The sequence below is a fragment of the Rhizobium sp. 42MFCr.1 genome, from assembly GCF_000377185.1.
Lineage (GTDB): Bacteria > Pseudomonadota > Alphaproteobacteria > Rhizobiales > Rhizobiaceae > Rhizobium > Rhizobium altiplani.
This window is the reverse complement of sequence record NZ_KB897841.1, coordinates 1-82,115: the sequence shown is the minus strand read 5'-3', so window position 1 is coordinate 82,115 and position 82,115 is coordinate 1. Positions and strand designations below refer to the sequence as shown.

Annotated in this window: 78 protein-coding genes, 2 tRNA genes and 7 pseudogenes; 47 read left to right on the top strand and 40 right to left on the bottom strand. The window is 61.3% G+C overall.

The genetic code is table 11. The annotated features are described in order from the left end of the window. Positions 1–212, top strand: a pseudogene (locus C934_RS0121145) (IS481 family transposase); the annotation flags it as partial. Here C934_RS0121145 and C934_RS0121140 read toward each other — a convergent pair. The 5 genes from C934_RS0121140 to C934_RS0121120 form a co-directional block, all read right to left on the bottom strand. Further along, positions 209–622: a tellurite resistance TerB family protein gene (locus C934_RS0121140; protein ID WP_018858613.1), complete on the bottom strand. Its 414-nt coding sequence runs from the start codon at positions 620–622 to the stop codon at positions 209–211. The pseudogene C934_RS0121145 and the gene C934_RS0121140 overlap by 4 nt on opposite strands. A gap of 53 nt (positions 623–675) precedes the next feature. Further along, positions 676–1,413 carry a thermonuclease family protein gene (locus C934_RS0121135; RefSeq protein ID WP_018858612.1) on the bottom strand — a complete coding sequence of 246 codons (738 nt, stop codon included), beginning with the start codon at positions 1,411–1,413 and terminating at the stop codon, positions 676–678. 11 nt (positions 1,414–1,424) lie between these two features. Continuing rightward, the gene (locus tag C934_RS0121130; RefSeq protein ID WP_018858611.1) at positions 1,425–2,090 is read right to left on the bottom strand and encodes a S24 family peptidase; all 666 of its coding nucleotides are present in this window, start codon (positions 2,088–2,090) and stop codon (positions 1,425–1,427) included. Positions 2,091–2,192: 102 nt separating this feature from the next. Beyond that, entirely contained in the window at positions 2,193–2,840 is a 648-nt protein-coding gene (locus C934_RS0121125; RefSeq protein WP_018858610.1) for a response regulator, read from the bottom strand. 89 nt (positions 2,841–2,929) lie between these two features. Then, a complete protein-coding gene (locus C934_RS0121120; RefSeq protein WP_018858609.1) occupies positions 2,930–3,328 on the bottom strand; it encodes a hypothetical protein in 399 nt (132 codons plus the stop codon). Between the two features lie 108 nt (positions 3,329–3,436). On the opposite strand from C934_RS0121120, the gene C934_RS0121115 reads away from it, so the two are divergent. Together C934_RS0121115 and C934_RS0121110 are read left to right on the top strand one after the other, a co-directional pair. After that, entirely contained in the window at positions 3,437–3,790 is a 354-nt protein-coding gene (locus C934_RS0121115) for a DUF952 domain-containing protein (RefSeq protein WP_198011829.1), read from the top strand. After that, the gene (locus tag C934_RS0121110) at positions 3,787–4,875 is read left to right on the top strand and encodes a quinone-dependent dihydroorotate dehydrogenase (protein WP_018858607.1); all 1,089 of its coding nucleotides are present in this window, start codon (positions 3,787–3,789) and stop codon (positions 4,873–4,875) included. Before C934_RS0121115 ends, C934_RS0121110 begins: the two co-directional genes overlap by 4 nt. Here the strand turns inward: C934_RS0121110 and C934_RS0121105 are convergent. Genes C934_RS0121105 through C934_RS0121095 form a run of 3 tightly spaced genes read right to left on the bottom strand, consistent with a single transcriptional unit; the run spans position 4,851 to position 6,994 of the window. Beyond that, positions 4,851–6,197, bottom strand: coding sequence for an MATE family efflux transporter (locus tag C934_RS0121105; RefSeq protein ID WP_018858606.1), 1,347 nt, complete (start codon positions 6,195–6,197; stop codon positions 4,851–4,853). The genes C934_RS0121110 and C934_RS0121105 overlap by 25 nt on opposite strands. Before the next feature lie 31 nt (positions 6,198–6,228). Then, the gene (locus C934_RS0121100) at positions 6,229–6,726 is read right to left on the bottom strand and encodes a CAP domain-containing protein (protein ID WP_026371973.1); all 498 of its coding nucleotides are present in this window, start codon (positions 6,724–6,726) and stop codon (positions 6,229–6,231) included. A gap of 1 nt (position 6,727) precedes the next feature. Beyond that, positions 6,728–6,994 (bottom strand): DUF6460 domain-containing protein, encoded by a 267-nt coding sequence (locus C934_RS0121095; RefSeq protein ID WP_018858604.1) that lies wholly within the window; start codon positions 6,992–6,994, stop codon positions 6,728–6,730. Positions 6,995–7,140: 146 nt separating this feature from the next. On the opposite strand from C934_RS0121095, the gene C934_RS0121090 reads away from it, so the two are divergent. Continuing rightward, a complete protein-coding gene (locus C934_RS0121090) occupies positions 7,141–8,073 on the top strand; it encodes a methyltransferase (RefSeq protein ID WP_018858603.1) in 933 nt (310 codons plus the stop codon). A gap of 211 nt (positions 8,074–8,284) precedes the next feature. Continuing rightward, positions 8,285–8,920, top strand: coding sequence for a YitT family protein (locus tag C934_RS0121085; RefSeq protein WP_018858602.1), 636 nt, complete (start codon positions 8,285–8,287; stop codon positions 8,918–8,920). On the opposite strand, the gene C934_RS0121080 is transcribed toward C934_RS0121085, so the two are convergent. After that, entirely contained in the window at positions 8,917–9,378 is a 462-nt protein-coding gene (locus C934_RS0121080; RefSeq protein WP_018858601.1) for a carboxymuconolactone decarboxylase family protein, read from the bottom strand. The two genes, C934_RS0121085 and C934_RS0121080, sit on opposite strands and share 4 nt — an antisense overlap. A gap of 29 nt (positions 9,379–9,407) precedes the next feature. Next, positions 9,408–9,908 (bottom strand): RrF2 family transcriptional regulator, encoded by a 501-nt coding sequence (locus C934_RS0121075; protein WP_018858600.1) that lies wholly within the window; start codon positions 9,906–9,908, stop codon positions 9,408–9,410. A 174-nt stretch (positions 9,909–10,082) separates the two neighbouring features. Between C934_RS0121075 and C934_RS0121070 the strand changes: the two genes are divergently transcribed. The 4 genes from C934_RS0121070 (at position 10,083) to pdeM (ending at position 15,549) form a co-directional block, all read left to right on the top strand. Next, positions 10,083–10,838 carry an ABC transporter substrate-binding protein gene (locus C934_RS0121070; RefSeq protein WP_018858599.1) on the top strand — a complete coding sequence of 252 codons (756 nt, stop codon included), beginning with the start codon at positions 10,083–10,085 and terminating at the stop codon, positions 10,836–10,838. Between the two features lie 63 nt (positions 10,839–10,901). After that, positions 10,902–12,155, top strand: a complete 1,254-nt coding sequence (locus tag C934_RS0121065) for an NAD(P)/FAD-dependent oxidoreductase (protein WP_018858598.1) — start codon at positions 10,902–10,904, stop codon at positions 12,153–12,155. A gap of 51 nt (positions 12,156–12,206) precedes the next feature. Next, complete coding sequence (locus C934_RS0121060; protein ID WP_018858597.1) at positions 12,207–14,717, top strand: ligase-associated DNA damage response DEXH box helicase; 2,511 nt, start codon at positions 12,207–12,209, stop codon at positions 14,715–14,717. A gap of 106 nt (positions 14,718–14,823) precedes the next feature. Beyond that, entirely contained in the window at positions 14,824–15,549 is a 726-nt protein-coding gene (pdeM, locus tag C934_RS0121055) for a ligase-associated DNA damage response endonuclease PdeM (RefSeq protein ID WP_018858596.1), read from the top strand. 38 nt (positions 15,550–15,587) lie between these two features. On the opposite strand, the gene C934_RS0121050 is transcribed toward pdeM, so the two are convergent. Continuing rightward, positions 15,588–15,818: a hypothetical protein gene (locus C934_RS0121050; RefSeq protein ID WP_018858595.1), complete on the bottom strand. Its 231-nt coding sequence runs from the start codon at positions 15,816–15,818 to the stop codon at positions 15,588–15,590. 141 nt (positions 15,819–15,959) lie between these two features. Next, complete coding sequence (locus C934_RS0121045; protein WP_018858594.1) at positions 15,960–16,541, bottom strand: transglycosylase SLT domain-containing protein; 582 nt, start codon at positions 16,539–16,541, stop codon at positions 15,960–15,962. Positions 16,542–16,881: 340 nt separating this feature from the next. On the opposite strand from C934_RS0121045, the gene C934_RS0121040 reads away from it, so the two are divergent. Then, positions 16,882–17,949 (top strand): cyclic nucleotide-gated ion channel, encoded by a 1,068-nt coding sequence (locus C934_RS0121040; protein WP_018858593.1) that lies wholly within the window; start codon positions 16,882–16,884, stop codon positions 17,947–17,949. Positions 17,950–17,992: 43 nt separating this feature from the next. Here the strand turns inward: C934_RS0121040 and C934_RS32285 are convergent. Continuing rightward, a pseudogene (locus tag C934_RS32285) lies at positions 17,993–18,553 on the bottom strand (dihydrofolate reductase family protein). A gap of 92 nt (positions 18,554–18,645) precedes the next feature. On the opposite strand from C934_RS32285, the gene C934_RS0121030 reads away from it, so the two are divergent. Beyond that, a complete protein-coding gene (locus C934_RS0121030; protein ID WP_018858591.1) occupies positions 18,646–19,152 on the top strand; it encodes a winged helix-turn-helix transcriptional regulator in 507 nt (168 codons plus the stop codon). On the opposite strand, the gene C934_RS0121025 is transcribed toward C934_RS0121030, so the two are convergent. Then, positions 19,153–19,959: a TIGR02186 family protein gene (locus tag C934_RS0121025; protein ID WP_018858590.1), complete on the bottom strand. Its 807-nt coding sequence runs from the start codon at positions 19,957–19,959 to the stop codon at positions 19,153–19,155. Further along, on the bottom strand, positions 19,959–20,879 hold the full coding sequence (locus C934_RS0121020; RefSeq protein WP_018858589.1) for a sulfite exporter TauE/SafE family protein: 921 nt from the start codon (positions 20,877–20,879) through the stop codon (positions 19,959–19,961). Before C934_RS0121020 ends, C934_RS0121025 begins: the two co-directional genes overlap by 1 nt. Before the next feature lie 310 nt (positions 20,880–21,189). Between C934_RS0121020 and C934_RS0121015 the strand changes: the two genes are divergently transcribed. After that, positions 21,190–21,753: a DUF922 domain-containing Zn-dependent protease gene (locus C934_RS0121015; protein WP_018858588.1), complete on the top strand. Its 564-nt coding sequence runs from the start codon at positions 21,190–21,192 to the stop codon at positions 21,751–21,753. A 23-nt stretch (positions 21,754–21,776) separates the two neighbouring features. Here C934_RS0121015 and C934_RS0121010 read toward each other — a convergent pair whose 3' ends face one another. After that, positions 21,777–22,409: a TerC family protein gene (locus C934_RS0121010; RefSeq protein ID WP_026371972.1), complete on the bottom strand. Its 633-nt coding sequence runs from the start codon at positions 22,407–22,409 to the stop codon at positions 21,777–21,779. Between the two features lie 280 nt (positions 22,410–22,689). Between C934_RS0121010 and C934_RS0121005 the strand changes: the two genes are divergently transcribed. Next, the gene (locus C934_RS0121005; protein ID WP_026371971.1) at positions 22,690–24,312 is read left to right on the top strand and encodes an ABC-F family ATP-binding cassette domain-containing protein; all 1,623 of its coding nucleotides are present in this window, start codon (positions 22,690–22,692) and stop codon (positions 24,310–24,312) included. Positions 24,313–24,612: 300 nt separating this feature from the next. On the opposite strand, the gene C934_RS34765 is transcribed toward C934_RS0121005, so the two are convergent. Next, complete coding sequence (locus tag C934_RS34765; RefSeq protein WP_156828782.1) at positions 24,613–24,891, bottom strand: hypothetical protein; 279 nt, start codon at positions 24,889–24,891, stop codon at positions 24,613–24,615. Between the two features lie 630 nt (positions 24,892–25,521). On the opposite strand from C934_RS34765, the gene C934_RS0120995 reads away from it, so the two are divergent. The 3 genes from C934_RS0120995 to C934_RS0120985 all read left to right on the top strand — a co-directional run bounded on the left by C934_RS0120995 (position 25,522) and on the right by C934_RS0120985 (position 28,652). Continuing rightward, positions 25,522–26,931, top strand: coding sequence for a DUF1254 domain-containing protein (locus tag C934_RS0120995; RefSeq protein WP_026371970.1), 1,410 nt, complete (start codon positions 25,522–25,524; stop codon positions 26,929–26,931). 51 nt (positions 26,932–26,982) lie between these two features. Beyond that, positions 26,983–28,098, top strand: coding sequence for a flavin-containing monooxygenase (locus tag C934_RS0120990; protein ID WP_018858583.1), 1,116 nt, complete (start codon positions 26,983–26,985; stop codon positions 28,096–28,098). Positions 28,099–28,223: 125 nt separating this feature from the next. Beyond that, positions 28,224–28,652 (top strand): plastocyanin/azurin family copper-binding protein, encoded by a 429-nt coding sequence (locus C934_RS0120985; protein WP_018858582.1) that lies wholly within the window; start codon positions 28,224–28,226, stop codon positions 28,650–28,652. Between the two features lie 61 nt (positions 28,653–28,713). Here C934_RS0120985 and C934_RS0120980 read toward each other — a convergent pair whose 3' ends face one another. Genes C934_RS0120980 through C934_RS0120970 form a run of 3 tightly spaced genes read right to left on the bottom strand, consistent with a single transcriptional unit; the run spans position 28,714 to position 33,982 of the window. Continuing rightward, a complete protein-coding gene (locus C934_RS0120980) occupies positions 28,714–30,927 on the bottom strand; it encodes a 3-hydroxyacyl-CoA dehydrogenase NAD-binding domain-containing protein (RefSeq protein ID WP_018858581.1) in 2,214 nt (737 codons plus the stop codon). A 12-nt stretch (positions 30,928–30,939) separates the two neighbouring features. Then, positions 30,940–32,148, bottom strand: coding sequence for an acetyl-CoA C-acetyltransferase (locus C934_RS0120975; RefSeq protein ID WP_018116981.1), 1,209 nt, complete (start codon positions 32,146–32,148; stop codon positions 30,940–30,942). A 37-nt stretch (positions 32,149–32,185) separates the two neighbouring features. After that, a complete protein-coding gene (locus tag C934_RS0120970) occupies positions 32,186–33,982 on the bottom strand; it encodes an acyl-CoA dehydrogenase C-terminal domain-containing protein (protein ID WP_018858580.1) in 1,797 nt (598 codons plus the stop codon). 204 nt (positions 33,983–34,186) lie between these two features. On the opposite strand from C934_RS0120970, the gene C934_RS0120965 reads away from it, so the two are divergent. Continuing rightward, complete coding sequence (locus C934_RS0120965; protein WP_018858579.1) at positions 34,187–34,660, top strand: VOC family protein; 474 nt, start codon at positions 34,187–34,189, stop codon at positions 34,658–34,660. A 73-nt stretch (positions 34,661–34,733) separates the two neighbouring features. Here the strand turns inward: C934_RS0120965 and C934_RS35760 are convergent. Beyond that, positions 34,734–34,910, bottom strand: a pseudogene (locus C934_RS35760) (diguanylate cyclase domain-containing protein); the annotation flags it as partial. 175 nt (positions 34,911–35,085) lie between these two features. Between C934_RS35760 and C934_RS0120960 the strand changes: the two are divergent. Next, complete coding sequence (locus C934_RS0120960) at positions 35,086–35,457, top strand: hypothetical protein (RefSeq protein WP_037090126.1); 372 nt, start codon at positions 35,086–35,088, stop codon at positions 35,455–35,457. A 20-nt stretch (positions 35,458–35,477) separates the two neighbouring features. On the opposite strand, the gene C934_RS0120955 is transcribed toward C934_RS0120960, so the two are convergent. Further along, entirely contained in the window at positions 35,478–36,761 is a 1,284-nt protein-coding gene (locus tag C934_RS0120955; RefSeq protein WP_018116986.1) for a cystathionine gamma-synthase family protein, read from the bottom strand. A gap of 120 nt (positions 36,762–36,881) precedes the next feature. Here C934_RS0120955 and C934_RS0120950 point away from each other — a divergent pair, with 120 nt between their 5' ends. Next, entirely contained in the window at positions 36,882–37,340 is a 459-nt protein-coding gene (locus C934_RS0120950) for an Lrp/AsnC family transcriptional regulator (protein ID WP_018858578.1), read from the top strand. A gap of 105 nt (positions 37,341–37,445) precedes the next feature. Here the strand turns inward: C934_RS0120950 and C934_RS32280 are convergent. Next, positions 37,446–39,984: pseudogene (locus C934_RS32280) on the bottom strand (arylsulfatase). A 168-nt stretch (positions 39,985–40,152) separates the two neighbouring features. On the opposite strand from C934_RS32280, the pseudogene C934_RS36470 reads away from it, so the two are divergent. The 5 genes and pseudogenes from C934_RS36470 to C934_RS0120920 all read left to right on the top strand — a co-directional run. After that, positions 40,153–40,230 (top strand): annotated as a pseudogene (locus tag C934_RS36470) (Lrp/AsnC family transcriptional regulator); the annotation flags it as partial. A gap of 66 nt (positions 40,231–40,296) precedes the next feature. Then, the gene (locus tag C934_RS0120935; RefSeq protein ID WP_018858576.1) at positions 40,297–40,998 is read left to right on the top strand and encodes an SDR family NAD(P)-dependent oxidoreductase; all 702 of its coding nucleotides are present in this window, start codon (positions 40,297–40,299) and stop codon (positions 40,996–40,998) included. Between the two features lie 318 nt (positions 40,999–41,316). Then, the gene (locus C934_RS0120930; protein WP_018858575.1) at positions 41,317–45,150 is read left to right on the top strand and encodes a peptidoglycan-binding protein; all 3,834 of its coding nucleotides are present in this window, start codon (positions 41,317–41,319) and stop codon (positions 45,148–45,150) included. A gap of 307 nt (positions 45,151–45,457) precedes the next feature. Beyond that, a complete protein-coding gene (locus C934_RS0120925) occupies positions 45,458–45,673 on the top strand; it encodes a hypothetical protein (protein WP_018116992.1) in 216 nt (71 codons plus the stop codon). Positions 45,674–45,751: 78 nt separating this feature from the next. Next, positions 45,752–46,156, top strand: coding sequence for a GFA family protein (locus C934_RS0120920; protein ID WP_018116993.1), 405 nt, complete (start codon positions 45,752–45,754; stop codon positions 46,154–46,156). A 20-nt stretch (positions 46,157–46,176) separates the two neighbouring features. On the opposite strand, the gene C934_RS0120915 is transcribed toward C934_RS0120920, so the two are convergent. Further along, the gene (locus C934_RS0120915) at positions 46,177–47,376 is read right to left on the bottom strand and encodes an MFS transporter (RefSeq protein WP_018858574.1); all 1,200 of its coding nucleotides are present in this window, start codon (positions 47,374–47,376) and stop codon (positions 46,177–46,179) included. Between the two features lie 133 nt (positions 47,377–47,509). Between C934_RS0120915 and C934_RS0120910 the strand changes: the two genes are divergently transcribed. Further along, entirely contained in the window at positions 47,510–48,109 is a 600-nt protein-coding gene (locus C934_RS0120910; RefSeq protein ID WP_018858573.1) for a TetR/AcrR family transcriptional regulator, read from the top strand. Here C934_RS0120910 and C934_RS0120905 read toward each other — a convergent pair. Then, a complete protein-coding gene (locus C934_RS0120905) occupies positions 48,069–51,572 on the bottom strand; it encodes a PAS domain-containing hybrid sensor histidine kinase/response regulator (protein WP_018858572.1) in 3,504 nt (1,167 codons plus the stop codon). The genes C934_RS0120910 and C934_RS0120905 overlap by 41 nt on opposite strands. A 216-nt stretch (positions 51,573–51,788) precedes the next feature. Here C934_RS0120905 and mscL point away from each other — a divergent pair, with 216 nt between their 5' ends. Further along, a complete protein-coding gene (mscL, locus tag C934_RS0120900) occupies positions 51,789–52,232 on the top strand; it encodes a large conductance mechanosensitive channel protein MscL (RefSeq protein WP_018858571.1) in 444 nt (147 codons plus the stop codon). A gap of 124 nt (positions 52,233–52,356) precedes the next feature. Next, complete coding sequence (locus tag C934_RS0120895; RefSeq protein ID WP_018858570.1) at positions 52,357–53,523, top strand: pyridoxal phosphate-dependent aminotransferase; 1,167 nt, start codon at positions 52,357–52,359, stop codon at positions 53,521–53,523. Positions 53,524–53,699: 176 nt separating this feature from the next. On the opposite strand, the gene C934_RS33280 is transcribed toward C934_RS0120895, so the two are convergent. From C934_RS33280 to C934_RS0120885, 3 genes are all read right to left on the bottom strand, one after another. Next, positions 53,700–53,957 (bottom strand): hypothetical protein, encoded by a 258-nt coding sequence (locus C934_RS33280; RefSeq protein ID WP_018858568.1) that lies wholly within the window; start codon positions 53,955–53,957, stop codon positions 53,700–53,702. Beyond that, complete coding sequence (locus tag C934_RS32275) at positions 53,954–54,868, bottom strand: alpha/beta hydrolase family protein (protein WP_018858567.1); 915 nt, start codon at positions 54,866–54,868, stop codon at positions 53,954–53,956. The genes C934_RS33280 and C934_RS32275 overlap by 4 nt, the downstream gene beginning before the upstream one ends. 379 nt (positions 54,869–55,247) lie before the next feature. Further along, a complete protein-coding gene (locus C934_RS0120885; RefSeq protein WP_018858566.1) occupies positions 55,248–55,691 on the bottom strand; it encodes an SRPBCC family protein in 444 nt (147 codons plus the stop codon). A 623-nt stretch (positions 55,692–56,314) separates the two neighbouring features. Between C934_RS0120885 and galE the strand changes: the two genes are divergently transcribed. Both galE and C934_RS0120870 read left to right on the top strand, forming a co-directional pair. Next, positions 56,315–57,349, top strand: coding sequence for a UDP-glucose 4-epimerase GalE (gene galE, locus C934_RS0120875; RefSeq protein WP_026371969.1), 1,035 nt, complete (start codon positions 56,315–56,317; stop codon positions 57,347–57,349). A 131-nt stretch (positions 57,350–57,480) separates the two neighbouring features. After that, entirely contained in the window at positions 57,481–58,545 is a 1,065-nt protein-coding gene (locus C934_RS0120870) for an enoyl-CoA hydratase/isomerase family protein (RefSeq protein ID WP_026371968.1), read from the top strand. On the opposite strand, the gene C934_RS0120865 is transcribed toward C934_RS0120870, so the two are convergent. Continuing rightward, complete coding sequence (locus C934_RS0120865; protein ID WP_018858562.1) at positions 58,542–60,602, bottom strand: ATP-dependent helicase; 2,061 nt, start codon at positions 60,600–60,602, stop codon at positions 58,542–58,544. The two genes, C934_RS0120870 and C934_RS0120865, sit on opposite strands and share 4 nt — an antisense overlap. Positions 60,603–60,698: 96 nt before the next feature. Beyond that, positions 60,699–60,962: a hypothetical protein gene (locus C934_RS0120860; RefSeq protein WP_018858561.1), complete on the bottom strand. Its 264-nt coding sequence runs from the start codon at positions 60,960–60,962 to the stop codon at positions 60,699–60,701. Positions 60,963–61,129: 167 nt separating this feature from the next. Between C934_RS0120860 and C934_RS0120855 the strand changes: the two genes are divergently transcribed. The 3 genes from C934_RS0120855 (at position 61,130) to C934_RS0120845 (ending at position 63,176) form a co-directional block, all read left to right on the top strand. Further along, the gene (locus tag C934_RS0120855; RefSeq protein ID WP_018858560.1) at positions 61,130–61,393 is read left to right on the top strand and encodes a BON domain-containing protein; all 264 of its coding nucleotides are present in this window, start codon (positions 61,130–61,132) and stop codon (positions 61,391–61,393) included. Between the two features lie 222 nt (positions 61,394–61,615). After that, positions 61,616–61,873, top strand: a complete 258-nt coding sequence (locus C934_RS0120850) for a hypothetical protein (RefSeq protein ID WP_018117007.1) — start codon at positions 61,616–61,618, stop codon at positions 61,871–61,873. Positions 61,874–62,027: 154 nt separating this feature from the next. Continuing rightward, positions 62,028–63,176 (top strand): acyltransferase family protein, encoded by a 1,149-nt coding sequence (locus tag C934_RS0120845; RefSeq protein WP_018858559.1) that lies wholly within the window; start codon positions 62,028–62,030, stop codon positions 63,174–63,176. A 230-nt stretch (positions 63,177–63,406) separates the two neighbouring features. Here C934_RS0120845 and C934_RS0120840 read toward each other — a convergent pair whose 3' ends face one another. Continuing rightward, a complete protein-coding gene (locus C934_RS0120840) occupies positions 63,407–63,649 on the bottom strand; it encodes a DUF982 domain-containing protein (protein WP_018858558.1) in 243 nt (80 codons plus the stop codon). 305 nt (positions 63,650–63,954) lie between these two features. Here C934_RS0120840 and C934_RS0120835 point away from each other — a divergent pair, with 305 nt between their 5' ends. Next, positions 63,955–64,203, top strand: a complete 249-nt coding sequence (locus tag C934_RS0120835) for a hypothetical protein (RefSeq protein ID WP_018858557.1) — start codon at positions 63,955–63,957, stop codon at positions 64,201–64,203. A gap of 69 nt (positions 64,204–64,272) precedes the next feature. Here C934_RS0120835 and C934_RS36325 read toward each other — a convergent pair whose 3' ends face one another. The 3 genes from C934_RS36325 to C934_RS0120820 form a co-directional block, all read right to left on the bottom strand. After that, positions 64,273–64,497 (bottom strand): hypothetical protein, encoded by a 225-nt coding sequence (locus tag C934_RS36325; protein ID WP_409564087.1) that lies wholly within the window; start codon positions 64,495–64,497, stop codon positions 64,273–64,275. A gap of 279 nt (positions 64,498–64,776) precedes the next feature. Then, positions 64,777–65,064 carry a hypothetical protein gene (locus tag C934_RS0120825; protein WP_018858555.1) on the bottom strand — a complete coding sequence of 96 codons (288 nt, stop codon included), beginning with the start codon at positions 65,062–65,064 and terminating at the stop codon, positions 64,777–64,779. A 161-nt stretch (positions 65,065–65,225) separates the two neighbouring features. Continuing rightward, a tRNA-Thr gene (locus C934_RS0120820) sits at positions 65,226–65,300 on the bottom strand. A 152-nt stretch (positions 65,301–65,452) separates the two neighbouring features. Here C934_RS0120820 and C934_RS0120815 point away from each other — a divergent pair. The 10 genes from C934_RS0120815 (at position 65,453) to C934_RS0120770 (ending at position 71,389) form a co-directional block, all read left to right on the top strand. Next, a complete protein-coding gene (locus C934_RS0120815) occupies positions 65,453–65,647 on the top strand; it encodes a hypothetical protein (RefSeq protein WP_018858554.1) in 195 nt (64 codons plus the stop codon). 103 nt (positions 65,648–65,750) lie between these two features. Then, entirely contained in the window at positions 65,751–67,043 is a 1,293-nt protein-coding gene (murA, locus tag C934_RS0120810) for a UDP-N-acetylglucosamine 1-carboxyvinyltransferase (protein WP_018858553.1), read from the top strand. Positions 67,044–67,158: 115 nt separating this feature from the next. Beyond that, a complete protein-coding gene (locus C934_RS0120805; RefSeq protein WP_018858552.1) occupies positions 67,159–67,596 on the top strand; it encodes a DUF2948 family protein in 438 nt (145 codons plus the stop codon). 36 nt (positions 67,597–67,632) lie between these two features. Next, positions 67,633–68,931, top strand: a complete 1,299-nt coding sequence (gene hisD, locus C934_RS0120800; protein WP_018858551.1) for a histidinol dehydrogenase — start codon at positions 67,633–67,635, stop codon at positions 68,929–68,931. A gap of 3 nt (positions 68,932–68,934) precedes the next feature. Beyond that, positions 68,935–69,408, top strand: coding sequence for a UPF0262 family protein (locus C934_RS0120795; RefSeq protein ID WP_018858550.1), 474 nt, complete (start codon positions 68,935–68,937; stop codon positions 69,406–69,408). A gap of 5 nt (positions 69,409–69,413) precedes the next feature. Further along, positions 69,414–69,890, top strand: a complete 477-nt coding sequence (locus C934_RS0120790) for an arsenate-mycothiol transferase ArsC (RefSeq protein ID WP_018858549.1) — start codon at positions 69,414–69,416, stop codon at positions 69,888–69,890. A 118-nt stretch (positions 69,891–70,008) separates the two neighbouring features. Continuing rightward, a complete protein-coding gene (gene infA, locus C934_RS0120785; RefSeq protein ID WP_003545338.1) occupies positions 70,009–70,227 on the top strand; it encodes a translation initiation factor IF-1 in 219 nt (72 codons plus the stop codon). Between the two features lie 56 nt (positions 70,228–70,283). Continuing rightward, a complete protein-coding gene (locus tag C934_RS0120780; RefSeq protein WP_018858548.1) occupies positions 70,284–70,904 on the top strand; it encodes a Maf-like protein in 621 nt (206 codons plus the stop codon). A gap of 18 nt (positions 70,905–70,922) precedes the next feature. After that, positions 70,923–71,129 carry a DNA gyrase inhibitor YacG gene (yacG, locus tag C934_RS0120775; RefSeq protein WP_018858547.1) on the top strand — a complete coding sequence of 69 codons (207 nt, stop codon included), beginning with the start codon at positions 70,923–70,925 and terminating at the stop codon, positions 71,127–71,129. 184 nt (positions 71,130–71,313) lie between these two features. Beyond that, positions 71,314–71,389, top strand: a tRNA-Phe gene (locus C934_RS0120770). Positions 71,390–71,458: 69 nt separating this feature from the next. Here the strand turns inward: C934_RS0120770 and C934_RS0120765 are convergent. Then, positions 71,459–72,550 (bottom strand): tyrosine-type recombinase/integrase, encoded by a 1,092-nt coding sequence (locus C934_RS0120765; RefSeq protein WP_018858546.1) that lies wholly within the window; start codon positions 72,548–72,550, stop codon positions 71,459–71,461. After that, entirely contained in the window at positions 72,547–72,783 is a 237-nt protein-coding gene (locus C934_RS0120760; RefSeq protein WP_018858545.1) for a hypothetical protein, read from the bottom strand. The genes C934_RS0120765 and C934_RS0120760 overlap by 4 nt, the downstream gene beginning before the upstream one ends. A gap of 499 nt (positions 72,784–73,282) precedes the next feature. On the opposite strand from C934_RS0120760, the pseudogene C934_RS32270 reads away from it, so the two are divergent. Together C934_RS32270 and C934_RS0120750 are read left to right on the top strand one after the other, a co-directional pair. After that, positions 73,283–73,501, top strand: a pseudogene (locus C934_RS32270) (hypothetical protein); the annotation flags it as partial. Positions 73,502–73,770: 269 nt separating this feature from the next. After that, entirely contained in the window at positions 73,771–74,682 is a 912-nt protein-coding gene (locus C934_RS0120750; RefSeq protein ID WP_018858543.1) for an ArdC family protein, read from the top strand. A 57-nt stretch (positions 74,683–74,739) separates the two neighbouring features. Here C934_RS0120750 and C934_RS0120745 read toward each other — a convergent pair whose 3' ends face one another. Further along, a complete protein-coding gene (locus C934_RS0120745; protein ID WP_018858542.1) occupies positions 74,740–74,991 on the bottom strand; it encodes a WGR domain-containing protein in 252 nt (83 codons plus the stop codon). Between the two features lie 308 nt (positions 74,992–75,299). Beyond that, positions 75,300–75,560 carry a hypothetical protein gene (locus C934_RS32265; protein ID WP_018858541.1) on the bottom strand — a complete coding sequence of 87 codons (261 nt, stop codon included), beginning with the start codon at positions 75,558–75,560 and terminating at the stop codon, positions 75,300–75,302. 267 nt (positions 75,561–75,827) lie between these two features. Between C934_RS32265 and traA the strand changes: the two genes are divergently transcribed. Both traA and C934_RS0120730 read left to right on the top strand, forming a co-directional pair. After that, complete coding sequence (gene traA, locus C934_RS0120735) at positions 75,828–79,493, top strand: Ti-type conjugative transfer relaxase TraA (protein WP_018858540.1); 3,666 nt, start codon at positions 75,828–75,830, stop codon at positions 79,491–79,493. A 12-nt stretch (positions 79,494–79,505) separates the two neighbouring features. Further along, a complete protein-coding gene (locus tag C934_RS0120730) occupies positions 79,506–80,234 on the top strand; it encodes a DUF6118 family protein (RefSeq protein ID WP_018858539.1) in 729 nt (242 codons plus the stop codon). A gap of 544 nt (positions 80,235–80,778) precedes the next feature. Here the strand turns inward: C934_RS0120730 and C934_RS0120725 are convergent. Continuing rightward, positions 80,779–81,540, bottom strand: a complete 762-nt coding sequence (locus tag C934_RS0120725; protein ID WP_018858538.1) for a helix-turn-helix domain-containing protein — start codon at positions 81,538–81,540, stop codon at positions 80,779–80,781. Positions 81,541–81,834: 294 nt separating this feature from the next. Next, positions 81,835–82,115 (bottom strand): annotated as a pseudogene (locus tag C934_RS32260) (IS481 family transposase); the annotation flags it as partial.

The window sequence follows — 82,115 nt, the reverse complement described above, 5'->3', positions numbered from 1 at the left end:
TCAAGGACGCCACCGTCAAGGTCTACCATTATGACGACCTGGAAAGTCTCAAGGCCCATGTCTTGGCCTTCGTCACTGCTTACAACTTCGCCAAACACCTCAAGGCGCTCCGATGGCGAACGCCCTATCAAGCAATCTGCAACGCCTGGACAAGGGACCCGTCAATCTTCAAAATCAATCCGCACCATCTCATTCCGGGACCACACACCTAGCCCTTGCGAAAGCGCGCGATCGCGCTGCGCTCGATGGCGGCGCAAGTGAGCTTATCGAGGCCGAGGCGGTCGCGAAGCAGGCTGAGAAGGCGCAGCTCTTCCGCCTTCACCGAGAGATCGGCGGAAGCAATTTCGACCGCGAGCGCATAGGCCGTGTCGTAGAGGCGCGACGGCAGCGTGTCCTTGACGGTTTCGAGCACGATGTCGAGCCCTTCGGGACCAGCCAGCAGTCCCGCGCAATCGCGTGCGATGGAAATCAGCTTTTCGTCGTCGAAATCACGGAAGACCGGCAGGAATCCGATCAGTTGGCCGATGCGCTCCATCTCGCGATCGTTCATCGTGCTGTCGACGGCGGATGCCATCACCATCACGTAGATCAAGGCGTCATGGGCGGAAAGCGGCTTGTTCATGTCTCGATGATCCCTTCGAAGTGAGGCCAGAGTCTAGGAGTTGCCCAGCGACATTACAAGCCGTCGGGCGGCAGATCGGAAGGCAGATCCTCAGGACCGCTGGTTTCTGCGAGGCTGCGAGGGTCGTTGCCATGGATGCCTTTGCCCGCCTGTTTTGCCTTCTCGCCGGCCTCGGCGAGCGCAGATCCCTTCGCCGCCTCTGCCCAGCCGTTTTCGACGAGCCACTGTGAAATGTCCTGCGTGCCGATCCTGCAGGCGGCCGTGACGGTACCGGTCCATTCCGCACTGTCGAGATCGCAGCGGACGGCCCTGAGGCGCAGCAGCAGCCGCAGATTGGTCTTTGCCAGCATCCCGCATGGCCACTCACGGCCCCCGCTGTCGATGCATGTCTTGTCCGCCGGCGTGGGGTCGATGCCGGCAAGCTGCAGGCGACGGTCGCCAAACGCCAGGACACCGGCGCTTTCCGCGATCGGGCGAACAAGGTTCACGCCTCTGTCTTTGGCAGGGTTTGCCGGTTGCTCCGACACAACGGGCGCGATGCGCTCGAGTGGCTTGCCGTCGATGACCGCAGGGTAGAACTGGCTGGCCTCGTCGACACGCCGCGCATTCATGCTGGCTTCGGGATTTGAGGTCGGTTGAGCCGTCGGAGCGGGGGGCGGCACTTGCGCTTCCATCGGCGCTGCCGTTTCCGCCGGATCAATGGCCGAGCTAAGCCGCTGTCCGCCGGCCGCAATCAGGTCGGCAACAATTCCGATCCCTGCAACAGCGGTCAGAATTGCCGCAGGACGCATGGAATATCTTCCTACTGGCTGGCCCAGATGATGCGGGCGATCCAATCCACGTCGGAAAGTTCAATTGTTCGGTTGGGATGCTCCGGGTTGAGCGACATCAATTCGATCGATCGCGGGCTCTGGCGCAACAGTACCTTCGCCATCACTTCGCCTTCGCGCGTCTTGACGACGACGCGATCATTGCGTCGAACCTGCGCGCCAGGCTCGACGATCAAGACGTCGCCGTCGCGGTAGAGCGGCATCATGCTCTCGCCCTGGACTTCGAGCGCATAGACGCCTGCCTTCTGCGAGGGTGCGGCCGGGAACTCCACAACGTCCCAGCCTTGCCCAGCCGGAAAGCCGCCATCATCGAAGAAGCCGCCGGCACCGGCCTGCGCAAAGCCGAGCAGCGGAATCGAGCTGCCCTGCCGCGGGAAGCCGCCTTCCGGAAGACTGGAAAAGCTCCCTGCCGGCCGCATGAACGTCAGGAACTGCTCCATGCTGGCGCCCGTTGCATCCAGCACCTTGGCGATCGATTCCGTCGACGGCCAGCGCAACCGCCCATCGGCGGAGAGCCGCTTGGACTTGTTGAAGGAGGTTGGATCGAGCCCCGCGCGCCGGGCAAGACCTGAAGGCGTCAGGTCATGCCGTTCGGCAAGCCTGTCGATCGCCCCCCAAATCTGCTCGTGTGACAGCATGTCGCCTGATTCCTGCGCGCCTGCGCCATCGTTCAACGACGAAATATTAACCGCAAGCCCAGCGGGAGTAAATAGAAGAAAGGAATAAAATCCTGTCTCGCCTCAGGCGACCATGGCCATGTTGATCTTGCCGAGCTGGATCACCGCCTGCGTACGGCTGTCGACATCGAGCTTGAGCAGGATCGCCGAGACATGCGCCTTGATCGTCGCCTCGGAAACGCCGAGCTCATAGGCGATCTGCTTGTTGAGAAGACCTTCCGCCAGCATCGTCAGCACACGGCTCTGCTGCGGTGTCAGCGTGTGCAGCCGGTGGATCAGGTCGGCGACGTCAGGATCCTGTTCCTGCCCGTCCCGATAAGTCTCGGGGGTCGCGATATCGCCGGCAAGGACCGTCTGGATACCGCGGCGAATGTCGTCGATCCCGGAGGATTTGGAGATGAAGCCGGATGCGCCGAGTTCGAGCGCGCGACGGATCGTCGTGGCGTCATCCGTCGCGGAAATGATGACGATCGGCAGCCCGGCGAATTCGGAGCGAAGCGCCATCAGGCCGGAAAAGCCGCTGACACCAGGCATCGATAGATCGAGCAGCATCAGGTCCGCTTCGGGATGTGCTCCAGCCGCCATGCGCGCTGCGGCAAAATCGCCGGCCTCGACGATCTCGGGATGGCCTTCCATACCAATCACTGCCTGGCGCAGCGCATCCCGGAAAAGCGGGTGGTCGTCGGCAATGATGATTGTCTGTTCCTGCATCGATAGCTCCCTCCCAAGAGCTCGATCGCCGAGACATGCCTCGTGCCTCCGCACGATACATGCCTCCATTCGGAGGTGACTATATCAAATCATGTCTTTTGCGGAAGGGCGTTGCGCTCCTCCTCGCTTCGGAATTCCTTGACTATCCCCATGAAGCTCCGCATCCAGCGCTCCATGATGCCGATCGAACGGTTGATCTCCTCGTCGGAGGGAAGCGCCTTGTTGACGATGCTTTTGTTCTCCAGCGCCGTGACGCGGGCCGAAAGCCGGTCGAGTTCCTGCTCATAGGCCGCCCGCTCATCGGCGGCCATCCTGCAGACGAGCGCGCCGTCCTTCTCCTCGCAAAGCGACATGGCGCCGGTCTGCTTGTCGAGCCGCACGAAGTGGTCGCCGCTACGCTCCAATTGAAAGCGCAATGCGTCGGTTTCAGCGGCATGAACGCCGAGCGGCAGGAGAAGCGCGAAAAGGCCGATTGCGATATTTCTCATGGTTTCCTCCGGAAATCTCGGTGGCCACCGCATTTTTCGCGGCGAGGCGTGGACATCGCCGCCGCTTTGCGGCAAAGCCCGGGAAAGACCAGCCATTCTGAGGTTATCATGACCCTGACATCCACGCTTTACAAGATCGTGACGGAAACGCTCTGGCAGGAGGCGAGGGCAGCCGGCGTTTTTCGTGGCGCGCCGATCGACCTTACGGACGGCTACATCCACTTCTCGACAGCCGCCCAGGTCAGGCAGACGGCGGCGCTTCACTTCGCCGGCCAGGCGGGGCTTCTGCTCGTTGCCGTCGATAGCAGCAAGTTCGGCGACGAACTCGTCTTCGAACCCTCGCGCGGCGGCGCTCTCTTTCCACACCTCTATGCGGAATTGCCGATGTCGGCCGTGTTATGGGAGGCGCCGCTGCCGCTCGATGTCGCCGGCCAGCACGTCTTTCCGGATCTTGCGCCATGATCGAGCTTTTCAAGCACGCCGCCCGCAAGGGTCTCTTCCTCTTCGACCCCGAAACCGCTCATGGCATGTCGATTGCCGCACTGAAGGCAGGCGCCGTGCCGGCCTGCCGGATCGCCCCCGATCCGCGCCTGCGGCAGAGCGTTGCCGGGCTCGATTTCGTCAATCCGATCGGCATGGCGGCCGGCTACGACAAGAACGCCGAGGTTCCGGAAGCGTTGCTGAAGATCGGCTTCGCTTTCACCGAGATCGGCACCGTGACGCCGAAGCCGCAGCCCGGCAACCCGCGCCCACGCATCTTCCGGCTGGTCGAGGATGAAGGCGTCATCAATCGCCTCGGCTTCAACAACGAAGGCCACGATGCCGCCTTCGCACGCCTGTCGGTCATTCGCGGCAACGGCATGATCGGCGTCAACATCGGCGCCAACAAGGACAGCGAGGACCGCATTGTCGACTATGTTCTCGGCATCCGCCGGTTCTATTCGGTCGCTCGCTATTTCACCGCCAATATCTCATCACCGAACACGCCGGGCCTGCGCGATTTGCAGGCGCGCGAAAGCCTCGCCGCGCTCTTGTCGGCAGTGCTTGCTGCCCGCGATGCCGAAGCCGAAAAGGCAGGCAGAAAGATCCCCGTCTTCCTGAAGATCGCGCCTGATCTGACGGAAGAGGGGCTGGACGATATCGCCGCCGAAGCGCTGTCGCATGCCCTGGACGGCCTGATTGTTTCGAACACCACGCTTTCCCGCGAGGGCCTCAGGGACCAGCGTCAGGCGAAGGAGACCGGCGGGCTTTCCGGCAAGCCGCTGTTCGACAAATCGACCGCCGTTCTCGCCAAAATGCGCAAACGCGTCGGCCCAGGCCTGCCGATCATCGGCGTCGGCGGCGTCTCGTCCGCCGAAACCGCGCTCGAGAAGATCAAGGCCGGTGCCGATCTCGTGCAGCTCTATTCCTGCATGGTTTATGAGGGGCCGGGCCTCCCGGGTACGATCGTTCGCGGCCTGTCGAAGCTGCTCGATCGCGAGCAGGTCAGATCCATCCGCGACCTCAGGGATACGAGAACGGACTACTGGGCAGGACGGAACGTCTGATCCGCCCGCGGCCGCACGAGCATCGCCAGGAAGACACCGCGAAACAGCAGGAAGCCGTTCATCGCCAGCCATAGGCCATGATTGCCGAACAGCGGCACGAAAACGGCCAGCGCTATGAGATAGCCGGCAAACGACATGAGCATCCGGTTGCGCATGTCGGTCGACCAGGTGGCGCCGATGAAGACACCGTCCATCAGGAAGGCCAGCGCCCCCGTAAGTCCGGTGACGGCGGCCCAGGGCAGGTAGGTTTTGGCCGCCTGTTTCACCTCCGGCGAGGTGGTTAGCACCGAAATCAACCATGGACCGGCCAGCAGGAAGAACACGGAAATGAGGCCGGCAAGCCCGAAGGACCAGAGCGCCGTCAGCTTCAGGCCACGCTCGAAGGCCGGCCGGTATCGCGCGCCGATCGCCCGTCCGGTGATCTGCTCTGCCGCGTTGGCCAGTCCGTCGAGATAATATCCGGAGAGCAGGAAGAAGTTCATCAGCACGGCGTTGGCGGCCAGCGTGACCGCTCCGAAGCTCGTCCCGATCCGCGTCATCAGAGTGAAAGCGGCGAGCAGCACGAAGGTGCGGATCAGGATGTCGCGGTTCAGCGCGAAAAGCTCGGCGAGGCGATGCCGGGAGAAGATCTCCGTGCGTGTCGGCCGATGCGCGCGATCGAAGCCGCGAAGGACAATCAGCAAGCCGACGACCGCACCGGCTGTCTCGCCGACCATCGTACCCCAGGCGACGCCCGCCACGCCCCAGTCAAGCCAGAGGCCGAGATAGATCGCCAGTATGATGTTGATGCCGTTGATGATCGTCTGCAGCAACAGGCCAACGGTGCCCTGGCCGCGGCCGAGCACGAAGCCGAGGATCGCGTAATTGGCAAGCGCTGCCGGGCCGGCAAGGATGCGGATGGAGAAATAGGTGCTGGTGGCGGCCGCAACGGCGCTCTCCGGTCCCATCAGCTTCAGCCCGGCTGCGAGTAGCAGTGGCGAAAGACAGAGAAGCGCTATGCCGCAGCCGAGCGCGGAGATCAGCGCTCGCCAGAAGACGCCCTGCTGGGCGTGCCGGTCGTGCCTTCCGAAGGCCTGCGCCGTCAGTCCGGTCGTGGAGGCGCGCAGGAAGTTGAAGCTGCCGAGGATAAGGTCGAAGAGCATGGCGCCGATCGCAAGCCCTGCCAGCGCATCCGGCTGACCCATGTGGCCGACGACGCCGGTGTCGACGAGGCCAAGGAGCGGCGTCGTCATGAAGCCGAGCGTCATCGGAATTGCAATCGACAGCACCAGTCGGTGCGTCACGTCGAATGCCAGCCTGTTCTCGTGACCGTGCGTATCCATGTCTGCCTCTGAGGAAGGAGGCAGAATCGCCTCAGCCGGAAAGCACCATTGCCCAATAGGGCACGCTTTTGGAAGCAGAATTGCGTGCTACCGCAACGCCGAGACCATTGTAACGACCGAGCATGTTCTCCAGATGGTGCGGAGAGTTGATCCAGGCGGTCACAACGGCCGGCACCGACTGTTGGCCGGCCGCGATGTTTTCGGCGGCCGGCATCTGTACGCCGCTTGCCTTGACGCGCGGGCCGAAGCCGTCGCCGATCCCCATCACGTGCTTCATCTTGCCTGCCGATGCCATGCGCTTGGCCTGGAACATCGCGGCATCCTTGGCAGCAGGATCCGCCGAAAGCGGCGGCAATCCGTTCTTGGCGCGCAACTGATTGACTAGCGGTAGAGCGTCCGCCGTTTCGTCTTCGCCATCAGAAGGCGTGGAAGCGAACTTGGGCGCGGTCGTGCAGCTTGCAACACCGGCGACCAGCACGAGGCCGGATATGTGTAGTAGCCCACGCCGCGAGAGGATTAGAGAGGTCATATTAGCGCCGATAGCTGAAGAGACGGATGAGGACGAAGACCGGGATCACGACGGTCGCACCAAGCAACAAATAATCGCCGACGCGTCCCAAAGCGGCAAAGCCGCGATGCCAGACTTCCAGAACGAAATTGCGGAAGCCGTAGACGAAATCCAGCGGCGCCCAGCCGAACACGGCCATGATGAAGCCGACGATCAGCGATACGACCAAAAGCTTGACCAATGTGCGGCCGAGGGAATCGCCGAGAAACTTGTTCACCTGATCGGACATGCGCCATCTCCTGTTTGTCCCTGAAATACGGGCGCGGAACGCCGCTCGCAAGCCTTTTTCAGGTCTGGCGTCTCCGCCTCTGAAATAGGACTTGAGTTTTTTTGTGACCGCAGCCAAATGCGGGCCTATCCCAATAGGTCTTCACCATGCAGCCCAACCAGCTCACTTCAGGCGACGTGATCGCCGATCGCCGCGCCGACTACGCCAAGATGCTCGACGAAAGCGGCGAACCGGACGCCGCCGCCGAATTGATGGAGCAGGCGTTGGAACTCGTGCCGGGCTGGGCGGCCGGCTGGTATCGGCTGGCCGGCTACCGCGAAAAGGCCGGCGATAAGTCAGGCGCGATCGACGCCTACCGGCGCACTTTGGAGGTCAGTCCGGACGATATTTTCGGAGCCGAGCTCAAGCTCGCTTTGCTTGGCGACTTCGAGATGCCGGACCAGCCGCCGAGCAGCTATGTCGAGCGATTGTTCGACGACTATGCCGATCGCTTCGAGACGTCACTGGTGGAGAAGCTCGATTACAGCGTTCCCGCCAAGCTTGCGGCGCTCGTCGCGACGACCGGCAGGAACTATGCGTTGGCCGTGGACCTCGGCTGCGGCACCGGCTTACTCGGACCGGAGATCCGTGATCGCGTTGCGCGCCTCGAGGGATTCGATCTGTCGCAGAACATGCTCGCCAAGGCTGCCGAGAAGCATATCTACGATCACTTGGCGCAAGCCGATCTGTCGCTGGCTCCGGAAGCGACGGGCCTCTTTGTCGAGGGAGCGACGCATCGTTCCGACCTCGTCACTGCCGCGGATGTGTTGATGTATCTCGGCAATCTCGAGAGTGTGTTCGAGGCGGTTTCAGCGCTTGTCTTGCCGGGCGCCGATTTCGCATTTTCGCTCGAGGACGCGGGTGAGGGCGATGGCTTTCATCTCGCGCCGTCGCTGCGCTACGCCCATTCCGAAAGCTATATACGCGCGCTCTGCGCCCGCCACGGTCTCGAGGTCATCGCCGTCAGCAAGACGCCCATTCGCAAAGATGGCTCAAACATCATTTCAGGTATCCTGTTCCTTACGCGCAAGGCGGGATAGCGGAACGATTCTTGCGAAGTGAATAATAGGTCAGCATTGCTTACGTATTTCGCTTGATTGCACTGCGAAAACGCCTGATAATCCTGGCTAATTCGGTAGGGTTCTTTCAGGATTTTCGAGGCACCCGGGACCATTCATCACCTACATTTCGTCACGCTCGGGTCTCGCCCTGGCGCATATGAACATGTCTGCCGTTTGGGGATCAACGACAATGGCACAGCTCTTCAATGCCCTCGGTTTCTGGAATACCAGCGCCACTCGCCATACGCCGGTCGAAGACGTCCAGGGGATTTTCTCCGGCAGCCTTATTGCGGCGCTCGGGCTTTATGTTCTGGCCAGCGCCGGCCTTCTGACCGGCAGCACCGCCGGCGTCGCGTTTCTGCTCCACTACGCCTTCGGCGTGAACTTCGGTCTCGCCTTCTTCCTGCTCAACCTGCCTTTCTTTTATCTTTCGTGGACGCGGCTCGGCATGGCCTTCACGGTCAAGACATTTATCGCGATCGGCCTGACATCGCTCATGACCAGCCTGCAGCCGAAGGTCATGGACATTTCCGCCATCCATCCGGCCTGGGCGGCTCTTCTCGGCGGTCTGCTGCTGGGTTTCGGCCTTCTGGCGCTCTATCGCCACCGCGCCAGCCTCGGTGGGGTCGGCATCCTGGGCGTCTATATGCAGGAGCGTTTCGGCATCCGCGCCGGCCTCGTGCAGATGGCGATCGACCTTTGCGTGCTGGCCGCAGCCTTCTTTGTCACCACGCCACCGGTGGTTTTCTATTCCGTTCTAGGCGCGGTGGTGCTGAACCTCTTCGTGGCCGTCAACCACCGCGCCGATCGCTACATCGCGCTTTAGGCAGCCCGTGCCGGCTTGTCGATCGGGTGCTGCGAGCGGAAGCCGACTGCCAGCCGGTTCCAGACATTGATCGTGCCGATCGCGACCGTGATCTTGGTGATCTCTTCTTCCGTGAAGTGGGCCTTCAGGGCTTCGAAATCGGCGTCCGGTGCGCCGGTTTCGGCGATACGGGTCACGGCATCGACCCAGCCGAGAAGGGCGCGTTCCTTGGCGTCATAGATCGGCGATTCCCGCCAGACGCACATCAGGTTGATCCACTGTTCGCTAAGCCCGTCATGCCGGGATTCCTTCACGTGCATGTCGACGCAATAGGCGCAGCCGTTGATCTGCGAGGCGCGCAGCTTGATCAGATGGATGAAGCGGCGTTCAAGGCCCGATTCCTGAACATACTGCTCGAGGGCGGCGACCGCCTTGTAAGCGTCCGGCGCGGCCTTGGCGAAGTTGAAACGTGCTTGCATGGTTCATTCTCCTTTTAGGGTTCTGCGGCTCAGCGAGCCGCTCTGCGTTCATTGATCTCAAGGAAGGCGCAGCCGCGGGCGGCGATCCCGCCGTCGTCATCAGCAGCGAGCTGCACCAGGATGTCGGCGATGCTGGTCTTGGCGAGTTCGGCGCGGTAGACGCGCTCGGCCCTCAGCATCGCCGCGCTGATCTGGCACGGTTTGGTGAAATAGCGCCCTGGAAGCTGGTTCGGCCCGCGCTGGCGGATCTCGCCGCAGCGGAAAGCCGGCTCCGGCCCTTCGACAGCAAGGACGATGTCGAGAAGGCTGATCTCCTCTGTCGGCTTCGCCAACTTGTATCCGCCCTTCGGCCCCGGAACCGTGCTCACGATACCTGCGCCGGAAAGCGCCTGCAGATGCTTCAGAAGATAGCTCGTCGAAACGCCATGGAACTCTGCGAGTGCCGCGGCCGAGAGCACCCCGCCTTCGGAAAGGCCGGCCAGCATGGAAACGCTGTGTATCGCCTGCTCGACTCCATCACCCAGTTTCATCAGACCATCCTCAATTCGTGGATAAAAAATATCTATGATTATTGCACCTGTCAAGCGGCTATATGCGAAGGATCGGATAGACGTGCGCATTTTGGTCGTCCGGGGTTGTGAAGCGGGACGGATTCGCTAAAGTCGGCCCCGTTGGGCAAAAACAATTCCAATAAGGGAACAGCAATGAGAAAGACGATTTTCCTGGCGGCCGCTGCCTTGCTTGCGGCGACGCACCTCGCATCCGCCGAGGACACGATCCGCATCGCAACGGAAGGTGCCTATCCTCCATTCAACTATGTCGAATCCGACGGCAGCCTGAAGGGCCTCGACGTCGACATGGCCAATGCGCTCTGCGACGAGATGAAGGCCAAGTGCACGATCGTAGCGCAGGATTGGGATGGCATCATCCCCGGGCTCCTGGCCAAGAAATATGACGCCATCATCGCGTCGATGAGCATCACCGAGGAACGCAAGAAGCAGATCGACTTCACGAACAAATACTACACGACGCCGCTTGCGGTTGCCGTGCCGAAGGACAGCCCGCTCAAGGGCGTTTCGGTCGATGACATGAAGGGCAAGACCGTTGGCGCCCAGGCTTCGACCACGCAGGCCGACTACCTGAACGACGTCTACGCCAAGGGCGGCGCCGAAGCGAAGATGTATCCGACGCAGGATGAAGCCGTCGCCGACTTGCAGAACGGTCGTATGGACGCCCTGATCTCCGACAAGTTCGTGGTGGTCGACTGGCTGAACAAGGCAGGCAAGGATTGCTGCAAGTTGCTCGGCGACGTCCCCGGTACGGAAACGCAGGCCGGCATCGGCATCCGCCAGGGCGAGACCGAGCTGAAGGAGCGCTTCAACAAGGCGATCGACGCGCTCGTTGCGAACGGGAAGTACAAGGAAATCACCAAGAAGTACTTCCCCTTCGACATCTACTGATCGCTTGCCGATCCAATCGCGCGGAGGCCAAAAGCCTCCGCGCCTTCTGATCAAGTCCATCCTATGAAAACAGATATCCTCGTCCTCGGTGCCGGCATTGTCGGCGTCAGTGCGGCCATTCATTTGCAGGATCGCGGCCGCTCCGTCGTGCTTGCCGACCGCGGCGAACCGGGCGGCGGCACCAGCTACGGCAATGCCGGACTGATCGAGCGTTCCTCCGTCGTTCCCTACGCCTTCCCACGACAGCTCGGCGCGATTGCCAAGTATGCGCTGAACAATTCATCGGATGTCCGTTACGATCCGGCCTACCTGCCGCGCATCGCGAAATGGCTGGCGCGCTACTGGTGGCATTCCTCGCCGACCAATCTGGAAAAGGCGACACGGGCGCTGCTGCCATTGATCGAAGCCAGTGTCACCGAACACGACAAGCTGATTGGCCGCGCCGGCGCCTCCGACCTCATCCGCGAGCGCGGCTGGATGTCGTTCTACAAGAACCCGCGCCGTTTCGAGGCTGCCCGTGCGGAAGCCGAGGGCCTGTCCGCCCATGGTCTGGCGATCCGTATTCTCGATGCCAGCGAGTTTCTGGCGATGGAGCCTGCCTTCGCCGCGCGCGGTGGAAGCATCGCCGGCGCCGTCCACTGGCTCGACCCGAAGACCGTAACCGATCCACAGGCGCTGACGGCAGCCTATGCCAACCTCTTCACGGCAGCCGGCGGCACGGTCGTCCGAGCTGACGCCTCCGCTCTTCGCGAGGAGAAGAACGGCTGGTCGATCACGACAGCCGAAGGCGAGATCATCGAAGCCGGCGAGGTCGTCGTTGCCCTCGGCCCGCAATCCGGCCTGATCTTCCGCAAGCTCGGCTATTCCTTGCCGCTGGCGGTCAAGCGCGGCTACCACCGGCATTATGCGCAGCGCGAAGGCCAGCCGCTCGGCCACTCCGTCGTCGACGAGGAAGCCGGCTACGTGCTGGCGCCGATGGCGCGCGGTATCCGGTTGACGACGGGCATCGAATTTGCTGCGCCCGATGCGCCGCCGAATACCATCCAGCTCCGCCGCGACGAGGCTCAGGCCCGCGCGCTCTTCCCGCTCGGTGAGCCAGTGGAGGCCACGCCCTGGCTCGGCCTGCGTCCCTGCCTGCCCGACATGCGCCCGGTGATCGGACCGGCGCCGCGCCATCGCGGCGTTTGGTTCAATTTCGGCCACGCCCATCACGGCCTGACGCTCGGCCCGGCAAGTGGCCGGCTGCTGGCCGAGCAGATGGCCGGCAACGACACGTTTGCCGATCCGAAGCCCTTCCACCCGCATCGCTTCCTGTAGTTACAAGGTCTGCCATTCTATTTCTGCAGCCGCTGCACTACCTTTAGGGCCGTGGACCAGATCGATTCCGAAGCCCGCGTTGTCCTGCCTCAGCCTTTCACCCGCTGGTTCGCGGACAAGGGATGGCGTCCACGCGCCCATCAGCTGGAATTGCTGGCCCGCGCCGAGGCTGGTGACAGCACGCTGCTGATCGCGCCAACCGGCGCCGGCAAGACGCTCGCCGGCTTTCTGCCATCGCTGACCGACCTGACGCGTCGCGGCAAGATCCTCCCGGGCTCCGCCTTCACCGGTATCCACACGCTTTACATCTCGCCACTGAAGGCGCTTGCCGTCGACATCGAGAGAAACCTGATGAAGCCAGTGGAGGAAATGGTCCTGCCGGTGACGGTCGAAAACCGCACCGGCGACACGCCCGTTGCCAAGCGCCAGCGCCAGAGATTGAGCCCGCCCGACATTCTGCTGACCACCCCCGAGCAAGTGGCCTTGCTGCTCGCCAGCCGCGAGGCAGAGCGCTTTTTCAAGGACCTCAAATACGTCGTTTTCGACGAACTGCATTCGCTCGTCACCTCGAAGCGGGGCCACATGCTTTCGCTCGGCCTTGCCCGCCTGCGCCGGCTGGCACCCGCCCTGCAGACGATCGGCCTTTCGGCTACCGTCTCCGACCCGATGGACCTGCAGAAATGGCTAGTCGCGCAGCGGGAAGGCGAGGATCACCACGCCGGATTGGTCATCGTCGAAGGCGGCGCCAAGCCCGACATTTCGATCCTGTCGACCGAGGAGCACATTCCCTGGTCGGGCCATTCGGCGAAATACGCGATCCCCGACGTCTACAAGCAGCTCCTCGACCACCGCACGACGCTGCTCTTCGTCAATACCAGGTCGCAGGCCGAGATGCTGTTCCAGGAACTCTGGACGGTGAACGAGGAAAACCTGCCGATCGCGCTGCATCACGGCTCGCTCGATGTCGGCCAGCGCCGCAAGGTGGAGGCCGCGATGGCGGCAAACCGGCTGCGGGCGGTTGTCGCCACCTCGACGCTCGACCTCGGCATCGACTGGGGCGATGTCGATCTTGTCGTCCATGTCGGCGCGCCAAAGGGAGCCTCGCGGCTTGCCCAGCGCATCGGCCGCGCCAACCACCGCATGGACGAGCCGTCGAAGGCGATCCTCGTGCCCGCCAACCGCTTCGAGGTGATGGAATGCCAGGCAGCACTCGACGCGAACTATATCGGCGCGCAGGACACGCCGCCGGTCGGGAAGGGCGCGCTTGATGCTCTGGCGCAGCATGTGCTCGGCATGGCCTGCGCCGAACCTTTCGATATGCTGGAACTCTTCGACGAGATATTGAGCGCCTCGCCATACGCCGATCTCTCGTGGGAGACCTTCGAGCGCGTCGTTGATTTCGTCGCGACGGGCGGCTATGCGCTGCGCACCTATGAGCGCTATGCCCGGATCCGCAAGACCAAGGAAGGACGCTGGCGCGTCTCAAATCCCCAGGTCGCCCAGCAATACCGGCTGAACCTCGGCACCATCGTTGAAAGCCCGATGCTCAACCTGCGCATGGTCAAGCGCGGCGAAGGCGGCAGGATCGGCCGCGGCGGTGCGACGCTGGGCAAGGTCGAGGAATACTTCCTCGAGCAGCTTTCGCCCGGCGACACCTTCATCTTCGCCGGCAAGGTGCTACGTTTCGAGGGCATCCGCGAGAACGAGGCTGTTGCCTCGCAGGCCTTCTCGATGGATCCGAAGATCCCATCCTATGCCGGCGGCAAGTTTCCTCTTTCCACCTATCTGGCGGACCAGGTGCGCTCGATGATAGCAGATCCCGACCGCTGGCGCCGCCTGCCGGACCAGGTGCGCGACTGGCTGGCGATCCAGCAGGAAAAGTCGATGCTGCCGAAGCGCGACGAGCTCTTGATCGAGACCTTTCCGCGCGGAAGCCGCTGCTACATGGTGATCTACCCCTTCGAGGGACGACTGGCGCACCAGACGCTCGGCATGCTGCTGACCCGGCGCCTCGAGCGAGCCGGCGCCAAGCCTCTCGGCTTCGTCGCGACGGATTATTCGCTCGGCATCTGGGGCTTCGAGGACATGGGGCTGATGATCCGCAACGGCCGGCTCAGTCTTGCCGATCTCTTCGACGAGGACATGCTGGGCGACGATCTCGAAAGCTGGCTCGACGAATCTTTCCTTTTGAAGCGAACCTTCCGCAATTGTGCCGTGGTTGCAGGTTTGATCGAGCGCCGTCACCCGGGCAAGGAAAAGACCGGGCGCCAGGTCACGGTCTCGGCCGATCTGATCTATGATGTGCTGAGAACCCACGAGCCGGATCACATTCTGCTGCAGGCGACGCGGCAGGATGCGGCAAGCGGGCTTTTGGATATTTCCCGGCTTGGCGATATGCTGAGGCGAATCAAGGGCCATATCACGCATCGCGCGCTCGACCACATCTCGCCGCTGGCGGTCCCCGTCATGCTGGAGATCGGCAAGGAGCCAGTGCATGGCGAGGCGCATGATGCCGTGCTGGCGGAAGCCGCCGACGACCTGATCGCCGAGGCGCTGGCTTAGAATAAGTCCCGGATAGGTTTGCGCCGGCTTACCATCCGGAATGCCCGATACGGAGATAGGGAGCGACCCGAAAAGGAGCTTCCGAGACCAAGGACTGACCCGAGTGATGAACCGCCTGGCGCTTGCGCGTGAACTGAACGGACTGGCCGCGCGACCGGGCGTCGAGACTTCGGTCCACGGCGTTGCCGCCGTCTGCGATCCGCTCGGCGCGCTCTACATGCCCGATGCCGGCATTCTCGTCGTGTCCGACCTGCATCTCGAAAAGGGTGCGGCCTTCGCCCGTCGCGGCATGATGCTGCCGCCCTACGATACGCTGGCGACGCTGACTGTGCTTTCGGCCGTCATCACCCGCTACGACCCGAAGCTGGTGGTCTCGCTCGGCGACAATTTCCACGACCGCGTCGGCTCGGCGCATCTGCCCGAGTCGTTCCGCAGCCTGATTGCGGAAATGGCGCGCGGCCGCGAATGGATCTGGATCAACGGCAATCATGATCCTGACGGCACTGTCGATCTGCCGGGTGCTTCCGTCGATGAGATGCATTACGGCGGTCTGACCTTCCGCCACGAGCCGAGAGGCGGGCTGCAGCAGGGCGAGATCGCCGGGCACCTGCATCCGGCCGCAACCGTCCGCCGCCGCGAAAAATCCGTCCGCCGGCCGTGCTTTGCCACCGACGGCGCCCGCCTGCTGATGCCGGCCTTCGGCGTCTTGACCGGCGGCCTCGACCTTCGCCACAAGGCGATGAAGGGCCTGTTCGATCACACTGCGCTCATCGCCCACCTCCTTGGGCGTGACCGGATCTACTCAGTCAGGTTTGGCAACCTGGTGGGTTAAGCGCGCGATAGGCGACAGGCGTGCAAACCGCCGTCGCGCTATTCGCCGAAATAGTAGAGCGGCTGGCGAGTGAGCTCACCACGGCCGAGATGGCCGTACACATCGTTTCCCAGAATCCAGAAGGCAATCGCCTGCGTCTTCGTGTTGAAGATGTAGTCGCCGGAGATCCAGTGTTCCGCTTTGTTGCCAGAAAGCGCATACAGATAGTCGCCAACCTCATACATGACCGCCCGGTGCGAGTTGTAATCGTATAAGTAGCGCTCGGCCATCTATTCTCCTGATTCTATTTCGGAAAGAATCCCATGGTCCCGAATGTATTGTCAAACAATACTGCAGATGTACGAAGATCGACCCAATTTTGTTTGGTTCGTGTTGTATAGTGTTTCTATTGGACGTTCCCAGTGAAGGCCTTAATTGCACTCCTGCAATTGCCGTTGATAGGTCACTGCCATGTTGTTGAACCGCTGCGCCGTCTTCTGCAGCTGTGCATTCGAGCGCCAGTCGCCGCGCACGTAACCCTTCGGGCCGGAATAGTAGGCGAGATAGAGGTTGTAGGCATCGTTCAGGGGAATGCCGGTCACCTGGCTGTTTTGCGCGTGGTACCAGCCGATGAAGTCGATCGCATCGGCGAAGTTGGTGCGGCGCGCGGCCCAGCTGCCGGTGGCGGATTGGTAGTGATCCCAGGTGCCGTCGAGCGCTTGCGAATAGCCGTAAGCCGTCGAAGGTCGCGTCCACGGAATGAAGCCGAACAGCTTGGTGCGCGGTGGTCGCGCATAGGGCTGGAAGCCGGACTCGGTATACATGGTCGCCATCAGGATCGGAACCGGAACGCCATACTTGCGCTCCGTCTTTTCCGCCGCGCGCTGCCAGCTCGTGAACATCCCGTCGCGCTGCTCGAAGACCGCGCAGATGTTTCGGGTCTGTTTGGGAGCGGTCGCACAGCCGGCAACAAGTGCCAGAAGCACGAGAGCGGGGAGGGCACGGATACGCATTACAAGAACCTCTCGTTTCCGAGAGATTACTAACTCGTAAATATTAACGAGCGGTTTTTAGCGGAATGCGAGTTGCCACCTGCAAATGGCGGCAGTGCCGCTTAGGAGAGCAGCTTTTCCAATCCGGAATTTTGTCAGCGCCCGCCTGCGCTTTTCGACGCTTTGCTGCGTTAAAACGACGAAACCTCGCCGCTCGAAGAACAGTTTGGCCGTCAGGCCCGCTTCCCTTGCCAAACTGCCTGGCCCTGGGAGGCCGCACGAGCGTTGGTTCAAGTGTACTTTGCGCGTGGCCCAAAGGCATTTATTGTCGAAGAATGCCGGGCGCGGTTGGGAGTGTCTGATGTCGGCAGTGCCTTTCTCGAAGATTTCGACGCCGATCAACGCGCTGTTCGCCGCAATTGGTCTCCTGATCGTTGCTGCGCTGACGACGCCCAATCTCGCCGCGGAAGAGCAATTGGCCTTTGAGTTGCTGCTTGCGGCAATTTGGGTGGTCTATGTGCTCCAATTGGTTGGGACGTTGCTCTCACGTCGACAACGCCCGTCGAGCGGGGTGACGGCCCTTGTGATCGATTTGCTTGCCGTTCTGGTTCCGGTCGTTGCATTCCTGTTCGTTGGATCCCGCGATCGGAGCCTGTATTGCGCCATTTGGCTTCTCAAGCCGCTGCGGGACTCGAGCTTCTTCAGGCTGATGGCAAAGGTGGTTGCGAACGAATCGCGCAATCTGCTTGGCGTCACGTCGGTCTTCGGCATCGTTCTCTTTGGTGCCGCGCTGGCCGGTTATGTCATCGAGCGCGACGTCCAGCCAGACAAGTTCGGCAGCATCCCGCAGGCGATGTGGTGGGCCGTCGTGACGTTGTCGACGACCGGCTACGGCGACGAGATCCCGCAGAGCCTCGGAGGGCGGATACTGGCTGGCCTGGTGATGATGAGCGGTATCGGCATTTTTGCGCTTTGGGCCGGTATCCTCGCCACCGGTTTCTACGAAGAGGTTCGCCGTCAGGACTTTGTTCGCAACTGGCAACTGGTCGCCGCCGTACCTCTATTCCAGAAGCTCGGCGCTGCCGCACTCGTCGAGATCGTGCGGGCGCTGCGACCGCGCGTCGTCCCTGCCGGTAGCGTGATCTGTCGCAAGGGTGATATTGGCGATCAGATGTTCTTCATCGTCGAGGGGCGGGTCAGCGTGGCAACCCCCGATCATGCGGTGGAACTTGGCAGCGGAAGCTTTTTCGGCGAGATGGCGCTGATCACGGGCGAGCCGCGATCAGCAACTGTCAGTGCCGCAACTGAGGTGTCGCTGCTGTCGCTCTATGCGGTGGAGTTCCAGATGCTGTCGAGCAGCAGCCCCGAGATCGCAGAGACCATCCGCAAGACTGCGCTTGAGCGACGGGGCGGGCTGCCGAATGCTTGATCCAATCCCGCTGTGGCTGCGGCAGGGCCGCAGCCATTGACGCTCATGCTTGGACCGGCTCGTAGCGAAGGATCACTGCGCCGTTCTTCGTCGTCGTGCTGTCCAGTAGCCTCAGCGGAAGCTGCCAGTCTCCCGGTTTGAAATGTGGGTTGCCGCCGCCGAGGATGACAGGCACAAGGCACATGCGGATCTCATCCACCAGGCCTTCCTTCAGGAGCGAATCCGCCAGTTCGGCGCTGCCGAAAATGAAGATCGACTTGCCGGTTTCGGCCTTCAGCTTCTTGAGTTCCGAGACGGGTTCACTCACGACGCGGGTGGTTCCAGTCGGCCGTCGGCATCGACCTCGATACGGCTATCTTGGCAATGCCGTTCATATAGGTCTTGATCTTCTCGCCTTCCTCGTCCGTGGCGGTCGGCCAATAGGCGGCCATGCCCTCATATGTCTTGCGGCGAAGACGAGCAGGTCGCCCTCTTCGCCAAGAGGCTCGGAGTACTGTTGCAGTTCGGGACCCCAGACAAGAGTGTGAAAATCGATATCCCACGGCTTCGTCCCTTCGAAATAGCCGTCAAGCGTCATCGGATTCCAAACGATAAGCTTTCTCATCCCTTCGTCCTCCTCGAAACTGGTTGCAACTCGTAACTGGTTGAACGCTTGGTTGACTGATGGCAAAATGCAAGCAGTTTTTGGAGGTGCTAATGGACGACGCTCATCGCTCCGGCTGCCCGATCAATCTGACGCTCGAGGTCCTCGGCGATCGCTGGAGCCTCATCGTCATCCGCGACATCATGTTCGGCAATCGGCGCCATTTTCGCGAACTGCTGCAGAATTCGCAGGAGAAAATTGCCTCGAACATTCTGGCCGACCGCCTCCGCCGCCTAGTCGACAGGGGATTGCTGACGCGTGAGGATGATCCGACGCACAAGCAGAAGGCAATCTATAGCCTGACCGAAATGGCGATCCAACTCGTGCCCATCTTCGCGCACATGGGTGCGTGGGGTCGCAGGAATCTTCCGGTTACCGAGGAACTCTCCATTCGGGCGGAGCTTCTGGAGGAGGGGGGCACCGAACTCTGGGAGGAATTCATGGACGAGCTGCGCGCCAAGCATCTCGGCAAGAAGCTGCCTGCCCGTACGCCGTCCGTCCTCGCGCGCCTCACCGAAGCCTATCTCAGCGTCGTCGCCCGCAAGACGAAATCCGCCTGATCAATCCTTGCGGAACACCACGCTGGCACCCCAGCCGGTAATGAGCGCCAGGAAGACAGAAACCAGGCCGTAGGCAATCGGCTGCGAGTGAGCCGCGTCGGTAATCATCTGCTCGATGCCCGTCTTGATGACACGCAACGGCACCGACTTCTCAGTGATGAAATTGCCGCTCTTGAAGAGATAGGCTCGCACGGTATGCACGCCGTTCGGAATGTTTGCCGGCAACCGCAGGCTGGCTTTGAAAAGGCTGGAACTGACGAAACGCACGCCGCTCGGGTCGCGATCGTAGAGGCCGCCGTTTTCCTGCAGTCGGCGAAAGGCCTGCCGGAATTCGCCGAGATTGCTGGCGTTGCCGACGAAGCCGACCGGCGTCAGCGGGATGTGGTCGATGCCGATCCCCCTATCGGTGAGGTCGAGCGGCGTGGTGATGTCGTCAAGCATGCGCGAACTCGACATCGAATAGGAGTGCGGCACCGCCTCGAAGGTCATCGATCGCGTATTCATCCAGACGCCGAACACGCGCTCCTTCCGGCGCACGGTCGCGTTTTCTCGCGGCCCCTCGAGAACGACGACCACGTCATATTGGCCGATTGCCAACAGAAGACTGTCAGTGTTGGTCACGGCTCCAAAGATCGTCAGGTCCGCGCCCCGAAAATCCGAAGTGATGGCGATTTCGCTGGTGGAGGTGCCGATCTCCAGCCCTTCGGTCTTGCTCTGCGCGGCCTGGCCCGGGAGCAGCATCTGCGCCATTGCTGCGGTGGGCAGCAAGAGAACGATAGATAGAAGAGCAGCGAGGAAGCGGCGCATCAATTCGCTCCCATGACGACGGAGTAGACGTCCGCTGGGGTTACGACGAGCGCAACGGCAAGACGAAGGCCGACGGCAAGCACCAGCAGTCCGAGAAGCGCGCGAAGCTGCTCGCCGCGCAGCTTCTGTCCGACACGCACGCCATACTGCGCGCCGATCACGCCGGCAATCATTAGGAAAAAGGCGAGCACGATGTCGACCGAGAAGTTCGTCGCCGCCTGCACGACCGTCGTGTAGGCGGTCACGAAGATGATCTGGAACAGCGACGTGCCGACGACCACGTTGGTCGGAATGCGCAGGAGATAGATCATCGCCGGCACCATGATGAAGCCGCCGCCGACGCCCATGACCGATGTCAGGATGCCGATGCCGAAGCCGAGCGCGACGACCGGGATCACACTGAGGAAGATCTTCGACTTCTTGAACCGCATCTTCAGCGGCAGCTTGTGCACCCAATGGTGATGACCGGGGCGCCGTGGTGTCGGCGGCACGTTCTTCGCCGCACGGCGCATGGCACTGACGCTCTCGACCAGCATCAGTCCACCGACCGTGCCGAGAAAGACGACGTAAAGCAAGGAGATGATGAGATCGAGCTGACCGATCCGCCTGAGCAGCGAGAAGATCCAGATGCCGATTGTCGCACCGGTGAGACCCCCAATCAGCAGTACGGTTCCGAGCTTCAGGTCGAGCGATCCACGCCGAAAATGCGTGATGGCGCCGGATATGGAGGAGGCCACGACCTGATTGGCGCCGGTGGCGACGGCAACGACCGGCGGGATGTTGTAGAAGATCAGGAGCGGCGTGATCAGGAAGCCGCCGCCGACACCGAACATTCCGGAGAGAAAGCCGACGGCTGCTCCCATGCCGAGAATGATGAAGATGTTCACCGACAATTCTGCGATAGGCAGATAGATTGTCACAGCAGACCCCAATCTATGAACTGCCCCCACAGGCAGGCGTCTTACATCTTGTTCGAATGGTGCATCATACGGTGAAATCGTTGCCAGAGGATTTCGATTAGCGACACGCGATCCATTCGATAGCGTGATCACTCTCGAATATTCAGGCTTTTTTTGGGTTTTATGACAGACCTTTAGGGGGCGATCCCGACAAAGCGTGCCTAGTGCCGCATCCGGATCGCCGGTTGAATGCGAGACGCCTGCCGACTAGGGTCGGAGCAGGATTGTCCGGGGGATTCGCGTGAAGGCAGGATTGGTTCGTTGGTTGCTGATGGCGTGCGTCCTTCAGCCGGTTGCGGCGAAGGCGGAATGGCAGCCGATCGAAGAGGTGCGGACCTACGCGGTGACGGGCAGTTCCGGCGCAGCCTTGTACGATTCCATCGGCGAGCACGGTCCCGAGCTTGCCGGCGGTCGGGTGGTGGCGCACACGACTTTCAAGCTGACCTGGACCAGAAAATACGAGCGCCGGGGCGATGCCTGCGTGCTTGCCGTGGCGCGGCCGAAGCTGATCATCACCTACACGCTGCCGAAGCCGACCGGCAAGCTTCGCGCTGCCACCCAGGCAAGCTGGGCGACCTTCATTGCCGGCATCGAAACGCATGAGCGGGTGCACGGGGACTATATCGAGCAGATGGTCCGGGACATCGAGGCGATGAGCGTCGGCTTTTCCGCCGACAATGACCCGGATTGCCGCAAGATCCGGGTCGAACTCACCAAGCGGCTCGGCGAACTCTCGGCGCGACAGCGACAGCAGGGCCGCGATTTCGACAAGGCGGAGATGAGCGAGGGCGGCAATATTCGCCGCCTCGTCCTGCAGCTCGTGAACGGCCCCTGAGGGCCGTTCGAACCTATGGCGGTTCAGCCCAAAGCGGCAGCGGCCACCGGCGCGAGGTGCGGCCAGACCTCGAGGGCGCCGCGATAGATCATGCTCAGCGCCACGTAGACGATGATGGCAAGGCCGAGATAGGCGATCCAGTGGTAGCGGTTGAGCAGGCGCGCGATGAAGTTCGCCGCAATACCCATCATCGCAATCGACAGGATGAGGCCGATGACGAGGATCGTCGGATGTTCGCGGGCAGCCCCCGCAACGGCGAGCACGTTGTCGAGCGACATCGACACGTCGGCAATGACGATCTGGCTGGCTGCCTGGAAGAAGGTCTTCTTCGGCGCCGCCGCGTCGCCTTCGGCACCCTCCACTTCGCCGCTGCCGTTGCGCAGATCGCGCCACATCTTCCAGCAGACCCAGAGCAGGAGAATACCGCCGGCCAGCAGCAGGCCGATGATCTCGAGAAGCTGGACGGTAACGCTGGCGAGCGCGATACGCAGCACGGTGGCAGCAAGAATACCGACGAGGATCGCCTTCTTGCGTTGGTCGTCCGGCAATCCGGCGGCGGCAAGACCGATGACGACGGCGTTGTCGCCGGCAAGCACGAGGTCGATGAGAATGACCTGCAAGAGCGCCAGCAAGCCGGCCGAGGTGAAAATTTCCATAATCTGATAATCCCTGACATATGCGAAACGCCCGCCGGCGCGCCGATAACGCATAAATGATCGCTGATCGGCTGATCAAGGGGCGAGGACCTATTGTGGAAAAGTTCTGTCGCCCGTTGCAGTTCCGCCCGGTCGACAAACGACCTTCATTTTCCTGACGTAGAGTTCTTTGCATGGCCTGGGATTGGCCATTGCGCCGCGAACGTGCTAGCGAGAGCCGCAAAAAGCCCCGGCCGGCATGATCGAGGGGCGCAGCAACGCTTTCGGAATCCACGCAGACATGATTCGCATCGAGAATATCAGCAAGCAGAACAGCCACCGCATCCTCTTCATCGAAGCCTCCGCAGCCCTCAACAGAGGCGAGAAGATCGGCCTCGTCGGCCCGAATGGCGCCGGCAAGACGACGCTCTTTCGCATGATCACCGGGCAGGAGCAGCCCGATGAAGGCCAGGTCGCGGCCGAAAAGGGCGTGACGATCGGCTATTTCAATCAGGATGTCGGCGAGATGGCCGGCCGTAGCGCCGTGGCCGAGGTCATGGAAGGTGCTGGGCCTGTCAGCGTCGTCGCGGCCGAGTTGCGTGAACTCGAAGTGGAAATGGTCGATCCCGACAAGCTCGACGAAATGGACCGGATCATCGAGCGCTATGGCGAAGTCCAGGCACGGTACGAGGAACTGGACGGCTACGCTCTGGAAGGGCGTGCGCGCGAAGTGCTGGCAGGCCTGAGCTTCACCCAGGAAATGATGGACGGTGATGTCGGCGGACTGTCGGGCGGTTGGAAAATGCGCGTGGCGCTCGCCCGCATTCTTCTGATGCGTCCGGATGTCATGCTGCTCGACGAGCCGAGCAACCACCTGGACCTGCAAAGCCTGATCTGGCTGGAAGAATTCCTGAAAACCTATGACGGGGCGCTTCTGATGACCTCGCACGACCGCGAGTTCATGAACCGCATCGTTGGCAAGATCATCGAGATCGACGCCGGCTCGTTGAACAGCTACTCCGGCGATTACGGGTTCTACGAACAGCAGCGGGCGCAGAACGAGAAACAGCAGCAGGCGCAGTTCGAGCGCCAGCAGGCGATGCTTGCCAAGGAAATCAAGTTCATCGAGCGTTTCAAGGCGCGCGCATCGCACGCCTCGCAGGTGCAGAGCCGCGTCAAGAAGCTGGAGAAGATCGACCGGGTCGAGCCACCGAAGCGCCGCCAGACGGTCGCCTTCGACTTCCTGCCGGCCCCGCGCTCCGGCGAAGACGTGATCAACCTCAAGAACGTCCACAAGAAGTACGGCAGCCGAACCATTTACGAAGGCCTGGACTTCATGGTCCGCCGCAAGGAGCGTTGGTGCATCATGGGCATCAACGGTGCCGGCAAGTCGACCCTGCTGAAGCTGGTTGCTGGTTCCGCCGAGCCGGACCAGGGCAGCGTTGCCCTCGGCGCCAGCGTCAAGATGGGCTATTTCGCCCAGCACGCCATGGATATCCTCGATGGCGAGCGGACAGTGCTGGAATGGCTGGAGGATTCCTTCCCGCAGGCAGGGCAGGCGCCGCTGAGAGCGCTGGCCGGCTGCTTCGGCTTCTCCGGCGACGACGTCGAAAAGAAGTGCCGCGTGCTGTCGGGTGGCGAAAAGGCGCGGCTTGTCATGGCCAAGATGCTCTTCGATCCGCCGAACCTGCTGGTGCTCGATGAGCCGACCAACCACCTGGACCTCGACACCAAGGAAATGCTGATCAAGGCGCTGTCGCAATACGAGGGCACGATGCTGTTTGTCTCGCACGACCGGCATTTCCTCGCGGCGCTTTCCAACCGCGTGCTGGAACTGACGCCTGACGGCATCCACCAATATGGCGGCGGCTACACGGAATACGTCGAGCGCACCGGTTACGAGGCACCTGGCCTGCGGGGCTGAGGGTAGCGGGGCGCCGGTCGACCTGCAGGTTCGATGCGAGCCGCTATCGTGACGGCCACTGCACGGGCCTCGCCGGGGTCCTTCAAAGGTCGCCGTTACGATCGGCAATTCGGCGCTGCCGGGCAGGCCGTAGCGACCGGGGAAGGCGGCGAGCCGCGGCCGGAGTTCCGGTTGCCGCAGCGCCGCCTCAGCCAGGCGACGTTCCAGATCGCGGAACTCCTCCGTGTCGTCAGCAGTCGTCTGTTGCATCGTTCCCATCATTCGAAGGATGGTCTGGCGCCGGTCCTCATTGGCGCGCGTTCAAGGCGGGAAGTAAGGGTGATAGCCGGCATCGTGGTGCATCTGTGCCGCCGTCAGCCTGCCCCTGCAGGCCCGGGCACGACGGCAGGTGGCGATGGAGCAATCTTTCCAGAAGCCGCACTCGCTGGCGGCCAGCCGTGTGATGACGCATCCGCCGGATCGCGCCTTTTCCTCGCCATCGACCAGTCCGCCATCCTCGAAATTCATGGCCTCGACGACGGCGAGCACGTCGACAACGGGCAGGGCGAGAAGTCTTTTCAGGAACAGGCTGCTTCGCATGCGTCTCCTCCACGGCAGCTCCGCCGCCATGTTTTCGACCATCGATCCGGAGAGCCCACGCAAATGCGGAACCTCACTGGTTAGATTTATTGTGGCTCCGCATTTGCGTGGCCTTCGGCGTTCTTCGGGATATCCCTACCCCTTCAGGCGATCGCCTCGTCTCGCTGCGTCCGAGCAGATCGGCCCGAACTTGCATGGCTGAACCAAACCGGATGCTGGAACATCCGGGGGAGACTTGTGATGGCAGCGGTCTAATGCCGATGCCCGGCTTTCGCCTCCCTGCCTTCGACTACACGTTACAGCCTCCGGCAGGGCGCCGGCTCCCGCCTGCCCGCGAAAGTCTCGCGAAACACCCCGGCGACGGAAGCGGGAGGATTTTAGGCACGGGGCCGGGGAGCGAGGATGAGAGATCGGATAAGTGATTGATATGGCTTAACTCGGCGCTGTTTTGCTCCGTTGAGGCACCATGCACTCGATCGGATATTGCATCAGCATATCCCGATTTCGCATGGTCGGACCCGCCTCTAGTCTGCAGATGGGATACTGGTCACATTTACCGTAACGTACTTCCGTATTGAGCCCCGCAAGCATTCACTCCGGATGACGCATCAAGATCGGAGGAGGCCTGCCATGAGGTCTATCGCGCTACTATGCATGCTGCTGCTCGCCGGTCCGGCACTTTCGGCAGATAGGACCGCACGGCAGGTGTTCGACCAGGAGATCGAGCGGAATGCAGTCCAGGCGGCAGTTTGGGGCATACCCGTCGTCAACTACGATCTGATGCGGCAGGAGATGCTTGAGAAGACGCCCGGCAAGGTCGGACAGGTCATCTATTGGGGCCGCCCGCTGGACTGGATGAACCAGACGCTGACGCCCAATCCGGACGCTCTCTACTTCATGGTTTTCTTCAGCACGAAGGACGGCCCCGTCGTTCTCGATCTGCCGCCGGCGGAGGAAAAGGCCTCCTTCAACGGCAATATCGTCACCGCATGGCAATTGCCGCTCGAGGATGCCGGTCTGCTCGGATACGACAAGGGCAAAGGCGGCAAGTTCGTGGTCCTGCCGCCGGGTTACACGGACAAGCTGCCGGACGGGTTCATTCCGCTGCGGTCCGAGGTCTACGGCGGCTACATGCTGTTTCGTTCGAACCTTGCGAGCCATGGTGATGCCGATGTCCAGGCCTCCATCGACTACGGCAAGAAGCTGAAAATCTATCCGCTGTCGGCCGCCGCCAATCCGACGGAGACCGTTTTCTCCGACGTGAAGGATGTTCTGTTCGATTCCACGATCAGATGGGACGCGAGCTTCTTCGACAATCTGAACCGTGTCGTACAGGAAGAGCCGTGGATCTCCCGCGACCGCGTGATGATCGACCAGCTGAAATCGATCGGCATAGAGAAAGACAAGCCGTTTGAGCCCGATCGCCACACCAAATCCCTGCTGACCAAGGGCATCAAGGAGGCCGAGACCCTACTGGAGGCGAAATACGATGCCGGTCTGCCGCCCTTCTTCAGCGAGAAGAGCCGCTGGACCTTCCCGGCCTATCCCGATCTCATCAACGCCATGCAATCTGATTTCGCCGAACAGGACGCCTATCCGGTCGATCATCGCGGCGTTGCCTACAGCTATGCCTATATCGGCATCAAGAGGCTCGGGGCCGGTCAGTTCTATGCGATCTCGATCCGCGACAAGGATGGCAATGCCTTCGACGGCGGCAAGACCTATCGTCTCCATGTGCCTGGCAATGTTCCCGTCCAGCAATATTGGTCGGTGACGGCCTATGACCGGCAGACGCACGCGCTGATCAAGAATGTTGCGCGTGCCAGCCGTTCGTCGCAGATTCCGGAACTGGTGAAGAACGGAGACGGATCCGTCGATCTCTATTTCGGTCCCAAGGCCCCCAAGGGCAAGGACACCAATTGGGTGCCGACCGATCCGAAGCGGCAGTTCGAACTGATGTTCCGCGCCTACGGCCCGACGAAGGAGTTTTTTGACAAGAAGTGGGTGTTGTCGGATGTCGTCAGGGTCGCCGCGCCCTAGGTGTCAGCACGAGGGCCCATTTATGACTGGCATCGTGAGCCAAGAGCTCGCATGACGGATACAGAAACGATCATCATCGGTGCGGGACCGGCAGGATTGGCCTGCGCCGTGGCGCTGCAGGCGCGTGGACGCCCGTTTCTGGTGCTTGAGAAAGGCGACACGCTGGCTGCCTCCTGGCATCGCCACTACGACCGCCTTCGGCTGCATACCCACAAGATGCACTCGGCTCTGCCGGGAATGCCAATGCCACGGCGGTTTCCGAAGTATCCCTCGCGGCAGCAGGTGATCGAGTATCTCGAAACCTATAGCTCCTCGAACGACATCGAGGTCAGGTTCGGCGTGCGCGCGACGACGATCCGCAAGGACAAGGCGTGGATTGTCGAGAGCTTCGAGGGGGCATTCGAGGCGAGCAATGTCATCCTCGCGACCGGGCTTTCGAACGCGCCGATAAGGCCGTCCTGGGAGGGGCAGGAGCTGTTTTCGGGCAAGCTTCTGCACTCCTCGGAGTTCCGGAATGCCGCGGAGCTTGCAGCCGAGCGGGTCCTCGTCGTCGGCTTCGGCAACTCCGCCGGCGAGATCGCTCTCGAATGCGCCGAGGCCGGCCTTCATGTCGCCATGTCCGTGCGTGGTCCGGTCAACGTCGTGCCGCTCGAGCTGTTCGGCGTGACGACCGCCAGCATTGCCATCGCCCAGCGGTTCCTTCCCTATCGCCTAGTCGACGCGGTGAACGCGCCGATCCTCAGCCTGCGTTTTGGGGACCTCGGGGCGTTCGGAGTGGAAAGGGCAAAAGGCGGGCCGCTGGCCGGCATTATCGAAAGGGGCCGCACGCCGATGATCAACATCGGCACGATCGAGCGGATCAGGTCGGGGGATATCAAGGTGTTCCCTGCCGTCACGAGTTCCGACGATCGCCAGGTGCAATTCGCGGATGGCCGCTCCGGCATTTTTGACGCGATCGTCCTTGCGACCGGCTATCGGCCGGAGCTCGAGGCGCTGCTGGCCGACTTCAAACAACGATTTGGCGGCGCCGACGGTCCCGCGCGCGGAGATCTCCAGCCGGCGAATGATGGCCTCTACTTTTGCGGCTTCACCGCCGTTCCAACCGGCCTTCTCCGGGAAATCGGACTTGAGGCCGAGAAGATCGCGGCCTCCATCGCCGGCCAATGATGTGTCGTCCATCGCCCGGGGCCGGCTTTGTGTTGCCGAGCCTGCGACGGTTGGACCAGCCGTTCAGGCTGGCGTCAGACGTGCTGCCTACATGAAGCGCGGGCTGCAACGGAAAGGCTGATTTGATGAACAGGTACGCATGGTACGCTCTCGCCGCATCTGCCGCGATCGCAACCGCTTCGCCGTCATGGGCGGCTACGACTGTGAAAGTGACCGAAGGCGGCGAGGGCGGCGGGCCGATGACCCTGACGCTCGACCAGGCCACGATCAAGGCAGGGGAAACGATCTTCGCGGTTCACAACGACGCGATGACCGAGGAGCACGAGATGGTGCTCGTCAAGCTGAAGTCCCCGGACCAGAAGGTTCCGTTGATTGCATCCAGGCATAGGGTCGATGAAAAGCAGCTCAAGAGCATCGGCGAAGTCTCGGACCTAAAGCCGGGAGCGGACGGGCAGTTGAAAACGAAGCTCGCTCCCGGCGCCTACCTGCTTCTGTGCAATATCAAGGGGCATTACGAGGCGGGCATGCAGGCCAGCCTTACCGTGACCAAGTAGCCGCGAGATCGAAAGCCAGCCGAAAGCACCGCTGGCTTTGATGACAGGTGCCAGAGGCGGCTTACGCCGCCTCCTTATCCTTTGCGTAAGGGTCGAAGCGGCCGTAGAAGGTCTCGCCCTTGGCCGCCATGTCCTCAAGCAGCGCCGTCGGCTTGAAGTGTGCACCGTAAGCTACGGCTAACGTTTCACATAGCTCCACGAAGGCCTTCACGCCCATCCCGTCGACGTAGGAGAGCACGCCGCCGGTATAAGGCGCGAAGCCGAAGCCGAGGATGGAGCCGACGTCGGCCTCGCGCGGATCGGTGACGATGCCTTCCTCGATGGTGCGGGCTGCCTCCAGTGCGATGGTGACGAGGAAGCGCTGCTTCAGCACCTCGACATCGACGTCTTCCGCCTTCATCTGCGGGTAGAAGGTCTTCAGCTCGGGCCAAAGCGACTTCTTGGCCGGTTTCGCCGGATAGTCGTAGAAGCCCTTGCCGTTCTTGCGGCCGCGGCGGTCGAGCTCGTCGACCATCTTGTTGATCAGCGCCATATGTTCAGGATCGACGGCGGCTTCGCCGAGATCGGCGACGGTGGCCTTGAGGATTTTCTGCGACAGATCGATCGCCACCTCGTCGTTCAATGAGAGCGGGCCGACCGGCATGCCGGCCATCTTGGCAGCATTCTCGATCATCGCGGGCGGGACGCCCTCGATCAGCATGTCGTAGGCTTCGTGGATATAGCGGAAGACGCAGCGGTTAACGAAGAAGCCGCGGGTGTCGTTGACGACGATGGGCGTCTTCTTGATTGCGGCGACGTAATCGAGTGCCACCGCCAGCGCCTTGTCGCCGGTCTGCTTGCCAAGAATGACCTCGGTCAGCATCATCTTCTCGACCGGCGAGAAGAAATGCACGCCGATGAAATCGGCAGGGCGCTTGGAGTTCTTGGCAAGGCCTGAAATCGGCAGGGTCGAGGTGTTGGAAGCGAAGATGGCGCCTTCCGGCAGCACGGCTTCAACCGCCTCGATCACGGCCTTCTTGACCTCACGGTCTTCGAACACGGCTTCAATGACGAGATCAGCATCCTTGAGGTCGGCATAGTCCGCGGACGGGACGATGCGCGAAAGCAGCGCCGCACCGTCATCCTGCGTAAGGCGTCCCTTACTGATTGAGTCCTTCACCAGGCCTTCACCGACGCCCTTGCCCTTGGCCGCCGCTTCGATGTCGCGGTCGATGAGGGTGACGGGGATGCCGGCGGCGGCGGTTACATAGGCGATCGAGGCTCCCATGAAACCGGCGCCGACGACACCCACTTTCTTCAACTCCGTTTTCGGGATTCCGGCGGGGCGGCGGGCCCCTTTGCCGAGCTCCTGCATGGAGATGAAGAGCGAACGGATCATCGAGAAGGCTTCGCTGGTCTGCAGGATCTCGGTGAAATAGCGCTGTTCGATCTTGAGGCCGGTGTCGAAAGGCACCTGTAGGCCTTCATAGACGCATTTGAGGATTGCGAGTGCTGCCGGGTAGTTGCCCGCCGTTTCGCGGCGCAGGATCGCCGGTGCGGCCGGCCAGAGCTGCGCTGCCGCAGGCGTCCAGATACCGCCGCCGGGCGCCTTGAAACCCTTTTCGTCCCAAGGCGCGACTGGCTTGAGGCCGTCCTTGATCATCTGCTTGGCAGCCGGGATCAGCTGATCCGGCTCGACCACCTGATGCACGAGGTTCATCGCCTTGGCGCGTGCTGCTGTCAGCGACTGGCCTGTCGTCATCATCTGCAGGGCCGACTGGGCGTCCGCCAGGCGCGAGACACGCTGCGTGCCGCCGGCACCGGGGAAGATGCCGACCTTGACCTCGGGCAGCGCGATCTTCACCGACTTGGCATTCGAGGCGACGCGGCCATGGCAGGCGAGCGACATTTCGAAGGCGCCGCCCATGCAGGTGCCGTTGATCGCCGAAACCCAGGGCTTGCCGGAGGTTTCGACTTTGCGGAAGAGGCCGGTCATGCGGCCGACGAGATCGAACAGCTTCTGCGCAGCGCCATCGGGATTGGCGGCCTTCTCCTGCTGATAGAGCGAGAACATCGACTTGATCATCGAGAGGTCCGCGCCGCCCGAGAAGCTCGACTTGCCCGAGGTGATAACCGCGCCCTTGACGGCGCTATCGGCAACGACGGCATCAACGATGGCGTTCAACTCGTCCATCACCTCTTCGGTGAAGACGTTCATGGATTTGCCGGGCATGTCCCAGGTGACGAGAGCGATGCCGTCCGCGTCGGTTTCGACGGTGAAGTTCTTGTAGGTCATCGTCTCTCTCCCTTAGACGCGTTCGATGACGGTTGCGGTGCCCATGCCGGCGCCGATGCAGAGCGTGACGAGCGCGGTGTTGAGGTCGCGCCGCTCCAGTTCGTCCAGCACGGTGCCCAGGATCATCGCGCCGGTGGCGCCGAGCGGATGGCCCATGGCGATGGCGCCGCCGTTGACGTTGATCTTGTCGTGCGGGATCTCGAAGGCCTGCATGTAGCGCAGCACGACGGCGGCGAAGGCTTCGTTGAGCTCGAAGAGATCGATGTCGGCGAGCGACATGCCTGATCGTTTCAGAAGCTTTTCGGTGACGTCGACAGGGCCGGTCAGCATCAGCGCCGGGTCGGAGCCGATATTGGCAAAGGCCTTGATGCGGCCGCGGGGCTTGACGCCCATGCCTTCGCCGCCGGCCTTCGAGCCGAGCAGCACGGCGGCCGCGCCATCGACGATGCCGGAGGAATTGCCGGCGTGGTGAACGTAGTTGAGGCGCTCGACCTCCGGATGCGCCTGGATGGCGACGGCTTCGAAGCCGCCCATCTCGCCCGGCATCTGGAAGGAGGGGTTGAGCGCCGCCAGCGCCTGCATGTCGGTGCCTGGGCGCATGTGCTCGTCATGGGCAAGGATAACAAGGCCGTTCTGGTCCTTCACAGGAATGACGGAGTTCTTGAAGTAGCCCTTCTCCCAGGCATTCGCAGCGCGCTTCTGGCTCTCGACGGCATAGGCATCGACGTCGTCGCGCGAGAAGCCGTATTTGGTGGCAATCAGATCGGCGGAGACGCCCTGCGGCATGAAATAGGCCGGGAAGTTCACCGACGGATCCATGAACCAGGCGCCGCCGGACATGCCGAGGCCGACGCGAGACATGCTTTCGACGCCGCCTGCGATGACGATGTCATCGGCGCCCTGGGCGATCTTCGCCGCGCCGAAATTCACTGCGTCGAGGCCGGAAGCGCAGAAGCGGGAGATCTGCATGCCGGGCGCCTTGGTGGAGTAGCCTGCCTCGAAGGCGGCCCCACGCGGGATGACCGCGCCTGCTTCCATCACTGGATCGACGCAGCCCATGACGATGTCATCGACCGTTGCCGTATCGAGCCCGTTGCGGTCGCGGATCGCCTCCAGCGTCTTGGCGGCAAGCCGCACCGACGGCACCTCGTGCAGCGAGCCATCCTTCTTGCCGCGGCCGCGTGGCGTGCGCACGTGGTCGTAAATGAAAACCTCGGTCATTCCTCTATCTCCCTATCGGCGGCAAGCGCCGTTGAACTCAAAAGGCCTCGGCGGCCAACGTCATCATCGTTTCCGCGCCGGTCTCGATGCGGGCCTTGCGCAGTGCCGTTTCCGGCATGATCCGCTCCATGAAGAAACGGGCTGATATCAGCTTGTTGCGCAGGAATGTTTCGCGTTCGGTTTCTCCAGCGGCAAGGCCATCATTGGCAGCCTTGGCCATCTTTGCCCACATGTAACCGAGCACGACGAGGCCGAAGAGATGCATGTAGTCGGTGGAGCCGGCGCCGGCATTGTCGGGCTTGGCCATGGCGTGCTGCATGAACCACATGGTCGCCGCCTGCACGTCGTTCAACCCCTTCTTCAGGTTCTTGGTGAAGAAGGCCATCTGTTCTTCGTTGCGGTTCTCCTCGCAGAAATCGCCGATTTCCTTGAACAGCGCCATGACGGCGCGGCCGCCGTTCTGGCCGAGCTTGCGGCCGACCAGGTCGAGCGCCTGAATGCCGTTGGCGCCCTCGTAGATCATGGCGATGCGCGCGTCGCGCACATACTGGCTCATGCCGTGCTCTTCGATGTAGCCGTGACCGCCGAAGACCTGCTGTGCCATGACCGCGTGGTCGAAGCCCTTGTCGGTCAGGACGCCCTTCAGGATCGGCGTGACGAGGCCGAGAATGTCGTCGGCGGTCTGGCGCTCCTTCTCGTCCGCCGAACGGTGGGCGATGTCGGATTTCAGGGCCGTCCACAGCAGGAAGGCGCGGCCTGCCTCATTGAAGGCGCGGATCGTCATCAGCGAGCGGCGGATATCCGGATGCACGATGATCGGGTCGGCTTTATTGTCCGGCGCCTTCGGGCCTGACAGTGAACGGCCCTGGATGCGCTCGCGGGCATAGTTGACGGCGTTCTGATAGGCGACTTCGGAGATCGCCAGTCCCTGCAGGCCGACGCTGAGACGCGCCTCGTTCATCATCACGAACATGGCGCTGAGACCCTTGTTCTCGGCACCGATGAGGAAGCCGGTTGCCCCGTCATAATTCATGACGCAGGTGGCGTTGCCGTGAATGCCCATCTTGTGCTCGATCGCACCGCAGGAAACCTGGTTGCGCGCACCGACCGTGCCGTCCGCCTTGACCAGGTACTTCGGCACGATGAACAGCGAAATGCCCTTCGTGCCTTCAGGTGCGCCCTCGATGCGCGCCAACACCAGATGCACGATGTTGTCGGTCATGTCGTGCTCGCCGGCCGAGATGAAGATCTTCTGGCCTGACAGCTTGTAGCTGCCGTCTGCCTGCGCCACCGCCTTGGTGCGCAGCAGGCCGAGATCGGTGCCGCAATGCGGCTCGGTGAGGTTCATGGTGCCGGACCATTCGCCGGAAACCATCTTCGGCAGATAGGTCTGCTTCTGCTCCTCCGAGCCATGCACGAAGATCGCCGCGATCGCGCCCTGGGTGAGCCCCGGGTACATCATCAGCGACATGTTGGCGGAGGAGGTGTATTCGCCGACGGCGGCATGCAGTGCGTAGGGAAGACCCTGGCCGCCGAATTGCTCGGGAACCGCAAGGCCAGTCCAGCCGCCATGGCAATAGGCGTCATAGCCGCCCTTGAAACCATCGGGCACCGAGACCGAGCCGTCTTCATGGCGCACGCAGCCTTGCTGATCGCCGGAATAGTTCAGCGGGAAAAGCACTTCCTCGGCAAGCTTTGCCGATTCTCCGAGAATCGCCTCGATCATGTCAGGCGTCGCGTCGGCAAACCCCGGAAGATTGTTGTAGCGTTCCAGGCCGAGCACGTCGTTCAGCACGAAAAGCGTGTCGTTTACCGGGGCCTTATAGACTGGCATCGTTCGAATTCCTCCAATTCGGCACGCCGGACGAAGCCGGCATTTGAGAGTCTCTTACAAAATATTGACGTTTGCGTAAACGTCAAATTTCGCGCTTGCTCGAATTTGTGATGCGATTGTGTGGTGCGGTGTCGGGAAGGGCCGACCGGGAACGTCCTTGGGGTGTCGAACCTTTCATCAGAGCAACAACGAGGAGGACAATCCATGCTCAAGGTCAGTTCGAATCTCTGGTTTGAGAAGGACGTCCAGCAGGCCGTCGAATTCTATGTGGCAACGATCCCGAATGCGTCCATGGGGCGCACGACCGTGCTTCCGGCCGAGACGCCGAGCGGCCCGCCCGGCAGTGTCATCATCATCGAGTTCAAGCTCGGGCATCAGGATTTCGTGGCCATGCAAGCCGGTCCGCTTGATGCGTTCAACCATGCATTCTCGATCTCGGTACAATGCGAGACGCAGCAGGAGATCGACCGGATCTGGAGCACCTTCCTGGAGAACGGCGGCGTGGAGGAGCAGTGCGGCTGGCTGCGGGACCGATGGGGCCTGTGTTGGCAGATCGTTCCGCGCGTGCTGAGTGAGATGATTGCCGATCCCGACCGGGAGCGCGCCAAGCGTGTCACCGAAGTCCTGCTCGGCATGGTGAAGCTCGATATCGCGAAGCTCGAAGCAGCCTACCGGTAGCTCTTGATGGCAGTTTTCGGTCGTGGCGGTGCGGGAACGGCAATCTTGTGGGTCGTGTGCGGGCATTGAAAACGCCTGCAACTCTAGCCGTGCGGATGCGGTTTGCGGCCTCTCGCAGAACCTCATCGCCGGCGTGACGGCCGAGCCTGTCATTGATGCCATTGAAGCCATCCATATCGAGATAGAGCGCCCCAAAGGTCTCGTTCGCCGTCAGCGCGGCTGTTTCTCCGTCATCGATGCGTCGGCACATACAATGATGCGATGGGGGCTGAGGGCAAGTGCATAGCGGCGTTCCTAAATGTGGACAACGCCCACACTGCGCGTGAGGCTTTCGTCTAAGCTTTGCAGGAACTGTTTGCTTCCGGGGGAAGACAGGCTAGATTTCACAAGGCAGACTGATGAAAGAGCTTTGGAGGAGCGATTTTATGAGACGGATGTGGCCGGAGGAGTTCAATTCCATTCTCGATGGAGCCGAGGAAGTCACGCTGGAGCTGCCGGCGGTGGAGCACGAAGACGGCTCACGCAGCGAGGCGGTGAGCCGCAAGGCCCTGAAGGTCCGCATGTCCATGGAGGACTACGAGCGCATCTGGCCGCTGGCCGAAATGCGCTACCGTCTCGATGGCAAGATGGCCGGCAAGGCGATCACCTTGATCACCACCAATCCGCACTATCATCGGTGGCACCCCGCCGATGGCGGCAGCGTCGACAATGTTTCCGACAGCGGCCGCCACTACACGACGAAGTACGTCGTCGTGCATTTCCTGCTCGACGATGTGAGGGAAACGGCGGCGGCCTGAGCCGCCGCTAGGCTCCAGGTTCACGCGGCGTCCAATGCCTGTTGCAGGTCGGCGACGAGATCGTCCGGATGCTCGATGCCGATCGACAGGCGGATGGTCGATTCCAGGACGCCGATCCGCTGGCGGACGTCGGCCGGCACACCCGAATGCGTCATCGTTGCCGGATGGCTGGCGAGCGATTCCGTGCCGCCGAGGCTGACCGCGAGCTTGAAGATCTGCAGGGCGTTCAGGAACTTGAACGAGGCCGGCTGGCCGCCAACGATATCGAACGAAAAGGTCGATCCCGCACCGCTGCACTGCGCCGCGAAGGTCCGCCCGACCGGCGAATTGGCGTCGTGATAGGGCAGGTAGTGGATCCCCTCGACCTTTGGATGCTCGCGCAGGAAGTCGGCAACGACGCGGGCGTTGTTGTTGGCCCGCTCCATGCGGATCTGCAGGGTCTCCAGCGAGCGGCCGAGCATCCAGCAGGAGTGCGGGTCAAGCTGCGTGCCGATCGCGCCGCGCAGTGCCTTGACCTGCTTCATGACGGCCTTCGAGCCGAGGGCAGCACCCGCGATCAGGTCCGAGTGGCCGCCGACATACTTGGTCAGCGAGTAGAGCGAGATATCGGCGCCGTGCTCGATCGGCCGCTGGAAGACAGGGCCAAGCAGCGTGTTGTCGCAAGCAATAACAGGCGTGTGTCCCTGTTTCCTGCCGATCGCGTCTGCGACACGGCGGATCATTGCGACGTCGACGAGGCTGTTTGTCGGATTGGCTGGCGTCTCGACAAGGATGACAGACACCCGGCCCTTGGCCATGGCTTGTTCCGCAGCCGCTTGCACCGATGCCTCGCTGACGCCATCGGCAAAGCCCACCGCCGCAACGCCGAGATTGAGGAAGGTCTTGGCCAGCAGGGTTTCCGTTCCACCGTAGAGCGGCTGGGAGTGGAGCACGGCATCGCCGGGACGAACGAAGGCCAAGAGCGTCGTGGCGATCGCCGACATACCTGACGAAAATAGGGCGCAGCTTTCTGTTCGCTCGTACACGGCAAGCCGGTCCTCGACGATCTCGCTGTTGGGGTGATTGAAGCGCGAATAGACGAGCCCCGCGCCTTTGCCTTCTGGCGGTTCCTTGCGGCCGGAGACGTAGTCGAAGAAGTCGCGGCCGTCCTCGGCGGACTTGAAGACGAAGGTCGACGTCAGGAACACCGGTGGCTTTACCGCCCCTTCCGACAATTCCGGATCGTAGCCATAGTTCAGCATCTGCGTTTCGGGATGCAGGGCGTGGTTGCCGATATGAGTCTTGGAAGGATGCGGTGCGGTCATTGTCGTCTCCTCGCGAGATGCCGTGATGCTCGCAAATTATATCAGAACGCGCGGACTGTTCTTGCTATTTGCCGCGCGGCTATGCTCTATAAAGCAACTTATTGCGGAGAATGGCGAATTGTGACGCAGAAAATTGCTGACGATATGGATCGGAAAATCCTCAAGGAGCTGATGAGCGACGCTCGCCTTCCCAACAACGAGCTTGCCGAGCGTGTCGGGCTTTCTGCGTCCGCCTGCCTGCGCCGTCTGCGCCGGCTGGAGGATGCTGACATCATTCAGGGCTACACGACACTCGTCGATCCCACCATTGACGGCTGGACGATGACGGCGCTGGCGTCGGTTCGGCTCAGCCGCCAGCACGAGGACGAAATCCAGATGTTCGAGAGCGCGGTTCGCGGGTGGGACGAGGTACTGGAGTGCCATCTCGTCACCGGATCGCGCGACTACGTGCTGAAGGTGATGAGTTCAGGCCTCGAGGACTACGAACGGTTCATCAAGGGAAAGATCGCCCGGCTGAAATGCGTCGATACGATCGAAACCAGCTTCGTGATGAATACGATCAAGGCGCGGCGGGTGTAGTATCCGCAAGCTTGTCACGATCCGGGCATCTATTTCGTTAGGCGCCGCATGCTGGGGGCGGATGGCTGACATCGGTGCCCGCAGTGCCGGCGTGTTTCAACGCGATCATTGCGGCGCAGGCTGCATGTGGTGGATCGGGCTGCCGTCCACAGCCACCGCCTGCGCATCCTCGAGTTTCTTGATGTCGTCCTCGCTCAAGGTCGGGCGATCCACCTTGATCGTCAGCTTGTTGAGCTTGGCAGTCAGCGCGAAGGGCGGCGAGTAGTCGGCATCGTTGACGCCCGTTAGCGTGTCGGAACCGACGTCGAAAGCCTCATCCCACTGCAGGATCATCGGAAGGGTGTGTTCCATCTTCTGGGTATCCACGACCTTGCCGTCCACCTTGAGTGTGCCCGTGCCCGATCGGCCGACGCCGCTCATGTTTTGAAGGCGAGCGTTCCGATGCCGAGGCCATCATACTGGAAGTCGAATTCGAGCATGTGCTTGCCGGCAGTGAGCGCATCCGGCCCTTGCCATTTCACCCGCTTCAGATCGACCAGGTTCCAGAGGAACACCGGCTTGCCCTTGAGAAGATAGAAGCCGTAACCGGCGAAGCGGCCTCCCGAAGTCAGGATCATGCCTTCAGCGTCCCCCTGTGGCACGTCGATGTCGGCGGTGATCGTGTAGGAGCTGTTGAGCAGGGACGGAGAGTCGCCCTGCGGCAGGCCCGTCATCGGATGCGTGTAGGTGAACTCGGTGCGGCCGGCCGTGATGTTCGGGCGCGGGGCGACGATGCGTGCGGCGACCGAGGCGTCCATCGGGAAGACCTCGTATTTCTTCGCCTCGGCGAGGAAGAGATCCTTCATCGCCTTGACCTTGTCGGGATTCTCAGCGGCGACGTCCTGCGACTGGCTGAAATCCTTGCTCAGATCATAGAGCTGAAGGACCTGGTTGTTTAGCGGGTCCGGGTTGGCGGTGCCGAAGGCTTCCCAGGGCGCACGGTTTACCTTGGTGCTGAGCAGCCAGCCGTCATTGTAAAGGGCCCATTGGCCGAACATCTCGAAATACTGCGTCTTGTGGCGAGTCGGCGCCTTGGCATTCACCTTGTCGAAAGTATAGGCGAAACTCGTTCCCTCGATCGGCGCCTGCTTGATGCCGTCCACCATGTCCGGCGCCGGAATGCCTGTTACCTCAAGCAGCGTCGGGACGATATCGATCACGTGCATGAATTGCTCGCGCAAGCCACCCTTGTCGGTAATCCGTGCCGGCCAGGAGAATGCCATGTTCTGCCCGACGCCGCCGAGCCGCGAGGCGTTCTGCTTGAACCAGGAGAAGGGCGTATCGAAGGCCCAGGACCAGCCCGCCGACATGTGGTTGTAGGTCTGTTCGGTACCCCAGACGTCATACCATTTCATCTGTACATCGGTCGGCATTTCATTGATGCCGTTGAAGAACGCCACCTCATTGGGTGTGCCGAGAGGGCCGCCTTCCGCGCTCGTACCGTTGTCGCCGTTGATGTAGATGACGAGCGTGTTGTCGAGCTTGCCCATGTCCTCGATCGCCTGGACGACGCGCCCGATCTCGTGGTCCCTGTAGGCGGCGTAGGCGGCATAGATTTCCGCCTGCCTGATGAAGAGTTTCTGGTCCTCTGGTTTCAGATCGTCCCAGTTCTTGAGGATACTGGAGGGCCAGGGCTCCAGCTGCGTGTCCTGCGGGATCACGCCCAGCTTCTTCTGGTTCTCGAAGATCTGCTCGCGCAGCTTGTTCCAGCCTTGGTCGAAGAGATGCATGGCGCTGATCTTCTCTACCCACTCCTTCGTCGGGTGATGAGGCGCGTGTGTTGCGCCGGGCGCGTATTTCATGAAGAAAGGCTTGTCAGGCGCCGTCTGGTTGAGGCGAGTGAGATAATCAATGGCGTCATCGGCCATGCCGGTCACGAGGTTCCAGCCTGGCTTGCCCTCGAAGGGATAGATCTGGGTGGTGTTGCGGAACAGGTTCGGCTGCCACTGGTTCGCGTCGCCGCCGACGAAACCGTAGAAATATTCGAATCCCATGCCAGTCGGCCATTTGTCGAACGGCCCGATCGAGCTGGCGGCGAAGGCCGGGGTGTTATGGTCCTTGCCGAACCAGAAGGTGGCGTAACCATTGTCGCGCAGGATCCGGCCGATGGTGGCCTTGTCCTCGGGGATGATACTATTATAGCCGGGGAAACCCGTCGACTGCTCGGAGATCACGCCGAACCCGACCGAATGATGGTTCCGTCCGGTGATGAGAGCCGCGCGGGTCGGCGAGCACAAGGCAGTCGAGTGGACATTGTTGTACCGAAGGCCATTGGCGGCGACGCGATCCATGGTTGGTGTCGGAATAACGCCGCCGAACGTGCTCGGCACACCGAGCCTGCGTCATCCGTGATGACCAGCAGGATGTTCGGCGCTCCTTTCGGCGGCACGATACGGGGCGCCCACCAGGGTTTCGAACTGAGAGCATCGTTGGTGATGGTACCGCCGAAACTCGGGTCCGGCGCCGGCAGCTGCCTGCCATCGATGGTTGTCGTAGCACCCGGCGCACCCAGTGTTCCGGTGACTTGTTGTGCATATGCCGCTCCTGTAGCAAGAGCCAATGTTGCTACGGCGGAAGCCAGGGACATCAGTCTCGTCAGTTTCATGACGGTTCCCTCCAACTAGCCCAAAATCGAACTCCCATTCATTCCAAGCGGTTCGTTTACTTCTGGTAGAAGATATCACGAGAGCGAGGCCAAAACCATGCGCGTGGGGCATTAGCACAATGGTGGAGTGGTCTAGGCCGGCCTCGAGGAGCGGCGGTTTATCATGGAAAGATCGCCCGCTTGAAATGCGTCGATACGATCGAGACCAGCTTTGAGATGAATACCATCCAGGCGCGGTGGGTGTAGTATCCGCAGGCAAGCTTGATGCTCACCTGCGCCGCAGGTTTCTTCGACAACGACCGGAGGACAGCTATGACCGAGTTTCCTTACAGTTCCGCTCTCATCGTCGGTGCAGGCCCGGGCCTCAGCGCGTCGCTTGCGCGTCAACTGACCGGGCGCGGCGTCAGGGTCGCGCTGGCGGCGCGCAACACCGACAAGCTGAGCAAACTCGCTGGCGAAACCGGCGCGCTGATGTTTGCGGCGGATGCCGCCCAGCCGGCGTCCGTCGCCGCCCTTTTCGACGAGGTCGCGGCGGAAATCGGGGATCCGGAGGTTGTAGTCTATAACGCCAGCGGGCGCCTGCGCGGACCGTTGACCGAACTCGATCCGGCAGCGGTCGAACAGGCAATTGCGGTCAGCGCCTATGGCGGCTTTCTCGTTTGCCAGCAGGCTGCAAGGCGCATGATCCCCCAAGGGCGCGGAGCGATCCTGTTTACCGGGGCGACGGCGAGCGTGAAGGGATATGCCCAGTCGGCCGCGTTTGCCATGGGCAAGTTCGCCCTTCGCGGCCTTGCCCAGAGCGCTGCCCGTGAATTGGGGCCGAAGGGAATTCACGTCGCCCATTTCATCATCGATGGCGGAATCCGATCGGAGGTGCGCCGGGAAGACCCGGCCAAGCCGGATGCGACGCTCGACCCGGATGCCATCGCGCAGACCTACATCGATGTCTTACTGCAGCACCGAAGCGCCTGGTCACAGGAAATCGAGGTTCGGCCATGGACGGAATCGTTCTGATTTCCGTCTTGAGCCTTTCAGGGGACTGGCCGATTTCAGCACGCAAAGTGCTGAAAATCCTGAAAAGTTAAAAAAATCTCACGTCGGTTAACGGGTTATTTACCACGTTTCGTGAAAGGTGCTGTTTGAGCATTGGCGACTTGCGTTCCTTTTTTCAGTCTCGCGTTTCATGGGAATGCCGCTACGCCGTACAGGTTGAGGAAAGTCTAATTGATTATCCCTTCATGAACGGTGCTCACGCCCGCATTCCGATGCGGCGGTGACGGAAGCCAATGATCGGCCCTGACGAGGGTTCGGACAGATGAAGCGAGCAAGAAGATGAACGGATCGCGATCAAATTCCCCACGGCATTCCGACAGGGCTTCGCTCGATGCGCTGAACCGCACCATCGAAGGCCTGGAGGCGAGGATCGAGGGTCTGATGGGTGCGGGTGCTCGCGACCAGCGCCAACGCGCTCCGGCGCCGGAGCGCGACGTCTACTCTGATCCTTACGCCGCCCGCGCATCCCATGCCGCCGAGGCGCGGCCGGATCCTTTCGCAGAAATTCGCCAGCGCCAGCGCATCCTGGAAGCAAGCCGGGAACGTCCTGCTGCGCGCGAACCCGCCGCCTACACGCGCGAGCAGCCGGCTCCGTCGCGTGCGCCGCTCCCTGTTGCCGAACGCGCGCCGCGTCCCGCCGCTGCGCAACCGGCCTCGGCACAGCCGGCCTATCGTCCGGCGGAAGACACGATGACCGAGATCGCGCAAGCGCTCGTCAATCTTCGCCAGGACCTGAAGCGTGACATCTCCGATGGCGTGACGCGCGAAATGAACGCATTGCGAGAAGAGATCCGCAGCATCAAGGTCGGCGCGGAAGACAACCGGTTCGCCGATGACATCCGTGCCGATATGACCCGCCTCGCAAGCAGCATCGATCAGCTTGCCAGCCGCTCCAGCGCGCCTGAGGCGCAAGGGCTGCGTGGCGAGTTCGAAGAGCTCCGCTCGTTGATGGACGGGCTCGCCCGCGAGGATTCCATTCGCCACATGGAGACCCGCTGGGACGGCGTCGAGAACCAGCTGCATGCGCTCGACACCGCCGGCCTGCAGGAGGAGCTTGTGGCGCTTGCCTACCGGCTCGACGATATCAAGCGCCATATCGGCGGCATGGGGGAAAGCCCGGCCGTTCGCGCGCTGGAGGACAAGCTTATTTCCATCGCCACGGCGATGGAGCAGTTCGGCAGCATGATCCAGCCGCACGATCGGGCGATGGCCGAGCAGTTTGCGGCAATGGATAGCCGTCTCGACGAAATCAGCCGTGCTATCGCGGCAACCGGCCGCGCTGCCGCCAGCGGCGATCCGGCCATGATGCATCGTCTCGAAGGCCGCCTGAACGCCCTGGGCGAGCAGATCGATCTAATGGGTCATAGCGTCGCGAGCCGCGCGGCCCCGACCGATGCCCTGGCGGATCGGTTGGAAACCCTGACGTTGCGCGTCGAGGAACTCGCCAACGCCGAGGCGACCTCGCGCCTCGACGAGCGCCTGGAGCATCTGTCCTACCTGCTCGAGCGGAGCCACAAGGCTGCGCCACAGCCGGAACTGACCGGCGCACTCGCAGATATCTCGCGCAAGATCGACGCACTCGAAGTCGGCTCGGTCAACGATGCGCTTGCGCAGCGCCTCGACTATCTCGCGCGCCGCATCGACGAGATGGACTTCCAGCCGCTTCAGCCCGTCGTTGCTTCCGTGGACGACAGTGCTATCAGGCGCATCGAAGGGCGGCTCGGCGATATCGTCGCACGCCTGGAGGAAAGCACCGCGGCACCGGCGGCTGATACGCATGCGCTACGCAACCTCGAGGACCAGATCGCAAACCTTTCGGCGCTTATGAGCGAGCCGCGGCCGGCTGCCGAACTGCCGGCGGAATTCGACCGCCGCATGGGCGCGATCGAAGACTACATGGCGACCAGCGACGAATACATCATCGAGGCTGCCCGCCAGGCGGCGGAAGCGGTGGTCGAAGCCTATGCAAGAAACGGTGCCCTGCAAGGTGGCGCGCCGGCTGCGGCTGATATGTCGGCGCTCCATGCGCTTGCCGAAGACTTGCGTCAGCTCGAAGACCTGAGCCGCAGCAGCGAAGAGCGCACGCACAAGACCTTCCAGGCCCTGCACGAAACGCTGGTCCAGATCGCCGAGCGACTGGACACCATGGAAGACCGCGCGGTCGCAAGGCCGGCAGCGAGAATGCCGGCGGCCGATGTCGATTTTGCCGTCGATACTTTTACGATGATGCAGGCCGGCGCCGAGGAAGCACAGAAGCCGGTGGTTTTCGGAACCCGCGCCTCGGCAAGCAGTCAGCCCGAGGTCGCCGACGAAGCGCCCGCCCTACCGGTCATGGCGACGACCGACACCAGTGTGGTCGCGATCGAAGCGGCAATGAAGCCCGTATCATCCGCAGCTCCCTCCAAGGGTAGCCTGCTTGCTGGCCTCGGCAAGCGCCTGCTGCCCGGCAAGAAGGCCAAGGCTGAGGCCGCCACCGCTGAACGCACGCTCATCGACCCGGCTCCTTCCATCGATCCGGTCGATGTGATGCCGCCGGAAGCTGCCAATGAGCCACTGGAGCCCGGCTCCGGCGCGCCTGACGTCAAGAAGATCCTCGAGCGCGTGCGCGCCAGCCAGAACGCCGCCCGCGTGAATGCGAAGCCGGCAACGGAAAACGAGCGCGCGGACTACATCGCCGCAGCCCGCCGCGCCGCGCAGGCTGCTGCGATGGAGACAGAGCCGAGCGCCAAGCCACAGCCAGCCAAGGCCGACAGGAAGGCAAAGGACAAGGATGCGGTGAAGGGGAGCGCCTTCTCGCGCTTCCGCCGTCCGATCCTGCTGGCCGTCGGTGCCGTATTGCTGGCCATCATGGCGTTCCCGCTTGCCCGCACGCTGACGACCGGCCAGCCGGCGCCGTCCGCCGAAGTGGCGGTGCTGACCGATTCATCCAGCAATGCCCTGCCGGTGGACAGCGAGACGGCGCCCGACCAGGCCGTGGTAGCCGCTCCGGAGGTTCCGGCCACTGAAGCCCCGGCCGTGGACGCACTGGCCGCGCCGCTTGCGAGCAGCGATACGGCACCGGCGCCGGCAGCACCCGACCATCTGACGGCCGCCGCACCGCTGACCGGCGACGCGGTTGCCCCGCTCGCGCCCTCCGGCGCTCCCCAGGACGCCTCCGGTTTCGTTGCCAAGGAAACGACGCCGGCTGCTGCCGGCATGGCGACGACGCCTGCCGCTCCGGTGGCGGAAACAGCCGGCATTGCCATTCCCGACGCGGTACAGCCGAAGTCGCTCGCGGATGCCGCCAGGAGCGGCGATCCGCTGGCGCTGTTTGAAATCGGCGCCCGCTACAGCGAAGGCCGGGCCGGCGTCGCCGCCGATCCGAAGGAAGCGATAAGCTGGTATCAGCTCGCCGCCGACAAGGGCTTCGGCCCGGCGGAGTATCGCCTCGGAAACATCTACGAGAAGGGCACAGGCGTCGACCGCGACATCGCCAAGGCGAAGCAGTATTACGAGCAGGCGGCAAACCGCGGCAACGCCAGCGCGATGCACAATCTCGCCGTGCTCTATGCCTCCGGCGCGCTCGGCCAGCAGGATTACAAGGCAGCCGCGGACTGGTTCGTCAAGGCAGCTGACCTCGGCATCACCGACAGCCAGTTCAACCTGGCGATCCTCTGTGCCCGCGGCAATGGGATCACGCAGGATCTGACCGAGTCCTACAAGTGGTTTGCGATTGCCGCCAAGGGCGGTGACAAGGACGCGGCACAGAAGCGCGAGGAAGTTGCGAAAGCCATCAAGCCGGACCAGCTTGAGAAGGCGCGTGCCAAGGTTGACCAGTGGAAGGCCGTGCCGCTCGACAGCAAGGCGAATGGCGTGGACCTTCCCGACGAGTGGGTCGGCAATGCCACCAAGACCTCGACCGTCGATATGAAGAAGGCGATCCGCAACATCCAGGCGATCCTCAACAACAACGGCTTCGACGCTGGCCAGCCGGACGGCGAGATGGGCGCGAAGACGGTTGCGGCGATCAAGAACTTCCAGAAATCGATCGGCCAGGAGCCGAGCGGGAAGATCAACGACGATACGGTGAAGGCCCTGCTGGCGCGCAACAAGGGTCCTGCCACCAAGGTCTGACCAAACGTTCGCCCGATCTCCCAGGCCGCGCATGAGAGATCGGCACGTATGCGCGCTTGGCGTGCAGGTCCATGCAAGCTTCGCGGAATACCTATGAGCACAGGCCTTGATGCAGTTGATCGACCCGCGAATGGCACGATTGTATTTTATCGTGGCTCAGGCGGAGTAATTTCGCATTCGACGTGTATTTCTTTGGCAAATGCTATTTGCAAAATATTGCAACTATGATTCTTCTTGCTGCGTAAGTGCTCTGCGTATCGTGATTCGTGAATATCTTTGATGCTGAATGACTTGGCGGAGATTCCGAATGATAGGTCTGGATATTGAGAGTTGGGCGCTGACGCGAGCTCATCATATTGTCCTGAACGAGGGATTGAATCTTGCGAAGGCGGCGCAAGATCTGGATCGCAAGCGGTCGCGTACGCTGGTATACGAGCTTCAGAAAGTTATCGCCGCCGCCATTCTTGAAGCGCATGCAGCCTCGATCAATTCCAATAGACTGCAGGCGGGGCAGGAAGCCTGATTTTGTCTTGCCTGGACGCGGTGGCCATCGACTGAACTCGGCGACTCCGGCCGTTGCAAAGGGCGGAGGAGGAACCCCATGAAGAGGACCTACACGGGCAGCTGCCATTGCGGCAAAATCCGCTATGAGGTCGATGCCGATCTCCAGGCCGGCACCGGTCGCTGCAATTGCTCGGTCTGCGGCAAGCGGCGCTATTGGGGCGCGATCGTCAAGCCTGAGGATTTCCGCCTGCTGTGCGAGGAGACAGCGGCGGGCGACTACCAGTTCGCATCGATGAGCGGCCATCACCGCTTCTGCCGGATCTGCGGCCTGCATGCCTACGGGCATGGCCATATTCCCGAGATCGGCGGCGACTACGTTTCGATCAATATCGCCTGCCTCGACGACATAACGCCGGAGGAGCTCGCCGCGCTGCCCATCCGCTACATGGATGGGCGCCACGACAACTGGTGGAATGAGCCGGCGGTGACGAGTTACCTCTAGGCCCTTTCAGGGTTCTAGTCTCAGGCAGGCAGCCTGGCAGCCCTGCTGCGATCGGCGCGCAGGCCGAGAAGCCCGGCGCCGGTTACCAGAATGATCGCCGTTGCGTAGAGATCGGTGGTCAGCTGGTAGCCGAGAGACTTGGCGAGGAAGCCGGCGAGAATGGCCGGAAGGCTAAACGCCAGATAGCTCTGGATATAGAAGGCCGACAACAGGCCGGCGCGCTCGTCGGCCTTGGCGAGCGGCATGATCGTGCCGATCGACCCGAGGAAGTTTGTGCCGAATCCGGCGCCGGTAAAGAAGGTGCCGACGAGCAGCAGCGGCACGTTGCCGAGGTGGACGCCGGCGACAACAGTCAGAATTCCAAGCGTGGTCGCCGCCGTGCCGAAGCCGAGATTGGCCGCGCCGGACTTGGCGCGCCTGAGATAGACCACAACCGCCCCCGACACCATCAGCGCCGTCACGATCAACCCGCCCGTGAGCGGCGCCCGGCTGCCCGTCGTGCTGGCGACCAATGACGGCACCAGCGAGAGGTAGAAGCCGCCAAGCGTCCAATTGGCGATGTTGATCGGCGTCACCAAGGCGAGCGGCCGTTTGACCTGCGGCGGAATCGAAATTGTCGGCTTCAACGAATTCCAGAAACCCGGCCGACGGCCGCCAGTCTCCCGGGTCGCCCAGATGGCGCCGGCTTGCCCGGCGAAAGCCGCGAGCAGGATGGCATAGACGAGGTGGAGCGGGAAGGGACCATACTGGATCAGGGCGCTCGTGCCGACTGCACCGACCGCCATGCCTGACAGCGGTGCGATGGAGTTGACGATCTGGCCCTTCGCCCGGTCGACGTCGACCAATGCTGCCCCAATCGAGGCGCCGGCAATTCCGGTTGCCAGGCCTTGCACGATCCGCGCCGCGATCAGCCAGTCTGGGCCGCTTGCCACGACGAACAACGCCATGGCGACGATCTCCAACATCAGGGCGGTGAAGATCACCGGCTTGCGGCCGAGGTGGTCGGAGATCGAGCCCGCTATCAGCAGTGCAGTCAGGAGCGCGAAGGCATAAACCGCGAAGATCACGGTGATCAGCACCGGCGAGACCGCAAAGCTTTCCTGATAGATTCGATAGAGCGGCGTCGGCGCTGCGGAAGCGCCGAAGAAGGTTGCCAGCGTAATTGCATGGAAGGGGATCGGATTACGGGAGGTCGGTGTGGATTTGGCGGCGCCGAACATATATAAGCCTCTTAAAGCTAATTTGTTGCGTTAGCCATGTAGGTCGACCTGCCACTAAAAGCAAATAATTTGCGTTAACAGCTCGATCAAAGATGTTGAACCATGCGCCGGCGCAGGAAACAGGACGTTAGAAATGGCAGCAAAAGAAAATCCCCGGCCGGGCGGCCGCAGCGCCAGGGTGCAGGCTTCAGTGCATCAGGCAGTCCGCGAACTGCTGGCCGACATGGACCGGGCAGACGTGACAATCCCGCTGATTGCAACAAAGGCCGGCGTTACCCCGTCGACCATCTACCGTCGCTGGGGCGACCTGCAGGAATTGCTGGCCGACGTCGCCGTCGAGCGCCTGCGCCCGGACATGCAGCCGATCGACACCGGCAGCGGCCGAAGCGATCTTGAAGCCTGGGCGGAACAGTATGCCGAGGAGATGTCCTCCGGCGTTGGGCGCGAGATTATCCGCGACGTGCTGGCCGCGCAGGACAATGCCAATGCCGCCAAGTGCTGCGCCTTCACCCGCGAGCAGGTGGAGCTGCTGAGCGATCGGGCGCTCGCGCGCGGCGAGAGCTTTCCGCTGGTCGATAGCGTGATGGATCAGGTCGTTGCGCCGATCATCTACCGCATACTTTTCGGCGACGAGCCAACCGCCGAGCGTGTGCGCGGCCTCGTGTCCGGCGTGATGGCGAAGGATGCGGCGGTCACTCCGCCGCCGCCCGCTTCTGAGCGGAAATCTGCGTAATGTAGGCCCTCAACGCTGCCGGGCGCACCGGTTTGTGTTGGAGCCCAATGCCGTGCCGCTCGACTTCGGCGCGGACCTCCGGCGTGCGGTCGGCCGTGACGATCAGCGCCGGAATGAACGCCATGAAACGCTCCCTGAGCGTCAGGATGGCGGAAACGCCGGTGCCGTCGCCGAGGTGATAGTCCGCGATCACGAGATCCGGCGGCGGCTGGCGTGTATCGAGCGCGCCGACATCGGCCAGCGAACCCAGGCATCGCACCTCGCAGCCCCAGCCGCTGATCAGCAGCTGCATGCCTTCCAGAATATGCGGCTCGTTGTCGACGCAGAGGACCTTCAATCCCTGCAGGCTCTGCGCCGAATGCTCCACCGGCTGGGCTGCGCCCAAGCGCTCGAGTAGTCGCGACGCGTCGCGCGGCATGACGATGCGGAAATCCGTGCCCTTGCCGTGTGTCGAGTGGAGTTCCACCGGGTGATTGAGGACACGCGCGATGCGATCGACGATCGAGAGGCCGAGGCCCAGTCCGGAAGCCGTCCTGGCGCCTTCGTCGAGACGGGCGAATTCCTTGAAGACCGTCCGGAACTTCGAAGGCGGAATGCCGATCCCGGAATCCATCACCTGGATGACGACCTGATGTCCGCGCCGACGCGCACCAACCAGCACCTTTCCGTCGATCGTGTATTTGATCGCGTTGGAAACAAGATTCTGCACGAGGCGGCGAAGCAGGTTGGGATCGGAGCGGACCCGAAGCGAGGTTGGCATCACCACCAGCTTCAGGTTTTTCTCACGGGCGATCGGCTCGAAGTCCGTTTGGATCCGCTCCAGCAGGTCGGAAAGTGGCACGGAGGCGAGGCGCGGCCGCATCGCCCCGGTGTCCAGCCGCGAAATATCGAGAACCGCGCCAAGGATGGTTTCGACCGATTCCAGCGCGGAATCGATGTTGCGAACGATCGCACTGCTTTCGGACTTTCCCATGCGCTCGACAAGCGCCGAGGAATAGAGCCGGGCCGCATTGAGCGGCTGCAGGATGTCGTGCCCGGCAGCGGCGAAGAAGCGTGTCTTTCCTAGATTGGCTTCGTCAGCGGCGGCTCTCGCTTCGCCGAGTTCGCGATTGACACGGGTCAGTTCCGCCGTCCGCTCGGCAACGCGCTGTTCCAGCGTTTCGTTCGCCTGCTTGAGCGCTCGGTCGGCGGCGACGCGTTGGGTGATGTCGGTAAAGGTTGCGACGATGCCCTTGTCCGGCATCGCGTTGGAGCGCACTTCGATGATGCGTTCGCCGCCGCCGAGCACCAGCGCGAAGGGTTTGTCCAGCGTCAGGAAGTGCCGGACGGTCTGGTTGACGTCGCCGGCTGGCACATCGCCGCGCTGGCTGAGGATCGCCACGATGTCGGCGAGCGGGAAGCCCACCTGTCCGGTATTCTCCGGAAGGTCCAGCAACTGCCGGAAACGGCGGTTCCAGATCGTCAGGTTGTTCGAGCTGTCGAAGACAGCGATGCCCTGGTCCATCTGAGACAGCGCCGTCTGCAGCATGTCCTGGTTATATTGCAGGGCCTCGCTCGCCTGGTCGAGCAGCCAGGCGGTGTCGGCCGAGGCGTCCTCCACTTTCTGAAGGATCAGCGACAGCACAAGTCGAGCGGAGGAAGAGCCGATGGCGCTGCCGAGCAGCTGTTCCGTAAAATGAATGAGCGCCATGTCGGCTGGTTGGTCGTCCTCCAGCTTGCGGCCCGAATTCTGCTGGTAGGTCTGGAACGAACGCTCCATGCGCTCCTCGCCGAGATAACGCGAGACCGTCGCCTTGAGATCGGCGATACTGATGCGGGTCTTCCAGCCGCGCGTGGCAAACTGCGAGCGGGACTGCCGCTTGACGAAGATGCCGGCCTGGATGCGTTCGAGCGGCCGCGCATTGCGGGTCACCGATCCGACGACGAAGAAGGCGGTGTTGACGAGCAGGCTCATGACCGTGGCATTGACCAGCGGATCGGCATCGGGTGCCGAAAAGATCGTCGTGCCGGGAAAGATGAAACCGAGGACTGCGCTTGCGACACCCGAATAGTCCGGTCCGCCAAGCGAAGGCAGGAACAGCAGGTAGACCCAGATCACGAAGCCCGACGTCAGCCCAAGAATGGCACCGCGCGCATTGGCTCGCCGCCAGACAAGGCCACCGAACAAGGAAGGGGCCATCTGCGCAATCGCGGCGAAGGAGAGGAGGCCGATCGAGGCCAGCCCCGTCGTGCTGTCGGTTGAACGATAATAGGCGTAGCCGAGCAGCAGTACGGCGAAGATCGCGCTGCGCCTTATGTTGAGCAGCGTCTTGGCGAAATCGCTGCGCTGACCCGAGCGGTCGACGAGCTTCCGGTGCAGGAAGATCGGCATGATGATGTCGTTCGACACCATGATCGACAGCGCCACCGAAGCGACGATCACCATGGCGGTGGCGGCGGAAAAGCCGCCGATGAAGGTAATCAGCGAGACAAAGGGCATCTGCCCGGTAAGCGGTAGCGAAAGCACGTAGAGATCGGCATTGCCGCTGCCGCCAAACGTCAGCAGGCCACCGATCGCCACCGGCAGCACGAAGAGATTGATGGCAACGAGATAGAGAGGGAAGAGGAAACCGGCCAGCCGAAGCTCCCGGGCGGTCCTGTTCTCGACAACGGTGACGTGGAATTGTCGCGGCAGCATGATGATCGCAAACGCGGACAACAGTGTCAGCGTGATCCAGCGGCTGATCGGTGTCTGGTAGTTCAGGGCCGAGAGCACGAGCTGGTTTTCGCTGGCCTTCTGCCAGAGATCGGATGGACCGTCGAAAAGGAACCAGACCACGCAGACGCCGGCGGTGAGGAAGGCAAACAGCTTGACCACCGACTCCATGGCGACGGCAAGGATCAACCCGTCCTGGTGCTCGGTCGCATCCGTGTGGCGCGTGCCGAACATGATCGCGAAGCAGGCGAGCACTAGCGTTACGAGCAGTGGCAGGTCGAGAAAATAGAGGTTGCCGCTGCCGATGCCGTAATCCGACGGGTTGAGCATGGCCGTCACGGTGCTCGACACCGATTTGAGCTGCAGGGCGATATAGGGGATGGCGCCGACGAGGGAGATCAATGCCACGATTGTCGCGACCGCCGGATTCTTGCCGTAGCGCGCGGAGATGAAATCGGCGACGGATGTCAGCTTCTCGGCCTTCGCGAGCTCGATGATCCGCCGCAGCACCGGCATCCCGAGCGTGAAGACGAGGATTGGGCCGATATAGATGCCGAGGAATTCCAGCCCGCGTTGCGATGCCAGTCCGACACCACCGAAATACGTCCAGGAGGTGCAGTAGATCGCGAGGCTGAGCGCATAGACCGCCGGGCGGCCGCCCACGGGCGTTCCGAACATCCGACGCCTGCGGTCGCCATGGCTCGCGACCGCAAAGAGCAGCAGCAGATAGCCGAAAGCAGATGCAAGTATGACCCAGCCTGGCAGCATTGACCCTCCACCGATGCACCATGCACCGGTTCTCCCGGACTATTGGAGATTACGGGAATTTGGCGTCCTTGAACATCAGGGGGTGTATAGGTCTTAAGTCAAAGACCGCACGCCGGCCCAATAATTTGTAATTGGCAATTGAATAATTGCATTGAACATGTAGCTAATAAAAACAATGACCTGTCAGTGCGACTGCATCAGAGGGAGACGGATCGGATGCTCAATGAGTTCAAAGCATTTATCGCCCGCGGCAATGTCATGGACCTTGCTGTCGGTGTTATCATCGGCGGCGCTTTCGGGGGGATCGTCAGGTCGCTGGTGGACGATATCATCATGCCGATCGTCGGTGCCATTTTCGGCGGCTTCGACTTTTCCAACTATTTCATCGGCCTGTCGTCCAACGTGAACGCGCCGACACTGACTGCTGCCCGCCAGCAGGGCGCGGTCCTGGCCTATGGCAGCTTCATCACGGTTTTGATCAACTTCATGATTCTCGCATGGATTATCTTCCTGATGGTCAAGGGCGTGAATACGCTCCAGAAGCAGGTGGACAAGCAGATGAAGATCAAGGAGGCCAAGGACGAGGCCGCCGCGCCGCCGGCCGATGTGGCGCTGCTGACGGAAATTCGCGACCTGCTGGCCAAGCGTCCGGCCGTCTGATGAGATTATGAGCCTTCGCCGACGGGCGCGGGGCTCATCCATCACGAAAATCGATATCGCATCACCGAATGTCATGGGATTTGCCGCCTTATTTGCTTTATATGGGCGCAAACCGGAGTGATGCATGTCGATAGTCAGCAGTCTTAGCCCGCGCGCCCTCCTGGCGCCAGAAAGCGGGATCGTCGAAGTCGTCAACTATGCCCGTGGCCGTGACGGCCTCCTGCCGCTTTGGGTCGGCGAGGGAGATCTGTCGACGCCGGATTTCATCAACAAGGCGGCGATCGAAGCGCTGTCGGGCGGCGAGACGTTCTATACCTATCAGCGCGGCATCCCGGAACTGCGTCAGGCGCTTTCCGACTACTATGCCAGACATTTCGACGTCTCTCTGCCGGTCGAGCATTTCTATGTCACTGGTTCCGGCATGCAGGCGATCCAGATCGCCGTGCAGGCGCTGACCTCGCCGGGCGACGAGCTTGTCTACCTGACGCCTGCCTGGCCGAACATCGCCGCCGCCCTGGAAATTGCCGGCGCCCGATCGGTCGGCGTGCAGCTGACCTTCGAGGGCGGCAAGTGGGCGGTCGATCTCGACCGCATCGCGGCAGCCATCACCCCGAAGACCAGGGGGCTGTTCATCAACACGCCGTCCAATCCGACCGGCTGGACCGCAACCAAGCATGATCTCGCAGCCATCCTGGCGCTCGCGCGCAAGCACGATCTCTGGATCATGGCCGACGAGATCTACGCGCGCTATTACTTTGCCGGCGGTCGCGCGCCGTCCTTCCTCGATGTGATGGAGCCCGACGACAAGGTGATGTTCGTCAACTCCTTCTCCAAGAACTGGTCGATGACCGGCTGGCGTGTCGGCTGGATCGTTGCCCCGCCGCAAACCGGCCAGGTGATCGAGAACCTCATCCAGTATTCGACCTCGGGCGTGGCGCAGTTCATGCAGCGTGGTGCGGTCGCGGCCCTGAATGAGGGCGACAGCTTCGTGCAGTCGAACATCGACAAGGCCAGACGCTCCCGCGACATCCTGTGCGACGCGCTGATTGCAACGAACCGCGTCGAGACGCTGAAGCCGGACGGCGCCCTCTATGCATTCCTGAAGATCGACGGCGTGACCGACAGCCGCAAGGCAGCGATCGACATCGTCGACAAGACGGGTGTCGGGCTGGCACCCGGCGCGGCGTTCGGCGCTGGCGGCGAGCTCTTTCTGCGCGCCTGCTTCCTGCGCGACCCGGCCCAGATCCAGATGGCGGCCGACAGGCTGTGCGACTACATCCTCAAGCTCTAGGAGTGTGGAGCCGGCTCGACCCGGGCGATTATCCTTCCCAGACCATAGCTAGATTGCTCCGAGCGTCTCGTCGAGCCAGTTGAACACGCGCAGGTCCCTCAGCCCATATGCCGCCGGCTCGCAGATCAGGTCCGCGCCGTCGGATGCCGAGAAGGGGATCAGCGTCTTGGGACAGCTCAAGAGGTCGTATAGCTGGCGCGACGCCCTGGCCAGAATGCTTCGTTGGCCGGCTCGGTAATCAGCATCGGGCACTCGATCTTCCCGGCAACGTCCATGAGGTTGTACGCCATCGTCGCTTTGAAGGCGTCGAAATACGACGTCACGCCATAAGGTCTCATCCGGAAGGCCACGGATTTCTTGGTGGCCGGGTCCAGCATCTTGTTCAGATTGCCGTCGAACTCATCCTTGCGGCATGCCTTCAGGAGTTCGATCATCGGAGGCGGCAGCGTGGCCGTCCATGATTTGGAAACATCGCAGACACCGGGATCAACGATGGCGGCGGCGATCCGCTTCTCAAACGCAACCGCGCGCGGAACCCAGTATCCGGCCTGGCTGATGCCCTGGATCGCGATCCTCTTCGGTCGACACCGGGACGGCCCAGGGCAAAGTCGACCACCGGCGTGACAACATGCTCCCAATCCGGCCTGAAGGTGAGTTGCTGCTTCCACAGGGCGTAACCTTGTCCGGGCCCGTCGAACGTCAGGCAGTCGTAACCTCGCGCCGTTGCTCCGGCTGCGCCAAGCATCCACATGTCGAGCGCTGAGCCGTCGCTGCCGTTGACGAGGATCAGCAGGGGGCGCTTTTCCCGGGCGCTCTTACCCCGGAAATAGAAGCCACGCAGGCCTACGCCCTCATAAGGAATGCTGATCTGTTCAACTGGGGGATCGAATAGATCGATCGACTTCAGCCAGCAATCGTCCATCATCTGCCAGGCTGCCGCAACCCGCATTGGATCACCGGTGCCGTCCGCGAAGTAGATGGCGCTGTCATAGAAACTCTGCGCCCAGAGATAGGCCTGCCGCGCGCTTTCCGTGTGACCGCCATCTGCCGAGTTTTCGGCCAGGAGGCGGGCTTCATCGCCAGCGGCGATCATCGCCTGGTACGCGCTGTCGAAGTTGCCGTCTTCGATCTGCCGGATGGTGAACAGGACCTTGCCGATGTTTGCGCCCTGGTAGTAGGCGCGACCGAGGCTCGCCAGGAGGACGAATTCGAAGGCGGAGTTCTTGAAGAAATAGGTTGTCTGATGGACGGCCAACGGCGTTGTCGGCAGATTGGTCGTTTGGTGCGCAAGGCCTTGCGCCTCTCCGGCGGAGGGTTCGGTCGTTGCTCCCGCGCCCGTCCCCACTCCTCAGCGCTCTTTCCAAGGCCGGACTGCTTCCTCGTCATCCTCATGGATCCCCCTCCGGATGCCTGCCCACGGATGCTAAAGCGTGGGGACTATAACATCTTCGCGGCCCGATGGTTAGAGGCATTGCAACCGCAGGGGTTAGACTGGCGCTCGAAGGAAACTATTTATCGTTGTCACTAGTCGATTGGCGCTTCGTGCGCGACCCGGCGCAGATCGAGTTCGCTGCCCAACGGTGCTGCGACGACATCCTCAAGCTTTAATGGGATCAAAAGCTGACAGACGAAGGTGCGCCTGCGGCTCCCTCACGGCAATAGCCTGGAGGAGCGAGGCGGCTTCAGCCGCCAAGCTCCACTTTCGCTTAGGATTGCCTAGCTCCTCAATCGTTGATTTCGGGCTCGACGAGCTTTGCCAGATTGCGCAGCGATTCCTGCCAACCGAGATAGCATGCCTCCGGGGGAATAAGGTCCGGTACGCCCGCCTGGACAACATTCAGTTCGGTGCCGACAGAGACCTTCTTCAAGGTTACCGTGACCTCCATTTCACCGGGAAGGTTCGGGTCGTCGAACTTGTCCGTGTAACGGAGCTTCTCGTTCGGAACCAATTCCAGATAGCTGCCTCCAAAGGAGTGGCTATTTCCAGTCGTAAAGTTCCGGAAGGACATCCTGTGTGCTCCGCCGACCGCTGGCTCCAGATGATGCACTGTGCAGGTAAACCCATTTGGCGGAAGCCATTTGGCTAGCGCATCCGCCTCCAGGAATGCGCGATAGACTTTCTCAGGGCTGGCCGCCAGGACGCGGTGAAGACGTATCGTGTTGGGCATGATGATCCTCCTTTGAATGCAGCATGGGAATGCCCGAGGACGAACCTATCTTTGTCACTCCGACAATGGATTGAAAATATTCGCTCTCAGCCTATGTCGGTTCCGTGTCCAGTAGGGCTGGCATTGTTGCTCCTGCCAGTCCAGTTGTCTTTACGACTGGCATGCCAGCTATACAGCTTGGGCATGTTTGGTGTAGCAATTCCCTTAGAGGTTTAGCGGGGAGAGTGGGACCGTGGTGAGGAAGATAATTTCTCTCTTATTGGGAACGGTGCTCGTCATCTCCGGAATCTATGGCGTCCTGTACCTGCTGTATTTCACCGTTTATCCCGTCAGGACCCTGTATTATCTGGTGCCCGGCGGGCTGTTCGTCATTGGGATAGTGATCCTGTGGGAAGATCTTACCAAATTCCTTCGGCGGCATTGAAAGTCAGGACCTGTGAGCTGCCGCAGAAAAGAGCCCTCGAAATAGTACATCGATAAAATTGCAGCGGAGCCCGAAATCGGCCTCTAACCACGCCATCAAACTTACCCGCGAGGAAGCCCCGCAGCGCGCTTTCGATAGGAAATTCTGAAAGGAAAGCAACGTCAGATGCCCCCGCGTGAATGAAGCGGGGATGCGGGATATGGCAATTTTGGTCACGGGTGGCGCGGGCTACATCGGCAGCCACATGGTCTGGACATTGCTGGATGCGGGCGAAGACGTCGTTGTCCTGGACAATCTTTCGACCGGCTTTCGCTGGGCGGTCTCTCCGCGTGCGCGCTTCTATCTCGGCGATGTCGCCGATGCCCAGCTTCTGAAGACGATCTTCATCGAGAACGACGTCGACGCCATTATCCATTTTGCCGGCTCCGCGATCGTGCCTGCATCCGTCGCCGATCCGCTTGCCTATTACGACAACAATTCCGGCAAGACGCGGGCGCTGTTGAGCGCTGCGATCAATGCCAACATCCGCCATTTCGTCTTTTCCTCCACCGCCGCCGTCTACGGGCCGCAGAAGACGTCCGAGCCGGTCAGGGAGACCGCGCCGCTCAATCCCGAGAATCCTTACGGCCAGTCCAAGCTGATGACGGAATTCATGCTGCGGGACGCGGCGGCAGCCTACGACTTCAACTATGTCGCGCTGCGCTACTTCAACGTCGCCGGCGCCGACCCGTTGGGGCGCAGCGGTCAATCGACATCAGGCGCCACCCACCTGATCAAGGTCGCCTGCGAGGCGGCACTCGGCAAACGCACCGGCGTTCATGTCTACGGCATCGATTACCCGACTCATGACGGTACCGGCGTGCGCGATTACATCCATGTCAGCGATCTCGCCGCGGTTCACCTGAAGGCGCTGCAGCATCTGCGTCGTGGGAGCAGCTCGCTGGTTGCCAATTGCGGCTACGGCGCCGGCTATTCGGTGCTCGACGTGCTCAACATGGTCACGCGCCTGCACGGACACTCCTTCAAGATCCACATGGCGCCGAGGCGTCCGGGCGATGCCGCAAGTGTTGTTGCGGACTCAAGCCTTGCCCAACGCGTTCTGGATTGGAAGCCGACACACGATTCATTGGAGACAATCGTCCAAAGCGCGCTCGACTGGGAACAGTTCCTGATGGATCGCAACGTCGACGATCTTCAGAGCCTCCATCGAGCGCTCGCCGCCGCCTCGTTCTGAGAAACGAAATCAATCCCAGCCCGGCCATCGACTATGCCGTCGAGTGCGCTAAGGTGGCATGACGGTTGATGGCACCGGTTCGCTTGACGCCGGATTGCGACGCGAAGGATGCAACGAGCGAGGAGGTCAGCATGCGAGACGAGGTTCACCAGAGTGAGGTGATTGTCGAACGGCGCGGCTCGGCCGGCATCATCCGCCTCAATCGACCGCGTGCGCTGAACAGCCTGACACTCGATATGGTCCGCGCCTTTGCCGCCGCAATGGGCGACTTCGCGGCAGACGCCAGCATCGCCATGGTGATCGTTTCGGGCGAGGGGGAGCGCGGCTTCTGCGCCGGCGGCGACATTCGCGCGCTGCACGAGAGCGGCCGCGCCGGCACCGACCTAGCCACGACCTTCTGGCGCGAAGAATTCCGCCTGAATCACCGGATCGCGACCTACCCAAAGCCCTATGTGGCGCTGATGGACGGCATCACCATGGGCGGCGGCGTAGGCCTGTCATCGCACGGCCGCCACCGCGTCGTAACGGAGCGAACCAAGCTTGCCATGCCGGAAACGGGGATCGGCTATTTTCCGGATGTCGGGGCGACCTGGCTGCTGCCGCGCGCGCCCGGCGAGGCCGGCACCTGGATGGGGCTGACGGGACTGACCGTCGACGCGGCCGACATCGTCTATGCCGGACTGGCCGATCACCACATCGCTTCCTTCCGGCTGCCTGACATCGTCGATACGCTGGCGGAACTGCCGCGAAACGCGACGCCCCGTGACGTCGAGGTGGTGTTGAAGAATCTCTCCAGCGATCCGGGGACGAGCGCCGTCAAAAGCAACCGCGACCTGATCGAACGTTGCTTTCATTTCGGCACCGTCGAGGAAGTCATCGATGCGCTTGGGAAGGAGCCCGGCGATTTTGCCGCCGAAACGCTGCGGATCATCCGGACCCGCTCCCCGACCAGCCTGAAACTTGCGCTTCGTCTGCTGCGCCAGGGCCGGCAAAGCAGGAACCTTGCCGAATGCCTGAACCGCGAACTCGGCGCCTGCCAGCAGATATTGAAAAGCCCGGATTTCTACGAGGGCATCCGCGCCGCCATTATCGACAAGGATCGCAATCCGCAGTGGATGCCGGCGACACCAGAGGCGGTCGACCAGGCGGCCATCGACGCCTTCTTCAAGCCCGCGGAGCCGCCGCTGGCGCTCTAGCGCCACATCCCGCGCATGCGTGCTCCGACATCGACGCGCACCTGTCGCGCCTGATGCGACGCGCCGCCATCGGCTCTGGATTGCGGCCAGCCGACCACCTCGAAGAACTGCAGCAAGGTTGCCGGAATGAAGCGCGTGCGCGACGCATAGACGTGCCGGTCGCCCTGCGCGTTCTGGCCGTGCGTGAAGAAGCGTTGCGGCACGACGAGGTCGAGATTGTCCTTGGCGCGGGTCATCGCGACGTAGAGCAGTCGCCGTTCCTCCTCGATCTCGGCGCTGGTGCCGACGGCGAGGTCGGACGGGATGCAGCCGTCGACGACGTTCAGCATGAACACCCGCGTCCATTCCTGCCCCTTGGCGGAATGGATCGTGGAGAGGATCAGATAATCCTCGTCGAGCAGCGGCACACCGGCCTGGTCGCTGGTCGCATCCGGCGGGTCGAGCGTCAACTCTGTCAGGAAACGCTCACGGGAAGGATAGCCGCTGGCGATCTGCTCGAGTTGCAGAAGGTCGGCTTGGCGCGTCGATGCGTCCTCGTGCAGGCGCTCGAGATGCGGCGAATACCATTCGCGGACGAGGCCGATTTCTGCCGGCCAGCCGGCCTTGCCGGTCTTCACCTCCTGCAGCATCGCAACGAAGGCCGTCCAATCCTCGCCCGAGCGGGGAGGGGCCGGCAGGTCGGCAAGGGCCTGCATCGGGCTGGCATCCGCGGCCATCTGGTCGATGACGCGCTGCGCCGTCGACGGCCCGACACCCGGGAGCAGCTGCATCAACCGGAAGCCGGCGACGCGGTCGCGCGGGTTCTGAGCAAAGCGGAGAGCCGCGAGCATGTCCTTCACGTGCGCGCTGTCGAGGAACTTCAGCCCGCCGAACTTCACGAACGGAATGTTGCGCCGGGTCAGCTCGACCTCCAGCGCTCCGCTATGATGCGAGGCGCGGAAAAGCACCGACTGCTGCTTGAGCTTCACTCCTTCTTCGCGGTTCTCCAGCACCTTGTCCGCCACGTATCGCGCCTGGTAGGCTTCGTCGCGCACGGTGACGAGCCTTGGACGTTGGGCCGATTGACGCTCGGTCCAGAGGTTCTTGGTGAAGCGCTCCGAGGCGAGGTCGATGACGGCGTTCGCCGCCGCGAGGATCGTCTGCGTCGAACGGTAGTTGCGATCGAGCGTGATGATGTTTGCCGAGGGGCTGAACGCGGCGGGAAAGTCGAGAATGTTGCGCACGGTGGCCGCGCGAAACGAATAGATCGACTGCGCATCGTCGCCGACGACGGTCAAGCCTTGTCCGCCAGGCTTCAAAGCGAGCAGGATCGAGGCCTGCAGCCGGTTCGTATCCTGGTATTCGTCGACAAGCACGTGGTCGAAGCGGCTGCCGATATCGTCGGCGATGATCGGTTCGCTGACCATCTGCGCCCAGTAGAGGAGCAGATCGTCATAATCGAGAATGTTCTGGCTCTGCTTGGCCTCGACATAGGCGCCGAAGAGGTCTCGCAACTGGTTTTCCCAGGCCGAGCACCAGGGGAACGCGTCGCGCAGAACGAGGCCGAGTTCGCTTTCCGAATTTACCACGCGCGAATAGATCGCAAGGCAGGTGCCCTTTGTCGGAAATCGGCTCTCCATTTTCGAGAAGCCGAGCTCGTGCCGGATGAGATTCATCAGATCGGCGCTGTCTTCCCGGTCATGGATCGTAAAGGCGGGGTCGATGCCGATCTGTTCCGCGTAATCGCGCAACAGCCGTGCCCCGATGCCGTGAAAGGTTCCGCTCCAGGCAAGCGCGTCCGCCATGATGCCGGATTTGCCGCCGAGCACCTGGACACAGATACGCTCGACACGACGCGCCATCTCGGCGGCCGCGCGGCGGGAAAATGTCATCAGCAGGATCCGGCGAGGATCGGCGCCCTTGACGATCAGGTGCGCAACGCGATGCGCGAGCGTGTTCGTCTTGCCCGAGCCGGCACCGGCGATGACGAGCAAGGGACCGGCAACGTGGGTGCCGTCAGTGAGCGTGCCGTATTCGACGGCCGCGCGCTGCTGGGGATTGAGCTTTTCAAGATACATTCAGCCGTCCGGTTGCTTCGGCGGAGAATCGCACCGCGGAAATATTCGACGTTCCTTGAATGTTCTCGAACGCTGCGGCTGTCAAGCGTGAGCGCATCAGGGGAAATCGGGCACGATGACGCGCCTCGTCAGTTTCAGCGTGCGATCCGGCTGGAGGATATAGGTTTCCTTAACCCTCTGGCCGCGGGAGTCGTAGAAGGAATTGTAGATGACACTGCCGGGCGGCGATTTGGTCAGTTTCGTGCGCGGTTGCCCGCCATAGGTGATGCTCCCCGGAATGGGCTGAACCTCGGTGGAGCTGTCCGTCGTGCAGCCCGATAGTATGACGAGCGATAGAAACGTCGGAAGCAGAACCTTCATCGCGGTAACCCTTAACTAAACCTATGGTATATATGGCGCCTCAGATCAGGGCGCCAAGTAGCGTGGGCTGGGCTCCGCGAGATTCTTTCGAGTATAGATTGGTGCGGCGCAACTAAAACTCCCCTCCGGCGTTACCCTGTAACAGACTTTGCCATTTGGAGGCGATGATGGTGCTTCGATTTCAGACGACGGAAGGTCACGGTGGTGCTTGCGGGCAGGGCCACAGCCTCGCGTCAACACGCGCCTCGGTCGAAAGCGCTCTCAGTGCCGCCTATGACGTCGATAGTAGCGAAATCGTCGTCTCGATCCTGGGGCTCTATGTCGTCCTGGAAGGATTCGTCCGGCAGAAAGGCCATGTCGAGCGGGCGGTCGAGATTGCCGAAGACGTGGTCGGGAAGGGTTATGTCCGCAGCCGGATGCTGCGGCGTTAGCCAGCCTACTCACATGTAATACTGTAAGTTCATCAGTTTTGACGCACGCATACGGCATGTTGCTGCGCACCCGGAAATATCCGCCTATCTTCATATAAAATAATACAATTTAGCTCGACCGAAAATACGAAGAATTAACTGTGCGAAAGTAGTAGCGGCGACACTGGAACTAAAAGCGTGTTTCATTAGTTAATGCTTGTAATCAAAACACGGGAGAAGGGCATGCGAAGACTTCTTCGACTGGGAGCGCCGGCTTTTGCGCTGGCATTAGGGACTTTCATCACGCCAGCTTCGGCTTCACTCGAGATTACGAGCGACTATTCCGCCCTGCCGCAGGACGAGATGGCGATGAACGAATATACCGGTTCGGTGTCCTGCACCGCGCCGACGACGCATTATGTGCCATCCTTCATCCGGTCTTTTGACGGCACCATTATCGGCGTCGGTTACCTCGAGGTGCAGAGCGACGGTCGCTGCTGATCGTTTGCTCGTCCGTCTCGGAATCCGATGAAATAGGGTAGGAAGATCGCGCTCCCCAGGCCGGAGACCGATCAACTTTTCTGGTTGTGAGTTGTGCGTTGCAGCACATTGCGTTAGCTTCCGCGAAGCTGAGCCTCAACCAGAAGGATACCCTATGATCATTGAGAGCAAGCGGATCGGATGCCTCGACGGGCTGCGCGGACTGGCCGCACTCTGGGTCCTCCTAGGTCACAGCCTGCAACTGACGGGTTGGCACCTTCCGATCCTGTCGTCGCCGGATTTGGGCGTCGACCTCTTCATTATGCTGTCCGGCTTTCTGATGGTCTTTCACTATCGGTTACGCGAGAGCGCCAACCCCTGGGAGAAGCCATCCACCTGGTTCGGCTTCTGGCTGAAGCGCTTTTTCCGAATTGCGCCACTCTACTACGTGATGCTGTGCATCGCCCTGTTGCTGGGGCCGCAGCTCTATGCGAGCCGCATGGTCATTGACACCTTCCTATCCCACGGTCCGCAATTGCCGGAGCGCTATCTGGACGGTAGCCTGCGCAACCTTCTCATCCACGCGAGCTTCCTCTTCGGACTGCATCCGGCCTATGCGTTCCGCACACCACTGCCCGATTGGAGTCTTGGTTTGGAGATGCAGTTCTATGCGGTCTTTCCGCTGGCGATGCTGCTCTTGAGGAAAGCCAGATGGCTGCCCGGCGCCGCCCTGATTGCGCTTGGCGGTTTCGTAGTCGCCAAGGCCGTGCAGGCCGCCCACATCGATTTTCCGATGCCGTCTTTCCTGCCGCTGAAGATGCATGTCTTCCTGTGCGGCATGCTGATCGCCAACGGATTGTTCGTGACGCCGCGGCAAACCGTCATGAATGGCCTGCTTGCCGTCATGCTGGTCATGATTCCGATCGGCGGCGACATGACCTCGACGAAGGTCGCCGTCCGCCTGCTTCTGGTCGTCGGCTTCTTCGTGCTGGTGCATTATCATTTGTTGCCAGGTCTGGTCGGAAAGCTCGGCGATCGCGTCTCATCGCTGATGGGAAATCACTTCTGCCATTGGCTCGGCGAGCTCTCGTTCGGCGTCTATCTGATTCACCTGCTTTTGCTCCAGCCGCTCGCAGCATTCGTCATAACGCATTTCGGGGCTGAGATTTCCGCGCCGGCGCGCTTTGCGATCGTGGTCGCCGCCCTGCTGCCATTGGCCTATGCGCTGGCATATCTCGGCTTCACCCGCATCGAGGGGCCGGGCCAGACGCTTGGGCGCAAGGTGCTGGAAATAATCCGGAGACGGCGCCTGAAGCCGGCCTGACGCATCGGCTTATCGCAATCGAGGCTCGTCTGCTTTCCCTGAGGGTGACGAGCCTCTGACCATCATCATGATGGCTGCACACTTTCTATTGAGGGACGTGCCTTGATGGCAATGAGGTTAATCGCGCTCCCAACAGCAAGCGCTGCCGAGGGTTAAACAAAAATAAACCATTGCCCTGTTCCGGGACAGGTTGTCGACGATCTGCCGGCGATTGGCGGATCAAGGCCCGATCAGTTGACCTTCAGCTTGGCTTCTTCCGCGGCCGCTACGAATTCCGCGCGTGCCTCCTCGATCGTCTTTCGACCATCAAGGGCGGCTCTGCAAGTGCTTCTTGCCTTCAGATAATGCAACCCGCGACTGCTCGGCCACAGGTCTGCCAGGCATTTCAGCGCGTCCATAGGGCCGACGATCGTGCGTGCGCCCGTATTTTCAAACCCCACATGAATAGGATTATTCCACTTCTCGCTGGCCATAGGCGCATTCTCCGTTGCTTACGCCAAAATGTGCAAGTCAGCCTTCGCGTTCCCCCAGAAGGCCCGTACTGAGTGTATTTTAGCGATATTTTCGGAGCCCGCAAACAGGAAAACCGGGTGCTGGTTGATCTCGGTATCCACCGGCACCGTCCCCCAGACCGCAGATCTTTTGAGTGCCGTGGGAGGTTGTCTCTTTTTTAGCCGGCAGATCGGCTAAGCGCACTTTTAACTGGCTGAAAACAACGCTTTGTGCAACCATGGAAAGCTCAACGTCAGTCGCCCTCTGTTAGCGTTGGAGATCGGTGATGCAGGACCTCAAGAACGTTCTGAATGCTGAATGCCAGAAGTATGTTTCTATGGTCATATCCATGCGGCGCGGCAACCAGCGATGGCTCGAACGGGATGCTGCCACGGGCTCGAACGTAGACGTGACCGATGCAAAGCTAGCGGCCTTTGAGGAAACCGTCCGGACGCTGAGGCAGATGATCCAGGACCTCGATGAGTCCGACTATACGCTGTGCCGTCCGACGAAGGATTGGCACTTCGACGCCTGAGGCCGGACCAGGGCATTCTCTTCGAGCCGATGACTCGGCAGTGCTTTCCCGCGAGTCCTATCGGAAATTCTAAAGCGATTGCGGATCATAGACGCAGGCATAGTCGAGAACGCACTGTTTTCCGGTGGCATCTGGCAGGTTGGTTGTGTCCCGTTGGTCGCCGGGGCCACATTTGGCCGGCGGATAACGGAAGCTCCGGCCTCCGATGCCGACGCGCACGAAAAGCTTTTTCTCCTGGCGAATGATTTGCGTGATCTCAGAGCAGGTATGCTCACGGGCATTGATCTGCGTCACCGCGCCGGCAAAGGAGACAGCAAAAGCGCAGCCCCTAGGACCACATTTTTCATGAACGCCTCCTGGTTGCTGACAGTTAAACAGCGCACGCAGAGCGATTCAATTGAAATCTCAGGGCATTGCGTAGCTCCGCTGGCGGGAGAGGCGTTCTTTCGCAGCCGAGAGTCACAGGTTGCCGAGGCGCGGCAATAATGAGTGTCCAGTCACACGCTACCCGTCTTGTTTTTGTTGAGTTTCCGTGTGCCGGCTCTGGACACCACCGTTAAGATGCACTTAAGCCTACTTGTTCTTCAGTAGCCATACCTTCCCGGCCATTGTTATCCCGTAGACGTCTTTCGAAGCGTTATCGTCGAGATGCCGCCGCTCCAGCAAGCCAGGCGCCTTTAGCTCATCCAGAACTTTGGCTGTTACGGACTTCACTTTCAGAGGCCGTTCCTTCCAGCGGTCCGACTTTGCGTAGGTTACCGTCGCATTCTGGTGCGTCCATTTGTTCGATGGCTGAAGATACAGGTCTCCGTCCCGAGCGAGTTTCAGTGCGGCAATCTGCGATGGCGTAAGCTCGATCATGTTAGGAAACCTATTTGTCTTCTGTCTCGTGAGAACGTGACGGGAACATGCCGCACGGATTTTCTGTGCAATTCGTGGTCTGTTCCACACTTTCACGTCGTTTCGCGCGCCTCTCGGTCGCTGACGTCCACGCTCTTCTATCTGATTTTCCTAGAGAAAACTGGTGCTGCCGAGTGGGATTGAACCACCGACCTCACCCTTACCAAGGGTGTGCTCTACCACTGAGCTACGGCAGCAAGGACCAGACGCGCAACCGAACCGGCTGCATTGCGTGAACGGGGGGCCTATTGCCACAGCTTCATGATAAGCGCAAGCCGCAATTTCCATCTTTGTAGAGATTGAGGCCGGCCCACTTTTGGATTGGCGCGAATTCGGCTAAGTCTGGGCGATGACCGAAAACACCAAAAAAGGCCAGAAGAGCCGCAAGACCGAGATCGAACGCCAGGCAAAACTGCGTCGCGAGCGGGCCGCCGAAAAGCTCCGAGAAAATTTGTCCCGCCGCAAACAGCAGACCCGTGCGCGTCGATCGGGGCAGGCGGATGAGACGGATGGCCTGCCTGCCGCAAAAATGGACGAATCATAATGTTCGGTTCACGGCGAATTGAAGCCCCCGCTAATTTCGTCTAAACACCCGCATCTTTTTACAGACAGCCTTTCAGAAAGGCGGGCATCGCCCGTAAGCGCACATGGATCGTATTAGAATTGTCGGCGGTAATGAGCTTAACGGCATCATTCCGATTTCCGGCGCCAAGAATGCCGCCCTGCCGCTGATGATCGCCTCGCTGCTTACCAGCGATACACTGACGCTTGAGAACGTGCCGCATCTGGCCGATGTCGAGCTGCTGATGCGCATCCTCGGCAATCACGGCGTCGATGTTGCCGTCAACGGCCGCCGCGAGCGTCAGGAAGACGCGTACTCGCGCACCATCCACTTCACCTGCCGCACCATTGTCGATACCACCGCTCCCTATGAGCTGGTGTCCAAGATGCGCGCCTCCTTCTGGGTCATCGGCCCGCTGCTGGCGCGCGAAGGCCAGTGCCGCGTCTCGCTGCCGGGCGGCTGCGCCATCGGCACGCGTCCGGTCGACCTGTTCCTCGACGGCCTGACCGCGCTCGGCGCGAACCTCGAGATCGACGGCGGCTATATCAATGCGAAGGCGCCGAAGGGCGGTCTGATCGGCGCCCGCTACACCTTCCCGAAGGTATCCGTCGGTGCGACTCACGTCATGATGATGGCCGCAACGCTTGCCCGCGGCACGACCGTCATTGGCAACGCCGCCCGCGAACCGGAGGTCGTCGACCTCGCCAACTGCCTCATTGCCATGGGCGCCAAGATCTCCGGCGCCGGCACCAGCACGATTACGATCGAGGGCGTCTCGTCGCTTTCCGGCGCGCGCCATCGCGTCCTGCCCGATCGCATCGAGACCGGCACTTATGCCATGGCCGTCGCCATGGCCGGCGGCGATGTCACTCTTGAGCACACGGATATCGCGCTTCTCGACACGGCCCTTGAAACGCTCCGCCGCGCCGGTGCCGAAATCTCGCCGACCAGCAACGGAATGCGCATCCGCCGCAATGGCGTCGGCATCAAGCCGGTGGATATCGTCACCGATCCCTTCCCGGGCTTCCCCACCGACCTGCAGGCGCAATTCATGGCGCTAATGACGCGTTCGACCGGCATCTCGCATGTCACCGAGACGATTTTCGAAAACCGCTTCATGCATGTGCAGGAACTAGCGCGCCTGGGCGCGAAGATCTCGCTGTCTGGCCAGACGGCGAAGATCGAAGGCGTTCCGCGGCTGAAGGGTGCGCCCGTCATGGCGACCGACCTGCGCGCCTCCGTCTCGCTCGTCATCGCCGGCCTTGCCGCCGAAGGCGAGACGATGGTGTCCCGTGTCTATCACCTCGATCGCGGCTTTGAGCGCCTGGAAGAAAAGCTCACCCGCTGCGGCGCCATCGTCGAGCGTGTGAGCGAATAACGAAAGGGCGCTTCTTAGCCCTTCGATATGGTTGCGCATTGTCCTGTCGCGCCTTATGTCCGTTGTCTGACGCATCGCCATTCCGGCGATGTATTGGCGATGGGGTATTGCCTGAATGACCGACCTGAAGCTGGTAGCGCTCGATAGCGAAGATCTTGCCGTCGTCTCCGCGCATTTGCAGGATAGCGTCTTCAAGGTCGCCGATCTGGCCTGGTCGCCGCGCGAAGGTCAGTTCTCGGTCGCCGTCAACCGCTTCGTGTGGGAAGAAGCCGGCAAGAAGCGCAGGGGGTTCGAACGCCGCCGCGCAGCTGTCGTCTTCAAGCGTGTACTTGCGGTTCGCTCCACCGGCATCGATCGCGAGAACCGCGACGCGGTACTGTCGCTGCTTGCTATCCGCTTCGAGCAGAAGGGCGAGGGGCCGGAGGGAACGGTCGAGCTGGCGCTGTCAGGCACGGCAAGTGTTGCGCTCGATGTCGAATGCATCGAGGTTCAGCTTGCGGATATCGGCGGAGCGTGGGAAACCGCATCCAAGCCGCGCCATCCCGGCGCCTGAGAACTGGTTGTTCTGTAATCAAAGAGGAATATCGCATTGGCAATCTGGCTGGATCAGGCATCGGAAGGCTTCGAGCAACGGTTTGCCGCCTTCCTGACGACCAAGCGCGAAGTCTCCGAGGATGTGAATACGGCAGTCCGCGCCATCATCGATGACGTCAGGGCGCGCGGCGACGCGGCGCTTGCCGAATATTCGAAGAAGTTCGACGGGATCGATTTTGCCGTAACGCCCATGCGTGTGACGGAAGCCGAGATCGATGCAGCGGTCGAAGCTGTGCCGGCCGAAGTGCTTGGCGCGCTGAAGGTCGCGGCCGTGCGGATCGAATCGCATCATCGCCGCCAGTTGCCGAAGGACGATATCTATGAGGACGACATGGGCGTCGGCCTCGGGTCTCGCTGGACGGCGATCGAGGCGGTCGGCCTTTATGTGCCTGGCGGCACGGCTAGCTATCCGAGTTCGGTGCTGATGAATGCCGTGCCGGCCAAAGTTGCCGGCGTCGACCGCATCGTCATTGTCGTTCCCGCAACCGGCGGCGTGGTCAATCCGGCCGTGCTTGCAGCCGCCAAACTCGCGGGCGTCACCGAGATCTACCGGCTCGGCGGTGCGCAGGCCGTCGCTGCCCTTGCCTACGGCACCGAAACCATTGCGCCGGTCGCCAAGATCACCGGCCCGGGCAACGCCTATGTGGCAGCCGCCAAGCGCCAGGTTTTCGGCACCGTCGGCATCGACATGATCGCCGGTCCCTCGGAAGTGCTTGTCATCGCCGACAAGGATAACAATCCGGACTGGGTGGCGGCCGATCTTCTGGCGCAAGCCGAGCACGATGCGAGCGCGCAGGCGATCCTCGCGACTGAGGATGCCGAGTTCGCACGGTCCGTGGAAGCAGCGGTCGAGCGGCAGTTGAAACTGCTCAATCGGGCCGAAACCGCTGCCGCAAGCTGGCGCGACTTTGGAGCGATCATTCTCGTGAAGTCGCTCAAGGACGCGATTCCGCTGTCAAACCGGATCGCGCCCGAACACCTGGAGCTCGCCGTTGCCGATCCGGACGCGCTGCTGCCTCGCATCCGCAATGCCGGCGCGATCTTCATGGGCGCCCATACGCCTGAAGTGATCGGTGACTATGTCGGCGGCTCGAACCACGTTCTGCCGACGGCCCGCTCGGCCCGGTTCTCCTCCGGTCTCTCAGTGCTCGATTTCGTCAAGCGCACCTCGATCCTGCGCCTCGGTCCCGAGCAACTTCGCACGCTCGGTCCCGCCGCCATCGCACTGGCCGTTTCCGAAGGACTGGACGCACACGCACGGTCGGTAGCGATCCGCCTGAACCTGGAAGGGTGACAGATGGCAACGGGCGACTTTCGGCTTTGCGACGTCGTCCTTGACGACAGCATCGGCAGAGCGACGCCCGACGTCGAACACGAGCGCGCGGTCGCCATCTTCGATCTTGTCGAGGAAAACAGCTTTACGCCCGTGGGGCATTCCGGTGGGCCGTACCGGCTGAATATCTCGCTGGTCGACTCCAAGCTGGTTTTCGCGATCACGACGGAGGACGGAGGCGCCGTCGCCACCCACATCCTGTCCTTGACCCCGTTTCGCCGCATCGTGAAGGATTATTTCCTGATCTGTGAAAGCTACTACGAGGCAATCCGCTCAGCCTCGCCGAGCCGCATCGAGGCGATCGACATGGGGCGGCGCGGCATTCACAATGAGGGCTCGCAGACGCTGAGGGACCGCCTGAACGGCAAGATCGAGATCGATTTCGATACCGCACGCCGGCTGTTCACGCTGGTTTGCGTGCTCTACTGGCGCGGTTGAGGCCGATGGAAGCGCCAGTCGACGCAGGCGAAGGAAAAAGGCCGGGCGCCATCCTGTTCATGTGCGGCATGAACTGCATTCGCTCCCCCATGGCCGAGGTGATCGCCCGCAGCATGCTGCCTGCGAACGTCTATATCAGATCCGCCGGCGTCCGTTCGGGGGAGCGGGACCCCTTCGTCGATGTTGCGCTTGAGGAGATCGGCCTTTCTCTTGGTCGGCATCATCCGCATACGCTGGAAGAACTGGAAGATGATTACTTCGACCTGATCATCTCGCTCTCGCCGCAAGCGCACCATGCAGCGCTAGAACTGACCCGGTCGAAAGCCATCGAAGTCGTCTATTGGCCGACCATCGATCCGACCGTTGTTCAGGGCACGCGAGAGCAGATTCTGAACAGCTACCGGCAAGTCCGCGATCATCTGACCGAACTGATCGAGAGCCGGCTGGTTAGAAGAAACATCATTGCCGCGCACTCGGCGTGAAACAAATGACGGAAACGCGATCAATTAGGTTCACAAACCCTCGTTGATTGTGTAGTTTCCGCCCAAAATTTTGGGCGGCCGCCGCCGTCATCTCAACCCACAGGAAGAAAACCTCTATATGCCTAAAGAAGAAGTCCTCGAATTTCCGGGTATTGTGACCGAGCTTCTGCCGAACGCAACGTTCCGCGTAAAGCTCGAAAACGAACACGAGATCATCGCTCACACTGCTGGCCGCATGCGCAAGAACCGCATCCGCGTTCTGGCCGGCGACAAGGTTCTCGTTGAAATGACGCCCTACGACCTGACCAAGGGCCGCATCACCTACCGCTTCAAGTAGGCCTGCATACAAGGCTTGAAAGGCCGCTTTCTCCGTCTTCCGGTGGTCGAGGTTCCATGGCGCTGAAATACAAGCTCATTCTGGCTTCCGGCTCGCCCCGCCGCGTTGATCTGCTCAATCAGGCAGGGATCGAGCCTTCGCGTCTCATGCCGATGGATATCGACGAGACGCCGAAAAAGTCTGAGCACCCGCGCTCACTCGCCCGGCGCCTGTCGACGGAAAAGGCCGAGGCAGCACTTGCCGCCATCAAGGGCGACATGACGTGGAAGGGCAGTTACATCCTGTCGGCCGATACCGTCGTCGCTGTCGGACGCCGCATTCTTGGCAAGGCCGAGTTCGCGGATGAGGCGTCAGCCTCGTTGTATCTCTTGTCCGGGCGCAGCCACTGGGTCTATACCGGCGTCTGCCTGGTGACGCCCGACCGCAAGATCCGCCAGAAGATTGTCGAGACGAAGGTTCGCTTCAAGCGCCTTTCCGGTTTCGAGATCGAGAACTACCTTGCATCGGGGCAGTGGCGCGGCAAGGCTGGCGCCTACGGTATCCAGGGCCTGGCCGGAACATTTGTGCAGAAGATGGTCGGCTCCTACACCAACGTTGTTGGGTTGCCGCTTTATGAAACCATCCTTTTGCTGACCGGCGAAGGCTTTGACGTGCATAGCAGGTGGGCCGAGGGCTGATCCTCGAAGGAACCGCTGATGTCTGACGAAAACAAGACCGCCAAGGTCGAACCGCTGCGCAAGACGCGGCCCTGCCCGGAATGCGGCAAGCCGTCCAACCGCGAACACTACCCGTTTTGCTCGAACCGCTGCCGCGACCTCGATCTTTCGCGCTGGCTCTCCGGCTCATACGCCATCCCCGTTGCCGACGACGAGGCGAAGGCGGATTACAATGATGAGGAATAGGTCCGTTTTTCCACGGGCGAAGCCATTAAATTCGTTGATGAATTTGGAAAATTCCAAGGCTTCTCAAAAAACTGTCATTTGGCGCTTGCCATGTCCGGACAAGATGCTATAACCCCGCTCGCTTCCGGGGCGAACCAAGGCCCCTCGGTTCTTTCCCAGGAAAGAATGTCTGCGAAGCGGGTTAGCCCAGATAGCTCAGTTGGTAGAGCAGCGGATTGAAAATCCGCGTGTCGCTGGTTCGATTCCGGCTCTGGGCACCATTTTAAGTAATTGTTACACCTAGTGTTTTTCATGTTTTCTCACCTTTTGCTTATTTGAGTTTGACACTTTCAGACTCCGGATTTGACAACTTTCGTTTTTCGTTTGTTCAGTTCGGCCTCAAAATCGGCGACGGCGGATGTCGTGCGCGTCGTCATGTTGGCACGCCGGGAATAGTGCTTCGCCATTGCTTCCGTGGCATGGCCGAGCACCAGGGCGATTGTTCCATGGTCCTTGCCCATCTCCGCGAGAATGGTTGCAACTGTGTGCCGAAGACCCTTCAACGTTAGCCCGGGCTGGATCAAACCTTCCGCCTCCAGCTTTCCTTTAAGTCTGCTCCAGTTCGTGCTGAACCCATTGTAGGTCCAGGGTTGGCCTCTGCTATTGGCACACAGCGTCAAGGCATCATGCTTCGGTGCACGCGCAATCGCCTCAGCGACAGGCTCGAAGAGAGGCAGGTAGATTGGCTGGCCAGTCTTGTTGCGGCGTGTATCGAGCCCGGCTTGCGTAATGGCCATCCTCGGCAGTTCCAGCGCGTCCTGCGGATCGAGCGCATAAAACATCATGAGGGCGACCGGCAGCAGCATGTGAGGTGGCAGCGCTGCGAGAACGGTTTCACGCTCAGCGTCGGTCCATGGTCGGTTAGCGTCGGGAAGGGCCTTGGGGCGTCGGGCGGGCCTTACCTTGGCCGCAGGATTGTCCTTTGTGAAGCCATACTCAATTCCCCAGTCGAAGATCACTGAAAGGACGGAGCGTACGTAATTAGCAAAGCGAAACTTGCGTTTCTCCAAGGCCTTGTCCCGGATCTTTGCTATAAATGGAGGCCTGAACCGGTCCAGTGGCGTGTCGTCAATCGCCTGAAGATAGTCGAAACATTTCTGATAGTCGGCGCGCGTTCGAGGAGCCAGCTCGGCGCGGAACCTGACGCTTTCGCGGTATTTCTTAATCAGCATTCCCAGTGTACCGGGTTTGGCCTCCTTTTCATTCCGCAGTTCGTTGATGCGGTGAAGCTCCATGTCGAACGCCAAGGTGTATGGCTCGAACCTTCGGCAGTCGATCTTCTCCCGTGTCTTGCGGTGATAACAGCGCCAGTCGCCGTCGTGGTCCCTGAAAATCTGCCAACCCGCGTATTTGTTCGGGCGTCGAACCCGAGGCTTCCTCATCCGAGGCGCTCCAGGATTTCTGCGTCTGTATCCGCGTTTCCGGCTTTGATCAGGTCGAGCCACCGATCAAGGTCGTGGATGTCGTAACGCTCTTCGCTTTCGGGCATAGCGACCGGCTTGACGGAGCAAATCCTCGGGAAACGCCTCAAAGGTAAGCCGACATAGTCCGCTGCCTGTTTTATGGACATCATTCGCGGCTGAACGACGCGAATATTCAACATAGCATTCGCCATTGTCCTGCTCCTACCACTGACACGGGAAAACTGGGAAATGTGTTCTGGAGGCCTTGAGAACCGCGCGATCGAACCGGCCGGAGGTTGGACTGCCCACCGCTCGTGCGTGCCTTTTCCCATTCCGAGGCCAGCAACGCTTCGCCGACTAGAGCCCGACCATCAGATGCCTGTATTTAATTTCATTCTGAATTTGGCTGGCACGATTGCACCTTTCTCTATTTGACCGTGCTGCGGATCCGAGGCAATTTGCGCCGCGGCTCTTCAAGCGTTTTCATAGGTTTCAAAGAAGATTGATTTCGGAGCCGAGTAAACTGACAAGTCTGCGAGTCAAAGTTGGGGTCGAATTCGATGTGAATCCTTGATTGGGGCCGCACGAGAACAAGTGGGCGAAGCATGCGCGACGAAGATGCCGGCAATACCGCCGAATTGAAAACAACGTTGACGCGCGAAGAAATGCATCAACTTGTTTGGTCCGTGCCAATGAACATTCTTGCAGAGCGACACCTGGTCCTTGGTGTCGCTCGTCTCGGCCGGGCTTGGCATCGGCTTTGTCCCGGAATGGACGCGTGAATTTCCGAACCGCGCCTTCGAGCTGAAGAAGGTCAGAGGCATCGACTTCCGGATCGGGCTGGGGGTTGCCTGGAACCGAGAAGATCCGACCGCCTCGCGCGGCGACATCGTCGATATCGCCCGGTCGCGGGCACGGCCGAGGCGGTGAGGGCGGCCGTGTGAGGCTAGCCTCCTGATTCCTCGGCCGCCCGTTCGCCGATCCTTGGTTGGCCTGCCTGCTGTTGAACATCCCTTCTGCCGCCCGCGCCTCGCGTCCTGCGCCGGCTTTTGGTCCTGCCGGGCTCGCGCTGGCCCGCAACAGCGTTGCCGTCCTCCACTCCGTTGCGGCCCTATCGGGTGCGTGCCAGCGCTGAAGGCCCGGCATTCGGACCGCCGTAGCAGGTCGCGATGGTCGCGACCTCGAACGGAGGTTTAAACATGACGAGGCAGCCGACAAAGCAACGATCCGATCTCTACAGAAGCATCACCGACAAGATCATCGCCGAACTCGAACAGGGTGTCAGACCCTGGATGCAGCCCTGGAGCACGGCTTGTGCGAGCGACCGGATCACCCGGCCGCTGCGCCACAATGGCGAGCCCTATTCCGGAATCAACGTCCTCATCCTCTGGTCGGAAGCGATTGCCCGTGGCTTTACCTCGGCCACCTGGATGACATTTCGTCAGGCCCGCGAATTCGGGGCGGCGGTGCGTAAGGGCGAGACCGGCACGACCGTCGTCTTTGCCAGCTCCTTCCTGCGGGCCGAAACCAGCGAGACCGGCGAGGCGGTTGCGCACAGCATCCCGTTTCTGAAAGCCTACACCGTCTTCAACACCGACCAGATCGACGGACTGGGCGAGCGCTTCCGAGCAGTTGTGCCGGCTCCAGATCCGATTGCCCGCATCGGCCATGCCGACCGCTTCTTTGCCAATACCGGCGCCCTGATCCGGCACGGCGGCTCGTCAGCCTACTACGCGCCGGCCCGCGATCATATCCAGATGCCGGCCTTCGAAGCCTTCCGGGACGCACAATCCTACGTCGCCATCTTAAGTCATGAGCTGACCCACTGGACGGCAGCCCCGCATCGTCTCGCTCGTGACCTCAGCCGCTATGCCAAGGACAACAGCGAACGTGCCCGCGAGGAACTGATCGCCGAGCTCGGCAGTTGCTTCCTCTGCGCCGATCTCGGCGTTGTTCCGGAACTCGAACCACGGCCCGACCATGCGAGCTATCTCGCCTCCTGGCTCAAAGTGCTCTCAAGCGAACCGCAGGCGATCTTTACCGCCGCCAGTCAGGCGCAGCGCGCCGTCAGCTACCTGCACTATCTCCAGCCTGAAGGGGAGGCGGCGTGAGCCGTCTTCTCCCCTCAATGGAACCACTCGCCGCAAAAGGCCGGCACCGGGTCAGCCTCAGGCTCTAACGTTGGGTCGATAGCCACGAGAACGCTTTTGGGCAAGAAGAGTCAGAAGGAGAGCGACGGCTTCTTTCTCGCTGTTGAAGAGGTGAACCCTCTGCTGGCCGCGTCTTCCGATGCGCCCCCAACTGCGGGTAAGCGACACATCACCAAAGAGGGTCGGCTCGATCGACAACTGATAGAATCGAGCCATGTTTCTCTTGAAGTCGGTGATCTCAATATGGAGGTGGTAGGGCTGTGCGATCATGACGGAAGGATCGCAAAGTCCTGTCAGAGGCGTCCAACGACTTTTCTGAATCGGTCGGTCCTGACCGATTCATGTTGGTTATGGCCGTCGCTGTTACCGCTTCTTTCGACCGGGCAGGGAAGCGAACTTCGTCGAGCGTCAGGAGATGGAAAGGTCGGACTTTTCGGAATCAAGAGCACGGGCTGGAATGGAAGACCACGGTCGCCCGGCCACTGCGCATCATATTGGCGGCGGCGTTTTTGATTTGACGGGCATAGATCATAACGCCGTGCCGCCATCCTTCGGCGATTGGTCTTCACCGTGTGGCTTCAGAAGATCGTCGACAATTCTCGGTCGCCCTCGCGACTGAGGAACTTCGGTAACGCGCGTTGGACCCATTCGAGAAGGGGTCGCGAAGATGATGCGCGGTCGCCATTCTCCAATCGATGCAGCACCAGTGCTCCGATCAGGACCTTTCGGCGTGTATCGATCGCCCGCTCCTGTTTGCTGAGGCGCAACAGTAACGTCTTCTTTCTAGCCTCGAGCTGGGCAAGTCGTTCGCTAATTGTCGTGCCTGTCACGATGATCATCTCCGCTTGCGTTTTCACCCGAGCGTTTGGGCCAACTGGCCCTCGCAGGTTGCACGGCAACGAAGCTGGCTTAGGGGGTGTGCTCCGGCAACTCGCATATGTGCGGGTAGCAGCACGCGGTCGAAAGCCTAAAAATAGAACGCGGACGTTGCCGCATGGTCCCACCGGGACCCGAAGAGACCAAGGCGAGGAGGGTACAAGGGCGCACTTACGGGTTGCTTCACAACCCACGGCGCAGATGCCGGATCTGGATGGGAAATAGATCGAATGGCGATCTATCATTTGAGCATGAAACCTGTGGCACGCAGCGGTGGTCGCAGCGCCGTGGCTGCTGCCGCCTACCGATCCGCGACAAGGATTGAAAATCAGCGTGACGGGCTCATTCATGATTTCCGCGCCAAGCAGGGTGTTGAGCACACGGAGATCGTCATTCCGGAGGGTGTGGCTGCCGAATGGGCGAGGGACCGTTCGGTATTGTGGAACGCGGCGGAGTTCGCCGAGACACGCAAAGACGCGCGTGTTGCCCGCGAATTTGAGATTGCACTTCCGCATGAGCTGTCTTCGACCCAGCGTGTCGATCTGGCGCGGGAGTTCGCGCAAGGGCTCGCCAATCGCTATGGCACCGCAGTGGATTTCGCGGTGCATCAGCCGCATGTTGATGGTGACGTCCGCAACTACCATGCGCATGTACTGATGACTACGCGACTGGTTGGGTCAGAGGGGCTTGAAAGCAAGACGCATATCGAGCGGGCCAACAAGGAACTTTTACCGAAGGGGCTGCCAACCTCGCAAATGCAGCTACGCGATATCCGCCAATCTTTCGAGCAGACGGCGAACGAGCATCTGGCGCGAGCCGGTCTGGACGTCAGGATTGATCATCATAGCCATTTAGAACGCGGGCTTGAGATCGAGCCGACTGAACACATGGGCGTGCATGCAACGCAGATGGAGCGGCAGGGCAAGCCGGTCAATCGGCGGCGGCTGGATGAGGAGCCTGCCGGGCGTAACGCCGAGCTCATCCGGGAAAAGCCGGAGCAGGTGCTTTCGCTCATCAGCGATGAGAAGAGCGTGTTCGACCGGCGCGATATCGCCCGGACGCTGCATCGCTACGTCAACGACGATATTCGGGAGTTCCAGAGCGCTTTTGCCAAGGTCATGGCCTCGCCCTCGCTGGTGGTATTGCAGCCTGAGCGGATCGATGCAGCCACCGGCGAGACTGAGCTGGCGCGGTATTCGACCCGTGAAATGGTCGAGATTGAAAGCGCCGTGGCCGAGCGCGCGGAGGTCATGAAGAATGCACGGAGCCATGGCGTCGATCGTCGTCACGTCGATCGGTCGATAGAGAAGCAGGATGCGGCGATACGTGCAAGCGTCTCCAGAGACACTGCCGGAAAGGTGAAGCGCGGCGAGCAGGACGGATTGGAGCGGGAACGGCAGATTGCCGCGGCGCGGCTGTCCCACGAGCAGCGGGCGGCGATCGAGCATATCACCGGGGCAGGGCGGATTGCGGCAGTCGTCGGTTTCGCCGGAGTTGGCAAGTCCACCATGCTTGCGGCCGCGCGCGAGGCGTGGGAGGCCCAGGGCTACACCGTCCACGGCGCGGCACTGTCGGGGAAGGCGGCCGAGGGCCTGGAGGAAGCATCCGGCATCCAGAGCCGGACGCTGGCGTCGTGGGAATATCGCTGGCAGTCACAGGGTGACGGCAACGTCAGCCGCGACCAACCCGGCCGTAGCGACGTCTTTGTGATCGACGAGGCGGGGATGATCGGGAGCCGGCAGCTTGCTCGCTTCATCAAGGCGGTGGACGAGCGCGGGGCGAAGATCGTACTTGTTGGCGATCATGAGCAGCTGCAGGCGATCGGAGCCGGTGCACCGTTCCGGGCCATTGCCGAGCAGATCGGTCACGCCGAACTCTCCGAAATCCGTCGTCAGCGTGTCGATTGGCAGCGGGAGGCGTCGGTGGCCTTTGCGACGCACCGGACGACCGAGGGGCTTTCCGCCTACCGCGACCATGGCGACATTCGGCTGAGTGAGACGCGGGACGAGGCACGAGCCGAAATGGTGAGCGATTACCTGGCCGATCGCGAAGCGCGACCGGCGGGAACGCGTGTGGCGATGGCGCATCGGCGGGCCGATGTTCGGGCTATCAATGACGCGATCAGATCTGCTCTGTGGGAGCGTGGCGAGTTGGCAAACAGCTGCGGGCTGACCCAGGGCGAACAGGGCAACGTGCCTGACGAAGGGCATGGCCCCTTCGGACGCGAGCTGACGTTCCAGACCAATGACGGCAAACGATCGTTCGCGCCGGGTGACCGCATAGTGTTTCTTGAGAACAGCCGTGATCTTGGTGTCAAGAACGGGATGCTTGGCACAGTCGACAGTGTTGAAGCCGGCCAGATCGTGGCAACACTCGACGGGACTGGCGACAGAATCGGCGTGGCGACGGACGAATACCGAGCATTCGACCATGGCTATGCAACGACGATTCACAAGAACCAGGGTGCAACTGTGGACCGTGCCTATGTAATGGCGTCGGGGTCGATGGACCGGCACCTGACCTATGTCGCCATGACCCGCCATCGCGACAGTGTACGGCTCTATGCCGACAGGCAAGAGTTTGGCGCTCGCAACGCCGGCCGGCTGGTCGAGCACGGCCACGCTCCGTATCAACACGATGCCAAGAACCGGGCCAGCTATTTCGTGACAGTGGAAAACGACAAAGGCCGGAAACACACGGTTTGGGGCGTGGACATTGAGCGGGCGATGGCCGAAGCTCAAACTGAACTCGGCACGAACATCGGCCTTGAACATCGCGGATCGGATACGGTGCGGCTTACGCATGGTATGCTCGTTGAGCGGAACGCGTGGAAGATTCATAGCGCCGATGAGCTGACCTACGCCCAACTGGAACACCGCCTCAGCCGGTCAGGGGTGAAGGAAACGACCCTTGACTACACGCGCGACTTTGCCGAGCGGCGAGGGATCGCGGAGCAATTTGGGGCCCGGAGTGAGATCGAAATTCGGGGCGAGTGTGCCGAGCTACGTCCGGAGTGGGAGTCGAAGGCCGAGGATCACAGGTTTCTGCGCGGATCCGCATACAAAGTTGGCACGGATATTAAACGAGAAGAATCTGCACGAAATCTGGTGCGCGATCACAAGAATCATGACGTGGCCAGGGAAGGTCTGCAGAAAGCCCCAACTCAGAAGCGCAGCATATTCGCCGGCCTCAAGCTCAGTGTAGGCCGAGGAGCAGCTTTAGAGCGCGGGACAGCCTCGAAAACGCAGCGGCCGGAAAGGGAAGAGGGCTTGCGCTCTTCTGGTCGCGATCAGGAAGCTTCGGCGGCGCATCGGCTGGCGGACCGGGCGCGGCCCTTGTCGGCCTTCGAACAGGCCGTTGACCATTATGCGCAGGCCTTTAGCGCGGCCGACAAGCAGATACGCGAGAACTTGCCCGTCCTTGAAACCCAGAAGCAGGAACTGCGCATCGCGGGCCAGCAGCTCGACCGGGCGCGGCCTGGATCGCACGAACTGATCCGGTCCGCCCTGCAACATGATACGAAGACGGTTGAGGCGATAACGGAGCTTTCCGGCCGCGCGCGTGTCGGTGAGCTTGTCGGCGGTATGGATCGGGAGCGAGTGGCATTGGCCGATCCGAGCGTCCGGGCCGAACGGTTCGTGCAGCGCTGGCACGAACTGCAGGGCGAGCGCCGGCAACTTCAAGGTTGGCAGCATGATGAGGCCCGCCAGAAGGTCGAGGGCGAGATGCGCGGCATGGTGAAGGGCCTTGAGCGCGACGCGCAGGTAGAATGCGTCCTGCGCAATCGAAGCCAGGACCTTGGAATCCGCCATATGCGGCAGGATCAGACCATTGCCCGTGAGATGGAACGGCAGCTGTCCCAGAGCCGCAGCCGGGGCCTCGGGCTGGAACGATAGGAAGGAGACGGCATGACCGATCGACTGGAGGGCGCCAAGCCCGATGAACAAGACGAAGCCGGCGATCCGGCCCAGGCGTTCGATGCGCTACGGCGGACGGTCGAAGATCTCCTTGGCGATCTCACGCGCGAAATGACGACGATTCGAAAGGGTGTGGAGGCTGCCTTCGAGAAATTCCAGCAGCCGATCGATTACGGTCCTGATCTTGGTCGCATCGTCCAGCAGCTCGCCGTTGTCGGGCAGCATCTAGAAGCGGTCGAAAAGACGCCGGCGCTAAGGAATGATCCCGATCACTATGCGCGTGCGCTCGAGAACGCCGCGGAGCGGGTTTCGGGCAATGCGGCGCGTATGATCGAAGCGCGAGGACAGAGCCTCGAGCGCGTGTCGAGCGCGCTTGGGGGCTACGTCAGGAATGCCCGCCTGCGCCGGGATCAAAATTGGTGGGTATGTAGTGCGGGTGTCGCCGGCCTGGTCGCCGGCATGCTGTTGACGCTGTTCCTGCCGCGCGCGCTTCCCGGATCGGTCGATATGGCCGTTGCGTCGACAGTGATGAACGCTGATCGTTGGAACGCCGGCATCTCTTTAACGCAGTCGGCGAACGCCAGAGGATGGCGCAGCATTGTCGATGCGAGCAACCTTGTGAGCGCCAACCGGGAAGTGCTAACCGCGTGTACGGAGATGGCTGCCAAGGCAAAGAAAGATCAGCGTTGCACGATCACGGTGGCCGTGCCGGAGAAATAGAGCACGCGAACAAGTTTCCGTTTGGCGCGTCTAAGCTCCGCGCCTGAACCAGTCTACTTGAAGGCCGCCACCGCCGCGTAGGCTCCAGATCATATCCGCCGTTGTTGCCTATCCAGGCGGTTAAGAAGGTTATGCGATAAACTCTTTAAAACGTGCCCTTAGAATTTGGTCCCGTTTCCGAATGCTGTAGGCGTCGTTGCTGGTACGGGCCATCAGCTCATATTCGGCGTGACCTCTTGCATTCGCACAGAAAGGGCATCGGACGGAGGTTAATTCGAAAGGCCTGTCGAGTTTGGATTGCAACTGAACGCCGATCAGCAGCAGGCGGTCCGTCAAAGCCGGCCCGGTCGTGCCACAGGAGATAGGTCAATGAGACTGACCCAAAGGCAACGTATTGGCCAAAAAGGCAAAATAGTATGGCAATCGACAGCTGACCGCCATCTAGGAGCCGGGGAAAGCCCGTGCCCCTGCGGTATGGCTGGCGATAAAGCGGCATAGGGTGGTCTTCCCGGCCCAGCAGACCTTCTTTGATGTCGCCAGCTATTCATGACGCCCTCCGAACGTTGTTATCTCGAGGGTCTTCATTTGCGATGCGGCCTCGACGGCGGCCGAAGAAGGCTATCCAATTGAGAGTGTCGGGGCTTGCATCATCCGGCGGCCAATAGCCGGGCAACGCGTAGCCTGCTTTCCCGGTTCTCACCGTCCGGACACCCAAGTCTTCAAGCGATGGGATACCGTGATGACGTAACCAAATGCGCCATTGTTGAACCTGAACCGCCTTTGTTTCTGCAACGAAAACGAGCGGGATGGCTCGCCGCGTCTCGACGCGCGGCGGGGCGTCCTCGCGCGGGTTAGGTTTATTTATTTTTTCTTTCTCTGGGTTTGGCGGACATATCTGTCCCCCTTTGCCGGACACATCTGACCGCCTTGCTGGACCAATCTGACCGCCTTTGCCAGAGCAAAGGGTGACAATCTTGTCCGTCTTTTCGCGGGCCTCCGATGCGCGTAAAATCGACGCCGCTGAGGGACGATATTCCGTGTTGTGCCCGATGCCATTTCCGCGCTGGACCTCGAACCATCCTTTAGTCTCAAGTTCACGGACGGCGCGCTGAATGGTTTTGACGCTCCGGCCGGTCGCGTCGGCAATCGTTTGATAGGACGGCCACGCCTTTTCGGTGTGGCCGTTTAAATGCGTGGTGACGACGTAGAGCGCCACGGACCGCGCATTGTCGCTCACGTCCTTGTCGCAGCTCAAATGCTGAAGCCATTGCAGCTTCACATCTCGAAACGGCAGCGCTCCACTCATCCGCGCCTCCCGACATATGGCAAGCGCGCGGTGCATAACTGGCGACGCTCGGACCTACTCCTCGGTCGCTTACCGCACCGACCTGTCACCAATGAATCCCCAGAAGGTTGGGCAGGAGGGTTTGACAGGGTTGCCATAAGTAGTTGATTTGGGGGAGACGGTTTGACCTCATTTTTAAAGTAAGCCATTGAAGTTGCGACAATAAATGAGGATTGAAAATCCGCGTGTCGCTGGTTCGATTCCGGCTCTGGGCACCACTTTTTAACGGTCCGTTCTGGACACATAGGTTACGTTTTATTCCTGAGACATAGGTGACACTTTTGGACCGAAAGGGTTCGGCAAAGGTTCAAGCCTGCATGTCTCATCATCGAAGTATCCCAGATCGTAGTCCATAAAGCTTGTCAGCCAGATATGGTCTTCGACCTGTTTGATGCCGACGGCCTGACCGGCGAAGACCAGACTGAGATTGATCTTCTTCCGCTTGTAGCAGATGCGTCCGCATGTTGTGACGGTGACTGTCTGGTCGTGGAACGGGTAGTCGAGATCGGGTAGGCCGCGGTAGGCGCGCGGTGACG

Coding starts and splice junctions, on each gene's coding strand:
- C934_RS0121140 (WP_018858613.1), bottom strand. CDS start 622: ATGAACAAGCCGCTTTCCGCCCATGACGCCTTGATCTACGTGATGGTG.
- C934_RS0121135 (WP_018858612.1), bottom strand. CDS start 1,413: ATGCGTCCTGCGGCAATTCTGACCGCTGTTGCAGGGATCGGAATTGTT.
- C934_RS0121130 (WP_018858611.1), bottom strand. CDS start 2,090: ATGCTGTCACACGAGCAGATTTGGGGGGCGATCGACAGGCTTGCCGAA.
- C934_RS0121125 (WP_018858610.1), bottom strand. CDS start 2,840: ATGCAGGAACAGACAATCATCATTGCCGACGACCACCCGCTTTTCCGG.
- C934_RS0121120 (WP_018858609.1), bottom strand. CDS start 3,328: ATGAGAAATATCGCAATCGGCCTTTTCGCGCTTCTCCTGCCGCTCGGC.
- C934_RS0121115 (WP_198011829.1), top strand. CDS start 3,437: ATGACCCTGACATCCACGCTTTACAAGATCGTGACGGAAACGCTCTGG.
- C934_RS0121110 (WP_018858607.1), top strand. CDS start 3,787: ATGATCGAGCTTTTCAAGCACGCCGCCCGCAAGGGTCTCTTCCTCTTC.
- C934_RS0121105 (WP_018858606.1), bottom strand. CDS start 6,197: ATGGATACGCACGGTCACGAGAACAGGCTGGCATTCGACGTGACGCAC.
- C934_RS0121100 (WP_026371973.1), bottom strand. CDS start 6,726: ATGACCTCTCTAATCCTCTCGCGGCGTGGGCTACTACACATATCCGGC.
- C934_RS0121095 (WP_018858604.1), bottom strand. CDS start 6,994: ATGTCCGATCAGGTGAACAAGTTTCTCGGCGATTCCCTCGGCCGCACA.
- C934_RS0121090 (WP_018858603.1), top strand. CDS start 7,141: ATGCAGCCCAACCAGCTCACTTCAGGCGACGTGATCGCCGATCGCCGC.
- C934_RS0121085 (WP_018858602.1), top strand. CDS start 8,285: ATGGCACAGCTCTTCAATGCCCTCGGTTTCTGGAATACCAGCGCCACT.
- C934_RS0121080 (WP_018858601.1), bottom strand. CDS start 9,378: ATGCAAGCACGTTTCAACTTCGCCAAGGCCGCGCCGGACGCTTACAAG.
- C934_RS0121075 (WP_018858600.1), bottom strand. CDS start 9,908: ATGAAACTGGGTGATGGAGTCGAGCAGGCGATACACAGCGTTTCCATG.
- C934_RS0121070 (WP_018858599.1), top strand. CDS start 10,083: ATGAGAAAGACGATTTTCCTGGCGGCCGCTGCCTTGCTTGCGGCGACG.
- C934_RS0121065 (WP_018858598.1), top strand. CDS start 10,902: ATGAAAACAGATATCCTCGTCCTCGGTGCCGGCATTGTCGGCGTCAGT.
- pdeM (WP_018858596.1), top strand. CDS start 14,824: ATGAACCGCCTGGCGCTTGCGCGTGAACTGAACGGACTGGCCGCGCGA.
- C934_RS0121050 (WP_018858595.1), bottom strand. CDS start 15,818: ATGGCCGAGCGCTACTTATACGATTACAACTCGCACCGGGCGGTCATG.
- C934_RS0121045 (WP_018858594.1), bottom strand. CDS start 16,541: ATGCGTATCCGTGCCCTCCCCGCTCTCGTGCTTCTGGCACTTGTTGCC.
- C934_RS0121040 (WP_018858593.1), top strand. CDS start 16,882: ATGTCGGCAGTGCCTTTCTCGAAGATTTCGACGCCGATCAACGCGCTG.
- C934_RS0121030 (WP_018858591.1), top strand. CDS start 18,646: ATGGACGACGCTCATCGCTCCGGCTGCCCGATCAATCTGACGCTCGAG.
- C934_RS0121025 (WP_018858590.1), bottom strand. CDS start 19,959: ATGCGCCGCTTCCTCGCTGCTCTTCTATCTATCGTTCTCTTGCTGCCC.
- C934_RS0121015 (WP_018858588.1), top strand. CDS start 21,190: ATGGCGTGCGTCCTTCAGCCGGTTGCGGCGAAGGCGGAATGGCAGCCG.
- C934_RS0121010 (WP_026371972.1), bottom strand. CDS start 22,409: ATGGAAATTTTCACCTCGGCCGGCTTGCTGGCGCTCTTGCAGGTCATT.
- C934_RS0121005 (WP_026371971.1), top strand. CDS start 22,690: ATGATTCGCATCGAGAATATCAGCAAGCAGAACAGCCACCGCATCCTC.
- C934_RS34765 (WP_156828782.1), bottom strand. CDS start 24,891: ATGCGAAGCAGCCTGTTCCTGAAAAGACTTCTCGCCCTGCCCGTTGTC.
- C934_RS0120995 (WP_026371970.1), top strand. CDS start 25,522: ATGAGGTCTATCGCGCTACTATGCATGCTGCTGCTCGCCGGTCCGGCA.
- C934_RS0120990 (WP_018858583.1), top strand. CDS start 26,983: ATGACGGATACAGAAACGATCATCATCGGTGCGGGACCGGCAGGATTG.
- C934_RS0120985 (WP_018858582.1), top strand. CDS start 28,224: ATGAACAGGTACGCATGGTACGCTCTCGCCGCATCTGCCGCGATCGCA.
- C934_RS0120980 (WP_018858581.1), bottom strand. CDS start 30,927: ATGACCTACAAGAACTTCACCGTCGAAACCGACGCGGACGGCATCGCT.
- C934_RS0120975 (WP_018116981.1), bottom strand. CDS start 32,148: ATGACCGAGGTTTTCATTTACGACCACGTGCGCACGCCACGCGGCCGC.
- C934_RS0120970 (WP_018858580.1), bottom strand. CDS start 33,982: ATGCCAGTCTATAAGGCCCCGGTAAACGACACGCTTTTCGTGCTGAAC.
- C934_RS0120965 (WP_018858579.1), top strand. CDS start 34,187: ATGCTCAAGGTCAGTTCGAATCTCTGGTTTGAGAAGGACGTCCAGCAG.
- C934_RS0120960 (WP_037090126.1), top strand. CDS start 35,086: ATGAGACGGATGTGGCCGGAGGAGTTCAATTCCATTCTCGATGGAGCC.
- C934_RS0120955 (WP_018116986.1), bottom strand. CDS start 36,761: ATGACCGCACCGCATCCTTCCAAGACTCATATCGGCAACCACGCCCTG.
- C934_RS0120935 (WP_018858576.1), top strand. CDS start 40,297: ATGACCGAGTTTCCTTACAGTTCCGCTCTCATCGTCGGTGCAGGCCCG.
- C934_RS0120930 (WP_018858575.1), top strand. CDS start 41,317: ATGAACGGATCGCGATCAAATTCCCCACGGCATTCCGACAGGGCTTCG.
- C934_RS0120925 (WP_018116992.1), top strand. CDS start 45,458: ATGATAGGTCTGGATATTGAGAGTTGGGCGCTGACGCGAGCTCATCAT.
- C934_RS0120920 (WP_018116993.1), top strand. CDS start 45,752: ATGAAGAGGACCTACACGGGCAGCTGCCATTGCGGCAAAATCCGCTAT.
- C934_RS0120915 (WP_018858574.1), bottom strand. CDS start 47,376: ATGTTCGGCGCCGCCAAATCCACACCGACCTCCCGTAATCCGATCCCC.
- C934_RS0120910 (WP_018858573.1), top strand. CDS start 47,510: ATGGCAGCAAAAGAAAATCCCCGGCCGGGCGGCCGCAGCGCCAGGGTG.
- C934_RS0120905 (WP_018858572.1), bottom strand. CDS start 51,572: ATGCTGCCAGGCTGGGTCATACTTGCATCTGCTTTCGGCTATCTGCTG.
- mscL (WP_018858571.1), top strand. CDS start 51,789: ATGCTCAATGAGTTCAAAGCATTTATCGCCCGCGGCAATGTCATGGAC.
- C934_RS0120895 (WP_018858570.1), top strand. CDS start 52,357: ATGTCGATAGTCAGCAGTCTTAGCCCGCGCGCCCTCCTGGCGCCAGAA.
- C934_RS33280 (WP_018858568.1), bottom strand. CDS start 53,957: ATGATCGAACTCCTGAAGGCATGCCGCAAGGATGAGTTCGACGGCAAT.
- C934_RS0120885 (WP_018858566.1), bottom strand. CDS start 55,691: ATGCCCAACACGATACGTCTTCACCGCGTCCTGGCGGCCAGCCCTGAG.
- galE (WP_026371969.1), top strand. CDS start 56,315: ATGGCAATTTTGGTCACGGGTGGCGCGGGCTACATCGGCAGCCACATG.
- C934_RS0120870 (WP_026371968.1), top strand. CDS start 57,481: ATGCGAGACGAGGTTCACCAGAGTGAGGTGATTGTCGAACGGCGCGGC.
- C934_RS0120865 (WP_018858562.1), bottom strand. CDS start 60,602: ATGTATCTTGAAAAGCTCAATCCCCAGCAGCGCGCGGCCGTCGAATAC.
- C934_RS0120860 (WP_018858561.1), bottom strand. CDS start 60,962: ATGAAGGTTCTGCTTCCGACGTTTCTATCGCTCGTCATACTATCGGGC.
- C934_RS0120855 (WP_018858560.1), top strand. CDS start 61,130: ATGGTGCTTCGATTTCAGACGACGGAAGGTCACGGTGGTGCTTGCGGG.
- C934_RS0120850 (WP_018117007.1), top strand. CDS start 61,616: ATGCGAAGACTTCTTCGACTGGGAGCGCCGGCTTTTGCGCTGGCATTA.
- C934_RS0120845 (WP_018858559.1), top strand. CDS start 62,028: ATGATCATTGAGAGCAAGCGGATCGGATGCCTCGACGGGCTGCGCGGA.
- C934_RS0120840 (WP_018858558.1), bottom strand. CDS start 63,649: ATGGCCAGCGAGAAGTGGAATAATCCTATTCATGTGGGGTTTGAAAAT.
- C934_RS0120835 (WP_018858557.1), top strand. CDS start 63,955: ATGCAGGACCTCAAGAACGTTCTGAATGCTGAATGCCAGAAGTATGTT.
- C934_RS0120825 (WP_018858555.1), bottom strand. CDS start 65,064: ATGATCGAGCTTACGCCATCGCAGATTGCCGCACTGAAACTCGCTCGG.
- C934_RS0120815 (WP_018858554.1), top strand. CDS start 65,453: ATGACCGAAAACACCAAAAAAGGCCAGAAGAGCCGCAAGACCGAGATC.
- murA (WP_018858553.1), top strand. CDS start 65,751: ATGGATCGTATTAGAATTGTCGGCGGTAATGAGCTTAACGGCATCATT.
- C934_RS0120805 (WP_018858552.1), top strand. CDS start 67,159: ATGACCGACCTGAAGCTGGTAGCGCTCGATAGCGAAGATCTTGCCGTC.
- C934_RS0120795 (WP_018858550.1), top strand. CDS start 68,935: ATGGCAACGGGCGACTTTCGGCTTTGCGACGTCGTCCTTGACGACAGC.
- C934_RS0120790 (WP_018858549.1), top strand. CDS start 69,414: ATGGAAGCGCCAGTCGACGCAGGCGAAGGAAAAAGGCCGGGCGCCATC.
- infA (WP_003545338.1), top strand. CDS start 70,009: ATGCCTAAAGAAGAAGTCCTCGAATTTCCGGGTATTGTGACCGAGCTT.
- C934_RS0120780 (WP_018858548.1), top strand. CDS start 70,284: ATGGCGCTGAAATACAAGCTCATTCTGGCTTCCGGCTCGCCCCGCCGC.
- yacG (WP_018858547.1), top strand. CDS start 70,923: ATGTCTGACGAAAACAAGACCGCCAAGGTCGAACCGCTGCGCAAGACG.
- C934_RS0120765 (WP_018858546.1), bottom strand. CDS start 72,550: ATGAGGAAGCCTCGGGTTCGACGCCCGAACAAATACGCGGGTTGGCAG.
- C934_RS0120760 (WP_018858545.1), bottom strand. CDS start 72,783: ATGGCGAATGCTATGTTGAATATTCGCGTCGTTCAGCCGCGAATGATG.
- C934_RS0120750 (WP_018858543.1), top strand. CDS start 73,771: ATGACGAGGCAGCCGACAAAGCAACGATCCGATCTCTACAGAAGCATC.
- C934_RS0120745 (WP_018858542.1), bottom strand. CDS start 74,991: ATGATCGCACAGCCCTACCACCTCCATATTGAGATCACCGACTTCAAG.
- C934_RS32265 (WP_018858541.1), bottom strand. CDS start 75,560: ATGATCATCGTGACAGGCACGACAATTAGCGAACGACTTGCCCAGCTC.
- traA (WP_018858540.1), top strand. CDS start 75,828: ATGGCGATCTATCATTTGAGCATGAAACCTGTGGCACGCAGCGGTGGT.
- C934_RS0120730 (WP_018858539.1), top strand. CDS start 79,506: ATGACCGATCGACTGGAGGGCGCCAAGCCCGATGAACAAGACGAAGCC.
- C934_RS0120725 (WP_018858538.1), bottom strand. CDS start 81,540: ATGAGTGGAGCGCTGCCGTTTCGAGATGTGAAGCTGCAATGGCTTCAG.